Source organism: Shewanella pneumatophori, from assembly GCF_023283895.1.
Classification (GTDB): Bacteria; Pseudomonadota; Gammaproteobacteria; order Enterobacterales; family Shewanellaceae; genus Shewanella; species Shewanella pneumatophori.
In genome coordinates, this window is sequence record NZ_JAKILB010000010.1 from 1 (window position 1) to 115,343 (window position 115,343).

At 42.9% G+C, this 115,343-nt stretch carries 98 protein-coding genes, 1 tRNA gene and 1 rRNA gene (1 of these 100 running past the window's edge); 56 read left to right on the forward strand and 44 right to left on the reverse strand.

What is annotated here, in order from left to right:
* Window positions 1-103 (forward strand): 5S ribosomal RNA (gene rrf / locus L2740_RS15145); the annotation flags it as partial.
* A gap of 415 nt (window positions 104-518) precedes the next feature.
* Here the strand turns inward: rrf and L2740_RS15150 are convergent.
* The 5 genes from L2740_RS15150 to arfB form a co-directional block, all read right to left on the reverse strand.
* Window positions 519-872, reverse strand: coding sequence for a hypothetical protein (locus L2740_RS15150; RefSeq protein ID WP_248950961.1), 354 nt, complete (start codon window positions 870-872; stop codon window positions 519-521).
* Window positions 873-1,035: 163 nt separating this feature from the next.
* On the reverse strand, window positions 1,036-1,698 hold the full coding sequence (locus tag L2740_RS15155) for an SDR family NAD(P)-dependent oxidoreductase (protein ID WP_248950962.1): 663 nt from the start codon (window positions 1,696-1,698) through the stop codon (window positions 1,036-1,038).
* Between the two features lie 80 nt (window positions 1,699-1,778).
* Window positions 1,779-2,246: an acetyl-CoA carboxylase biotin carboxyl carrier protein gene (gene accB / locus L2740_RS15160; RefSeq protein WP_248950963.1), complete on the reverse strand. Its 468-nt coding sequence runs from the start codon at window positions 2,244-2,246 to the stop codon at window positions 1,779-1,781.
* 13 nt (window positions 2,247-2,259) lie between these two features.
* Window positions 2,260-2,712: a type II 3-dehydroquinate dehydratase gene (gene aroQ, locus L2740_RS15165; protein WP_248950964.1), complete on the reverse strand. Its 453-nt coding sequence runs from the start codon at window positions 2,710-2,712 to the stop codon at window positions 2,260-2,262.
* Window positions 2,713-2,847: 135 nt separating this feature from the next.
* Complete coding sequence (gene arfB, locus L2740_RS15170) at window positions 2,848-3,270, reverse strand: alternative ribosome rescue aminoacyl-tRNA hydrolase ArfB (protein WP_248950965.1); 423 nt, start codon at window positions 3,268-3,270, stop codon at window positions 2,848-2,850.
* A 182-nt stretch (window positions 3,271-3,452) separates the two neighbouring features.
* Here arfB and L2740_RS15175 point away from each other — a divergent pair, with 182 nt between their 5' ends.
* From L2740_RS15175 to mepA, 9 genes are all read left to right on the forward strand, one after another.
* The gene (locus L2740_RS15175) at window positions 3,453-3,812 is read left to right on the forward strand and encodes a SpoIIAA family protein (protein ID WP_248950966.1); all 360 of its coding nucleotides are present in this window, start codon (window positions 3,453-3,455) and stop codon (window positions 3,810-3,812) included.
* Between the two features lie 66 nt (window positions 3,813-3,878).
* The gene (locus L2740_RS15180) at window positions 3,879-4,055 is read left to right on the forward strand and encodes a DUF3012 domain-containing protein (protein WP_248470220.1); all 177 of its coding nucleotides are present in this window, start codon (window positions 3,879-3,881) and stop codon (window positions 4,053-4,055) included.
* Window positions 4,056-4,244: 189 nt separating this feature from the next.
* Window positions 4,245-4,649 carry a hypothetical protein gene (locus L2740_RS15185; RefSeq protein ID WP_420833537.1) on the forward strand — a complete coding sequence of 135 codons (405 nt, stop codon included), beginning with the start codon at window positions 4,245-4,247 and terminating at the stop codon, window positions 4,647-4,649.
* A 331-nt stretch (window positions 4,650-4,980) separates the two neighbouring features.
* Entirely contained in the window at window positions 4,981-6,309 is a 1,329-nt protein-coding gene (locus L2740_RS15190; RefSeq protein ID WP_248950968.1) for a TolC family protein, read from the forward strand.
* Window positions 6,310-6,371: 62 nt separating this feature from the next.
* A complete protein-coding gene (locus tag L2740_RS15195) occupies window positions 6,372-7,601 on the forward strand; it encodes an efflux RND transporter periplasmic adaptor subunit (protein WP_248951077.1) in 1,230 nt (409 codons plus the stop codon).
* A 12-nt stretch (window positions 7,602-7,613) separates the two neighbouring features.
* Complete coding sequence (locus L2740_RS15200) at window positions 7,614-10,766, forward strand: efflux RND transporter permease subunit (RefSeq protein WP_248950969.1); 3,153 nt, start codon at window positions 7,614-7,616, stop codon at window positions 10,764-10,766.
* 455 nt (window positions 10,767-11,221) lie between these two features.
* A complete protein-coding gene (locus L2740_RS15205; RefSeq protein WP_248950970.1) occupies window positions 11,222-12,253 on the forward strand; it encodes a cytochrome-c peroxidase in 1,032 nt (343 codons plus the stop codon).
* Window positions 12,253-15,060 carry a PAS domain-containing hybrid sensor histidine kinase/response regulator gene (locus tag L2740_RS15210; protein ID WP_248950971.1) on the forward strand — a complete coding sequence of 936 codons (2,808 nt, stop codon included), beginning with the start codon at window positions 12,253-12,255 and terminating at the stop codon, window positions 15,058-15,060. Before L2740_RS15205 ends, L2740_RS15210 begins: the two co-directional genes overlap by 1 nt.
* A gap of 174 nt (window positions 15,061-15,234) precedes the next feature.
* Window positions 15,235-16,083 carry a penicillin-insensitive murein endopeptidase gene (gene mepA / locus L2740_RS15215; RefSeq protein ID WP_248950972.1) on the forward strand — a complete coding sequence of 283 codons (849 nt, stop codon included), beginning with the start codon at window positions 15,235-15,237 and terminating at the stop codon, window positions 16,081-16,083.
* Between the two features lie 103 nt (window positions 16,084-16,186).
* On the opposite strand, the gene L2740_RS15220 is transcribed toward mepA, so the two are convergent.
* The 4 genes from L2740_RS15220 to L2740_RS15235 all read right to left on the reverse strand — a co-directional run bounded on the left by L2740_RS15220 (window position 16,187) and on the right by L2740_RS15235 (window position 20,512).
* Window positions 16,187-18,502, reverse strand: coding sequence for an aminotransferase class V-fold PLP-dependent enzyme (locus L2740_RS15220; protein ID WP_248950973.1), 2,316 nt, complete (start codon window positions 18,500-18,502; stop codon window positions 16,187-16,189).
* Window positions 18,503-18,745: 243 nt separating this feature from the next.
* Complete coding sequence (locus L2740_RS15225) at window positions 18,746-19,279, reverse strand: protein tyrosine phosphatase family protein (protein ID WP_248950974.1); 534 nt, start codon at window positions 19,277-19,279, stop codon at window positions 18,746-18,748.
* Between the two features lie 230 nt (window positions 19,280-19,509).
* Window positions 19,510-19,971: a NanQ anomerase/TabA/YiaL family protein gene (locus L2740_RS15230; protein ID WP_248950975.1), complete on the reverse strand. Its 462-nt coding sequence runs from the start codon at window positions 19,969-19,971 to the stop codon at window positions 19,510-19,512.
* A gap of 97 nt (window positions 19,972-20,068) precedes the next feature.
* Window positions 20,069-20,512 carry a hypothetical protein gene (locus L2740_RS15235; protein ID WP_248950976.1) on the reverse strand — a complete coding sequence of 148 codons (444 nt, stop codon included), beginning with the start codon at window positions 20,510-20,512 and terminating at the stop codon, window positions 20,069-20,071.
* Window positions 20,513-20,603: 91 nt separating this feature from the next.
* On the opposite strand from L2740_RS15235, the gene L2740_RS15240 reads away from it, so the two are divergent.
* From L2740_RS15240 to L2740_RS15250, 3 genes are all read left to right on the forward strand, one after another.
* Window positions 20,604-21,659: a patatin-like phospholipase family protein gene (locus L2740_RS15240; protein WP_248950977.1), complete on the forward strand. Its 1,056-nt coding sequence runs from the start codon at window positions 20,604-20,606 to the stop codon at window positions 21,657-21,659.
* 163 nt (window positions 21,660-21,822) lie between these two features.
* The gene (locus L2740_RS15245; protein ID WP_248950978.1) at window positions 21,823-22,416 is read left to right on the forward strand and encodes an LON peptidase substrate-binding domain-containing protein; all 594 of its coding nucleotides are present in this window, start codon (window positions 21,823-21,825) and stop codon (window positions 22,414-22,416) included.
* Between the two features lie 99 nt (window positions 22,417-22,515).
* Window positions 22,516-23,469, forward strand: a complete 954-nt coding sequence (locus tag L2740_RS15250; RefSeq protein ID WP_248950979.1) for a pseudouridine synthase — start codon at window positions 22,516-22,518, stop codon at window positions 23,467-23,469.
* A gap of 15 nt (window positions 23,470-23,484) precedes the next feature.
* Here L2740_RS15250 and L2740_RS15255 read toward each other — a convergent pair whose 3' ends face one another.
* Window positions 23,485-25,368 carry a metallophosphoesterase family protein gene (locus L2740_RS15255; protein WP_248950980.1) on the reverse strand — a complete coding sequence of 628 codons (1,884 nt, stop codon included), beginning with the start codon at window positions 25,366-25,368 and terminating at the stop codon, window positions 23,485-23,487.
* Between the two features lie 107 nt (window positions 25,369-25,475).
* Between L2740_RS15255 and L2740_RS15260 the strand changes: the two genes are divergently transcribed.
* The 4 genes from L2740_RS15260 (at window position 25,476) to L2740_RS15275 (ending at window position 29,596) form a co-directional block, all read left to right on the forward strand.
* Window positions 25,476-26,447 carry a dTDP-4-dehydrorhamnose reductase family protein gene (locus L2740_RS15260; protein WP_248950981.1) on the forward strand — a complete coding sequence of 324 codons (972 nt, stop codon included), beginning with the start codon at window positions 25,476-25,478 and terminating at the stop codon, window positions 26,445-26,447.
* A gap of 43 nt (window positions 26,448-26,490) precedes the next feature.
* Window positions 26,491-27,936 carry an ATP-binding protein gene (locus L2740_RS15265; protein WP_248950982.1) on the forward strand — a complete coding sequence of 482 codons (1,446 nt, stop codon included), beginning with the start codon at window positions 26,491-26,493 and terminating at the stop codon, window positions 27,934-27,936.
* The gene (locus L2740_RS15270; RefSeq protein WP_248950983.1) at window positions 27,933-28,484 is read left to right on the forward strand and encodes a response regulator transcription factor; all 552 of its coding nucleotides are present in this window, start codon (window positions 27,933-27,935) and stop codon (window positions 28,482-28,484) included. Before L2740_RS15265 ends, L2740_RS15270 begins: the two co-directional genes overlap by 4 nt.
* A gap of 134 nt (window positions 28,485-28,618) precedes the next feature.
* The gene (locus L2740_RS15275; RefSeq protein WP_248950984.1) at window positions 28,619-29,596 is read left to right on the forward strand and encodes a sensor domain-containing diguanylate cyclase; all 978 of its coding nucleotides are present in this window, start codon (window positions 28,619-28,621) and stop codon (window positions 29,594-29,596) included.
* Between the two features lie 81 nt (window positions 29,597-29,677).
* On the opposite strand, the gene L2740_RS15280 is transcribed toward L2740_RS15275, so the two are convergent.
* Window positions 29,678-30,826 (reverse strand): putative sulfate/molybdate transporter, encoded by a 1,149-nt coding sequence (locus tag L2740_RS15280; protein ID WP_248950985.1) that lies wholly within the window; start codon window positions 30,824-30,826, stop codon window positions 29,678-29,680.
* A 295-nt stretch (window positions 30,827-31,121) separates the two neighbouring features.
* Window positions 31,122-31,841, reverse strand: a complete 720-nt coding sequence (locus L2740_RS15285; protein ID WP_248950986.1) for an SDR family oxidoreductase — start codon at window positions 31,839-31,841, stop codon at window positions 31,122-31,124.
* Window positions 31,842-31,989: 148 nt separating this feature from the next.
* Here L2740_RS15285 and L2740_RS15290 point away from each other — a divergent pair, with 148 nt between their 5' ends.
* Together L2740_RS15290 and L2740_RS15295 are read left to right on the forward strand one after the other, a co-directional pair.
* Complete coding sequence (locus tag L2740_RS15290) at window positions 31,990-32,904, forward strand: LysR family transcriptional regulator (RefSeq protein ID WP_248950987.1); 915 nt, start codon at window positions 31,990-31,992, stop codon at window positions 32,902-32,904.
* A 177-nt stretch (window positions 32,905-33,081) separates the two neighbouring features.
* Complete coding sequence (locus L2740_RS15295; RefSeq protein WP_248950988.1) at window positions 33,082-34,275, forward strand: conjugal transfer protein TraF; 1,194 nt, start codon at window positions 33,082-33,084, stop codon at window positions 34,273-34,275.
* Window position 34,276: 1 nt separating this feature from the next.
* Here L2740_RS15295 and L2740_RS15300 read toward each other — a convergent pair whose 3' ends face one another.
* Window positions 34,277-35,008 carry a sulfite exporter TauE/SafE family protein gene (locus L2740_RS15300; RefSeq protein ID WP_248950989.1) on the reverse strand — a complete coding sequence of 244 codons (732 nt, stop codon included), beginning with the start codon at window positions 35,006-35,008 and terminating at the stop codon, window positions 34,277-34,279.
* Window positions 35,009-35,128: 120 nt separating this feature from the next.
* Window positions 35,129-35,443, reverse strand: coding sequence for a met regulon transcriptional regulator MetJ (gene metJ, locus L2740_RS15305; protein ID WP_012153825.1), 315 nt, complete (start codon window positions 35,441-35,443; stop codon window positions 35,129-35,131).
* A gap of 211 nt (window positions 35,444-35,654) precedes the next feature.
* Between metJ and metB the strand changes: the two genes are divergently transcribed.
* The 5 genes from metB to L2740_RS15330 all read left to right on the forward strand — a co-directional run bounded on the left by metB (window position 35,655) and on the right by L2740_RS15330 (window position 41,868).
* On the forward strand, window positions 35,655-36,815 hold the full coding sequence (gene metB, locus L2740_RS15310) for a cystathionine gamma-synthase (RefSeq protein WP_248950990.1): 1,161 nt from the start codon (window positions 35,655-35,657) through the stop codon (window positions 36,813-36,815).
* A 15-nt stretch (window positions 36,816-36,830) separates the two neighbouring features.
* Window positions 36,831-39,224 (forward strand): bifunctional aspartate kinase/homoserine dehydrogenase II, encoded by a 2,394-nt coding sequence (locus L2740_RS15315; RefSeq protein WP_248950991.1) that lies wholly within the window; start codon window positions 36,831-36,833, stop codon window positions 39,222-39,224.
* A gap of 212 nt (window positions 39,225-39,436) precedes the next feature.
* On the forward strand, window positions 39,437-40,327 hold the full coding sequence (gene metF, locus L2740_RS15320; protein WP_248950992.1) for a methylenetetrahydrofolate reductase: 891 nt from the start codon (window positions 39,437-39,439) through the stop codon (window positions 40,325-40,327).
* 267 nt (window positions 40,328-40,594) lie between these two features.
* Entirely contained in the window at window positions 40,595-40,843 is a 249-nt protein-coding gene (locus tag L2740_RS15325; RefSeq protein ID WP_248950993.1) for a cysteine-rich CWC family protein, read from the forward strand.
* 65 nt (window positions 40,844-40,908) lie between these two features.
* A complete protein-coding gene (locus L2740_RS15330) occupies window positions 40,909-41,868 on the forward strand; it encodes a DMT family transporter (protein ID WP_248950994.1) in 960 nt (319 codons plus the stop codon).
* Window positions 41,869-42,195: 327 nt separating this feature from the next.
* Here the strand turns inward: L2740_RS15330 and L2740_RS15335 are convergent, their stop codons facing one another.
* From L2740_RS15335 to uvrA, 4 genes are all read right to left on the reverse strand, one after another.
* Entirely contained in the window at window positions 42,196-44,043 is a 1,848-nt protein-coding gene (locus tag L2740_RS15335; RefSeq protein WP_248950995.1) for a DEAD/DEAH box helicase, read from the reverse strand.
* A gap of 228 nt (window positions 44,044-44,271) precedes the next feature.
* Window positions 44,272-45,228: a M28 family peptidase gene (locus L2740_RS15340; RefSeq protein WP_248950996.1), complete on the reverse strand. Its 957-nt coding sequence runs from the start codon at window positions 45,226-45,228 to the stop codon at window positions 44,272-44,274.
* Between the two features lie 77 nt (window positions 45,229-45,305).
* A complete protein-coding gene (locus tag L2740_RS15345; RefSeq protein ID WP_248950997.1) occupies window positions 45,306-45,620 on the reverse strand; it encodes a hypothetical protein in 315 nt (104 codons plus the stop codon).
* A gap of 22 nt (window positions 45,621-45,642) precedes the next feature.
* Window positions 45,643-48,483, reverse strand: coding sequence for an excinuclease ABC subunit UvrA (gene uvrA / locus L2740_RS15350; protein ID WP_248950998.1), 2,841 nt, complete (start codon window positions 48,481-48,483; stop codon window positions 45,643-45,645).
* A gap of 265 nt (window positions 48,484-48,748) precedes the next feature.
* Here uvrA and L2740_RS15355 point away from each other — a divergent pair, with 265 nt between their 5' ends.
* The 6 genes from L2740_RS15355 (at window position 48,749) to L2740_RS15380 (ending at window position 53,597) form a co-directional block, all read left to right on the forward strand.
* Window positions 48,749-50,116 (forward strand): MFS transporter, encoded by a 1,368-nt coding sequence (locus tag L2740_RS15355; protein WP_248950999.1) that lies wholly within the window; start codon window positions 48,749-48,751, stop codon window positions 50,114-50,116.
* A 32-nt stretch (window positions 50,117-50,148) separates the two neighbouring features.
* On the forward strand, window positions 50,149-50,817 hold the full coding sequence (gene ssb, locus L2740_RS15360) for a single-stranded DNA-binding protein (RefSeq protein WP_248951000.1): 669 nt from the start codon (window positions 50,149-50,151) through the stop codon (window positions 50,815-50,817).
* Window positions 50,818-51,104: 287 nt separating this feature from the next.
* A complete protein-coding gene (locus L2740_RS15365) occupies window positions 51,105-51,500 on the forward strand; it encodes a curli production assembly/transport protein CsgE (protein WP_248951001.1) in 396 nt (131 codons plus the stop codon).
* Between the two features lie 10 nt (window positions 51,501-51,510).
* Complete coding sequence (locus L2740_RS15370) at window positions 51,511-51,897, forward strand: curli assembly protein CsgF (protein WP_248951002.1); 387 nt, start codon at window positions 51,511-51,513, stop codon at window positions 51,895-51,897.
* Between the two features lie 3 nt (window positions 51,898-51,900).
* Window positions 51,901-52,662 carry a CsgG/HfaB family protein gene (locus L2740_RS15375; protein WP_248951003.1) on the forward strand — a complete coding sequence of 254 codons (762 nt, stop codon included), beginning with the start codon at window positions 51,901-51,903 and terminating at the stop codon, window positions 52,660-52,662.
* Window positions 52,663-52,931: 269 nt separating this feature from the next.
* Complete coding sequence (locus tag L2740_RS15380; RefSeq protein ID WP_248951004.1) at window positions 52,932-53,597, forward strand: response regulator transcription factor; 666 nt, start codon at window positions 52,932-52,934, stop codon at window positions 53,595-53,597.
* 101 nt (window positions 53,598-53,698) lie between these two features.
* Here L2740_RS15380 and L2740_RS15385 read toward each other — a convergent pair whose 3' ends face one another.
* Both L2740_RS15385 and L2740_RS15390 read right to left on the reverse strand, forming a co-directional pair.
* Window positions 53,699-55,210 carry a curlin gene (locus L2740_RS15385; protein ID WP_248951005.1) on the reverse strand — a complete coding sequence of 504 codons (1,512 nt, stop codon included), beginning with the start codon at window positions 55,208-55,210 and terminating at the stop codon, window positions 53,699-53,701.
* A gap of 12 nt (window positions 55,211-55,222) precedes the next feature.
* Window positions 55,223-55,621 carry a curlin gene (locus tag L2740_RS15390; protein ID WP_420833538.1) on the reverse strand — a complete coding sequence of 133 codons (399 nt, stop codon included), beginning with the start codon at window positions 55,619-55,621 and terminating at the stop codon, window positions 55,223-55,225.
* Between the two features lie 463 nt (window positions 55,622-56,084).
* Between L2740_RS15390 and L2740_RS15395 the strand changes: the two genes are divergently transcribed.
* The gene (locus L2740_RS15395) at window positions 56,085-58,595 is read left to right on the forward strand and encodes a S8 family serine peptidase (RefSeq protein WP_248951006.1); all 2,511 of its coding nucleotides are present in this window, start codon (window positions 56,085-56,087) and stop codon (window positions 58,593-58,595) included.
* Between the two features lie 58 nt (window positions 58,596-58,653).
* Here the strand turns inward: L2740_RS15395 and L2740_RS15400 are convergent, their stop codons facing one another.
* Window positions 58,654-59,604, reverse strand: a complete 951-nt coding sequence (locus L2740_RS15400) for a leucine-rich repeat domain-containing protein (RefSeq protein ID WP_248951007.1) — start codon at window positions 59,602-59,604, stop codon at window positions 58,654-58,656.
* A gap of 1,025 nt (window positions 59,605-60,629) precedes the next feature.
* Between L2740_RS15400 and L2740_RS15405 the strand changes: the two genes are divergently transcribed.
* Entirely contained in the window at window positions 60,630-61,046 is a 417-nt protein-coding gene (locus tag L2740_RS15405) for a hypothetical protein (protein ID WP_248470170.1), read from the forward strand.
* A 48-nt stretch (window positions 61,047-61,094) separates the two neighbouring features.
* Here L2740_RS15405 and L2740_RS15410 read toward each other — a convergent pair whose 3' ends face one another.
* The 5 genes from L2740_RS15410 to cutA all read right to left on the reverse strand — a co-directional run bounded on the left by L2740_RS15410 (window position 61,095) and on the right by cutA (window position 67,831).
* Window positions 61,095-62,123: an aldose epimerase family protein gene (locus L2740_RS15410; protein WP_248951008.1), complete on the reverse strand. Its 1,029-nt coding sequence runs from the start codon at window positions 62,121-62,123 to the stop codon at window positions 61,095-61,097.
* Between the two features lie 22 nt (window positions 62,124-62,145).
* Window positions 62,146-63,300 carry a galactokinase gene (gene galK, locus L2740_RS15415; RefSeq protein ID WP_248951009.1) on the reverse strand — a complete coding sequence of 385 codons (1,155 nt, stop codon included), beginning with the start codon at window positions 63,298-63,300 and terminating at the stop codon, window positions 62,146-62,148.
* A 530-nt stretch (window positions 63,301-63,830) separates the two neighbouring features.
* The gene (locus L2740_RS15420; protein ID WP_248951010.1) at window positions 63,831-65,486 is read right to left on the reverse strand and encodes a cation:proton antiporter family protein; all 1,656 of its coding nucleotides are present in this window, start codon (window positions 65,484-65,486) and stop codon (window positions 63,831-63,833) included.
* A gap of 192 nt (window positions 65,487-65,678) precedes the next feature.
* Window positions 65,679-67,511, reverse strand: a complete 1,833-nt coding sequence (locus tag L2740_RS15425; RefSeq protein ID WP_248951011.1) for a protein-disulfide reductase DsbD — start codon at window positions 67,509-67,511, stop codon at window positions 65,679-65,681.
* Entirely contained in the window at window positions 67,508-67,831 is a 324-nt protein-coding gene (gene cutA / locus L2740_RS15430) for a divalent-cation tolerance protein CutA (RefSeq protein ID WP_248951012.1), read from the reverse strand. The genes L2740_RS15425 and cutA overlap by 4 nt, the downstream gene beginning before the upstream one ends.
* A gap of 283 nt (window positions 67,832-68,114) precedes the next feature.
* Here cutA and L2740_RS15435 point away from each other — a divergent pair, with 283 nt between their 5' ends.
* Window positions 68,115-68,732, forward strand: a complete 618-nt coding sequence (locus L2740_RS15435; RefSeq protein WP_248951013.1) for an FxsA family protein — start codon at window positions 68,115-68,117, stop codon at window positions 68,730-68,732.
* 12 nt (window positions 68,733-68,744) lie between these two features.
* Here the strand turns inward: L2740_RS15435 and L2740_RS15440 are convergent, their stop codons facing one another.
* Window positions 68,745-70,556, reverse strand: a complete 1,812-nt coding sequence (locus L2740_RS15440; protein ID WP_248951079.1) for a protein kinase domain-containing protein — start codon at window positions 70,554-70,556, stop codon at window positions 68,745-68,747.
* Window positions 70,557-70,803: 247 nt separating this feature from the next.
* Between L2740_RS15440 and L2740_RS15445 the strand changes: the two genes are divergently transcribed.
* Together L2740_RS15445 and L2740_RS15450 are read left to right on the forward strand one after the other, a co-directional pair.
* Complete coding sequence (locus tag L2740_RS15445; protein WP_248951014.1) at window positions 70,804-71,145, forward strand: hypothetical protein; 342 nt, start codon at window positions 70,804-70,806, stop codon at window positions 71,143-71,145.
* 285 nt (window positions 71,146-71,430) lie between these two features.
* A complete protein-coding gene (locus tag L2740_RS15450) occupies window positions 71,431-72,090 on the forward strand; it encodes a thiopurine S-methyltransferase (RefSeq protein WP_248951015.1) in 660 nt (219 codons plus the stop codon).
* A 354-nt stretch (window positions 72,091-72,444) separates the two neighbouring features.
* Here the strand turns inward: L2740_RS15450 and L2740_RS15455 are convergent, their stop codons facing one another.
* Together L2740_RS15455 and L2740_RS15460 are read right to left on the reverse strand one after the other, a co-directional pair.
* Window positions 72,445-73,470: a porin gene (locus L2740_RS15455; protein ID WP_248951016.1), complete on the reverse strand. Its 1,026-nt coding sequence runs from the start codon at window positions 73,468-73,470 to the stop codon at window positions 72,445-72,447.
* Window positions 73,471-74,023: 553 nt separating this feature from the next.
* The gene (locus tag L2740_RS15460; RefSeq protein WP_248951017.1) at window positions 74,024-75,082 is read right to left on the reverse strand and encodes a porin; all 1,059 of its coding nucleotides are present in this window, start codon (window positions 75,080-75,082) and stop codon (window positions 74,024-74,026) included.
* A gap of 384 nt (window positions 75,083-75,466) precedes the next feature.
* Between L2740_RS15460 and tcdA the strand changes: the two genes are divergently transcribed.
* Window positions 75,467-76,288: a tRNA cyclic N6-threonylcarbamoyladenosine(37) synthase TcdA gene (tcdA, locus tag L2740_RS15465; protein ID WP_248951018.1), complete on the forward strand. Its 822-nt coding sequence runs from the start codon at window positions 75,467-75,469 to the stop codon at window positions 76,286-76,288.
* Between the two features lie 183 nt (window positions 76,289-76,471).
* A complete protein-coding gene (locus tag L2740_RS15470) occupies window positions 76,472-77,089 on the forward strand; it encodes a superinfection exclusion B family protein (RefSeq protein ID WP_248951019.1) in 618 nt (205 codons plus the stop codon).
* Window positions 77,090-77,166: 77 nt separating this feature from the next.
* Here L2740_RS15470 and L2740_RS15475 read toward each other — a convergent pair whose 3' ends face one another.
* Window positions 77,167-77,301, reverse strand: coding sequence for a DUF3149 domain-containing protein (locus L2740_RS15475; protein WP_012153859.1), 135 nt, complete (start codon window positions 77,299-77,301; stop codon window positions 77,167-77,169).
* Between the two features lie 337 nt (window positions 77,302-77,638).
* Between L2740_RS15475 and L2740_RS15480 the strand changes: the two genes are divergently transcribed.
* Window positions 77,639-77,723: transfer RNA gene (locus L2740_RS15480), tRNA-Leu, on the forward strand.
* Between the two features lie 230 nt (window positions 77,724-77,953).
* Here L2740_RS15480 and L2740_RS15485 read toward each other — a convergent pair.
* Genes L2740_RS15485 through L2740_RS15495 form a run of 3 tightly spaced genes read right to left on the reverse strand, consistent with a single transcriptional unit; the run spans window position 77,954 to window position 81,374 of the window.
* Complete coding sequence (locus tag L2740_RS15485; protein ID WP_248951020.1) at window positions 77,954-78,472, reverse strand: hypothetical protein; 519 nt, start codon at window positions 78,470-78,472, stop codon at window positions 77,954-77,956.
* Window positions 78,473-78,476: 4 nt separating this feature from the next.
* Window positions 78,477-80,696, reverse strand: a complete 2,220-nt coding sequence (locus tag L2740_RS15490) for an aldehyde ferredoxin oxidoreductase (RefSeq protein WP_248951021.1) — start codon at window positions 80,694-80,696, stop codon at window positions 78,477-78,479.
* A gap of 36 nt (window positions 80,697-80,732) precedes the next feature.
* Window positions 80,733-81,374 (reverse strand): 4Fe-4S dicluster domain-containing protein, encoded by a 642-nt coding sequence (locus tag L2740_RS15495; RefSeq protein WP_248951022.1) that lies wholly within the window; start codon window positions 81,372-81,374, stop codon window positions 80,733-80,735.
* Window positions 81,375-81,772: 398 nt separating this feature from the next.
* Between L2740_RS15495 and L2740_RS15500 the strand changes: the two genes are divergently transcribed.
* Both L2740_RS15500 and L2740_RS15505 read left to right on the forward strand, forming a co-directional pair.
* Window positions 81,773-82,141 carry a hypothetical protein gene (locus L2740_RS15500; RefSeq protein ID WP_248951023.1) on the forward strand — a complete coding sequence of 123 codons (369 nt, stop codon included), beginning with the start codon at window positions 81,773-81,775 and terminating at the stop codon, window positions 82,139-82,141.
* Window positions 82,142-82,159: 18 nt separating this feature from the next.
* The gene (locus L2740_RS15505) at window positions 82,160-82,543 is read left to right on the forward strand and encodes a hypothetical protein (protein WP_248951024.1); all 384 of its coding nucleotides are present in this window, start codon (window positions 82,160-82,162) and stop codon (window positions 82,541-82,543) included.
* Window positions 82,544-82,792: 249 nt separating this feature from the next.
* On the opposite strand, the gene L2740_RS15510 is transcribed toward L2740_RS15505, so the two are convergent.
* The 6 genes from L2740_RS15510 to rsmE form a co-directional block, all read right to left on the reverse strand.
* Window positions 82,793-83,926, reverse strand: a complete 1,134-nt coding sequence (locus L2740_RS15510; protein ID WP_248951025.1) for a site-2 protease family protein — start codon at window positions 83,924-83,926, stop codon at window positions 82,793-82,795.
* A gap of 113 nt (window positions 83,927-84,039) precedes the next feature.
* Complete coding sequence (locus L2740_RS15515) at window positions 84,040-85,704, reverse strand: DUF342 domain-containing protein (RefSeq protein WP_248951026.1); 1,665 nt, start codon at window positions 85,702-85,704, stop codon at window positions 84,040-84,042.
* Window positions 85,705-85,881: 177 nt separating this feature from the next.
* Window positions 85,882-86,910, reverse strand: coding sequence for a class I SAM-dependent methyltransferase (locus L2740_RS15520; protein ID WP_248951027.1), 1,029 nt, complete (start codon window positions 86,908-86,910; stop codon window positions 85,882-85,884).
* A 161-nt stretch (window positions 86,911-87,071) separates the two neighbouring features.
* The gene (locus tag L2740_RS15525; protein WP_420833535.1) at window positions 87,072-88,376 is read right to left on the reverse strand and encodes an alkaline phosphatase; all 1,305 of its coding nucleotides are present in this window, start codon (window positions 88,374-88,376) and stop codon (window positions 87,072-87,074) included.
* 14 nt (window positions 88,377-88,390) lie between these two features.
* On the reverse strand, window positions 88,391-89,344 hold the full coding sequence (gene gshB, locus L2740_RS15530; protein WP_248951028.1) for a glutathione synthase: 954 nt from the start codon (window positions 89,342-89,344) through the stop codon (window positions 88,391-88,393).
* Between the two features lie 152 nt (window positions 89,345-89,496).
* Window positions 89,497-90,228 (reverse strand): 16S rRNA (uracil(1498)-N(3))-methyltransferase, encoded by a 732-nt coding sequence (gene rsmE, locus L2740_RS15535; RefSeq protein WP_248951029.1) that lies wholly within the window; start codon window positions 90,226-90,228, stop codon window positions 89,497-89,499.
* 472 nt (window positions 90,229-90,700) lie between these two features.
* Between rsmE and L2740_RS15540 the strand changes: the two genes are divergently transcribed.
* Complete coding sequence (locus L2740_RS15540) at window positions 90,701-91,453, forward strand: endonuclease (protein ID WP_248951030.1); 753 nt, start codon at window positions 90,701-90,703, stop codon at window positions 91,451-91,453.
* Window positions 91,454-91,489: 36 nt separating this feature from the next.
* Here L2740_RS15540 and L2740_RS15545 read toward each other — a convergent pair whose 3' ends face one another.
* Together L2740_RS15545 and L2740_RS15550 are read right to left on the reverse strand one after the other, a co-directional pair.
* A complete protein-coding gene (locus L2740_RS15545; protein WP_248951031.1) occupies window positions 91,490-92,047 on the reverse strand; it encodes a SprT family zinc-dependent metalloprotease in 558 nt (185 codons plus the stop codon).
* Between the two features lie 117 nt (window positions 92,048-92,164).
* Window positions 92,165-93,325 carry a hypothetical protein gene (locus L2740_RS15550; RefSeq protein WP_420833536.1) on the reverse strand — a complete coding sequence of 387 codons (1,161 nt, stop codon included), beginning with the start codon at window positions 93,323-93,325 and terminating at the stop codon, window positions 92,165-92,167.
* Window positions 93,326-93,705: 380 nt separating this feature from the next.
* Between L2740_RS15550 and L2740_RS15555 the strand changes: the two genes are divergently transcribed.
* From L2740_RS15555 to L2740_RS15580, 6 genes are all read left to right on the forward strand, one after another.
* Window positions 93,706-95,040: a sigma-54 dependent transcriptional regulator gene (locus tag L2740_RS15555; RefSeq protein ID WP_248951032.1), complete on the forward strand. Its 1,335-nt coding sequence runs from the start codon at window positions 93,706-93,708 to the stop codon at window positions 95,038-95,040.
* A gap of 204 nt (window positions 95,041-95,244) precedes the next feature.
* The gene (locus tag L2740_RS15560; RefSeq protein WP_248951033.1) at window positions 95,245-95,850 is read left to right on the forward strand and encodes a hypothetical protein; all 606 of its coding nucleotides are present in this window, start codon (window positions 95,245-95,247) and stop codon (window positions 95,848-95,850) included.
* Between the two features lie 23 nt (window positions 95,851-95,873).
* Complete coding sequence (locus tag L2740_RS15565; RefSeq protein ID WP_248951034.1) at window positions 95,874-96,968, forward strand: hypothetical protein; 1,095 nt, start codon at window positions 95,874-95,876, stop codon at window positions 96,966-96,968.
* Between the two features lie 70 nt (window positions 96,969-97,038).
* Window positions 97,039-97,722, forward strand: a complete 684-nt coding sequence (locus L2740_RS15570; protein ID WP_248951035.1) for a C39 family peptidase — start codon at window positions 97,039-97,041, stop codon at window positions 97,720-97,722.
* Between the two features lie 8 nt (window positions 97,723-97,730).
* Window positions 97,731-98,447 carry a hypothetical protein gene (locus L2740_RS15575; protein ID WP_248951036.1) on the forward strand — a complete coding sequence of 239 codons (717 nt, stop codon included), beginning with the start codon at window positions 97,731-97,733 and terminating at the stop codon, window positions 98,445-98,447.
* A 30-nt stretch (window positions 98,448-98,477) separates the two neighbouring features.
* Window positions 98,478-99,845, forward strand: a complete 1,368-nt coding sequence (locus L2740_RS15580) for a transporter family protein (RefSeq protein WP_248951037.1) — start codon at window positions 98,478-98,480, stop codon at window positions 99,843-99,845.
* A gap of 75 nt (window positions 99,846-99,920) precedes the next feature.
* Here L2740_RS15580 and L2740_RS15585 read toward each other — a convergent pair whose 3' ends face one another.
* Window positions 99,921-100,832, reverse strand: coding sequence for a LysR family transcriptional regulator (locus L2740_RS15585; RefSeq protein ID WP_248951038.1), 912 nt, complete (start codon window positions 100,830-100,832; stop codon window positions 99,921-99,923).
* Between the two features lie 122 nt (window positions 100,833-100,954).
* Between L2740_RS15585 and L2740_RS15590 the strand changes: the two genes are divergently transcribed.
* Together L2740_RS15590 and L2740_RS15595 are read left to right on the forward strand one after the other, a co-directional pair.
* Window positions 100,955-105,511 (forward strand): ATP-binding protein, encoded by a 4,557-nt coding sequence (locus L2740_RS15590; RefSeq protein WP_248951039.1) that lies wholly within the window; start codon window positions 100,955-100,957, stop codon window positions 105,509-105,511.
* A 269-nt stretch (window positions 105,512-105,780) separates the two neighbouring features.
* Window positions 105,781-106,782 carry a diguanylate cyclase domain-containing protein gene (locus tag L2740_RS15595; RefSeq protein ID WP_248951040.1) on the forward strand — a complete coding sequence of 334 codons (1,002 nt, stop codon included), beginning with the start codon at window positions 105,781-105,783 and terminating at the stop codon, window positions 106,780-106,782.
* Between the two features lie 80 nt (window positions 106,783-106,862).
* Here L2740_RS15595 and L2740_RS15600 read toward each other — a convergent pair whose 3' ends face one another.
* Window positions 106,863-107,756, reverse strand: a complete 894-nt coding sequence (locus tag L2740_RS15600; protein WP_248951041.1) for a LysR family transcriptional regulator — start codon at window positions 107,754-107,756, stop codon at window positions 106,863-106,865.
* Window positions 107,757-107,884: 128 nt separating this feature from the next.
* On the opposite strand from L2740_RS15600, the gene L2740_RS15605 reads away from it, so the two are divergent.
* On the forward strand, window positions 107,885-108,025 hold the full coding sequence (locus tag L2740_RS15605; protein ID WP_248951042.1) for a hypothetical protein: 141 nt from the start codon (window positions 107,885-107,887) through the stop codon (window positions 108,023-108,025).
* Window positions 108,026-108,050: 25 nt separating this feature from the next.
* On the opposite strand, the gene L2740_RS15610 is transcribed toward L2740_RS15605, so the two are convergent.
* Window positions 108,051-108,266 carry a TIGR02450 family Trp-rich protein gene (locus tag L2740_RS15610; protein WP_248951043.1) on the reverse strand — a complete coding sequence of 72 codons (216 nt, stop codon included), beginning with the start codon at window positions 108,264-108,266 and terminating at the stop codon, window positions 108,051-108,053.
* A 565-nt stretch (window positions 108,267-108,831) separates the two neighbouring features.
* Here L2740_RS15610 and L2740_RS15615 point away from each other — a divergent pair.
* The 6 genes from L2740_RS15615 to L2740_RS15640 form a co-directional block, all read left to right on the forward strand.
* Window positions 108,832-109,605: an SPOR domain-containing protein gene (locus L2740_RS15615; RefSeq protein WP_248951044.1), complete on the forward strand. Its 774-nt coding sequence runs from the start codon at window positions 108,832-108,834 to the stop codon at window positions 109,603-109,605.
* 208 nt (window positions 109,606-109,813) lie between these two features.
* Window positions 109,814-110,443: a hypothetical protein gene (locus L2740_RS15620; protein WP_248951045.1), complete on the forward strand. Its 630-nt coding sequence runs from the start codon at window positions 109,814-109,816 to the stop codon at window positions 110,441-110,443.
* Window positions 110,444-110,502: 59 nt separating this feature from the next.
* Entirely contained in the window at window positions 110,503-110,958 is a 456-nt protein-coding gene (locus L2740_RS15625; RefSeq protein ID WP_248951046.1) for a DUF4402 domain-containing protein, read from the forward strand.
* 127 nt (window positions 110,959-111,085) lie between these two features.
* Window positions 111,086-111,892, forward strand: a complete 807-nt coding sequence (locus tag L2740_RS15630; RefSeq protein WP_248951047.1) for a fimbrial biogenesis chaperone — start codon at window positions 111,086-111,088, stop codon at window positions 111,890-111,892.
* A gap of 69 nt (window positions 111,893-111,961) precedes the next feature.
* A complete protein-coding gene (locus tag L2740_RS15635; RefSeq protein ID WP_248951048.1) occupies window positions 111,962-115,093 on the forward strand; it encodes an SdrD B-like domain-containing protein in 3,132 nt (1,043 codons plus the stop codon).
* 69 nt (window positions 115,094-115,162) lie between these two features.
* Window positions 115,163-115,343, forward strand: partial view of an SPOR domain-containing protein gene (locus tag L2740_RS15640; RefSeq protein WP_248951049.1) — the beginning only. The gene runs 692 nt beyond the window's last position; only the first 181 of its 873 coding nucleotides appear in the window; the start codon lies at window positions 115,163-115,165; the stop codon falls past the right edge of the window.

Sequence of the window (115,343 nt, forward strand, 5' to 3'; positions counted from 1 at the left end):
GAGTTGTGGCACCACCTGAATCCATTCCGAACTCAGAAGTGAAACGCAATATCGCCGATGGTAGTGTGGGGTCTCCCCATGTGAGAGTAGGTCATTTCCAGGCGCCAAATAACGAGAAAGCCCGTTGCTAATGCAACGGGCTTTTTTCGTTTTTGTCTGGACTCTTTATTACGAGAATTGACCGAACGAACATGGGGAAATAAAAAGCCCGAACGCAGTGAGGTTCAGTACCCATGTGGAGGTCGATAAATGTTCCAGACAATATCGACACTTCCGTCATCCTTGGCGGTCGTAGGGTGAAGCCCTTGTGCTTATCAAACGAAGTTTGATGCATGGGGTGAACGCGGAGAGCTTGTGACCTACAGGATGTAGGGAATGCCATTTATGCAGGAAGCATATAAATGGCCTCGAAGCTGGCCATTTCCAGGCTTTAAATTAAGTGAAGAAGCCACCTTATTAAGGTGGCTTTTTTGCGTTTGGGCGCTTGTAAAATACAGATTGGTATTATTACAGCAGAGCTACTCTATACAGCTAACCTTGTCTTCACTATCCACTGTTAGCTCAAGTACTTTCATATATTGGTCGTGAGTCACTGAACCACAACGGCCATTTATGTACTCGCCTGACGATAAGCGTATTCGGTAGGCATATTCTCCTTCGGCCTGATCTGTGCTGTGATGAATGCGGGCTGTTTTGCTTGGCGCGATATTATCAAATACGAGGTTATTGCTGGGGAGTGAAATTTCTACTCGGGTGAGGATCTGCCCTGATTGGTTGACTACTTTTACGCTTGGCATAACAAACAAGTACACGTTGTAAGCGATAAATATGCAAATAGCAGAAGCGAACAGAAATAATAGGCAATTGCGCATTTATACTCCTTATAAATTAGCAAAGCTGGGGCGATATACACTTATATTGATTGGTGTAGATAGCTAAGTATAGAAAATAACTCCGTTATTTCATTTTATTTTTAAGAGTGGCTTTAGCAGGCTTGCAAGGAGCGCTTCTTGGGTCCTATAGAAAAATAGCTTATTAGCCACGAGTTATAGTGATATCGCTGATATAACCTTGTTCACTGGCTTGTAGCGCTTGTTTTAGCATTGTGGCTGCTTCAGTTGCACTCATAAAGCTTTCTGTATTTGCTTGTTTACCACTGGCTGGCCAAAACCCGGTGTCCATACCGCCTGGGTAAACTGCTATTAGCTTCATTGGACTCGCTTTTAATTCTAATCGTACCGATTCGATTAAACCTTTTACTGCCCATTTTGCTGCACAGTAGGTTGACTCTTCGGCTTTAGCTGCAAGTGCCGCTGTAGACATCACAATGACGACAGTAACCGCTTGGTCTTTATAGCGTTTAACCGCTTCGCGAAGCATTAAAACCGCAGAGGTAATATTGTTGTCTAGCAGTTGCTTGATTTGCGCTACTGATTGAGTCTCGATTGGACCAAAGTAGCCGCTGCCTGCGCAGTGGATGATCATACTAGGCGTGCTTGATAAGGCGTCAAATAGATGCGTAACCGATTGCTCGTCGCTTAAGTCGCAAACATAGGAATTAGTCTGAGGTTTAATAGATTCGGCAACTTGTGCTAAACGTTCTGCATTACGGCCAGTAATCGCAATATCATCTTGCTCGGCATAAAGTTGAGCTAAAGAAGCTCCTAAACCACTGCTAGCGCCGGTAATTAATATCATTGCTTTAGAGTCCTTTATTGAAGCTTGTTTAGCCGAATATTTAGCTTACGAGCTAATCACTAGTTTTATGGTGTTGGTTATTATTCGATTTCAATTAGCGGTTGCTCAAAATCAATCGCTTGGCCGTCATCAACTAGAATGGCACTAATTACACCGTCTTTATCTGCTGCAATACGGTTACTCATTGTCATAGCTTCAATGATACAAACGATATCGCCAGCCTTCACTGTTTGACCTACATGGCAAAGTGGGGCTTGGCTTTGCTTATCAATTAAATAAACAGTACCGACCATAGGCGAAATTAGCTGGTGTGGCTCATCATCGTTATAGCTACTTTCAGAATCACTATTATTAGGTTTGATTTGTTGGTTAGGTATTGCAGGGGCGACGCTACTTGCGGGGGCAAGGTAAGTCTGGTTATTAGCTTGTATCGGCACCGGGCTATGGCGACAAATACGTACTGACTCTTCACCTTCTTTTATCTCAAGCTCTGCAATATCAGACTCTTGTACTAGCTCGATGAGTTTTTTGATTTTACGAATATCCATACGAGACTAGACCTTAATGTTTATCTGAAGTGCGTAAGCGTGCAACTGCGGCTTGTAAGGCAAACTGGTAACCTTGGGCACCTAAACCACAAATAACGCCGATAGCTTTGTCTGAGAAGTAGGAATGATGCCTAAAAGGCTCACGGCTATGTACATTAGATAAATGCACCTCGATAAATGGAATGGCAACACCTAAAATGGCATCACGCAACGCAACGCTGGTATGCGTAAAAGCGGCAGGATTGATAATAATCATATCTGCATCAGTGTTATGGATTGCTTCAATTAACAAGTGCTCGGCGTTTGACTGGATATGCTCTAACTGAACATTGGCCTGCGCAGCACTTTGAGTGAGATCCTGTACGATTTTATCAAGCGTATCATGGCCGTAATGTCCGGGTTCACGGCGCCCAAGTAAATTTAAATTAGGACCATTAACTAATAAGATTTTTGCTTGGTTGCTCATGGAAATTCCCTTGCAATACATAAATGTGGCGGAAAAGAATAGCTTTACCTTTACCACTGATTTCAACAAAAAAATGCTGGTTTGTCGATTATTGTTCTGTGAAAGCTAAAAAATGTAACTTTGCTGCTTTAGTTGCTAATAACTGGCTTTGTTTTGCCTTAGGGCTTTAGTCGCGCCTTTTTGCTTTTTAGCATCAACTCGGCGACGTTGGCTGCCTTTAGTCGGCTTAGTTGCAATCCGTTTTTTCTGCACGCTATTAACACTGGCGACTAAAGCAATAAATTGTTCAAGCGCGGTTTGGCGGTTAAAGTCTTGGCTGCGGCTTTGTTGGCACTTAATAATGATTTTGCCGCTTTTGGTAATGCGATGGTCAGCTTTGGCAAGTAAGCGTTGCTGATAAAACTCAGGCAGTGAAGAGTTGCTAATATCAAAAATAAGCTGGGCAGCAGTAGACACTTTATTGAGATGTTGCCCGCCTGCACCACTTGAGCGAATGAATTGCCATTCTAGTTCACTGTCTTGAATCGAGACTGAATTTGATATTTTGATAAGTGCCAAAGCAGTACGCCTATTATTGATGGTTTACCTTACGCGTAACTAGGCGTAGGCTCTTAAATTTCCTTTGCTCAATATTAACAGACTTTTAGTCGAAATAAGGCAATGCTTAACTTTTCCTTAGCGGCGGGTTTGCTATTATCAAGCAATGTTCCAATCACTTTTGATAATTACGGAGCCGAAGTATGCTGTGTAAGATCCCTGATATTACTGAGGGTGTGATCAGTTTATTTGCCAGTGGGCGCTTATCTACCGAAGATTATGGCCAGATAATGCAGCCGCTTATTGAAAGCTACCGCGACTCAAGCGGTAAGATTTGTATTTACGTAGAAGCTGACGTGTTGCTTGAAGGCTGGCAGCAACAATCGTTAGCCGGTAGTGGCGAAGTACAATTACCTAATTTTGATGCCTTAGTGCTGGTTGGCGGGCCTGATTGGTTCGGTAATGCAGTGAGGTTGATGGGGCCATTTATGCAAGGAGAAGTTGCATGGTATCCATTAGAGCAAAAAGAGTTGGCTATAGAATGGATAGCTGCGCGAACTTAATGCAGATCTTGTTATAATCGCCCTAAGCAGATTTTATTTTAGTCATCATTTTAGAAGGATTTACCCATGTCGTTATCTAAGCTGTCTGGTTTGTCATTAGTTTGTGCATTAGTTTTTGGCTTAAGCGCTTGTGCTCCAGAAGTAGGCAGTGAAGCTTGGTGCAAGCAAATGAAAGAAAAACCATCAGGTGATTGGACGGCTAATGAAGCCACTGACTACGCTAAACATTGCGTATTTAAGTAAATATTAATTACTTAATTAGTTAAAAAAGAAAGTGAGAGCAAGTTCACTAACAACTCGATAATATCTTGTTTGCAGTGAACTTTCGTTTATTATGCCGGTCAGAATTGTTACCGCTAGCTAATGCAGTAGCATAGCCAATAATACAATAGGTCAACTTTGCGTCTATTTACTCCTCAATCTCTATACAAAATGGCAGCTGCGCTGATTGCCGTTGTTGTTCTGCAATTTGTAGGCGGCAACCTTGGCATGCACCAGTTACATTTAGGAGAGCATGAAGAGGAAAGTGCCGCTCATCCGCATATTCAATTTACCGCTGATGTGATTACTCTTGCTGAGTGTGTTGATTGTGCTTGTGCATTTGACTCCCCTGAGCAAGCTGCTGAGCTAGAAGTCGCTCATAGCCATACGGTAAGTAAAACTGAATCTAAGAACTTTGACCTTTGTTTAGATTGTCCGTGCCATGGTGGTCATGTCACTGCTATGTCTCACGTAGCAATCGTTCCATCTGTCCCAGTTGGTGATGTGCTTAATAGCATTGATGGACAATATTTACCTCCTGAACAGCTTCCTAATTACCGCCCTCCAATCGTTTAATCCTTTGATATTGAAGTACCACTAAGTCTTAATCATTACTGCTAACTCAGCTGTGATATTAACGCTTTTATTCATGCTCATATTGGCGCCGTTACTCGCCCGGATATTGGCATAAAAGTCATACTTCAATGTCGTTAAATCTCTATCAAATACGGTGTGTTTTTTGCGGTTAACTTACTGATCTCGAGTGTTACTGAATCAGGTTGACTGACTAAATCTACACCAAGCTAATATTGATTTAGGCCCTTGTATTCAAGCCTTTTAACTTCTGGCTAGCGCTATTGCTAGGCCAGATTAATCATGTGCTTATTACTGGGTAACAGGATTTTTGATGAAAAAAACGATAATCGCGACTCTGCTGCTAAGCATCTTAGGCGGTGCGACTGGTATAGCTACTGCAGCAACGACTGCAAATGGCGCAATGACCTCGCCATTAATGGCAAGCGCAGTAGTTCAGATACAGCAAAACGAGCAAAATGCTCAGTTTAGCCAATGGCTGCCACAAGTGATGGCACGCTTTAATAGTTTACCTGAAGTGCAAGCTCATGCCGCGCAGGCTGAACAAGCTAAGCTCAGTATCGCTGCCGCTGATAAAGCGGTTTATAACCCTGAGCTAGGTTTGGGCTATCAAAATGCGACAGAAGATACCTATAGCATTGATATTAGCCAAACCATTGATTGGGCTAACAAACGCGGCGCCGCCACTCGAATAGCCCAGCTTGAAAGTGAGATCTTATTTTCGAGTATCATACTTGAGCGTAATCAAATGTTGGCTGAGCGCCTACAGGCGTTAGCGAATCAAAGTCAGGCACGCAAGGCACTTGAATTTCAACAGCAACAGTTCAAATTAGCTAAGGCGCAGCTCGATATAGCCCGCCAACGCACTGAAGTGGGTGATCTATCAAGTGTTGAACTGCAGCTGATGCAGCTTGATGTGGCCAGTAATGCTGCTGATTACGCGCTAGCCGAGCAAGAGTCTATCAACGCCGACGGTGCCGTTTTAGCCCTGTTTGGTGAGCATGAACTGCCGTTTGCTGATTTCGTTAATAGCTTAACTCAGCAAGCCAATAATCTTGATGTATCACCACAATTGCCTGCACTCAAAAGTGCTTACCAGCAAGTGTTAGTGGCTAAGGTGACTGCAGAACAAGCCAAAGCAGATTCAAGTGCAGACCCGAGTATTAGCTTAAGCGCAGAGCGTGAAGGCGATGAAAACAAGGTTGGGCTTGGCTTATCTATTCCACTGCAAATCCGCAACAACTATAGCGAAGCGATTGCCGTTGCCAATCAAGGCATCATCATCGCTGAGCAAACATATCTGGCTCAAGAACGATCCTTACTGCAGCAACAAGCGCAGTTTTCATTGAGCTTTCCAAGGCTTGCTGCACGTTATCAAGATTGGAGTGAACTTGTTCTGACCTCTGGTGCTCAGGCAGCAAAGTCATTGTCACAACAATGGCAGTCTGGCGACATCAACACCAGTGATTATCTGCAAAGCCAAAGACAAATGAGTGGCAGCTATTTAGCCGGCTTGGGGCTTGAATCAGCCCTTTATACGAGCTGGCTCAGTTGGATGGGCGATAGCGGGCAATTAGAAGATTACTTGAATCGCCAATTACCAAGTCAAGGTGCTGTTGCATCGGCTCCGGTGCAGAATTAATAAGGGCTTTGAAAATGAAAACAAAAACTAATCTAGTCACACAAAAAGCGATGTGTACCGATATGAATAGCGCAGTGAAATTGAATACCTCTAACTTTAACGTTTTCGGCTTAAACGCCATCACCCGAGCTATGAGTTTTGGCTTATTAATCTCTTTGTCTACAGCATTGGTGTTGCCTGCGATTGCGACCGCCGGTGACGAGCATGATCACGCTGCGGAAACGGCAGTGGTTAAGGTAGTTAAAGAGGCTGATGATGGCCACGGCCATGGCGCGGAAGAAGCTGAAGACACCCACGGCATTGTATTAACCTCGGAGCAAAAAAACTTAGCGGGCATTAAAGTTGCGCAGTTAAGTGAGCAAACCTTTAGCTTAGAGGCCGTGGCAACCGCTACGTTAGTGGTGGATAGAGACAGAACCGTAACTATTGCTCCACAGGTTGATGTGCGTGTTTTAAAAAGAAGCGTGGTACCTGGCCAGGAGGTGAGTAAAGGCGACGTGTTACTTACACTTGGCGGTGTTGCGGTTGCTCAAGCCCAAGCTGATTACATTAACGCAGCTGCAGAGTGGAGCCGAGTTAAGCGCATGAGCTCTAGCGCTGTGAGTGCTAGTCGCCGCTTACAAGCCCAGGTAGATGCAGAGCTTAAACGTGCCACCTTAGAAGCGATGAAGATGACTCCTGCGCAAATTACGGCACTGGCAGATGCGCCTGAAACCATTGGTAGTTATCAACTGATTGCGCCAATAAGCGGCCGTGTGCAGCAAGACATCGCCATGCTAGGGCAAATAATTCCTGCAGGAACAGCGTTAATGCAGTTAACCGATGAGTCGCATTTATGGGTTGAGGCTGAGCTAACACCAGTACAGGCTGAAAAGGTCAGTATTGGCAGTAAAACTGTAGTTAAGGTGGGTGATAAGAGCTTAGAGGGCACGATTATTGGTCGTTCGCATGAGCTAGATAGCGTGACTCGCACCGAGCAAATTTTAGTGGCATTTGAAAATGCAGGTCATGTATTACATGCGGGACAATTTGCTGAATTGTATCTTCCTGATGCATCTGAAGGTGGGGTGATTTTGCCGGATAGCGCGTTAACTCGCAGCAGTGATGGTCATTGGCAGGTGTTTGTTGAAAGTGTTGAGGGTTTTACTGCGCTAGAGATTGAAGTTGTTGAACGTCAGCGCGGTATGAACCTAGTGCGCGGTTTGGCTAAAGATGCTCAAGTCGTGATCTCTGGGGCGTTCATTCTAGCTTCTGAGCAAGCGAAATCTGGCTTCGATATTCACAATCACTAAGAGACTCTCATTATGCTACAGAAACTAATCGACGTTGCGGTGCGCAACCGTCTGATAGTGGTACTTGCGCTGCTGGGGCTGATTGTTGCCAGCATTGCTATGCTACCTAAACTGAATCTAGATGCCTTTCCTGACGTGACTAACGTGCAGGTGACGGTAAATACCGCTGCTGAAGGCTTGGCGGCTGAAGAAGTTGAGAAACTGATCAGTTACCCCGTTGAATCGGCAATGTATGCCTTACCTGCGGTAACTGAGGTGCGTTCATTATCGCGTACAGGTTTGTCTATCGTAACTGTGGTATTTGCCGAAGGTACCGATATCTATTTCGCTCGTCAGCAAGTGTTTGAGCAGTTGCAAGCGGCACGAGAGATGATCCCTGATGGGGTTGGCGTGCCCGAAATTGGCCCGAATACCTCGGGTCTTGGGCAAATCTACCAGTACATTCTTCGCGCAACGCCTGAATCAGGGATTGATGCCTCTGAGCTACGTAGTATTAATGACTACATGGTGAAGCTCATTATGATGCCAGTGGGCGGCGTGACTGAAGTGCTGTCTTTTGGTGGTGAAGTTCGTCAATACCAAGTGCAAATCGAGCCTAATAAACTACTCAGTTACGGCTTATCAATGGCGCAAGTGACCAGTGCCTTAGAAAGTAATAACCGCAATGCTGGCGGCTGGTTTATGGATCAAGGTCAAGAGCAATTAGTGGTTCGTGGTTATGGTTTATTACCCTCGGGTGATGCAGGCCTTAAAGCGATTGCACAAATTCCATTAACCGAAGTTGCTGGCACGCCAGTACGTATTGGCGATATTGCTAAAGTGGATTACGGCAGTGAAATTCGTGTTGGCGCGGTAACTATGACCCGCCGTGATGATGCTGGGAGCGCGCAAGATCTTGGTGAAGTGGTTGCTGGCGTGGTGCTTAAACGCATGGGTGCCAACACTAAAGAAACCATTGATGACATTAGCGCACGTACTGCCATGATTGAGCAGGCTTTGCCTGATGGTGTGTCGTTTGAGGTGTTTTACGACCAATCAGATTTGGTAAATCAAGCCGTAAGCACTGTGCGCGATGCGCTATTAATGGCGTTTATGTTTATCGTAGTGATTCTGGCATTGTTCCTTGTCAACATTCGCGCAACCTTACTAGTGCTGTTGTCAATTCCGGTATCTATCGGTTTGGCACTATTGGTGATGTCATACTTTGGTATGTCGGCCAACTTAATGTCACTTGGTGGCCTTGCCGTTGCCATTGGTATGCTGGTTGATGGCTCGGTGGTGATGGTGGAAAACATCTTTAAGCACTTAACTCAATCGACTAAGCGTGAACAAGATGATTCGGCACCAAGCTCAGGTATTGTTGGCCAAGTGATGTTGGCAGCAAAAGAAGTATGTAGCCCAATCTTCTTCGCGACAGCAATTATTATCGTAGTGTTTGCGCCATTATTTGCCCTTGAAGGCGTTGAAGGTAAGTTATTCCAGCCAATGGCTGTGAGTATCATTTTGGCTATGCTTTCTGCGTTGTTAGTGGCGTTAATCGCTGTGCCTGCTTTAGCGGTTTATCTGTTTAATCGCGGTGTGGTGTTACGTGAAAGTGCAGCGCTTAAACCGATTGAAGCGCTATATCGTAAATTGCTGAGCGCTACGATGGCGCATCCAAAGGTACTGTTGAGTGCCTCTGTGCTGATGTTTGCCCTAAGCATGATGTTGTTACCTAGGCTTGGTACTGAGTTTGTGCCTGAGCTTGAAGAGGGCACGATTAACTTACGCGTGACCTTAGCGCCAACAGCAAGCCTGCGTACATCGCTTGATGTGGCGCCAAAGCTTGAAGCACTGCTACTTGAGTTCCCTGAGGTTAACTATGCGCTGAGCCGTATTGGTGCTGCGGAATTAGGTGGCGACCCAGAGCCTGTAAACAATATCGAAATCTACATCGGCTTAAAGCCAGTTGATGAGTGGCAAAGTGCCAGTAATCGTTTTGAGCTGCAGCGTAAAATGGAGCAAAAGCTGAATGTTTACCCTGGCTTATTGTTTACCTTCTCGCAACCGATTGCGACTCGCGTAGATGAGCTGTTGTCAGGTGTAAAAGCCCAATTAGCGATTAAGATCTTTGGTCCTGATCTGGATGTATTGTCTGAGCGTGGTCAGGTGTTAACTGATTTAGTGGCGCAAATTCCGGGTGCGGTGGATGTGTCGTTAGAGCAAGTGAGCGGTGAAGCGCAGTTAGTGGTGCGTCCGAAGCGCGATCAACTGGCACGTTATGGTATTAGTGTTGATGAAGTGATGGCGCTGGTCAGTCAAGGTATTGGTGGCGGCAGTGCTGGTCAAGTGATTGATGGTAATGCGCGTTACGATATTTATGTGCGCTTAGCTGAAAAGTACCGTAGCTCACCTGATGCGATTGAAGATCTATTGCTAATCGGTGTTAGTGGTGCCAATGTACGTTTAGGTGAGGTTGCAGATGTTGCTATTGAAATGGCTCCGCCGAATATTCGCCGTGATGACGTGCAGCGCCGAGTGGTGGTACAAGCTAACGTGGCTGATCGGGATATGGGCTCTGTGGTAAATGACATTTATGCCATTGTACCTAAGGCTGAGTTACCTCCAGGCTACACCGTCGTGGTTGGTGGTCAATATGAAAACCAGCAACGCGCCCAGCAAAAGTTGATGTTGGTTGTGCCAATCTCTATCGCGCTAATTGCGTTGTTACTGTACTTTTCGTTTGGCTCAATCAAGCAAGTTGGTTTGATTATGGCTAACGTACCTTTAGCCTTGATTGGTGGTGTGGTTGCGTTATTTGTTAGCGGCACTTACTTATCTGTGCCTAGTTCAATTGGCTTTATTACCTTATTTGGTGTCGCTGTACTTAACGGTGTAGTGCTGGTGGATTCAATCAATCAGCGCCGTAAAATTGTGACGAATGAAACTGACTCTTCACTTTATGAGGCGGTTTATGAAGGAACAGTAGGCCGTTTAAGACCTGTATTGATGACGGCGTTAACATCGGCATTGGGCTTAATTCCTATCTTATTGTCTTCCGGTGTAGGTAGTGAAATTCAGCAGCCTTTAGCAGTGGTTATTATCGGTGGTTTGTTTAGCTCAACAGCGCTGACATTGTTAGTGTTGCCAACCATGTACCGTTGGATTTACCAAGGGCGTAACTAAAGTCTAAGCGGCTACAGTTCAATTATGTTGTGGCCGCTGTATTTGAATATGACTCCATCTGGACGGTGGAGAAAATCTGAGAAAGTCAGTGATGCATTAGTCTGCCATCATATATTCTTGGTTTTTTAGCTACGGTTTACCAACCGATTTTATGCACATTATCTGCTGTGGATGAGTTCTTTCTCAAGGTTATGCCTAACCTACACAAGTAAATAGTGCTCCTAGAAGTTTGGTATATTTAGTACGCGGAGCAGGACTGCTCCGCATTTTTTGTCTATCAGTTTATTTGCTTGTTTCCCTTCCAACTTAGCTTCGCTGCTTTTATAAAAAGTTACTCACCATTGTGTTAGCGACGGCTTAGCAAACTTTTACTAAATTGGCTATTTGAGCTGGCTTCACTACACTCAGTGCAGGGCAATTATGGATGGTTGCTATCAGTGCAAGGGAGGTGCAATGTGCTATTTAAGTTACGCTGGAGCTTAGCCGCGATTCTAGTGTTGGCATTTAGCTTTTATCTGTATGTCACAGTGAGTCAGGTTGATGCCAGTTTACCCTCTGTAGCCAAGTCGGTTGCAGTTTTAGACTCCGAGACTCTCTCAAGCGATCCCTTTTCTGTTTCTGCCATTCCTGTAACCGTAATTACTCCTGAACAAAAACCAAGGCTTAAGCTGGGTATGCGGCTATTTTTAGACCCTAGATTATCGTCAAACGGTAAAGTTAGTTGTGAGTCATGCCATCATATTGCGGACAATGGCGCGGAGCTTATTGCCGTATCGACTGGAGTTAATGGCCAAGGCAACCGTAATTCTCCGACCGTATTTAATGTAGCATTTAATACCCGTTTCTTTTGGGACGGCAGAGCGAACAGCTTACATGAACAAATAGATGGGCCTATTCACAATCCGCTAGAAATGGATAGTAACTGGCAAGCTATCCGCAACCGTTTAGCAGAGATCCCCAGCTATAACACAGCCTTCAATCAAGTGTATGCCGATGGTATTACTGAAACCACAATTAAGCATGCCATCGTAAGTTTTATGATGCAGCTTAATACTCCCGGTTCTGCATTTGATAACTACCTCAATGGAGATGAGAAAGCATTGTCAGTAACAGCACTAAATGGCTGGCATAAATTTCGCTCTCTAGGCTGTATTTATTGCCACCAAGGGCAAAATATTGGCGGCAATTTATTTCAAAAGTTTGGCAATGTACATGCGGTAGCAACAGAAAGTGAAGACCTAGGTCGATTCTCAATTACTCAGCAAAGTAACGACAAGCATGTGTTTAGGGTGCCGAGCTTACGTAATGTTGCCGATACTCCACCGTACTTTCATGACGGTAGAGCTGCTAGCTTAGAAGAGGCTGTAATTGTGATGGCAAGAGTACAACTTGGAAAAGAACTCGAACCTGCAACCTTGATTGAGCTGGTGGCTTTTTTAAATTCACTTTCAGCGCCAGTGCCAAGTGTTATTAAGGAGCTCAATTAATGAAAGCCCTAAGCTATCAGCAAAAGAGTTATGCTTTAGTCATTATGGCTGCGCTAGTGCTATTAGTGCTGGCAACCTTATTTGCCAAATTGAGTTTGGTACAGCAGTATCAATACGCCTATACCGAGCTTAGCCATCAAGTGCTGTTTATTCGAGATCAAGTTTATAAAGTTAAGGTTAGCGATAATCACAGCTACGACAAAATCACTCAATCCTTAGTGAATGTTGAGCGCAAAGTTCAGCAGTTGCAGCAGGGTTTACAACCATTGTCCTCTGCAAAAATCGGTAACTCAATTATTATTGATGAAGGTATGCGAGAGCATGCACAGCAATATTCATCAACTGTTGAGCAGCTCATTGCCAATTTAGAAACCTTACTACGCCTGAAGATCTCCCAAGAATACTCGGTTCATACAGTTAGCCTATTGCAGCAAGATTTACTTAATAGCTTCACAGATGCTGAAAGCAAAATGCATATTTTTGCTTTGGCAGCGGCTAATCCGCAAATGAATACCTTAGAAAACCCACTTTTTAATACCAGTCAATATCAGAGTCTAGCTGTCCATATTGAACTATTGGCAAAGTTAGATGAGCAAATAAAGTTAAAAAGTCAGCAGGTATTCAATACTAATGTGAGTGACAGCATGGCTGAGCAGGCAAGATTTTGGTTGGTGCTAGTTGATGATATCAAATTCTATCTGCTATTTATGAGTATTTGCCTACTTGGAATATACGCTATTAACTACCGCATTCAGCTTCGTGAGCAAGCTCGAAAGGAAAGCGAAATACTGCACGACTTATCCAAAGTCGAACAAGAAAAGGCGCAACTGTCGTTAGTGGCTGAGCACGCTCAAGATGCAATTATTATTACTGATAGTAGCGGCCGTATTACTTGGGTTAACAAAGGTTTTGTCACCTTATCAGGCTATAAACCAGAAGAAATTAAAGGTAAAAAACCGGGTAAAATATTGCAGGGTAAAAACACTTCGAAACAAGAAGTTGATAGGATCCGTCAAGGCATAAAGCAGCAACAATCGATTAAGTCTGAGCTAATTAATTATCACAAAGATGGCAGTGAATACTGGATTGATATTGCCATAAATCCAATTATTAACCCTAAGGGGCAAGTCACTCATTTTATTGCAGTTGAAAGGGATTCTACCGCACGCAAAAAGATGGAGGATCAGTTAGCACAAGCGGTAATCAAAGCCGATGTATCTAATAAAGCTAAGTCGACCTTTTTAGCGACTATGAGCCATGAATTACGTACACCTTTAAACGGCATTTTAGGAATGGCACAGATTATTGAGCCCAATTTAGAAAATCCAGAACACCGGCAGCAGATCCAGATCCTCTTAGAGTCCGGTAACCACCTTACATCGTTACTAAATGATATTTTGGATTTTTCCAAGGTCGAAGAAGGCAAGCTATGCCTTGAAAATGAGTTATTCCAGCTTAAAACGGTTATTGAACCCATTATCAGTACCTATGAGCCGATTTGTGCCGAGAAAGATATAGGTTTTGAAGTCAAAAATAGCATTAATGAGGCGCAATCATTTAAAGGTGATAAAGCTAGAGTTAGGCAGATTATTTATAACCTATTGAGCAACTCCGTAAAATTTACCGAAAGTGGTCGAGTGACTTTATCATTTAAACAAGCGGTAAATGAAGCTGGCACTTCAGGGGTTGCCATGTGTATTCAAGATAGTGGTATAGGTATTAGACAAGAACGTTTAGACAGTATTTTTGACCCCTTTATTCAGGCTGAGTCTTCGACTACTCGCCAATATGGCGGCACAGGATTAGGTCTATCCATTGTTAAACAACTGGTAGAGTTGATGGGAGGAGTGATAACCGTTTCGAGCAAAGTAGGCTTAGGAACTCGATTTGATATTTTTATCGCGTTAGAGCGAGCACAAACACCAGTGAATACTCCAAGTGAAACCAGCCAAGTTAAACAGACTTTGCCCGAGAATATTCGCATACTTATTGCTGAAGATAACAAGGTTAATGCGCTGGTTGCTAAGACTTTTTGCCAAAGATTGGGACACAGTGTTGAAATTGCCTATAACGGACTTGAAGCCATTAATATCCTCAAAACTAAACCATTTGATTTGGTTATTATGGATAACCATATGCCAGAGATGGATGGTATTGAAGCGACAGAATACATACGTAAAACATTACACTTATCGGTGCCGGTTTTTGCTTGTACTGCGGATGTATTTAAAGAAGCGCACGATAATATGATTCATGCAGGAGCTAATCATGTATTAACTAAGCCACTGCAAGAGCAAAGTTTTAGAGATGCATTGGCGCAGTTCACCCACTTAATTGGTAAAGAGCAACAATTGACGGCTAGTGACAATAAAGTCGTCGCTTTATCGCGTCATCAACCTCAAGAGCTTAATACTACAGAGGCAGATATTGATTATCGCCAGTTGCGTGCAGTGCTTGCTGATCCAGAAACGTTTAGCCAGCATATAGCCGAATTTAACGAGTTTGCAGAAGGCTCTATAACTCAGTTAATCGCGGCTTACGATGATGATAATGCAGCAGATATTTGTCAGTTAGCGAGTATTATTCGTGATAAGGCTGCAGCGTTCTTTTCTGCGCGGATCTATACGTTAGCATTGGAGATTACTGAAACTTTAGCTGGCGTAGAATCCGTACTTGAAAGTCAGCTTAAGTTAGAGCGTCTGCAACAATTGATTAATTTGCTAGAAGTTAATATCCACCAAAATCAAAGGCTAGAACAAGGGCAAAACATCGAGCCTAAAAACGATGATATAAGCGATGTTAGTTAAAAGGTAGTGATTGCATCTGTTTAAATAAGTCGCTAGCAAGTGCTAATAACTTTATATCAAACGCTCGCTTTAAAATTATGGCTCAGCAATCAAAATTTAAGCAGGAAAAACTGGGCTCAAACTAACTCAACACCTAAGCTTTATTGATATGAATTTGATTGGGTATTTAACAGCATGATGCGCAGACATTTAAGACTGCTAGCTTTATTGGGGGCAACAATTTCTAGCTCTTCACTTAGTGCTAACCCATGGGAAGAGATTGATACTCCGTATGGTGAAAATGCCGGAGCGATAGGCAGTTACGCGAATGGTTGTTTACAAGGTGGCCAAGCCTTGCCGTTAACTGGGGATGGTTATCAAGTACTGCGCACCGAACGCCAACGTTATTATGGCCATTCAACACTCGTAGAGTTTGTGAGTGACTATGCCTCAGAGCTAAAGCTGCAAGGGTTAGATGATGTCTTAATTGCTGATATGTCGATGCCAAGGGGCGGTAATTTTACTCACGGCCATAGCAGTCATCAAATAGGTCTTGATGTCGATATTTGGTTTAAACAAGCCACTAAGCCGTTAACTAAAACCGAACGCGAGCAACCTAAGCCATTAAAGCTTGTTGATAAAAAGAAGTTTTTGCTTGATACCCAGATATGGTCTGATGCACAAACCCAAATGGTGCAAACGGCCGCTGAAGATAAGCGCGTGGCGCGAATTTTTGTCAGTCCGGTAATCAAACAGCACTTATGCGATTTAAAATTAACAGACGATTCTTGGCTTAAAAAAGTACGCCCTTGGTGGGGGCATACTTATCATATGCATGTACGCTTACATTGCCCTAAAGGGGATACTCTTTGCCAAAATCAGGCTCCGATTGCTGCAGGCAATGGTTGTAATGAACTTAGCTGGTGGAAGCAGCAATTAACAGGTGCTCCTGCTCCGCAACCGAAAAAGCCGGCAGCTAAACCTAAAAAGAACAAGACAAAAGTGAAGCCGCAGCAATGCAGTAGCATTCTTACGGCTAAATAGTATTAGCTAAGTAATTCCTGTTGAGCATGAGTTATGAGCTGCGACAGGGGCAAACCTGTTCGCAACTCCAGTATTACGTTATTTGTTTTACTGGCGGCAATCATTATGCACTGAGTGCGTAACCGCCTTTTAAGTGGGCGACCTGAGAAAAGCCTAAACGATGCATAGCTTGAGCGGCCACAAGTGAGCGACTACCGCTACGACAAATCAATACCCAAGGTTGTTGTTTTTGGTGTTGATGCTCTTGTATAAATTGCACTAAACGCGTTAATGGTACGTTTTGGCTTGCGCCCTGTGAGTGATTGAGAGCGTATTCATGAGGCTCACGAATATCAATAATACGCAAAGCTGTATTGGTATTCATCGCTATGTTTAAGCTGTTTGCATCATACTCTTTGATTGCCGATTTATCACAGCTGCCAACGTAGGCACCACACATTATCTCGCTACCGACTTCATCAACTAAATGGCTATCTAATTGCGCTTTACGGGCGATAAAATCGCTTTCAGTGATCTGTTCATTAAGCACTGCATTGAGTAATGGATTACGCGCCATTTCGGCATTCATGTGAGTGGTAAATTCGTTGTTATAGTCGTGGCTGGCACAGATTAACGTGTTACTGCTTATAGTGCGCTTTAGTAGCTTAAGGCTATGAAATAACGCTGCACTTGAGCTTGAGTCGAAGTTTGTTCTACCTAAGCTGCCCATTAAAATTGTGTCACCGCAAAATGCATATTTAGCAGAGTTGTTGTCGAACTTGTCATCTGCTGAGGTGTGCAGGATTAAGCTGATACTGTCGCTAGTATGCCCAGGAGTCGGTACTTTGATGAGTTGCACCTTACCAATCTTGATAGCATCAAACTGCTCACCTGCATGGTTTATGGTTTGAGTGAGATAAGGCCAGCCAAGAATGTCACAGTCTTGCTCGGGTAAGTATCGATTGGCTAACACTTCTCGTCCCGATTGATGGTCGGCATGACCATGGGTATCGATAATCGCGATTGGCTTGAGCTCTTGGCATTGCAGCAAGGTATCTAATCTTTGCTGCAGCTCAGGTAATGGATCAATAATTAAAGCTTGTTTATTGGCTTGGTCGACGTAAACCCAAGTGCAGCTGGCGCCAAAGCGTAGCTGTAATAGGCCATCGAGTGCCACTTTATTGCTGATGTCATTGTTAGCATTTATATCGTTACTGGCGTCGAGCAACATGCAGCTTTGGGTTAATGCCTGAGATGCAAACTTAATGCGCTGACAGGCTGCATCAACCTCTGCTTGTGTTATCGCTGGCCCGAATGACATTCTAATTGCTGACTCACTTTGCCATGCGGGTAATCCCATGGCATCGAGTACAAAGCTACGAGTGACTTTTGAGCTACAAGCTGAGCCGGAGCTAACACGAATATTAGCGGCATCAAACAGATCCATAATCTCTTTGCTGCTAAAGCCTTGAACGGCAAAGTTAAGGGTAGTAGCAACACTATGGTTAAAGCTGTTGTTAAATACCACTCGAGGAAAGCAGTCTGTTAAGGTTTGAGCCAGCTGGTTACGGTAGTTGTGTAGGGTTTGGCTGTCGCAAAATGCAGAGTTGCTGGTGCGCAATAACATGTCAAAGATAACATTTAGTGCCGCCATGCCCGGCAGGTTTTCGGTACCAGAACGTAAGCCGCTTTCTTGCCCACCGCCAGCAATAAAAGGTGTAAAAGGCGCACTATCACGGATATAAACAAAGCCTATTCCTTTTGGCGCATAGAGTTTATGGCCACTGAAAGGTGCGTAGTCGATAGTGGTTTTTTGCAAGTCTAGTTGGATTTTACCTAAGGCTTGGACGCAATCAACCATCCAGAAAATATTAGGATTAGCAGTGCGGATCGTTTGCTCTAATAACTGCAGATCTTGAAATACACCAGTTTCATTATTGACTGCCATAGTACAAATCATTAAAGCATTGGCGGCGTGCTGGCTAATAAACTCATGATCTAAGATGCCATACTCATCGACAGGGATAGCAACCACTTCTGCTGCAATATCGAGCACCGATAGCCAATGCTTTAAAGATTCAGGTACAGCTTTGTGCTCGGTAGCGCCGTAAAGTACGCAGTAGTTTTTCGCTGCGCCTTTTAGGGGGGCTGTGATAAGCGGTTTGGCGGCAATAAGTGCAGATAGAATTGAGGTTTGGATCCCTTCGGTAGCTCCACTGGTAAAGATGAGTTTGCCCTTGCCTGTGCCAAGAAGAGTTTGCGCTCGACGACGAGTTTGCTCCATTAAGTCTTTAGCTTTTAAGCCCGTTATATGGCTACTACTTGGATTACCAAAAAGGGTTTGCATTGCGGTCATAGCGGCTGAGGCGGCTTCAGGTAAAACTGGGGTTGTAGCATTAGCATCAAGATAGATCTGGGTTAACTCATTGTGGTTGCTCATTATCTTCGCCTCTTTATTGTTATTTTTAGCGGATAGATTTTATATTTCTTTTTGGTATAACTAATTCTTGGTGGTTATATTAACAGTTTAAAGATAATGATCAAGATCACGTTTTTGGTTTGGTGAGAGGTAAGCTGAGTGAGCTTATATATTCAGCGTAGTAGCTTTGAAATAGCCAATAAAAAAGCGCCTTTCAAGGCGCTTAATATTCAGTTCTGACAGTCGTTACCGCCGTTACTGTAATTAGTTTAGGTTTTGCTTAACTTGTTCTATTAATTGTTGCCACTGCGGATACTTAGCAAAGGTCTGTGTTAGGTCGCCCCAAGGCGCCATGACCTGCTGTTGGTATGACGTTGAGTCAGCTTGACCTTGCTTTAACTGGTAAAGGTAATAGAAAGCTGATGCGCGGTAGTTGGCTGCGCAGTGGACTAAAATCTGTTTATCTTGATTGGCATCCATGATGGCAAAAAACTGTTGCACATTGGCTTGAGTTGGCTGCTTCCAGTCTACATCTATCTGTGCGTAGTCCATGCCTGCTTGTGCCACCAGCTCTGCTTCATTTGCATACCCTGTAGGGTTGTCTTTAGGAATAAGGTTAATGACTAAATCAACGCCTGACTCTTTAAGGGTCTTGAATTGAGACTCGGTTGGTAAACCTGCGGTTATTACATTGTCGCTATTAAACTGTACTGCTTTAACTTGCTGTAACGCGTCTGGGGTTATGCCTGCAAAAGCCAAAGGGCTAAGCAAGCTACTTAGTAATAGAATAAAGCGCATCTTGAATTCCTATTGTGTAGTTATTTTCAATTGAAATATAAGAGCTTGTTTCAAGAATAAAGTTCAAGGTTAATATCTAGGGCTAATGTTTAAGACTAATAGCTAGAGCCAATATTCAAGCCTAACGTTTAAAGCGATATTTTTTACTGGTTAGTATTAGAACGAGTTACTGAGTTTTAGAGCCAAACTAGATAATTAGCTTAGCTCTATATGGCGAGTTTTGGTGAAAATTAAACCTTAACCTTAATAACGACTTTGCGAACAGGTGTTGCGTTGTCGCCAGCACCTGGCATATGGATATCACCTGGGAAGAAAAGTGCAAACATACCTGCTTTTAGCGGAATAAATGCCGCATTTTCTTTATTTGATTCATAATCGTAATTGGCGTAATCGTGTTCAGCGAAATATGCTTTAGACGGCGTTTGGCCAGCTAAAGGTAAGTAGCCAAACTCTTCTTCACCACTTACCACATACTGCACATCAATATATTGCTCATGGGCTTCAAACGGTTGCTGTTCTTTAGGCTTTGTTTGGTAGTCGTTCACGATAACAAATAGGTTTTTGCCATCTAGTTCATACTTGCCGACTTCTAGTTGACTAAAGTCAGTAGTGGCTAAATGCTCTAGCGCTCTAGCAATACGTGGGTTAATCGCGGTGTAGATCTCGCGGTTAGCTAAAGTATCAACAATCATGGTATTTCTCACCCTTGGCCGAACTTGACCGAAAATTCATTTAATAAGGGCACCTAAAAGGTGCCGTTGAGAGGGGAAAGTGTAGCGCTAACTAGCTTTAGAGGATACAAGAGTTGACTTCAAATTCGATGCCTTTTGCCTCGAAAGCCTGTTTAAGCTTTTTGGCTAAGGTTGATTTTGGCCCTAAGGGAAAGTTGACCTTACCTTTGGCTGAGTGGATAAAGAGGTGATCACCAACTAGGCGCACTGAATCAATATCTTTATAGTGCAGACTCAAGGTTGTTGGTAGGCTGAAATCTGAGTTTTGCTGCATCTTAACAAAACTGACTTTTGAATCGCCAAAAATAACTCTTTGTTGCCAGCATACACGTAAGAGAATAAAGCTCATTATGCATAGAGGCGCTAAAAATGCGTAATTCCAAATGGTGGTTACATCATTGAGTTGAGAGCCCACAAGCCCCAAGGTCATCAAAATGATGAAGTAGCCTATCTTAGGAAAAGTGTTAATCACAGTCGTGTTAGAGGCTATTGTATTATCCATAATACTTTCTTAAGTTGTGTCCGTTTAGCTCAAAGAATAACCTTATACAAAGGTCGATTTAAAGTCACAATAATAAAAAATAAGGATATATGTGTCTTCATTACGGTTTATCGCTGGCCCTAAAGCCTATAAAACGCTGAGCGAAAATGAGTTTAAACCTGAGCTGTTCACTCAATTGTTGGCGGCATCAGGTGGGCCAAAATGGATTGGAATTGCAGGGTTAGACCGCTACTTATTTACCGAGTTTTTTAAAGGTTTAAAGCAGCCTTTACATACATTGGGCGCTTCATCCGGTGCGTGGCGTTTGGCGTGTTTAGCGCAAAAAAATCCTAACAGTGCTTATGACAGGTTAGAGCAGCTATATATTGGCCAGCGGTACGATACTAAGCCAACATCAAGTGAGATCTCAACTCAAGTTGCTGGGATCATCAATGGCTTGCTGGGCAGTGAAGGCGCGGCTGAGATAATCGATAATCCGCATATCAATAGTCACTACATTGCTTGTCAGGCAAGGCATATTAATCGTGCTGGTGGCCGCTTAGCATTAGGCGCAGGTTTAGCAGCTGCCGCAGTTACCAACCTAGCCAGTCGTAAGAGCATAGCTTGGCACTTTAGGCGTTGTGTCTTCGGTGTTAACCAGCATAGCTCCGCTTTTGCAGGCCTTAAAGATTTGCCAAGTCGTTACTATGGTTTATCCCGCGATAACATTCATCAAGTGTTACTCGCTACGGGTTCTATTCCTTTAGTGCTTGCGCCGGTGACTCAAATTAACGGTGCGCCAAAAGGCCATTATTACGATGGTGGTATTACCGATTACCATTTTGATTTGCCGTTAGTCCATAACAAAGGGCTGACTTTGTATCCTCATTTTTACCCACATATGGCACCGGGCTGGTTTGATAAATCACTAGCTTGGCGCTTTGCCAAACAAAATTATGACAACGCACTGATCTTGGCACCAACAGACGCTTATTTGCAGAGTTTACCCTATGGAAAATTGCCAGATAGGGAGGACTTTAAACAGTTAGATAGCGATAGCCGGATTAAATATTGGCGTCATTCCGTAAGTATGAGTCAGGTTTTAGCTGATGATTTAGCAGAAGTTATTAATAAAAACACCTTGTTAGAACACCTAGAAAAGCTGTGATTTAAATTGCAACTTGTGTAATAAACTTCGTCATTTCTCTGTCTGTATAGTGATAGTCGGCTAAGTTGTGTTTGCTGGCTGAAATTTGTTCAGCTGCTACACTTTAGCTTTATTGAACAGCGCTAAAATGATGCGACCTACCTAGTAAAGGGGGGAGGTTATTATGCAAACACAAGAAATGGCGTTATTAACACACGACAGCTTGTTGTTACCTGAAGGACGAGTAGAGATCCGTGTGATTGAACCTCGTTATCTAAGCATGATTGCCGAGATCCTGAAGGGCCGTTACCCATTGGTTTTTGGTATGAAAAAAGCCAACAGTGACCTGCCTTGCTATGAAATGGCGACTCAATGCGAAATTATCGACTTTAATCAGCTAGATGATGAATCTCTCGGCATAGTACTTGAGGGCAAGCAAAGGGTGCGAGTGTTATCTGCCGCGCAACGCCGTGATGGAGTTTGGATAAGCCGAGTACTTCGCAGTAGTAACTGGCAGCAAGAGCCCATTTATGGCGAGTTTGAACTGATTAGTGCGGCATTAGAGCAGTTTTATGAGGTTAACCCCGATTTATTTGGTTTATATGAAAATGATATTCACCTTGAAGATGCTTCATGGGTCAGTCAGCGCTGGTTAGAAGTCTTACCCTTGTATAATCAAGATAAGCTGCGTTTGCTTAATCAGCCAAACTGCCATAAGACGATGAACTTTGTGCTTGAGTTGATTAAGTCACACGCCCGAGACAATCCACACTCTTAAACGTCTGAACTATGCAGCCCAGAAGTGAATATTGTTGCTAGTCGAGCACGTTTTGCTACAGTAGCGCCACTTTATCCATGCCCAATACGTTTTAGTCTTATGAGTTCCTCTACACGCGCCGCCCAAGCATCGTATGTCGTGTTACCTGAAACCGTAACCGATAAGCCTACAGTGATTAGTTTCTTGATTAGTCAGTTTCCAGCCATTGGTGCTGATGTTTGGCAGCAACGGATCCTCGATGGCAAAGTGCATTGGCGCGATGGCAGTTTAATTACCCTTGGATCAGCGTTTATTCCGCGAGAGCGAGTTTACTATTACCGTGAAGTCGCCAAAGAAAGCCTTATTCCTTTTAAAGAGCAAATATTACTGCAAACCGATGACTTTATGTTGGTGTTTAAGCCTCATTTTTTAGCGGTCAACCCTAGTGGCAATTTTGTGAATGAGTGCTTAGTGAATCGTTTGCGTTTAAAGACTGCTAATCAGCAAATCGTGGCTGCTCATCGCCTAGATAGAGCGACTGCGGGGGTAATGTTGATGAGCTTGAAATCTGATTCTCGCCATGATTATCATGAGTTGTTTAAAGCGGGGCAAATCAGTAAAACTTACCAAGCCATTGCGCCGCTTAATGCTGAAATCAAAGCACTAGTTGCTCAAAATAGCTTAACTTTGCCTATGGCGTGGACCATTAAAAACCGCTTAGCGAAAACTACGCCGAGTTTTAGAATGTGCATTGCTGGTGGCGAGGCCAATAGTCATTCAGAGATCCGCTTGGTCGAGGTTTTTGCTGGATATGGTTTGTTTGAGCTAGAACCTGTGACTGGGCGCACTCATCAGCTTAGAGTGCATATGATGAGTTTAGGCATGGCAATTGTGAATGACCGACTTTATCCAGAGCTACTTGATAAAGCGGACGATGATTTTGACAAGCCATTAAAGCTCATGGCTAGGCGGTTACGCTTTATTGACCCAATTAGTCAGACGCCAATTGATACTAGTTGCGATAGCTTTGTGTTGGCTGATGAAGTGGCAAAGTTAAGCCTCAATGCTGATTAATTAATGCTGCATTCGCTAGTGTCTAGGCGGTAAAAACTCGGTTTCACTCATGTCGCTATGTAACACGCTAACCTTGGTTGGTGCGCCGCTCGCGGCAATCTCAACTATGCCTATTCCGCTTTGATTTACCAGCCGTTTACTGCGCTCACCGTTAGGGCGTCTGCCTCTAATCGACATGCGTTTACGCTTGGTAAAGAAATTCAGTGGCGAAAAGTGGCCATATAGCCAGCCGTTAAGTTTGTCAAAAACAGGCAGCAGCTTTTCTGGAAATTGATTTTTAAAGCCGCTACAGGTGATTTGATAAATCTGAGGCCCAGCTTGGCGAAAACGGATCCGGATATCGTAACTAAATGAGTAGTGCACATCGCCAGACAAAATGATGAATTGCTCTGGGGTTTTACGGTGCTGAAAAATACTGAGCAAGGTGTTTGCTGTGCCAGGGTGTGCCATCCAGTTTTCGGCATCGACTAGCAGCGAACCGCCGAAAAATGTGGCAACGCGTTGAATGGTTTCAATCAGTTTTACACCATACATTGGAGCGGGTGACACAATAATTACATTAGGTTGATTAACCAGTTCTGCTTGAAACTCCATTAGGGCTTCCCAGTCCATTAGACCTGAGGGTTTACCTAAGTTTGATTCACTGCGCCATCGGCGAGTACGAGTGTCTAGCACTAGCAATTTGGGTGTGGTTTGTAGGCTGTAATGCCAGTGCTCAAAGGCTAATAATTTATCAATTAAGTTATCTTGGGCCTCAGGATTAGGCGCTGCGAAAAAGGCATCTAAATCAGGTGTTATTTCGCTATCGAAGCGTTTGGGCACATTGCCTAAGCCTTGAAAAAGAGTGTAGGCGATAAGTGCATTACCTATGATGCGTTTTGAAAACTTATGCCCGTAGGCTGCAAGTTCCCATCTGGCTGTGAGATTCCAGTCGTCGGTAACGTCGTGGTCATCAAAAATCATATAAGTTGGCACATGAGCCATTAGGCGGCGTACTTGTTTTAAGCCAGCTTTAAACTCTAATAAATGATCCCATTCACGCTGCCAGCGCTGATTATGTGCTTGGCTCAAGCCGCTAACCTGTTTAGGTATTTCAACTAAATCCCATAGCTCGGGCGACCAGTACAGAAGATAAAGCGCTATTAACTCGTTAAGGCTAACCAGATGGTTCTCGGCTAGAGACGAAGTAAAAATCGGATGATTAACATACCAGCGAGTAATAGCCGTTTTGGCTTGATATTGGGTTTTAGGCAGCAGATCTAAATGGCGTTTATACATGGCGGCTGGCTGGTAACTAATTTGACTCGAGTCTTGTAATGGCGCGTCGACAAATTGCTCATGTTGCAGCCCCAGCAGCGAAATAACTTCACCAATGGCATACAACATAGGTCCTGCGATATCATCAACATAGACTTGGTCGCCGCTCATCATCAGTAACGCTGGGCGCTGATTGATATCTTCACATTGCGCTAACTGGGTGTCGGCGGCAACGAGCGCATCACCACTATGGTGGTGGGCATTTCGGCAAGAGCCATGCAGTAATTTGTCGACTTGAGGCTTAACGATAAACTCGCAAGACTGCCGCTGTGGATAATTAAGTTGGTCGATACCATCAAACAGCGCTCTATCGCCGCTATAAACCTGATATCGCAGTTGGCTATCTTTGGGTAATAACTCTGCTTGAGATACCCGAATAAGATATTGATATGCGTTTTTACCTAAGGCAACTTTGTGCAGCTCGCTAGCTTCGAGTTTGCGGTTAAACTCAGTGCCCATCAAGGTCAAGCTAAGTTCTTGCAACGGCTCTTTACTGACAAACCATAAGGTAAAGTGCTGCTCATCGCAGTGGCGTAAAACAGGTCCGGCGATGATTAATGGAATCGAGTTGTCCGCTGCCATAGATGGGGTCTTGTATTAAAAGTTATCTATATCAAGAGTAAACCAGTGCTTAGAATATGAAAACCCCTTAAGCTAAGCACAATATTAGTAGATCAAAGGATAGGGTTATGGCAAGGATCATGATTACAGGTGCCAGCGGGTTACTTGGCCGAGCTGTGGTAAAGCACTTAGCGCAACATACAGAGCATCAGATTATTGCCTGTGGCTATAGCCGAGCAGTAGCGGGGGGCTATCAGTTAGATTTAACCCAAGCAGATATGGTTGCTGAGTTTGTCGAGCAGCATAAGCCTGATGTTATAGTGCACTGCGCAGCAGAGCGTCGCCCTGATATTTCAGAGCAAGATCCACAAGCGGCATTGGCGCTTAATGCTGGTGCAACGCGATCCTTGGCATTAGCCGCATCTGAACATCGAGCTTGGTTGCTGTATATCTCAACTGATTATGTGTTTGATGGTAAAGCGCCGCAATATACAGAAGTTGCTCAAACCAATCCGGTTAATTTTTATGGCGAGTCGAAGCTGCAGGGTGAGCAGATAGTGTTGGGCATCGACTCAAGTTTTGCCGTGTTACGTCTACCGATTTTATATGGTGATGTTGAGTTTTTAGAAGAGTCTGCAGTCACAGTATTGCTTAAGCACCTGTCGCCAGCAACAACCGTTGAAACCAACAGCCTGAAGCGCCGAGCTGAGCACATAGATAACTGGGCGATTAGAAGCCCTACCTCGACTGACGATATTGCTAGCGCGATCACTAAAATGCTCGGTCTGCACTTAATGAGCCAAAAAGCTTTAACGGGCCGTTATCACTTCAGCGCAGGGCAAACTATGACTAAATATCAAATGTTGCTGCAAATGGCTGAAATACTCAATGTTAGCCATAGCCATCTTATTGCTGTGACATCTGCCACAGATAGCGCTAAACGACCTAAGGACTGTACCTTAAGCTGTGAGCGACTAGCGAGTTTAGGGATTAAAAGCGAGGTACCTTTTAGCTTAGGTATGCTTAATGTTTTACAGCACATGCCGCCAGCACTGCTTGATGGTTTGAGTCGCCAAGCATTGCAAGAGCCAAAGCGCTAACAGCCGAAATTACAAATAGAACAAAAATAAAGACCTAACCTCGATGATTAACCTGCGATTTAAAAATTTATTGATCCGTAATCTTAGTGCCATTGATCAGCTCGCTCTACTTAGGTTTGCCGGATTACTGCTTAAAATTGGTTTAACCTTTTTTGCGGCAGACACCTTTGGCCTGTCGTTAAACAGTCCAGTTTTGTATTGGGGCATGAGCCTGGAAGCGCTTTATTTAGGCTTTACTTTTTGGCATCGCAGCGCCATTGCACGGCTCGATTCAGGGCTGTTTATTGTCTTATTCATCGATACGCTATTTTGGATCTCTTGGTTGTATTTTACCGGCGGGGCAACCAACGCTTTTATCTCTCTGTTATTGCTACCTATTGCCATCGCTGCGGTAGTGCTACCTAAGTGGGCACCATGGGTGCTGACCTTGTTATCAACCCTCGCCTATAGCTTTATGATTTTCTCGGTACCTGAAAGCCAGATGAAACATCATGGCATGGATATGAGCTCCCATTACTTGGGGATGTGGTTTAACTTTTTGATCTCATCTTTGGTGCTCACAACGAGTGTTGCCTATATCGCTCAGCGTATGCGTAAACAAGATGTTGAACTTGGATATATGCGAGAAGCGCAGCTACGGCAAGAGCGGTTATTAGCCCTAGGTACGGCATCGGCGCAAATGGCTCACCAATTAGCGACACCACTTGCTAGTTTGCGCTTGTTGGTGGATGAGGCTGTTGAGGATGCGGTGACTGAAACTGAAGTCTTACAAGAGATGGATACCGCGCTAGTCAGATGTGAGCAAACTTTGCAGTCACTGCGTCAGGCAACCGAATCGATTCGCCAGCAAAAGCAGGTTTCGCTTAGTGCTCAGCAATTACTGGCGATGATTAAAGAGCAAGTACTGCTGCTAATGCCCGAGATCAGCTTAGAGCTAAAGTTGGGGCATTCTAAGCAAAGTTGCACTATGCAAGGAAGTTCTGAGCAAGACTGCTCTGAACAAGATAGCGATGAGAAAGGCAACTCGATACAGAATAGCTCAGGCCAAAACACGCAAGACCTAGACATGCTGATAAAAGCAGATGCGAGCTTATTGCCAGCATTACTAGCATTAATTGAAAATGCTGGAAGTGCCAGCTTGGCACACATCGGTGAATCGCGAGTCGTAGTATCTGCGCTAAGCATTAAAGGTAATTCTCGATTGTGTATTTCGGTTAAAGACTTTGGCGCTGGGATCCCTAAAGAGATGCAATTGCAACTTGGACATAAACTTATTGAAAGTGAACATGGTATGGGCATGGCGTTATTACTCAGCAATGCCAGCTTTGAGCGACTCGGTGGACAACTGTTAATTGGCCCGGCTAAAGAAGGCGGCACTGTAGCTGAAGTGTGTTTCCCCCTTTGTCGAGAAACAGCCATTCAAGCAAATAAGACTGAAGATATCGGCATGCAACAAAAAAGCATTCAGGGCAAGGAGTCCCAAATATGACAGCTAAACTGCTAATCATTGAAGATGATACCGCTCTTGCAAGTGTATTGGTGCGGCGTATGACTAAGCAGGGCTTTGAGTGCCAACAGTGTCATGATGCAACTCAAGGCTTATTGCTCGCAAGGCAGTTTAGACCAACCCATGTGCTGCTCGACATGAAGCTAGAGCAAGATAATGGCCTTAAATTAATTTCGCCGCTGAGGCAATTACTACCCAAGGTGGTGATGGTGCTACTGACTGGTTACGCCAGTATTGCCACTGCTGTTGAGGCTATTCGACTCGGCGCAGATAACTATCTAGCTAAACCGGTTGATACGCAAACACTGCTTAATGCTCTATCGGTTGCACCGTTAGAGACGGGGATTGAACCATTAACCGAAGAGCCATTATCCCCTAAACGGTTAGAGTGGGAACATATTCAGCAAGTATTAACCGCAAACAATGGCAATATTTCAGCAACCGCTAGGCAGCTTGGTATGCATCGGCGCACGCTACAACGCAAATTACTAAAAAAGCCCACGGCGGATCACCGAGAACTGCAAGCTTAATTGCTGTTGTCGTCATGAGGCTTAACCTTAATTAGTCTATTAGAGAATGATTTATTTAAGCCTAGGGGAAAATATCAGGTTGCGGGTTTATACTGGATGAATGGCATTGTTAGATAGAAGGTGTGCTATTCATTATGAAAAACAACGCGGCCCTAGCAACCGATGTGTTTTTACTCGACAACCCCAGTGACTTGATCTCTATCGACAAGTGGCAAAAAACAGTGAATCTATTAGCCGAGCTGTTTGATGCGCCAGCGGGTTTTTTGGTGCAATTCACCGACAAAGGTTTTCAAGTCACCATTTCAAGTGAGCAAGAGTCTAACCCTTATTCTGCTGGGGTTATTATTGAGCCAGAAGTAAACCTCTTTTGCCGAAAAGTTGTAGAAACTGGGCAGATGCTGTATGTCGATAATGCTGCTATTGATCCTTGTTGGGACACTAACCCTGAAGTAAGCGATGATGGTTTTCGCTCCTACTTAGGAGTGCCTGTTTTTTGGCCATGTGGCACGGCGTTTGGCACTTTTTGTGTTATGGATTACCGAGAAACAGCTTACAAACATACCTTTATAGAACTTATTGCTCAGCTGAAAGAGATACTTGAGTCAGACTTGGCTTTGATCGGCAGTTATGCGCAGTTGCAGCAACTGGCGATTACCGATCCACTTTGTTCGGTCAATAATCGGCGTGGGTTTGATATTTTAGCGGAGCAGCGTATCAAGCTGGCAAAGCGTAATAACAGTCTACTTAGTTTGCTGTATTTAGATATTGACCGTTTTAAGGTGATAAACGATAAGTATGGCCACGGCGTTGGCGATGCAGTGCTGCAACAAGTGGCACAATTGCTGACTCGTACATTGAGAGAAACGGATGTGGTGGGGCGTTTAGGTGGCGATGAGTTTGTTGCCCTGGTGGCGTTAGAAGATAAGTCAGAGCTAACCACAATTAAGCATCGACTCATTAGTGCTTTTGAGACGAGCTTTAGCGAGACATCATTGCCGAAATTTACCGTATCTATTGGCTGTACGTTTGTGAGTGAGCAGGCAGTGCTTGCTGAGTTAATCGATACTGCTGATCAAGACATGCTGCAGAAAAAACAAGCATTGGCGAGCTAGAAGGCACTTGTAGCTAGTTTACTAGCATGATTAAAACGAGAGCAGCACAAGGCTAAAGTAACCTTGTGCTGTTTTGTTTTTTTAAGACTTCAAATCAGCATAGATATGCCATTGGCGACGTCCCATTTCTAGTACAATCCCCGTGGCTAAACCCGCTGCAGTGTTTACTAATAAACAGATTGCAGCTGTCGCTAAAATCACAAAAATACAGAAGGGTTTACCGTCGATAAAGCGTTTTGACCAAGCCAGTTGCGTCCCCGCAATGGCAAGTAAACTACCCAATACTGCCAGCGGAATAAGCGATAGAACACCTGCAATGCCTTGCCCCCAAAATAGAGCTATGAGTAAGCAAGTCGTGCCAAAAATAGTCGGTGCTAACCAAGTGCGCGCGCCAAAGTGATGTTGCACAGCTAGACCGCCTGCACCGTGACACATAGCCGTGGCACCAAAAGGAGCTAATAATAAATTAGCCCAGCCAGAGCTGGTGGCAAAACGCTTAGGTGCAAATGCCTCATTACCATCTTCAGGGAATTTCTCTTTCGCCATGGCAGAGGTGGCAATAACCGCATTGGTTAGGGTTAGTGCAAGTTGAGGGAGAACCAATAAGCCTGCAGCCGAGGTCCACTCATCCATGCTTGGCCAGATAAATTGCCACTGGGAATATACCGATAAGTCAAAGCTCGGCGCATTACCACTGCTAAGCTGCCACACAATACCGAGTGTGAGTACCAGCGGCATAGCCAGGTAGCGCATAGGTAAAAATTGACTACCAAATAATGCGACAAAAGCAACCACACCAACAAGCCACGTCTGGCTCATCATCTGGCTACCCATCCAGATTAGCTGCAAACCTATCGCTAATTGAATACCGATACTAATGGCTGGAGACAGCTGTTTTGCCATCCAAGTGATTGCACCGCTGTAAGCAAGGACTAATAGAATCAGCCCCATTAACATACCGCTAGCTTGAAGCATTCCAGGCGTTAGCCCTTGGGCAATAACTAGAGCGGTAATGACCTTCATCGGCTGCACTGGAATCGGGCGTCGATAAAAGTAAGCGGTAAATAGCGCAAATAGCCCAAAGCCTACAAATATCCCTTGGGGGGAGAAATGATTAAGGGCGATTAGACCTAACGCGAGGGGGAGAAAAGTACCTAAATCGGCAAAAGCGCCGCTAAACTCTCCTGAATACTGGTTAACACTATCAAATTTATTGGTCTTACATCTCATATAGCTTGCCGTAGGAAAAGAACGCTATAGGTATCGCAAGATTGATGCCAGATTTTAAAAGGAATATTGGGAGCAAAATGCTGTTAAGGCGGCAATAGTCCAACCGAGTTGAGACAAGTTGGCTCTTGCTTTTATTTTAAATGGTCAATTGGTCTAATATTCGTGACCACTTAATTTGGTTTTGAAGTTATTTAGGATGAATAAAAAAGCCTAAATCGGTTAAGTTTTAGGCTTTTTAATTGTTTGATTTAATTAAATATTGCTTGTTACCAAAGTTTAATTAGTGCAGTGACATTTACGGCTGCTGGCGTGTAGGTGCTAATACGATTTCACGTACACATACATTTTGTGGCTGCTCGAATGCAAACACTGCAGCATCAGCTACGGCTGTTGGCTCGATTACGCCGCCCATGAATTCTTTCCACTCATTGTAACCCGCTTTGATTTCTTCATTTGTCGTGTGACTAAGCAGAGCAGTTTCAACGGCACCAGGCGCAATTGTTACCATGCGTACATCGTCCATTGCCACTTCTTCACGAATGTTTTCAGTCAATGCGTGTACCGCAAATTTAGTTGCACAATAAGCGGCGTGATTCGGGAATGTCTTGCGGCCTGCAATTGAGCTTACGTTGATGATAGTGCCTGTTTTACGGGCTTTCATGTCAGCTAGAACCGCGTGAATACCGTTTAATACGCCCATCACGTTGATGTTAAGCATGCGGCTCCATTCAGCAGGATCTTGCACATCTGCTGCGCCAAGTAGCATTACGCCAGCATTGTTGATTAGGCAGCCTACAGGGCCAAACTTTGCTTCAGCTTCAGCAATTGCCGCTTTCATCGCTTCTGCGTCTGTCACATCAACACTAATCGCTAGGCTGTTTTCTAAACCTAGTGCTTGCATTGGCTCAACACGGCGAGCTAATAAAAGTAGTGGGTGACCTTTAGCGCTGAATGCTTGAGCCATGGCTGCGCCAATACCAGAAGATGCGCCTGTAATAACGATTAATTGTTTCATATCAGCCTCAATAAAAAAGGGGGTCTTGGTGAATTGCGAGTATTTTATCTAACAGATTATTGTTGATATATAATCTATAGAGAATAAGATTGTTTACATATGGCTCCTAATTGAGTCACTTAATTGCAATGGAGTTTGGTTGCTACTTATGTACCAAGATCTAAATTTAGCAGATGTGCGCGCCTTTACCGTAATTGCGGAAAAAGGCAGTTTCACTGTTGCTGCAGAGAAGCTAGGTTGTTCTCGCTCACACTTATCAAAACAGTTAACTCAGCTAGAGCGTTATCTAGGGGTGACTTTAATTACGCGCACCACTCGAGCGCAGCGTTTAACCGAGCAGGGCAAGTTCTTCTATGAACGCTGCCAACATGCGTTAGATGTGATGGAGCAAGCGGTGGCTAAAACCGTTGATGATGCTCATAACTTACAGGGCAAGATTAATATCAACTGTGTTGGTGGCTATATCGGTGAGGAGATAGTCAATCAGCTGGTAAATGACTTTATGAGTCAGCATCCCAATATTCAGATCCATCTGGATTTTAGTAGCCAACGGGTGGATCTTGTTTTAGATGAGTTTGATTTGGTGTTTCGCATGGGCGAGCTTGAAGATTCAGGCTTAGTGGCAAGAAAGCTGATGGATATTGCTAATTGCACTTTGACTTCACCGGACTATATCGTCAAGCGTGGTCGGCCGCTGCACCCAAAAGATCTAAAAAATCATTCCTGTATTACCGGTTCGGTATATCACTGGAATTATCATCGCGTTGCCAATAAAAGTGAAAAAACTGAAATTACTATTGCTGGGTCGTTTTTATGTAAAAACGGTAGGGTAATGAAAAGTAGTGCACTGGCGGGAAACGGGATTGTACGTTTGCCTGAAATCTATTGCAGCGCAGAGCTCAATAGCGGTGCGTTGGTGCATGTTTTTGACGAGTGGACTATATCTGATACGCCTCTTTATTTGCTTTATAGCAAAGATCAATTTCAGCCTGCAAGGTTGAGACAATTTATCGAATTTACCACCAAAAACTTTATGCAGTATGTGGAGCTACCTGAGGTTTAACTGATGAGCTCTTTATTGCCTAACAGGCTTATGAGTAATTGTTTTATATAAAGTGATGATTTGTCCTCCTGACCTGCAAATTTTGTCTTAGAATATTCTTAGAACAAAAAATAACCTTTTTTCGGTTTGAGCCGTATTGCTGCTTAAAGTGTTAGGGATATAAAAAGGGTGGAATGGATGAAACGACAGATAATCGCTCTGGCTTGTGTCTTACTGCCTTGTTTTACTGCTTTTGCAGGACAAGGCTATTTTGAGGCTAGAAGTGACTCTATGGGAGGAGCTGCGGTTGCAGGTTCAAACAAAGAGGGCGCGGCGTTTGTTAATCCTGCCTTATTAGCGGTTAATGCTCATAAAAATAACGATGTGGTTTTGTTGTTGCCTGCATTAGGCGTCGACATGGCTGATAGTGACGACATGATCGATAAGTTTGATTCGCTTAGCTATGCCTATGATGGACTGGTAAATGCTATTGATGTGGGGGATCCCATAGCGATAGATGCGTTTCGTGATGATTTAGTCAATGATTTAGATTCTCTCAAAGGCAACTCTGCCTACGCCAGTGCTGGGTTAGGCTTTAGCGTCGCTATCCCTTATCAATCGATGCCGATGGCTATCTTTTATAAAAGTTATCTTGATGCCGTCGGTATTGCTGACATTGCTCAGTCAGATATTGATACGCTCAATACGTTAGATCCTAATAATCCCCCCGAAGTGACAGACTTAAACTCCGAAGGCAAAGTCGTCGCTGGCGCAGTATCGGACTTTGGTGTCGCCCTTAGCTTTCCGCTGTCTATTGTGAATATGCCGATTGCTGTGGGGATATCGCCTAAGTTGCAACGTATCGATACTTATAACTATACGGCTAATGCTAATAACTTTGATGCTAGCGATTTTGACGATGCCAAGTACCGAAATGATGAAACTCAATTTAACCTTGATATTGGCGTGGCGATGCAACCAACAGAAGGCTTAACTCTTGGCTTGTCGGCTAGAAATTTGATTAGCCATAGTGTGGACACCGTAGAAATCGATGGGCGTAAATTTACCTACAGAGTTGAGCCCTTGGTCACGGCGGGAGCGGCCTATGACTGGAACCGCTTGTCTCTGACTACTGATATTGATTTAATCGAAAATAATAAGTTTGAGCAGCTTGATGGCACTCAATATTGGCGAGTTGGTGGTGAGGTAAAGGCATTTGATTGGATGTCGCTGAGACTTGGATATCGCCACGACATGAAAGATTCTACTGCTAATATTTATTCTCTTGGCTCTGGCTTTGCTTTTGGTGAGTCGTTTTTCTTGGACTTTACCGGAATGTTTGGTGACGATAATGCGATAGGAGGCGTTTTGCAAACCTCCTACCGTTTCTAATCTAGCCGAGTAATTCGTAAGTCGATTTAACCGTCAGGATAAGTGCGCTTAGGGCACATAATGCTAGCGTGATAGCTCTAGTTTTTTGTTTGTCGACTCGGCCAACTAAGCGCCCCGCAACCAGATAACCTAATACTACAGCTGGTAGCAGCATCAGTGAGGTATAAAAGTGCTGCAAGGTCAGTAGCCCCGCAAAACCTAAAATGATTAGTGCTATCATCGAGCTGAAAATGAAAAAGGCCGATAACGCTGCGCGGAACTGACTGGCATCTTTACCTGACAGCAAAATGGCTAAAGGCGGACCACCAATAGCAGCAATATTGCCAAATACCCCTGATAACACTCCCGCGATAAATAAGCTTAAGCGATTCACCGGAATGCTGAATTTCATCAGGCTTAAACCAACCGCTAGTGCAACAATCCCTGCAATGGCTAATCCTAAAATTGGTTGCGGTGCTATAAGAATTAAGGTTGCGCCTAAGATCCCTCCAGGAATGCGGCCTAATAGTGCATATTGAAGCCCGTTAAACTCTAATTGGCCGCGTTCTCTAAAAAGTGTCAGCAGGGCAATTGAAAACCCCATCATGATAACGGGCGCTGGCACTAAGCTAGGATCCACAATATATAACAAAGGGCTAGCAACAACGGCCAAGCCAAAACCAATTAAGCTTTGGGTTAATGCGCCACAAAAAATAATCAGTGACGCCAGCAGTAGGGTAATCGGATTTATCATAGGTTTATCCAGCCGTGAGGCTAAAGCGGAATGCTGCTTAAGCTTGTGCTTAGGCCAGAAATAGATAAGGACTGCTTAGCAGTCCTTATCTAGAAAGTATATTTGGATAATCGATGAAGATTATTCAAGTTCTTCCCACTCAATGCCCATCTCATCCATCAAACGCTTCACTTCTGCAGGCATGCTGTCAGGTTTATCTTTGGTTAGATCGGCATCGTTTGGTAATGGTTGGCCTGTGTATGCGTGCAAGAATGCTTCGCATAACAGTTCACTGTTTGTGGCGTGACGCAAGTTGTTCACTTGGCGGCGGGTGCGTTCATCGGTAAGTACCTTAAGTACTTTCAAAGGAATGGACACAGTAATTTTTTTCACTTGTTCATTCTTTTTGCCGTGTTCAGCATATGGGCTGATATAATCGCCATTCCACTCAGTCATTGACTCACCTGTTATTTCAAAATTCGGGGCAGATTTTAACCCTTTAAATTGTGCAGTCAAATTATTGCCTCTTATTTATGACAATTGCAAATAGATTTCTATATGCATGGACGTCTAAACGTCTAAAGTGGTTGACGATACCTGTGTGGTTCGGTACATTTAGACGTCCAGACATCTCTTAGAAGAAAATCAGCATATAAAGGAGTAGTACATGACTGAGCGTAAACTAGCCACTGCGGCAGTGCGTCAAGGCATTGAGTCCGATAGCCAACATGGAGCGGTTGTTCCACCGATTTACCTATCTACTAACTACTCTTTTGATGGACATAAAAATCCAAGAGATTTTGACTATAGTCGCTCTGGTAACCCAACCCGTTCAATTCTTGGTGACGCGATTGCTGAGCTTGAAAAAGGCGCTACTGGTGTTGTGACTTGCACAGGCATGGCAGCTATTACACTAGCCACTAGCTTACTTGGCCCTGATGATTTAATTGTGGTGCCGCATGATTGTTACGGTGGCAGTTACCGCTTATTTACTAATCTGGCTAAGAAAGGTCAATTCAAGTTAATAGTGGTCGATCAAACTGACTCACAAGCGCTTAATCAAGCTATTGCCCAGAAACCTAAAATGGTTTGGCTAGAAACGCCGTCTAACCCTTTACTACGAGTGGTCGATATTGAAGCCATTTGCGCGGCGAGTCATGAAGTGGGCGCACTCGTTGTAGTTGACAACACTTTCTTGTCGCCTATTTTGCAGCAACCGCTTTTACTCGGCGCTGATATCGTTATTCACTCAACCACCAAATACATAAATGGTCACAGCGATGTTGTAGGTGGCGCCGTGGTTGCTAAAGACCCTGAGGTGGGGGAATTGCTGCATTGGTGGTCAAATACCTTGGGCTTAACTGGCTCAGCATTTGACAGCTATCTCACTTTGCGCGGAATTCGCACACTTGCAGTGCGAATTCGTGAACATCAGGCGAATGCACAGCGAATTCTTGATACTCTAGTCAAGCATAAAGCGGTATCTAAGGTTTATTACCCAGGGCTGAAAGATCATCCCGGTCATGAGATCGCAGCTAAACAGCAAAAAGGCTTTGGCGCTATGTTGAGCTTTGAGCTTGAAGGTGGCGAGCCTGAGTTAGTGGCATTCTTAAAAAATCTTAATTATTTTTCAGTTGCAGAAAGCTTAGGTGGCGTGGAAAGCTTAGTGGCTGTGCCGGCAACTATGACCCATAGAGCGATGGAGCCAGAGGCTCGCGCTGAAGCAGGGGTTAAAGATACGCTGATCCGTCTTTCTGTTGGTATCGAAGATGCTGACGATCTTGTTGCCGATATTGAAGCTGCGCTTAATGCCGCAGCTGCTTGTTAATTAAAGGGGTATACGATGGCACGCTGTCACTTACATAAATTTGGTGGCTCTAGTCTGGCTGATGCAGACTGTTACCGTCGCGTTGCTCATATCTTACTGACGCACGGTCACAGCGATGACTTGGTTGTGGTGTCTGCTGCAGGTAAAAGCACTAACTTTTTATATAAGTTACTTGAGCTAAGCTCAACCAAACAGTTGTGGCAAGAAGAGCTACAAACGCTGATTAGTTTTCAGCAAAACCTAATCGAGCAACTGCTTTCTAATGAGCAAGCACGTTCATTACGCGAACGTTTATCGACTGATCAGTCACAACTGATCAGCTTGTTATCTATTCCATCGATTAATGATTACCAAAGCAGCCAAGTGGTGAGCTTTGGTGAGCGTTGGTCTGCACGTTTATTGGCGGCGTTACTTCGTGAATCTGGTGTTGCTGCATCGGATGTTGATGCACGCACACTGTTAATTGCCGATGAAGCTGCCGTGCCGCAAATTCGCCTGCAAGAATCTCGTCAACGCGTGCAAACCATGATTGAGGCTCATCCTAATGAGCGTTTGATCATTACCGGTTTTATCTGCGCCAATGAGCGTGGTGATACCCTGTTACTTGGCCGCAACGGCTCTGACTTTAGCGCAACCTTAATCGCGAGTTTGGCCGACATTGAGCGCGTGACAATTTGGACCGACGTGGAAGGTGTATTTAACGCCGACCCAAATAAAATCAATGATGCTAAGTTGCTAAGCAGCTTGTCATTAGCTGAAGCTAATCGCTTGGCGCACCTTGGCTCGCCTGTGCTGCATAACCGTACGTTGCAACCACTGTTTGATACTGAAGTGAGCTTAGCGGTTCGCTCAAGTTACGCTTCACATACTGACTTTACCTTGATTGCACCTAAAAGCTCGTCAGCGAGTGCACCGGTTGTGACTAACTTAAATAGCGTTGCGTTATTCAACCTTGAGCTAAAAACTCAGTTTAAGTCTTTTATCGCGTTATTAGATGAAGCCGGCCTCAGCCCTTTAGCGCATTGGGAACTAGGTCAAAATCGCATCGAGTTAACAGTCACCCTTGAAAACCAAAAGCAGGTACTTGCTTTACTCGAAGCTAATAGCGAAGCGCTTGGCGTAAGTGATATCAAAATCACTGATAACTTAGGACTTGTCGCCTTAGTTAGCGCTGATGCAAACCTTTATCGCCGTGGCTTTGCACGTTTGTTAAGTCGTAATGCTAGACCACTATTTAATGATGGTATGAGCCTTGTCACTTTAGTGCCGCAAAGCCAAGTTAATTTGCTAACCCAGAAAGTGCATCGTCGCTGTGCTGGCCCTCGCAAGCGCATTGGCGTATTGCTGCTTGGTGTGGGCAATATAGGTGAGGCTTGGGTTGAGCTGTTTGCAAGTGCACAAGCAGCGTTAAATAAAGAGCTTGAAGCCAGTGTTGAACTTGTTGGTTTACTGAGTTCAAAAAAAGCCTTGATAAGCGATGATGGGATTGAGCTCGACAGCTGGAAGTCCGCTTTTGAGAGTGCAGCGACGCCATGGCAATATGATACGTTATTTGATGAGCTACATCAGCTTGAGTGTGATGAAGTTATTGCATTAGATATTAGTGCCAGTGCCGATTTGACCCTGCAATACCCAGAGTTTTTCGCTCGTGGCATTCATGTGGTCAGTGCTAATAAGCTAGCCGGCTCAGGGCCACTGCCTTTCTATCTAGAGCTTAAGCAGCAGTTGGATAATCGCCGTTTATTTTGGCGCTATAACGCCAGCTGTGGCGCTGGATTACCTGTTCAACACGCACTTAACGATCTACACAACAGTGGCGATAGTATTGAAGCGGTTGGTGGTATTTTCTCTGGTACTTTATGTTGGCTATTTGAAAACTTCGATGCTAAAAAGCCGTTCTCGGAACTGGTGTTAGAAGCAAAAGGATTAGGGATCACCGAGCCTGATCCGCGTGACGACCTATCTGGCCGTGATATGCAGCGTAAGCTTTTGATTTTGGCCCGTGAAATCGGCTTTGAAATTGAGCTTGATGATATTGAGCTAAAGTCGCTAGTGCCCGCTGAATTGGCAGAGTTATCGTTAGAGCAGTTCTTGTCACGAATTGATGAACTTGATGCGGACATGCTACAGCAATTTGTGACCGCAGCAGAGCAAGATAAAGTGCTGAGATATGTGGCCTCATTAGATAAAGTTGAAGGCAAGCTGAAAGCTGAAGTGGGCATCCAATGGGTCGATAATAGTCACCCTTATGCTAACCTGACTCCAGGTGATAACGTGTTTGTTATTCGCAGCGAGTTTTATCAAGACAATCCGCTGATCATTAGAGGTCCAGGCGCTGGCCGATTAGTAACAGCCGCCGCTGTGCAGTCAGATCTCGCGCATATCTGCCGTGACCTGTTACAAGAATAATTTTCATGTACTTCAATGAATAAACATCAAAAAGGACTCAGTTGAGTCCTTTTTTGTTGTCTCGTTGAATGTTTATATATTGTTCTAAGAAAAAAACTCATTTGCCTGCTTTTTAAGCTTGACTTCAATCTCAGTTTCTCTAGTATATGGACATATAGACGTCCAAACGTCTAAATTAAAATAAAATCTAATGTGAAGTTGAGGAAGTAGAAATGGGTTTTCATCATGCGCAACATGCTACGTCGCTAAACCAAAGCTTATCTGAGCTTAATGGTGACATTAACGTTTCTTTTGAATTTTTCCCGCCTTCAACTCCAGAGATGGAAACTTTACTGTGGAACTCTATCCGCCGTTTAGAACCACTAAACCCTAAATTTGTTTCAGTGACTTATGGCGCTAATTCTGGCGTTCGAGACAGAACCCACAGTGTCATTGAGCGCATCCAACAAGAGACTAATCTGTTGGCAGCGCCGCACTTAACTTTAGTCGATGCTAGCGATGAAGAATTAAAAGAGCTGGCTAAGCATTATTGGAATAGCGGTATTCGTGACATCGTGGCACTGCGTGGTGATTTACCCGATGGCAGCCCAAAACCAACTCGCTTTGCCAATGATCTTGTGAGTCTATTGCGCTCGGTGGCTGACTTTGATATTTCAGTTGCGGCTTACCCAGAGGTGCACCCTGATGCGAGTAACGCACAGGCTGACCTTATTCATTTGAAAAAGAAGATTGATGCCGGGGCCAACCGCGCCATTACCCAGTTCTTCTTTGACGTTGAGTCTTACTTACGTTTTCGTGACCGCTGCGCGGCTGCAGGCATTGAAGCTGAAATTGTACCGGGCATTTTACCTGTAACCAACTTCAATCAAACTAAGCGCTTTGCTGCTATGACAAACGTGTCAATTCCAAGCTGGTTACACCGTCAGTTTGAAGGGCTAGAAGATGATGCTACAACTCGTCAGATGGTCGGCGCTAACGTGGCGATTGATATGGTTAAGGTACTGTCTCGTGAAGGCGTGAAAGACTTTCACTTCTACACCCTAAACCGTGCTGAACTGACTTATGCGATTTGTCACACATTAGGTGTTCGCCCTGGCAAGTAGATACTTAGCTAGGTTAACCAATAAAACCAACAGCTTTTTGAGTTGTTGGTTTTTTGTGTCTTTTTCTGCTTAGTAGCTGGCTCAATCTTCTTTTAATTTTAGCTATTTTAAGTGCAGGAAAGCAGCCAGAAATATACCTCGCTGGTATATTCTTATATAAACTATTTTAAAGCCAGATAGGCGAGCTTTGAGTGCAGAGCACCGGCTTATAACGCTAATACTTCCTTGAGCACTACCATGTCTACAGCGGATAACGAGAGTCAATAAGTGAAACAACAAACAGAAAACTGCCCTTTATGCCAAAAGCTAAATCGCTGTGCGGTGACATTGGGCGGAGATATAAATGAATGCTGGTGTAATACACAACCGTATTTGACTAAAGAGGGCTTAACTAAGGTGTTAACCGAAGAGGTGTTAGTGACACTTGATGGTTCAGCCTGTATTTGTGAGTCTTGTCTAAATTCAATAAAGGCTGAACTTGCGATGAAGCATGCTTTGTATAAGCAGGTTGATTAATTCTAGACCAATCATGGTCGTTTAAGGCACTATGCCGTTCTTCTTTTATCTGTATCGAGCACATCATGGATACGCTTACTCAGCGTGCTGAGTTTAAACTCGGTTTAATCTTTATTTCAGTAGCAGTTCTTTTTTGGGGTTTATTGCCCATTGCTCTTAAACTATCGGGAATGTTTATCGACCCTGTTACCTTAACTTGGTTTCGATTTCTGGTTGCGTTAGTGGTGAGTTTCGCTATTCAATGCGTTAGCGGCAGCATTAAACAATTTAAAGGGCTAGATAAAGCGTCTTGGATTAAGTTGACCCTAGCAGGGATCTTTTTAATTTTTAACTACGTGTCTTTTGTTTATTCGCTTAAATATTTAGCGCCGGGTTCAGCTCAGCTAAACTTTCAAACCGCGCCGTTCTTTTTAGCTTTCGGTGGTATGTTATTTTTTAAAGAAAAGCTTAATGCAATACAGCTTAGTTGTTTTGCGACGTTAGCATTGGGAATGTTGATGTTCTTCCATCCTTATCTAGGATTTTCTGCTGGGCCTTCTGACGTATGGAAAGGTGTACTGATTGTCCAATTCTCGGTTTTATCGTGGGCAAGCTATGCACTCATTCAAAAGTCGATGATTAAGCGATTATCTCCAAATAACATTCTGTTATTCATCTACTTGTTTGGCATTTTTGCTATGGCACCATTTAGCGATTTGAGCCAATTTGCCTCAATGAACAGCAATGAATGGGCTATTGCGATATTCTGTGCGATTAACACCTTAATTGCTTATGGCTGCTTTGGTCAGTCAATGAAGTATTGGCCTACGGGTCAGGTGAGCGCAATGCTGGCGTTAACGCCAGTGATTAGTTTTACCTTAACGGCAATCGTGGTCAGTTTAGGGTGGTGGAGTGACCTGATTAAAGGCGCGATTATCGACCCGTTATCCTTTAGCGGAATCGTGTTGATTATAGCCTCAGTGATCGTTGTGCAGTTATCGCCTATCTGGCAAAAGCGCAGAGCGTTGAAGCAAGCGGCAGCTTAATATTTAGATAATAGCTTTAGTTGCTATTAGATAAGATAAAAACCACCTTAATAGGTGGTTTTTTATTGTTTAAAATCTGTTTACCCAGATAGTCGCTATGAACGAATGTCTCTGGTTAGAAGTGGGACTAAGTCAAAGGTGCTTAGACTCAGGTGTGAAGCCATTTAACCTAGAGTGACAACCATAGGCTTGAATTAGTTATTGTATTAATAGCCATTAAGTCATCAAAAGCAAACGAGCAATGTTCACAAATTAGAGATACAAAAAAGGAGCCTTATGGCTCCTTTTTAGGTGTCGTTATCGAACTTAAGTTCTTAACTTAAAGACTTATTCAGCGTCTCTTGGACCTTTACGGTGCGGCTTTCTGTCACCAGAAGGACGACGGTCGCTACGATCACCTGATGGGCGGCGGTCGTTACGTGGACGACGTGGTGGACGGCTGTCGCCACCAGAAGTATTAGCAAAAGTTTCGCCAGCAGCTTCACGGATGTTTAGTGGACGACCACAAACACGTACTTTCTTAAGGTGCTGTAATACTTCTTTTGGCATACCATCTGGCAAGTCAATTGCTGTTACTTGGTCGAACAACTGGATTTGACCAATGTAACGGCTGTCGATGTTTGCTTCGTTAGCAACTGCACCAACGATGTTACCTACGCCAACACCGTTGTCACGACCTACATCAATGATGTAACGGCACATTTTAACGTCTGGATTATCTTTTAGTGAATCAGCAGCACCTAGGTTAGCAGGTGTTGGGCGAGATTCACGACGTGGACGGTCGCCACGATCACGTGGGCCACGATCATTGCGGTCACGAGAGTTACGGTCGTCACGGCTATCACGTTGACGTTCGTTCATTGCAGGTAACTGCAGTGGACGATCTTTTTGTACTTGGTGTAGCAATGCTGCTGCAAGTACGTCGGTATCGACTTCAAGTTCTTGACATAAAGTTGCAACAGCACCTTTCATGAACTCAAGATCTTGAGAAATGATTTCAGCAACTTGCTCACCTAGACGAGATAGACGACGTTCAGTCACTGTTTCTGGGCTAGGGATATCCATTGGTGAAATACGGCTCTTAGTCGCACGCTCGATAGTGCGTAGCATACGCATTTCACGGTGAGTAACGAATAGAATTGCCATACCTGTACGACCAGCACGGCCAGTACGACCAATACGGTGAACGTAAGCTTCAGTATCGTAAGGGATATCAAAGTTAACTACGTGACCGATACGCTCAACATCTAGACCACGTGCCGCAACGTCAGTTGCAATAATAATATCTAGCTTGCCACGCTTAAGTTGGTCAACTGCACGCTCACGTGCTTGTTGGTTCATGTCACCGTGTAGTGGTGATGAAGCGTAACCGCGGGCTTCTAACTTCTCAGCTAGTTCAACACAGCTATTACGAGTACGAACGAAGATAATGATACCTTCAGTCTTCTCAACTTCTAGAACGCGTACAAGTGCTTCTAGCTTATTGTGTTGTGAAACTTGTACGAAACGCTGTTCGATTGTTTCAACTGTAGTATGAGTCGCAGCGATGCTTACATGCTGTGGCTCATTTAGGTATTTGTTAGCAACACGCTTAATCTGCTCAGGCATAGTTGCAGAGAATAGCGCTAATTGGCGAGACTTAGGCGTGTGCTCAAGGATCCATTCGATATCATCGATGAAGCCCATTTTTAGCATTTCATCAGCTTCGTCCAGTACCATAGCTTTTAATGTATCAAGCTTAAGTGTGCCACGACGCATATGGTCCATAACACGGCCTGGAGTACCAACGATGATTTGAGGACCACGACGCAATGCATTTAACTGCTGGTGCATGCTTTGTCCGCCGTAAATTGGCAGAACGTGTAGACCTTTCATGAATTTTGCGTAGCTAGCAAATGCTTCTGCAACCTGAACTGCAAGTTCACGAGTTGGTGCTAGTACTAGAATTTGTGGTGCATTAGTCGTTGGGTCAATGCTGTTTAGTAGAGGTAGTGCGAAAGCACCTGTTTTACCTGTACCAGTTTGTGCTTGACCTAAAATATCTTTACCAGCCATTAGAGGCTCGATACTTGCGGCCTGAATTGGAGTTGGTTTTTCGTAACCTAACTCGTCAAGAGCACGCAACAAAGGCTCGGCAAGACCGAGTTCGCGGAAAGTTTTTTCATTGGATGACATGGGTTGTAGCCTTGTGGAATAGCTGAGCACATTAGTATGTGCTTAAGTGTAATAGACAGAAAATCAACCCCGTGTCGACTTCCCGCACCGAAAACGTATCAGTAAGCCGACTAGTATAGCAGCACCTAATTGGTAATACCAATTAATCTTGAATTTTTATCGAATTACAAAGCAAATAGTAGGCCAAATAATGATTTACAGACAATGAAAAGTCAGTCTTTGTTCACGTTAATGGGAATTTTGTAGCAGTAAAGTATCTATTTTTAGCAATTGGTACGCAGATTCGCTTACTGCTGCAATAAAGTTAATATTTAGCTTTTCCAGTGTATCCGTTGGTTGGTGATAATCCCTGTGGGTCGGAACGCCAAAATACAGCCAAGGAATGCCAGCTTTATGCAGTGGGTAATGATCAGATGCTCTTAGGTAATCAACAGTGATGGCGGAGCCGTCAAAGCTTTTAGGTTGCTGAGTGCGTATACATAATTGATTATCTTGAGTTAAAGTTTTACGGATCTCTACAGCTGATGAGAATCTTCTAAGCCCCTCTATATAAATCGCTTTCGTTCTATTGGGTCTGCCAATCATATCTAGGTTTACAGCGAGTTGTATTTGCTCAGCTTGCGGCGTTGTGGCAGTTAAAGCTAATTGCTCGGTTAACCCATAGGCGCCGTACAAACCGGGCTCTTCGGCATCAGTTGCAATGAAAAGTAAGTTTACTTTGCTTGTTTGCTTTGCTGCGTGTTGAGCCAGTTGCAGTAAACCTGCTATGCCAGATGCATTATCATCTGCACCTGGGTAATAACGTTTATTGCTGCCACCTAAATGGTCGTAATGGGCAATTACCATGCGCCAGTTGTCACTAGGAGAGCTAGCAGGCACAACACCAATAATATTGATACCTACTTTATTGCTAAATGAGCTGTGATAAGTAAAAGGATGTTGGTATTGTCCTTGAAATGGCTCAAGTCCAATTTGTTGAAAGCGTTGTTGGAGAAAATCACGGGCAAGCGCTGCGCCTGGAGAGCCAGTTTTACGGCCGGCCATGTCGCTACTGGTGAGGGTTTTAATATCGGCGGTTATCGTTGCAGTGTTAGCCCAACTGAGCTCCGGTGTTTTATTGCAGCTTGGGTTAGAAGCGCAGCCACTCAGTGATACAAATATAATTAAGCACAGTAAACGCAACATCCATTTTCGCCTTTTTGATAACTTGCTAACTATTATGTTAGCAAGTTATCGGCTTACTGAGCCCAAAACAAGTAAACTTATATTTGGCTGAATTGCATAACGTTTTTGTTAACCTGCGGTAGGTCAATGGCTTTAACCTTGTACACTTTTACCCGTGAGAACAAGCGCCGCTTAGCACCGACTTGAATTAACGACTGCTCTTTGAGGTTGCCTACCGCCACACTCGATACTGTGCCGTTTGGCAGTGCAATCGTACTTGATTCTTTATCGCTGCTAATGACTCTAGCGCTATGAATACTACAACTACCGATCAAAGGGTCCACCACGGCAGTAAGTAAAAGGCCGAGTGAAAACACTAGGCCCAAGCTTAAAAAGAGATTACCAAAGTGCATTTTTTGCTTTTTAAACCTTTAATTACTTAGTTAAAAGTGGCTTTAAAAAGCGTGCGGTATGGGACTCGGTATGTTCTGCAACTTCTTCAGGGGTACCGGCAACCAAAATGGTCCCACCGCCTGAGCCACCTTCAGGTCCAAGATCGATAATCCAGTCAGCGGTTTTAATCACATCAAGGTTATGCTCAATAACAACGATAGTGTTGCCGTGCGACTTGAGGCGATGCAGTACATCTAATAACAATTGAATATCTGCAAAGTGCAAACCTGTTGTTGGCTCATCTAGAATGTACAGTGTTTTACCTGTATCACGTTTTGACAGCTCTTTGGCGAGTTTAACTCGCTGCGCTTCACCGCCTGATAAGGTAGTCGCACTTTGGCCTAAACGAATATAAGATAAGCCTACATCCATTAAGGTTTGTAGTTTACGGGCAACAGCAGGAATAGCCTCGAAGAACGGACGCGCTTCTTCAACTGTCATCTGCAGCACTTCATGAATGTTTTTGCCTTTAAAGCGCACATCTAGTGTTTCGCGGTTATAGCGCTGACCTTTACAGCTATCACACGGCACATACACATCTGGTAAAAAGTGCATTTCTACCTTGATTAAGCCATCGCCCTGGCAAGCCTCACAGCGGCCACCTTTAACGTTAAACGAGAAACGACCAGGCTGATAACCACGAGTTCGCGACTCTTGTGTTGCAGCAAATAGCTCACGAATTGGGGTGAAAATACCAGTATAAGTCGCAGGATTAGAGCGTGGTGTGCGGCCAATTGGGCTTTGGTCGATATCGACCACTTTATCGCAGTGATCCATACCCACGACTTTCTTATAAGGTGCTGGCTCATCAACAGTCGCGCCGTTAAGTTGCATGTGAGCAATTTTGTAGAATGTGTCATTAATCAGTGTTGATTTACCTGAGCCAGACACACCTGTGATACAGGTAAATAAACCAACAGGTATTTGCAAATCAACATCTTGTAGGTTGTTACCCGATGCGCCAAATAGCTCGATAAGCTTACTTGGGTTAAACTCAGTACGTTCAGTTTTGATGTGGATCTGCTTTTCACCAGACAGGTACTGACCTGTGATGGACTCTTTGCAGTTAAGTAGGTCTTGTAAGGTTCCTTCACCAATCACTTGACCACCGTGCACACCGGCACCTGGGCCGATATCAATCACGTGATCAGCCATACGAATCGCATCTTCATCGTGTTCAACCACAATCACAGTGTTACCGAGATCGCGCAGATGAATAAGGGTTTGTAGCAAGCGCTCGTTATCACGTTGATGCAGACCAATTGATGGTTCGTCTAACACGTACATTACGCCAACAAGGCCGGCACCAATTTGGCTGGCAAGACGAATTCGCTGCGCTTCACCGCCTGACAATGTGTCAGCAGAGCGTGAAAGACTTAAGTAATTCAAGCCAACATTCACTAAGAAGCCTAAGCGATCGCGTACCTCTTTAAGGATTTTTTCGGCAATTTGGGCGCGTTGGCCAGTTAGCTCCAGTTTGTCAAAGTAGTCCATGGCTTCGCCGATAGACCACTGAGTCAAAACAGGAAGATTTAGATCTTCAATAAACACGTTACGGGCTTCTTCACGCAGACGTGAGCCGCCACAGCTTTGGCAAGATTGTGTGTTGATAAATTTGGTTAGCTCATCACGTACCGCATTTGACTCGGTTTCGCGGTAACGGCGATCCATGTTGTTTAAAATCCCTTCAAATGGGTGATTTCTAACAACGACATCGCCGCGGTCATTGATGTATTTAAAAGCAATGCTTTGTTTGCCTGAGCCGTAAAGTACAATTTTACGTACTTCGTCGCTTAGTTGCTCAAACGGCTTTTCAATATCAAATTTGTAATGCTCGGCAAGCGAGGTCAGCATTTGGAAGTAATAGAAATTACGTCTGTCCCAGCCGCGAATTGCACCGCCTGCTAATGAAAGCTCGGTGTTGGTGATCACGCGTTCAGGGTCAAAAAACTGCTGCACGCCTAAACCATCACAGGTTTGGCAAGCACCTGCAGGGTTGTTAAACGAGAATATGCGTGGCTCAAGTTCTGCCATTGAGTAGCCACAAACTGGGCAAGCAAAGTTAGCTGAGAACACATGCTCTTCAGGCTTATTTTTGCCTTCAGCAGGATCCATGCTGGCAATCTTGGCGATACCGCCTGAAAGCTCAAGCGCTGTTTCAAATGATTCGGCCAAACGCTGCTTGATATCACCACGTACTTTAAAGCGGTCGACCACCACTTCAATGGTGTGTTTGACGTGAAGATCTAGCTCTGGCGGATCGGTTAAATCGCAGACTTCACCATCGATACGGGCGCGGATATAACCTTGCGCAGATAAGCTTTCTAATAGCTTAACGTGCTCACCTTTACGGTTGTTAATCACTGGCGCGAGTAACATTTGACGGCTGTCTTCTGGCAGCTCAAGCACCTTGTCGACCATCTGGCTGACGGTTTGTGCGGCTAACGGCTCACCATGAGTTGGACAGCGCGGCTCACCAACACGAGCAAATAGCAGACGTAAATAATCGTAGATTTCGGTAATAGTACCCACGGTTGAACGCGGGTTATGAGACGTTGATTTTTGTTCGATGGAAATTGCGGGGCTTAAACCTTCAATATGGTCAACATCTGGCTTTTCCATCAAGCTTAAGAATTGACGCGCATAAGCAGATAAAGACTCGACATAACGTCGTTGGCCTTCTGCATATAACGTATCAAACGCTAGAGAAGATTTACCTGAACCCGAAAGTCCTGTGATCACGATAAGTTTGTCGCGAGGAATGGTCAGGTTGATGTTTTTAAGATTGTGGGTACGAGCACCACGTACTTCAATATTTTCCATCTAGCGTTCAGATCTCAAAGCCGAAAAAAGTGGTTAAGTATCTCACAAATTTGCCTCAGGAAATAGACAGAACTGGCTATCAATTGTAGGTGACAAAACAGATTTTTCCATGGCGCAGCCCTTAACTCCTTTGATAGAGGCGCTTTGGCAAGCAAGAACTTAAAACATGGCTTGACTATACATCTTTAGTTTTTACTTTTGGGCTATGAAAAACTTCGTGATAAACTCCGCGACCTAATTAAGGTTGACTGATCAGGGCGGGGGCATGGCCAACAACGGACTTTCTAAGACTGAGAAAAAAGTCGCGTTTTCTTTAGCCAGTGTATTTGGCTTACGCATGATGGGCTTGTTTATGATCATGCCTGTTTTTGCGCTTTATGGGCAACACCTTGAGGGATTCTCGCCTTTATGGGTGGGTATTGCGATTGGCGCATATGGTTTAACGCAAGCAATTCTACAGATCCCAATGGGGATTTTATCTGACAAATTTGGCCGCAAACCCATCATCTTAGCCGGATTACTTATTTTTGCTCTCGGTAGCTTAGTAGCTGCCAATGCCGAAACCATTTACGGCGTGGTCGCTGGGCGCGCCTTACAAGGCATGGGCGCAATTGCTGCGGCGGTTTTGGCGTTAGCTGCTGACTTAACCCGTGATGAGCAGCGCACTAAAGTGATGGCGATTATCGGTATGTGTATCGGTTTTTCGTTCGCGTTATCACTGCTCGTTGGCCCGATTGTAGCGCAGCATCTAGGCTTGTCAGGGCTATTCTTTATGACCGCAGGTCTTGCATTGCTGGGTATGGTTATCGTACAGGCTTTAGTTCCTAATCCTATTTCACAAGCACCTAAGGGCGATACGGTTGCTGCGCCAGAAAAGCTCAAGCGCATGTTAATGGACCCGCAGTTATTTAGACTCGATGCCGGTATTTTTATCCTGCATTTAGTCTTGACCGCTGTGTTCGTCGCCCTGCCACTGGATCTCGTCGATGCTGGACTTGCCAAAGAAGAGCACTGGATGCTGTATTTTCCTGCCTTTATGGGCGCGTTCTTTTTAATGGTACCGCTGATTATTATTGGGGTTAAGCGCAATAATACTAAAGGCATGTTCCAAGTTGCACTGCTGATTATGATGGCCGCTCTAGGTTCAATGGCTATGTTTGCTGATAACTTAATTATGTTAAGTATTGCAGTGGTGCTGTTCTTTACCGGCTTTAATTACCTAGAAGCATCACTACCAAGCCTAATTGCAAAATTTTGCCCTGTGGGTGATAAAGGCTCGGCGATGGGCGTTTATTCTACTAGTCAATTTTTAGGTGCATTTTGTGGTGGTTTATTAGGCGGTGGCGCCTATGAATTATTAGGTGCATCAGGGGTATTTGCCGTTGCATTAGGCTTGATGGTTATTTGGTTTTTATTGACCTTTGGCATGAAAAATCCAGTGCTTTTGAAGAGTTACACATTAGAAGCTAATGTGACTGATAAACAGAGTGCAGTGAGCATGGCGACTGAGTTGTCGGCACTTACCGGTGTGTCAGAAGCGATAGTAGTACTCGAAGAGAAAGTGGCTTATTTAAAAGTAGATGACCATTTCGATTTGAGAGAAGCCAGAGCTGTGTTACGCTCTGTCGATTAGTAAAAATTTAATATACGTTCCAGGAGATTTCAATGGCTAGTCGTGGTGTCAATAAAGTAATTTTGGTCGGTAATTTAGGACAAGATCCTGAAGTACGTTACATGCCAAATGGCAATGCCGTAGCCAACATTACCGTGGCGACAAGTGAGTCTTGGAAAGACCAACAAGGTCAACAGCAAGAGCGTACTGAATGGCACCGTGTTGTGATGTTCGGCAAACTAGCTGAAATCACTGGTGAGTATTTACGTAAAGGCTCTCAAGTTTACCTTGAAGGCAAACTACAGACTCGTAAGTGGAAAGACCAAAGCGGTCAAGATCGTTACAGCACTGAAGTGGTTGTTGATCAAGGTGGTAGCATGCAAATGCTAGGTAGCCGTAACCAAAATGCTGGTGCTCCATCTCAAGGTGGCAACCAGAACTATGGTGGCCAGCAACAGCAGCAAGGTGGTTATGGTTCACAGCAACAGCAGCAACCACAGCAAAATAGTTACCAGCCGAAGCCACAAGCTCCAGCTCAGCAAGGTGGTTACCAACAGCAACCGCAACAGCAGCAACAAGCACCTCAACAAGGTGGTTATGCACCTAAGCCACAATCTGCACCAGCTCCGCAGCAAGCGCCACAACAGCGTCCAGCTCCGCAGCCACAGCAGAACTTCACTCCAGATTTGGATGATGGCTGGGATGACGATATTCCGTTCTAGATCTCACTTGAGCCAAGTATGGCAATAAAGTTAGCGTGAACATTGAAAGCCCAGCGAGTAGCTGGGCTTTTTTATGGCTGTAATTCGTAAAACATAATCCTACCCAAATGTACTACGCCTTTTTTCTACGTTTGTTCGCTTTGCTGCAAACCGGTTAAAGCAGGCGTCAAAACCAATTCAATTACTGCTAGTGTAGAAAACCGATAAGTCGATGGGCTTAGTCGTGCCAGTTGCAAGCGGGTTTATTTGAATATTGCTACTTATTAAATGCAGGGGTTGTATTTGCGATGCGGGTAAAGCTTTCAATTTTTTTACTGATTTTTTGCTGTTCATTGCCTACTTGGGCGCAGGACAGCGATATTGAGATCAGTGGCTTAGTAATTGATAGAACCTTAACGCGCTTTGGCAAGGACTTTAGTTTTTACTATTCAAGTTATTGGCGAGACTTGCCGTTTACACAGGGCTTTAATGTCACTTTATATGAGACGGTTTTCCCTCAAGCTGGAACCTTGCTTACTTTGGAGGTTAATGGCGTTACGATCTATAAAACTCACTTTGGGCGCAGAGCTAGCCCGATAAAAGAAAGAGCAGAACAAGCTATATTACTCACCATAGATCATCTTGCTCGAGTTAGAGCAAATGCCATTACAGGGGAGTTAGCAGATAGTTCAGACGGATATTAGGATAACTAAAATGAATAACAGGATGTTAATTTTAGCCACTGCATTCTTGGCTAATTCAGTACAGGCAACAGAGTTAGTTTATACGCCAATTAATCCCAGTTTTGGCGGCTCAGCGCTTAATGGATCTTATTTGCTTAATAAGGCGAATGCACAAAATGATCATACCGCCAAAACGACGGAAGAGGATTTTGTTTCTCGTTTTAAAGAGTCTCTAGAGCGCAATATTATGAATACTATTACCCGTGGTGTCGCCAGCGGGGAAATTACTGATGGAACATACGATACGGGGGACTTCCGGATTGAAGTGGCCTCTATTGGTGGTGGAGTGATGCTTACTATCACCAATTTAATCACTGGTGAAGTCACAGTGATTGAAATGCCAACATACGGAGGGTAAAACATGAAACGTTTAACTACTTTTATGATTGCACTTGGTTTGTGTGGCTGCAGTCTTATTCCTAAGCCTGAGCTAAATATAACAGAGGCCAAGCTCAACCCAACTAGCGAAACGATGCAGGCGCTAATGGCGAAACCTGGCCCTAAGTTTCCAATTCCTGTCGCTGTTTACTCTTTTAGAGATCAAACAGGGCAATATAAGCCACAGCAAAATGTTAGTTCTTTTTCAACCGCTGTAACTCAAGGCGCTACCTCTATGTTAGTGCAAACGCTGCTTGATTCTAAGTGGTTTACGCCAGTTGAAAGAGAGGGGCTGCAGAATTTACTGACTGAGCGAAAAATAACTAAAAAGCAGCCTGCTAAATCTAAGAAAGAGGATGTGCCACAGTTAACCAATGCTCGCTTGCTATTAGAGGGGGGCATTATTAGCTATGAGACTAACATTAGCACTGGTGGTGCCGGCGTAGAATATTACGGTATAGGTGCTTCGGAGATGTATCGTGAAGATCAAGTGACTATTTACTTGCGCGCCGTAGATGTACATACGGGCAAAGTTATGATGTCAGTTTCAACGACTAAGCGGGTATTTTCCCAAGAAATGCGTGCAGGTTTAATCCGTTTTACTAGCCTTAATCGACTTGCTGAGGCAGAGGTTGGATTTACTACCAATGAGCCGGTGCAGTTTTGTGTATTACAAGCCATTGAGCTCGCTGTTGCCGAATTGGTAGATAAAGGCGTTGCCATGGGATACTGGGCGCCAGCTTAACTACCACAAGTTATAGATCTATGTGAATAGGCTCTGCAAGGGCCTTTTCTTGGTTATCTTTTATTTAGTATTCAATATTCAGTCCTTTCTACCTCGTACCTTTTTATTTACGGATAATTTGGTTGTTAAAGCAGCTTTTTGTAGCTATTCACTTCGCAATGTTATATTAATGTTAAGTGCTTATTGCCGCAGCGGAGTAGTGCAGAGGAGCAAAGGATTACCTTACTCTTTAACATTTGTGGCTCAGTCAGATTCATGGAGAGAATTCAATGAGTAAAATTGATGAGTTAGTGTTTATTCATCAGGTTGCATCACCTTGTCATTTGGCTATTTTAGCCGAATCAATTGGCTTAAAAACTCGAGTGATAAAAAAGCCTTCGGATTTAGTTTTGGCAAAGGAATGTAATCGTTTTTTTCTAGTCGCTCAAAAAGGAACTGCACTAGATAGCAAAGGGATCCCGTTGGTTGCTGCTAGATTAGTGTCGCAATATCCAATTGCGCTATACCAAGTTGAGCGCAATACCTTAGATCCTAAGGCCGCAATGTTGCTTGGCATTAAAGGTTTATTGTATGCCGATCAGGGTATGGATTTACTACTGACGGGTTTGCGTAAAATGGTTGCTAATGAGCTGTGGTACGACAGGGTTTTGCTTAGCGAAATGTTTAATCATTTGGTTAAGCGTCTTGATAACGGTGGAGAGTCATTACAGGACACTGTTGTTATGCTACAAATGCTAACCGATCGCGAAAGAACCATTATCCAACTTGTTTCAAGTGGTGCGCGTAATAAAGAGATTGCTCATCAACTTTGTATTAGTGAGCATACAGTCAAAGCGCATATATCTTCTATTTTCAGAAAGACACAATCACGTAATAGAGTTGAGTTATTACGTTGGGCACAGACTTATCAAAGCCAATTTGAGCTGTGTTCTTAGGTCATTTTGCGATTTAAAGTTAGTGATTTAGTTTATGTATTTCACATATTAAGAAAGGGAGCTAGCGCTCCCTTTTTTAATTTTTACTTTTAGTCTAGCTTCTAGTTTTGCATCACTGTAGCAGTGTTGAAATCACCAGTTTGAGAAACGTTAATTACGTTGCCTGAACCAGTTTGTGAACCCATAACTAAGTTGTCATTACCTGTTTGTGCGATATTCAGGCTGTTATCAACTCCGCTAACTTCAAAAGAATCGATACTTTCACCACCAACCCAGTTACCGTTACCTGTTTGTGCGATTGTTGCAATATTCTCATCGCCAACAATAATTAGGTCGATAAGGTTAAGCTCACCCTCTTGGGTCATTTCAACTTCAGTATTATCAAAACCAACAACCGAAACTAAGGCTTCGTTTGCATTGCCATCTTGCTCAATATCAACATCGTTACCAAAACCTACCACATCAGCGTATCCGAAGTTTTCATTACCTTCTTGCGCTATTTCGATACCGTTATCATCAAATTGTGTGAAAGCAACAGCTTGGTTATCATCACCATCAGACATGATTGATACATCATTATCGTTACCATATTGACCGATAGTGGCAAAGTTCCCCGTTCCTTCTTGATCTAGCATTAAGCTATTTTGGTCACCAAAAACTTGGAACTCAGCACCATTGTTATCGCCATCTTGTTCGATGCGAATCATGTTGTCGCTACCCTGAATTTCAGCAATTAACGTATCGCCAATAGTGTTAGACATACCATCTTGTTCTATTTCGATATCGTTATCATCGCCAGTTGCTAGTGCTAGGAAAGCTGTATTGCTAGTGCCTATTTGATCTATTTCAATTTCATTTTCAGAACCAGTCAGCTCATATACAAAACCTGTGTTGCTATCGCCTTCTTGCGATACGATAAAGTTGTTGTTGTCTCCTTCAACACCTTTTACTGCACCAAGGTTATCATTACCTTCTTGATACACTTCAACGTCATTGTTATTGCCAACATTAGGTGTAATGTCCAATGACACAAAACCTGCTACGTTATTATCACCGAACTGGGTAATATCACCGTCATTAGCATCACCCTCTACACGAAATGTTGCAAAGTTATTGTTTCCGTCTTGTTCTACGTAACTTGTATTTTCGTCACCGATTAACTCAACTACTGCGCTGTTTTGCTCACCTAGTTGAGTAACGGTCGCTTCGTTGCCATCGCCAGTGATATCGATATCTGTTTCACTGAAGAAGCCGCTTTGCTCTACAGTGAGTGAGTTGTCGTTGCCTGTTACGTCAGCTGCTGAAATATGCCAATCTTCAGTTTGGTTGATATCAATCACATTACCTTCACCAGTTGAGTCAACATAAGCTTCATGCCATACGCCGTCTTGAACAACGTTTGCTTCTTGTGCATCACCAGTTTGATCAACAGTAGCAATGTTTAGATCTCCTGTTTGGTTTACCGTAGCATCCTGGCCAAAAACTGCGCCTGATGCAGCTGTTGTTTGAGTAATTTCTGCAGTGTTAGCTGAATCCGCTAGCGCAGCGCTGCTCATACCTAAACTTGCTGTAATGGCTAACGCAATCATAGTTTTAGTTGTTTGCGATCTCATTTGACGCTCCCTTTAATATTGAGTAATTGTGATTGCGGCACCATCTGCAATCTGTTCAATTGAAAAACTGGCACTCCCCAGCTGATTAATTTGTACTAAATTGTCATTGCCAATCTGGGTGATAGAGGCTTGATTATCATTACCAGATTGTAAGAGTTCGACTTCGTTATCTTGACCATACTGCAAAATATCAGCCTGATTGTTGCTGCCGACTTGTAATAAGTCCGCGATATTATCTTCACCAAGCTGGCTAAGCGTTGCCTGATTCAGCACACCAGATTGTGCAAGGTTAATAACGTTGTCTCGGCCTGAACTCTCGAGAAGTGTTTGTAGTGTTATGGGCAGCTCGTAGGCTCCTAGCTTAGATTCATCACCAAGACATGAGGCTGAATAAAGCGTGAGGGCAAAGATGGCTCCAATTGTTTTAAAAACGGACACTTAACGCTCCTTTTCTTTCAATTACAAAGTGCAGCTAGCTTCACTTTGCTGTTTGCTGGTGAACGTTCTTAAAAGGCTGTTCGCCAGATCTGCGACTCAAGTTACCTTGCTGCTTTTTTGTCGCAATCAGAAAAAGGTCTACTTATTCGAAGGGCTTTTTACTGTAGTTAAATAATCCAATTTCAAGTTAACTATATGGCCATATTGGTTTTTTTATCTTTTATTTGAGTTATTAAAGGTTTTTTGTAATTCCATGGGATTAGTAGTTTAGTGCTAAATGAATTACGCCTACTTTTAAATGAACTGTCACTATGGCAACAATCCTTACGGTTAAAAAGCTCGAGGCGCATAGACGTAATTCACTTGCAAGCTTGCTGCTTATGGAGACGTTTAGTGCGCCAAATTGGGGATACTTAAAGGATTAAAGGGACCTGTTATGTTGAAAAAGTTAACACCGTTAGCAGTCGCTATCGCCGGAGTAATTGCGGTTTCGGCTGTACCTGCACAAGCTAAGTCTGTTGTGCAACCTGAATATATTAAAGACTCACTTATCGTTGTTTATAAAGACAATGCCACTAAGGCAGAACGTGAATCTGCACAGCGTTTAGTGCGTGGTTCAATGCGAGATCTCGACGCCAATGGTGTTGATGATCGTTTTGCTAATTTGCTTGATGGTAAGTTAGCTAGATTAACTTTAAGAGCTGGCTCTGATGTGGGGCAAGCAATTAAGATTATTAGCCGCCATCCTGCGGTTAAATACGCTGAACCAAACTATGTTATTAAGGCTATCGGTACACCAGATGATCCAGATTTTGTGTCGTTATGGGGACTAAATAATACCGGCCAAGACGGCGGCACTGCTGATGCTGATATTGATGCTGTTGAAGCGTGGGACATTACAACGGGTGATAGCTCTATTGTAATAGGTGTGATTGATACTGGTGTTGATTATAACCACCCAGATTTGCAAGCCAATATGTGGACTAACCCTAATGAGATCCCTGGCAACGGTATTGATGATGATGCTAACGGTGTAATTGATGATATCCATGGTTTCAATGCTAATAATAATAGCGGCGACCCGATGGATGACAACGGCCATGGTACTCACGTGGCGGGTACTATCGGGGCTTCCGGAAATAATGGAGTCGGTGTAGTAGGTGTAAACTGGGATGTTAGTATCATTGGTTGTCAGTTCTTGAATGCTAGCGGCTCAGGTTCTACTGAGGGCGCTATTGCCTGTATTGATTATATGACTGACTTAAAAGTGAATCATGGTGTTGATATTAAAGCGACCAACAACTCTTGGGGCGGCGGTGGATTTAGCCAAGCGTTAAAAGATGCCATTGAATCTGGTGGTGATGCAGGGATTTTATTTGTTGCAGCAGCTGGTAACGGTGCTTATGACAATGACGCTAGTGCAAGTTATCCGGCAAGTTACGACTCTGACGTAGTGATGGCGATTGCCAGTACCGATCGCAATGATGCAATGTCGAGTTTTTCTCAGTGGGGTTTAACGAGTGTTGATATGGGCGCTCCAGGCTCGGCAATTCTATCAACTACTCCGGGTAATACTTATTCAACTTTCTCTGGTACTTCTATGGCAACACCGCATGTTGCGGGCGCTGCGGCATTGGTATGGTCTATTAACCCAGATCTTTCACCAACTGAAATGAAACAGTTATTGATGGACTCTGGTGATGTGAATGCGGATCTAACGGGTAAAACTGTTGCAGGCTCTCGCCTCAATGTGGCTAATGCTCTTGATCTCGCAGATCCAGATCCTGGATACCGCTTTACTGTGACTCCTGCTTCGCAAACCGTTGAAGCGGGAAGTTCAATCAGCTTCGATTATAGTGTTGGCAGTGTCGCTGGTTGGGATGGCACAGTTGCATTGTCAGTTGCTGTATCACCGGCGCTAGCTGGTGTAACTTTATCAAGTAATAGCGCAGTGGCTGGTGATTCGTTTACTGTTAATGTAGCAACTGATGCTGCGGCTGCATGGGGTGACTACACCATTACAGTGACCGGTGATGATGGTTCAACAGTTAAAGACAAAGCTGTTTCGTTGAGCGTGTTACCACAAGGGCTGCAGGACTTTACATACACTAACACTGACTCTGTGGCTATTCCTGATAATGCTCCAGGTATTGTGAGTACTATTGATGTTGCAGATGATGTTCAAGTGTTTGGTGTTAATGCCAATGTTGATATTTCACATACTTGGATTGGTGATTTAGCCGTAACACTAACCTCACCAGCGGGTACAGAAGTTGTATTACATAACCGTGAAGGTGGTAGTGCAGATGATATTGTTAAAAGCTGGGACTTAAGCGCATTTAATGGCGAAGTTGCGACTGGTACTTGGAGTCTATCTGTTGATGATAATGTTGGCAGTGATACAGGAACACTTAATAGTTGGGGATTAGTCATTTCTGGCGTGGGTGAAGCCGCTCCTGCTGCGCCAATTGCTGACTTTAGCTATGCAGTTGATGGTTTGAATGTCGCCTTTACTAACTTAAGTAGTGATGTGAATGATGACATCGTTAGCTATAACTGGGATCTCGGTGATGGCAGCGTATCAACAGATATGAGCCCGTCACATGTTTATGCTGTAGCAGGAACTTACACTGTTTCTATGCTAGTAACAGATGCTGACGGAAATACTGATACAGCAACAATGGATGTTGAAGTGTTTGAGCATAGTATTACAGCAGCAGTTACACGTACTAAGCTATCTCGTCGCGGAAGCGCATTAGTTGACTTAACTTGGGATGGTGCTGCTGGCGATGATGTAGTTATTTATCGTGACGGCAATGTAATTGCAACTACGCGTAATGATGGCCGCTACCGTGATCGTTTCACTGATGCACCAGCATCAGTAGAATACAAGATCTGCGAAGCTACAAGCAGCCTTTGTTCTGACGTGATAACAGCTTCTTTCTAGAAGTTCGTTGATTGCGTTTAAAGCGGCCATTAGGCCGCTTTTTTATTGGGATTAGCGCTTATTCACTAATTTTTGTTGATTCTTCAAACTCATAATCACTGAGCTTTTCATTGTGACTAATATCAACCGCAGATATAGGATTCCCCGTTGCCCATAGCTTACGCAATTTAGGGTTGTGGCTAACATCGAGTTTGCTGATTTTATTATCAGTGATGTACAGCTTAGTTAATTTAGGGCTATGGCTTACATCTAATTTAGTTAGCTGGTTATACATAAGCCCCAAACTTGAGATTTGGTTATTTACAGGCAACTTAAGTTCATTAAGTTTGTTTGAGCCTAAATCAATTTGTACTAGGGCTTTGTTGGCGCTGAAATCTATTGATGTGAATTGGTTTTCTTTGGCTGAAAAGTAACGTAATGCTGGCACATTGCTGAGATCAAGTTCAGTCAGTTGATTACCCACAATGGCAAGATCAGTCAGTAAAGGTGTGTGACTAAGATCCAGTGAGTTTAGTTGGTTAAATGATAGATTTAGTTCTTCTAACTTTGGCGTGTGACTTAAATTAATCTCAGTCAATTTGGCAGACATGACTGCTAATTCTTGCAATTTAGAGTTGTGGCTAAGATCAATTTTACTAATTAACTTAGCATCTAGGCTTAAAGATTCTAGCTGAGGACTATGGCTTAAATCGATTGTGTTTAATTGCTTTGAGCTAATTGAAAGGTCTTTTAGCTTTGGGTTATGGCTTAAATCAATCGTACTTATCTGTGGTCCAGCTAAGGTTACTGTTTCTAGTGCTGGAAAGAATTTCAAATCATTAACACTGTTCATCGGTAAATGGCGACAATTTAACTTTTTAGTTTGGCTTGGATCTGTGACGCGATGAACTTCTACACACTTTTTAAAATTAGCATCTGCAAAAACAAGTTGTTCTACTGAGTTAGCAGCTTGAGCCTGAGCTGAAGACAGTAGCCCTACTAATACCGCTATAATCGTTTTATTATTCATAATGTTGAGTGTCTGATTTGAATGTAGGCGGGCATATTATCTTGTTAAGTTATTCGTTTTCAAGTCACTATATTTAATAAGGTTTTCATCTAAATTAGCTATCTTTAACTCAATTGTTAATATTAGTTTGACCAAGTGTAAGGCTCACTCTTGAAGCGGGACTTGGATAAATGCACTCTTTCAGGGGGGAGCTAAAAAATTTCATCAATTTCAATAATTTCTTAGAAACTCTACCTGTAACTCAATTCTCCCAAAAAAATACGATCAAACTCACATTTGGTTAATGGTTTGCTTACAAGGCTTTTGTAAGCTGAGCAGAATGTAAAGGCGCAATAATAAGGTGATTCAGAGAATGGTTGAAAAGGCGCGCTAGCCTTGTAGCCAAGGAAAAAACGAGCCAGTCGGCTCGTTTTTTTTAATCGCTTAATTAGGTATCTCGCAGCCTGTTGGATGATAGTGCTTATTGGGCTTCATATATAGGTACGATTTGTTGTCTGCTGAATTCGCCTGAGATAGTGGTGCAAGAAGGTGAATAAGTGGTGGTTTTTAGATTATACAGCAACTTTTGCGGGTTCAAATTTTGCTAAGGGATATGCGCAATTAGGCCAGTAAAATCGAACAGGCTTTGACCGACTCATATTGGCTTGTCATATTGTGTTCACATTGTAGCGATAGCCTAATATCTATAGAAAATTAGCTTGTTGTCTTTCATTAGTATTTGTTGTCTAAACGGTTGATGTTGTGAGGTTTGTTAACTAGCTGGATGTTTTTTTACATTTATTGATAACGAAAAACTTGAATAACCGCTGCTTTGAACTAAATTCGATAAGAGCTGAATAATTTATGTGATTTATTTCATCTTTGAGAGTGATATTTCGTATTTTCAACTATTGATATTCGGCAAAAATCTGTAAAAATACCGCTTCTGTCCCTGATGAAAAAATATAGGGAAAACGGAGGTAAATGTTAGCGCAATTTACTTCTTATTTATTTTTGTATGTGTTGATTTAAGGGCATTAACATATATGTATAAGACTTCAAAAAAACCAGTTTGGTACGGTGAGCTAAGAACTGCTCGTGGCAATACCATTCTTATTCATGATAAACAGTTTCCTGATGCTTCTGCTGGACGCGTTTACTTCTATAACGCAACTCGCGAATCAATCATCGAGTATGCAGAAGATATCGTTAAGCCAAACCTACATGAGCTTGATGATCAGGCTATCGCAGAAGTTGAAAAGACTTGCGGTGCAGCTTGGTTCGCAGCACGTGAAGAGTTTATGGCTAAGCATCAAGGTTGGGTTGAAGCAAACAATCCAAAGAGTGTTGCAGCGCCAAAGAAAGCTAAAGCAGCACCAGCAGATGATGACGACGAGCCAGAGTTAGAGTCTGCCGATGGCGACGACTACGATGACGATTGGTCGGACGATTACGACGATTAAAAAAACAGCGCCTTATAGGCGCTGTTTTTTTATGTGCTTTGTTTGCTATTACTCACTTTCAAACTGATAGCGACTAATGTGATGATAGATTTCGCCTGGTGCGATTAATGCACTGCCTGCGATTTGTGTTTGATTTGGGGCGTCAGGTATTTGCTGAGGCTCCAGACATAGACCTTGATACTGCTTGAGCACTTGCTGGTTTTTGCCTATCGTGCCTTGTAAGTAATTAGCACCATAAACTTGTACGCCGGGCTGATTGGTATATAAAGTTAAGCTACGACCACTAAGCGGAGAGCTTAATGTGCCAAAGCGCTGCAATTTAGATTCGCTTTGGGGCAATAAATAGCAGTGATCTATCCCCTTGGTACTGGTGAACTCTTCTTGACCAATCAGTGACTGTAGTTGTGTTGGAATGGATAAATCTAAAGTACTACCTTTGCTGTCACAAATCGCAGTAGGTATGCCTGTTTCATCCATCGATAAATACTGCTCTGCATAGGTTTGTAGTTGATGATTCAGAGTGGTTTCGCTGGCGTCTAAATTAAAGTAACTGTGCTGTGAAAGGCTAATAGGGCAGGTTTTATCTGTGCTGGCTAATATTTCTACGTATAGATTATTGCCCACAAGACGATAATCTAGCTGAATATTGCAATTTCCTGGAAAGCCCATATCGCCATCTGGGCTGCGTAAACTTAGGCGCACACCATCGGGTAGGGTACCTAACTGCCAATTTTTTCGATGGAAGCCTTCGTGCCCGCCGTGTAAGCAATTACCAGCTTGATTAACATCTAACTGGTAGTGCTGATCGGCAACTGAGAATTGCCCCTTGGCGATTCGGTTAACAAACCGTCCTGCAATCGCACCTAAATGCGCTTGTTGAGTTAAATAGTCTTCGGCGCTATCGCATCCTAGAACAATGTTGGCACGTTCGCCTTCTTTATCAGGCGCCCATAGAGAGCGGATTATCCCACCGAGGCTTAGTACCTCAACGGCAAGTGTGCCGTTATCCATGAGTACTCGTTCAATCTGTCCACCACGTGGATCCGTCCAAGGTTCAAGAGCGCGAATACGTACCATTTTTCGTCCTGTTAGCGTTATTTTAGTCGTCGATGCGTTTGGCACCATCGCTGGCTAAGCACAAGTAAATATCTGCTTCTAGCCCGGTTTTATCAGTAAACTTTTGTTCAATCGTAGCAACAACAGCATCGGTGAGTTCGTGATCAACTAGTGCGACAATACAACCACCAAGGCCGCCGCCAGTCATACGCACGCCGCCACGATTTCCTATTACCTCTGATACTATCTCGACAAGGTAATCAATTTCAGTGGTGCTGATCTCAAAGTCATCACGCATTGAAATATGCGATTCAGCCATTAGCTGACTTAATTTAGCGATATCGCCAGACTCTAATGCCCAAGCCGCATTTTGGGTACGGCGATTTTCACTGAGTACATGCTTAGCACGCTTATAGTAAGCTTCTGGTAGTTCAGCCTTGGCCGCCTCTAAGGTCGAGAGATCTAGATCGCGCAATGACTCTAGGCCGAAATGGCTGGCTGCTTGTTCACATTGCTCTTTGCGTAAATTGTATTGGGCTTCAATTTCATTGCGCTTAACGTTGGAGTTGATGATCAACAAACTCAAGTTTTCAGGAATACTAACGGCTTCGCTATCAAGATCGAGGCAATCAATTAAAAAGGCGTGGTCTTGCTCGCCAAGAGCGCAAATCATTTGATCCATAATGCCGCAGGCATGACCTACAAATTGGTTTTCGCCGCGTTGAGCAAGTTGAGCGATAGCAAGAGGTGATAGTTTAATTTGGCTACAATCGTTAACCGCAGTGCCAAAAGCCACCTCTAAAGCGGCTGATGATGATAAGCCCGCATTCATAGGAATATTGCTAACAACAGCAATATCGAGCCCTTTAGGTGCAAGCCCTGAGCTTGCCATTGCAGCAGTAAAGCCTTTTAAATAGTTAGACCAGTGCTTTTTAACTGGTGCGCCTTCTTCACCAAATGTCCAAGATACTATCTCGCCTGGATAGGCATCCGACACTGCGCGAAATTGCAGGTCGTCACGGCGCTTGGCCACAATAGCAGTATGAAAGTTAATTGCAGCTGGCAGCACAAAGCCGTCATTGTAATCGGTATGCTCACCAATAAGATTCACACGTCCAGGGGCACAATAAAGCTCATCAGCTTGGGTGCCAAAAGTTTGCACAAACAATTTGTTTGCTCGCTGAGCGGGATTGGACATAATTCAAAATTCCGAATGTTAGTATTTGCGTTCAGTACAAAACGTTGCTGTAAACTGAGTGGTTTAGCTGCGGTTTGATTCTAACGACCAAATTAATAACAGCGGTTTACCTAAATGGCTTGGTTTACCCAAGCGATTGAGCGGCAGCGAGGTCATAATCTATGCTTGATGCTGCTTTTGCTGTAAAGCGTACTTTAGTGCTCAAAATCCATCTATTGATTTATATCATGTCTTTGTAACTTGTGTAACTGAGTTTTTCTGTTAGCTACTGGTTGGCGTGCTTGTTGATTAAAGAAATTGACATGGGATAAGTTCATCAGGAACACCTGATAAAGGTGTGGCTAGGCTTGTAAGTAACGCATAGTGGTTAGATGCTAGTTATCAAAAGGGTGCTCTCTAGCAATGCTTGCGCTAGGGGGGGATCTTGATGAAATTAACCTAATGATAATCCTCCTAGAGCAAACGCAATAGGAGGATTGAATCGCCGACTTTTATAACTAACGAACCTAACGAACTAGGGTATTAGCTAATTAGTCTTTTGCTGCAACCGTGGTTTCAACTTGGTTTTTATGGTTAATCGCATCAGGGTTATCTGGTGCGGTGCCGCTAGGGGTTAATAGCTCTTTAACTAAGTGCTCAACAAAACCGGCACCAGCGGCTTCATAAAGGTTATATACACTGTCTACGCCTGATTCACTAAGCGACTCAGCATCTTCTTTATATTTTACAATTGCACTTAGCTTGCCTTGATATTCAAGAGATTGCAGCTGCTCAACTGCAAACTGATTACCAGCATGATGCGGCATAGTTAATAGCACTAGCTCAAGGTTTGGCGCTCTGTCGAGCTTTTCCCAAAAGTCAGTATCAGAGGCGTCGCCTTGTACAACGTTTCGTCCTTGGCTGATATGAAAATCAACTAGGTCTTGCTTGTGCTCAACACCAAGAATTTCACCATCATAACGTGATCGCAGCTCGTCATAAGCACCTGAACCAATACGTCCCATACCTAAAATTAAGAAGCGTGGGTTACCAACCGGAATGGGTCTATCTTCAGGATGTAGCGGATGTTTCTCCAAACGCTTAAGCCAAGCTTGGTACTTTTGATAAAGTCGGCTTGATGCGATATTTAGTGGTGCTGCAAACAAAAAACTAAAGCTAAGTGCTACCGCCAAAATGACCATCCACTGCGGTGGCAGCCAGCCCTTTGAGGTGGCCACTGCAGCGACAATTAAACCAAACTCACTATAGTTGCCCAAGCTAAATGAGCTCATTAGCGCAGTGCGAGAGCGCAGCTTAAAGTGGGTGAGCAAATATAGAAATAGAATGACTTTTATCGGTACAACCAGCACTAAAATTGCCGCGAGTCCTATATCAGAGAAGCTTGGTAAGCCATTAAGGCCAACGGTTAAGAAGAAAGCCACTAAGAATAGTTCTTTGAAGTAAAACAGCGATTTAGCCAGTTCTGATGATTTAGGGTGACCTGCGAGTAAAATACCAATAATTAGTGCACCAAGATCCGGCTTTAAGCCAACAAGCTCAAATAAACCTGCACCCATAACTAGTGCCATAACTAAGCCAAACAACACTAGTAATTCACCGTGGCCCACACGATCAAAGGCTTTATAGATAAGTGGCTTTGCTAGTGGTAGCAGCAATAATCCTAATGCCCAGTATGATGGAATATCACCCTTGGAAATCGTTAAAAATGCTACCGCAAAGATATCTTGCATAATCAAGATACCAATGGCTACACGGCCATATAGCGACTGCATGTCACCTTTATCTTCCAGTATTTTTACTGCAAAAATGGTACTCGAGAAACTTAACGCGAAGGCGAGTAGGGCTAATTGATTTAGTTCGAGTCCGGTTAGTTGCTCAAGCCCTAAAAGGCCAAGTAGCTTTAATAGCGGAATAAAAAACAGCATTGAGCCTAAAAGATGTAAGCTGGAACCTGCCCAAACTTCTGCTTTAAATAAACTTCTGAGATCGAGTTTTAAACCAATGGCAAATAGTAGGAGGGTTACACCTAAGTTTGCCAATTGCTCCAGCATTGGCAAACTGGACTCTTCAATCCCAAACAGAAACAGCATAAATCCCGCAACAAGATAGCCAATTAAAGGGGGAAGTCCCACACGGCTAACTAGCATGCCGCAGGCTAAGGTGATTATGAGTATGGCGGGTTCCATGATGCTCCTTTTTAATTATGGAATGATGCACCATTGTATAAGAAATTTATGAAGTTGAGCTGAAAAATGTGAACAAATTTGATCGATGTTAACGTTTTATCTTCCTTGCTATGGCAGGTATAAAAAAAGCCCCTGTTTAGGTTAAACAAGGGCTTTAATTTACGCTAATGTATTAGGTGTTAGCGCCGGAAGCTATTTCACTAAGTGGTCTAAATGCTCAGCAAATGCTTTTGGTCGCATAAAGCCTGTAACACGTAAGTCATCACGAATTACGCCATTCTCATCAAACATCAATAAGGTTGGCAAGCCAAGAATGTCGTAGTGCTCAAGTAGCTCGATATCAATATCGTCGTTTTTGGTGACATCTGCTTGCAGCAATACCATTTTATCCATGCGCTCTAAAACCTGAGCATCTTTAAAGGTTATCGCTTCAAACTCTTTACAGGCTACACACCAGTCAGCGTAGAAATCGACCATCACTGTTTTGCCTTCAGCGGTTGCTGCGGCGATTTCAGTTTTTAAATCATCAAGTGACTTAATGCGGGTGAAACCGTGGTTTTCTGCAGCGCTGTTAGTCGCAACAGTAGTGTGAGTATTAAAGCCAAGTTTCGTCATTACTGCCTGCATGCCGTAAGAGAAGCTTGCAAGTAGCGCCAGCATCAGCAGCACTGAACGTACAGTTTGTTTCCAGCTAAACTCGGTAAGTTTGTTTTGATGCATCAAGTAACCGATCAACACAATACCCCAGATTGACCATAATAGATCTGAGATAAAGTCTGGCCAAATACGACCAATCATCACAATTGATACAGCGATCAATAGGAAGCCGAAAATAGTCTTGATGATATCCATCCAGCTGCCAGCTCTTGGTAATAGCTTACCACCTGATGTACCGATAATAAGTAAAGGCAGTCCCATCCCCATGCTGAGTACGTAAAGTGCTAAGAAGCCTTGCATTAGATCGCCTGTTTGCGCCACATAAATCAGTGCGCCAGACAGTGGTGCTGTAGTACACGGTGAGGCGACTAAGCCAGAGATTATGCCCATTACAAATACACCAATAACGTTGCCGCCTTTTTGGTTATTTGAGAATGCGTTCATCTTCTCTTGCCACTTAGATGGCAGTTTTAAGTCGTATAAGCCAAACATTGATAGACTTAATACAAAGAACAGAATTGCTAATACAATGAGTACCGCAGGGTGTTGTAGTGCAGCCTGATATTTCATACCCGCTGAGGCAACGATAAGTCCAACCAGAGAATAGGTAATAGCCATACCTTGCACGTACACCATAGAAAGTGTGAACGCTTTAGCGGTAGACAGTTTTTCGCCCTGACCGACAATAATACCTGAAAGGATTGGGTACATTGGGAAAACACAAGGCGTTAACGCTAAGCCTATACCCAGACCAAAGAAGATCACTAAGGTCCAAATGAGGCTGTCGCCAGATAGCATAGCGCTTAAGCTATCTTGTTGGGTAATTGGTGCGGCAGAAGTCTCTGCTTCAGTTGCAGCAGCTACATTGCTGCTTAGTGGCTTTTCGGTTTCAGTGAGTAAGCCATTATTTTGAGCGACTTCAGTTAGCTCTGCACTGCGCTTGGTTGGTGGGAAACACAGTTTGCCTTCAGCACAGCCCATAAAGGTGACATTGAGTTTGTCGCCCGTGCTAGCCTCTTTAATCGCAACAGGCATTTCAACAAAAGTGTAGTAAACCTCTTGCTCACCAAAATATTCGTCAGTATGCGATTTACCTTGCGGCAGCGATACTTCACCGATTACCGCTCCATCAGAGGTTTCAAACTTGAGTTTGTCACGATACATGTAGTAGCCGTCGGCAATGACCCAGCTGATTTTGACTTGGTCGCCTTGCTGCTTAAAGTCGAATACAAAGGCTTGGTCGACAGGCATGAGCTCAGGCTCGCCTTTTAAGAAATCAAATTTATTACTGCTAAAAATGCCATCAGCATGCGCCAACGGCGTAAGCAGTAGTAATGAGGCTAAAAACAGGTTAATAATTTTTTTCATGGCTGTGTGGTTTCTTTTATCCAATCAAAATAGGCTGGCAATCCTTGTGTTATTGGGATTGCTATTAGCTCGGGTACATCATAGGGATGCAGCTTAGAAAGAGTGTGCTCAATGGCACTGTAATGCTGCGCTAAGCATTTAATTTGCAAATTAAACTCTTGCTCTTCACACAACTCTCCTTGCCACTCATATACGGATGAAATCCCCTGCGAGATCTGTACGCAAGCAGCAAGTTTGCGCTTAACCAGTTCACGAGCGAGCTCTTTAGCTTTCTCGGCACTGGGGCAAGTTGTGATAACGAGTAAAAATTCGGTTTGCATTAAACTATTTCTATTGTCCAACAGATTAAAATTGTATTAAGCCAACGAGGTTAATATGGCCGATAATAAAGCTGAACAGTACTGTACGTGTTTTAAGTTAGCCTTGCATTAAGCTATGACTAAAATAGTGATGCCAGTAGTTTTTGCTTACAATTATGGGCATAAATGCAGTCTTAGTTAGCATTTATACTGTTTATTGCCAGTACGCTTTTAGCAATGGCTTGAAAATAGACCGAGTTACCCCAATTTAGTTTTCATAAGCAGCAAGAAATGTGAGGTCAGTGTGTTTTTTATTTTGTTATTAATCTTTGTTGTCGTTCCTGTTATGGAGCTTTCAGTACTGATCCGCGTGGGCGAAGTATTAGGCAGTTGGACAACTGTCGCCTTAGTGATTTTTACCGCTGTTGTAGGTGTCTCTTTGGTGAGAAGCCAAGGGATCAGCACTTTAATGCAAGTGCAGCAAAAGTTAGCCCGTGGTGAAGCGCCGGGACAAGAGATTGTTGAAGGTATGATGTTGGCCGTTGCTGGTTTACTCCTACTGATTCCTGGCTTTGTAACTGACTTTATTGGTTTGGTGTTGCTGACTCCATTTACGCGCATCCCAGTGGCCGGTTTTTTCTACAAGCGTATGCAATTAAAAGTGCAGGCTAACGGTGGCTTCCAGTCAGGTTTTGGCGGTGGTTTTGGGCCGGGAATGGGTCCACAAGGTCGTAATCCTTTTGAGCAGGGCGGCAATTCACCATTTGATCAAGGCAATACTTTTGATGGTGACTTTGAGCGCCGTCCAGATCCAAGTGACAAACGCCCAGAAAGCCATCAAGTCAAAGGCTCTACGATTGAAGGTGAAACGGTTTCCCATAAAGGTGATGACGAAACCAATAACGAGCGAACTAAGCGATAAACAATCGCAGCTTTAGTTCTCTTCAAGCTGCTTTGGATTGCGCGGATAAAATCTGTCTGCGCGTCGCTCAATTAAATTGAATTTTCGGGTGTTTTTGTATGGTAGCTTCATAAACCCCGAAACTCCTTTACCTTGGATTTTATCTACGTGGGATAAGATCCTATCTAGGCTTGCCCTAAACGCCGCTTGCTTTCTTGGGTTGAGCAACCGCAGGTAACTGTGGATTTTCATGTGATTAGGCAATACTTCAAAAATAATGCAGCCGGTATGGTGGATTTGGTTTATCCAACCTAGTTCAGTCATAATCTCTTTCGGCAGCTCAAGGTTTTCTTCAGGGTCGCGGCCATCTTCAAAGTAAGAATGTAGGCGTGACTTATCTTCAAGTGATGGCACATCGCCCACTTCAAAAGGTAATTGCTGATCACTTGCACAGGTAAAAGGCTGCGAGCTATCGCTGCGCTCGACATGCAGCGTATCGCGGGCGTTAAAGAAGCAGGCTTTAAATACTCCGATTCGGCGGATCCCTCGAGCCAAAGTGACCATGTTATTAACCGCAAGCGTTATGGCGTGTTTTTGCTCTGCCTTGTAAATCGCTAAGTTAGAGTCGATAAAGACTCCGGTTTCGCGCCAATGAATTGCCAAGCCACCCACAATTGCATATTGGCTTAAGCGCCCCACTGCAGCAATAAAGCCTTTTTCAGTATCACCCATGCCGGCCATAAAGTTGCGATAATATTTTTCGAGCTGCAGGTCGTCCATTTTGGCGATGGGATCGTCATGGTTATGCTCTTTTAAGAAGGCTTTGCGGGAGCTATAGCTTACGGTTTCTACTTCTTTATCTCTTGGTAGATGCCAAACAGGGATCTCGGGTACTAAGGGTAAACTGTTTATTTCAGGAAGATGTAATCGATGGCTATGAGCCATACTTTTTAAGAAGTAATCACCGGCTTTTTTTCGTTGTAGCGGATCATCACTTAACATGCCGTCTAAGGTACGTGCTAGTTCAACAGGCAAGCCAATACTGGTTGGGGGGATGACTTTGCTGCCAAAACGGCTAGCTTGACCTGACGCTAGTGCATACAAGGTAGCAGCGACACCTTGCTCATCAAATCGTGGGCTCGATAGCGCACCGTTGAGTTGCTCGTCACCAATAAAGTACACATCGCCCATTCTTGCATTGGTATGTTGTTGATCGCTTGACATTAAGTCCATCACATTACCGTTAACAGGGTTGCCTTCGGTATCACGCTGGGCAAACACGGCTGAGCCCCAATCGATTAGTGATAAGTGCTGATTTTTAACGTCATAAACTAAGTTTGAAGGCTTAATATCACCGTGGATTAATGGTCTGCCATTATGCAAATATTGTAATATGGCTGCGAGTTGCCGAGCAATATTCATTATCATTGCCACAGGAAGTGCACCGACTCTAACGCAAAGCTGCTCTAAGTCTTCCCCCGGGGCTCTTGCCATGACTAAAATGCCTTGCTTGCCTACATGCTCAAACTTGATGACTGGCGGTACATTAGGATGAATAACTTGTGACAGCATAAAGGCTTCTTCTTCAAGCCGATCTTGGATATGCTGTGGCAAAGTGAGGCGTGAGAACTTAAATACATGGGCCTCATCCTGTTGGTTCACTCCCGCAAACACAAAGCCATAAGCGCCTTTACCAATAAGCTCTAAATTCTTATATCCTAGTTTGCCTAGTTGCTGTTTACACAGACGGATCCAAGCCTTGTGTTTACGTGCGTCATTAGCGCCGAGCAAATAGATAGATTGCTCTTCAGAGATATAAAAGTGCTGTAGTTCAGGTGTTTGCAATAGTGTTCCCTCGGTTGCCAACTCCATTAAATCAATAACCTACATTAATGTCCAAAACTGTGTTTTTATCGGGTTATTTTCTCAATTGTAAAAAGCCTGTGTAGGTCACACCTAACCAATAATTTCGGATTAGATATTGATGTATATCAAATCTACCAGAATAAGAGAAAGGTAATCTTGAACTTGGGACTAGTATTTAGGATATGAGCCATTGAAAAGGCTTTCATATCAATCCAGAGGTGGCTTTATGTCAGGGTTAGACAAATCACAGTTAATTGCATTACTTGAGTATCCTAGGCGTCGTATTTTGCAGTCAATGGAATTGCGTTATTGCCCTCATGCAGGCTTTTATAATCCAACGGATATGGAATGTATTAATTGTCATCAAGGCATGGAATGCACTTGGATGAATCATAACGATGAAACCATAGCGGTAGAAAGAAAGACGGTGGAAGATTTAAAGCAGCAGTTATTGGTTGCGGTTGATTTTATTGATTCAAGCTTAACGCCGCATCATTTATCGCGTCGAAACTGTGAATGTGAAAACTGTATCTGGCTTCGAAAAGTGCAGCAAACACTTAACATGTAAGCTTGCTTTATTTATACCTAAGTTGTAGCTGGTTTTAGATACAGTTTAAATGTTTTGCTGTATTTGTATGACTTGGTATTACTCATGGTTGTTGACGACTTCTTAGTTATCTTTGAGTTTTTTTGCTTCTGTATGGCTCTGCATATAGAGTAACGGCCATAGTGGTATACCAAGTCTTGAAGCTTTGTTAAGTTGAGCTGTTAGCTTAGCAACAATCATTCGATGTTATTTTCAATGTATTCTGGTCTATGGCATACCTAAGTTTCTCTGTTATGGACATAGATTATGCAACCAAGTTTTTGGCATGAAAAATGGGATGCCCAGCAAATAGGCTTTCATTTAGATGCAGTAAATCCTCTTCTCGTAAAATATTGGCCGCAGTTACAACTCAATTCATCTTGCCAGGCATTTGTTCCTTTATGTGGCAAATCATTAGATATGTGTTTTTTGGCAGAGCAGGGCCATCAAGTACTAGGCTGTGAGCTCAATGAGTTAGCAGTGCAGCAGTTCTATCAAGAGAACCGTTTGCCACTAAAGGTTGAAACTATTGGCGAACATCAACGTTTTGCTACTGAACAAGTAACCATTTATCAAGGTGATATCTTTACTTTCTCGGCTTCAGAGATGCTACAAACAAGTGCATTTTACGATCGAGCCGCTCTGATTGCTTGGCCTGAAGAGATGCGCTTAGCTTATGCCAAGCAATTGGCTAAATTAATTCCTGCTGGCAGCGTTGGTTTGCTGATTACTTTGGATTACCCACAAGCTGAGTTAAATGGTCCGCCGTTTGCGGTATCTGATGATTGGGTTAATGCAAATCTTAGTGATGACTTTGAGATTGAATGCCTAGCGAGTGAAGACGTACTTGCTGAAAATCCACGCTTTGTGAAAAAGCAGGTGTCATGGCTGACAGAAAGTGTTTATAAGTTAATTCGAAAAGGTTGAAAAGAAGGTTCTAGGTCTTAGGAAAGGCAAAGACGGAAAAGCGCATAAAGCAGATACGGTAAAGTTAAGATGATAAAAGCTGAACGGCCTGCTGTCTAGGGAACGCTTCGCTCACGGATAACAGAACGCTGCGCTTACGGAAAAGAATCAAAGCTGGGGCTTCACTACTCAGTTGAGACAAATACAACTGGGTCACAGCGAGAGTGCAGGGCTAACTGGAAAAATTATAAGAGTTCGAAAATCTAGAGTCTTTAGATCCGTAATCAAAGCGTTTATCGGATCTAACCAGATCAAAAAAGCGACCTTAGGTCGCTTTTTTATGGCTTTAAATCGAGAGTCTACAGACTCAAACGATTAGAAGTTGTAACGTACACCAACTGTGAATACGTTGTCATCTTCTAGATCTTTCTTAGCGCCGTCAGCGATTTTATGGTCGCCTGAGTACATAGCGTAGTGGCCATATACCATAGTTGATTTAGCAATCTTGTAATCAGCACCAACAGTGATAACTTGAACATCTACATCAGTACCAGCTTCGTCAGTTACATTTTTGTAGTACTTACCGAAACCAGCTTCATCTTTACCGTATTCAGCTTTTAAGTTAACGCCGTTTAGGTTGTAAACAACGTTTACGAAGTAAGAGTTACCTTCTTGATCAGATGTTTGGCTTTCGGTGTTTTGGAATATACCGCCTACTTTGAAGTCGCCTAACTTAACTTGAGCCACACCACGGTATGCATCGATACCATTGATAGTGTTGTAAGCGGCAGCTACATAGTAGTTTTGCGCTTTAAGTTTCTTGTCACCAATAGTTGCACTTAATGCATACTGTTGATCGTACGAAGTCTTGTTAGCTTCGTCAGTGTAGTTACCTTCCATTAGGTAAGTCGCGTTCAAAGTCACTAGGCCAGCGATTTTTGGAGAGTAATACCAGATACCATCGCCAACACGGTCTTGACCAGCAACTAAACGGTCGATATCGGCGTTAGTGTTACCAAAAACGTCAACGCCACCTTCAGTTTGCTTAAATACGTGATCGTTACGACCAACTAGTACAGTACCAGCGTTGGTCTTTAGACCTAGGAAAGTGTTACGAGTGGTGAACGTCTTGTTGCTGTTTGATGTGTTATCAACACCAAATTCCATTTGGTAAACGATGTCATAGCCATCAGCAATTTTCTCAGTACCTTTAACACCTAAGTGAGAGAAGTTGTTCTCAAAAATAGTGCCTTCTTTACCGTTTTGTGTCGTTGCACCTGTATCAGAGTGTGTAGCTGATAGGTCTAGACGACCGTAAAAGCCTGGACCATCGGCTAGCGCGCCGAAAGAAGCTAGGGTTAAAACTGATGCCACTGATGCAGAGATTAGTGTCTTTTTCATTTCATTTGCTCCCAGAACCTAAGTTCCTATTCGTTTCTTATGGTTTTTTACATAAACTTTTGTTTTTGTTACTTGCATCCAAGCTCATAACAATTGTGGGGCTAAATATTACAGTTTTATGGCATCAAGATTGTGGACTGGATCAAGTTTTTGGGGTTCAAGAGCAGAATTGATACTTTTTTGTGACCATAGGGGAACTTTGGCAGATTAATTAGGAATATCCATAAAAATAGCAACTTAAGACTATCTCTAAAGTAGTATTGATGCGGCTTGCCAATATAATAGCTATTACTTTTTAAGGACTTACTAAGGTTGCATTTATGTTGAATTTAGGTTTTCAGATGCGAACGTAAATTAACCAGCAGCATGTTGAAGGCAAAAAAGTTGGCAATAGGCTGTAAATGTTACTTTTATGTTGTTAGCCCTTTATTGGTCTAGGTTTACAAAAGCTGCTTAATAAATAGGCATTAAAAAAGGCAGCTAAGCTGCCCTTTTAGTTTTTAACGATGGATTATCGTTTTAGATCAGGTTAAAGATTGCTCTGTTAACAGGCTTAGAAATCGAAACGCATACCTACAGTTACGATGTCATCACTTAGATCTTGAGAAGCGCCACCTAACATCATATCGCCATCGTACTTAGTGTAGTGGCCGTATACTAAAGTGTTTTTACTTAGACGGTAATCAGCACCTAGACTGAACTGTTGTAGATCAACATCGCTTACTGTTTCAAGGCCGCCATCTACGCTACCAACATAACGGCTAACATATTTACCTAAACCTGAGTCATCGCTACCGTACATTGCTTTAAGTTTTAGATTACCCATAACGTAAGCAGCATTTACGAAGTAAGTGTCACCTTCTAAATTGGCATACTTGCTATCAACGTGTTCGCTGTTTTGGTAGAAACCACCAAGAATGACTTGGCCTAGTTTAACTTGAGCAACACCACGGTACGCTTTTACGTTGTCGATGCTGTCGTTATAAGCAGCAGAAACATAGTAATTTTGTGCTTTAAGTGCTTTATCACCAATAGTAGCACTTAGTGCATACATATTGTCTGCATCGATAACTTCGCCGTTTACTTTTTGCGCGTAGTTGTCGTCCATCAAATAAGTCGCATTAAGTGTGACTAGGTCGGCGATCTTTGGTGAGTAATATGTGAAGCCGTCTGCGCTGCGAGATTGACCAGCTGCTAGTAAATCGATATCTGAGTTGGTGTTGCCGAAAATATCGAAACCGCCTTCAGCTGCTTTAAATACAGTGTCGTTACGACCAACAAGGACGGTACCGGCTGTTGCTGATTTAAGGCCTAGAAAAGTGTTACGTGCTGAGAAAGTGTTACCTGAATTGTCGAAGTTGCTAACGCCAAACTCCATTTGGTAAACCACTTCAAGATCACTATTGATTGCCTCTGTGCCTTTAACACCTAACCAAGAGAAGTTGTTTTCAATGATGGTACCAGACTTTTGGTTTTGTGTTGCGATACCCATATCTGAGTTGGTGATCGCAAGATCTGCACGGCCATAGAAGCTTGGGCCATCAGCTAATGCAGTAAAAGAAGTGGCAGCTAGTGCTGAAACAATCGTGACAGACAGAACAGTTTTTTTCATTTTCATCTTCCTGTAGCGAAATCGCTATTTATAGTTGCAGGCTATCAATATTTGTTTGCCTGAAATGCAGGCTAACAAGCGTGAAGCTGTAATTGTCGGGCGAGATTCTGGCACGGAATATGAGATTTGGTTTGTGATCCACATCAAAACTCATGGAAGTTTCGTGATAGTGATTGTGTATTTTTACCGTTAATAAACAGTTGTTTGGATAAAAAATAACACTGGATACAAATCAGGTGTCTATTTGAGTTAGCTTTTCAATTGTTATTTACAAATGTGTTTTGCTGGTTGGTTATTTTTTTAGAGTTTTACTGCTGATTAAGATAAAATTAGCTCGGTTAATAGCTTTTAATCTCTGACACACTTTCTACATTGAGTATCATTTTGAATAATCACACATTGTCTGACGCTTACTTAAATCGTTTTGCGGGTATTGGTCGTTTATATGGCCAACAAGCTCTTAGTTACTTTGCCTCTGCCCATGTGGTGGTTGTAGGGATTGGCGGTGTAGGAACTTGGGTTGCTGAATCGTTAGTGCGCAGCGGAATAGGGCAAATTACTTTAATTGATTTAGATGATATTTGTGTGACTAATACCAACAGACAAGCTCACGCGCTCAAAGATACTATTGGCGAATCTAAAGTAGAAGTGATGGCGCAGCGCCTAAAGCAAATTAACCCTGAATGCATCGTTAATGAGGTTGAAGACTTTATTACACCTGAAAACTTGTCAGAGTATTTTCAAGGTAAAAAAGCTGGTGGCAACATAGATTACGTTGTTGACTGTATTGATGCAGTCAAAGCCAAAACTGCATTAATTGCCTGGTGTAAGCGTCAAAAACTGCCGATAGTTACCGTTGGCGGGGCTGGTGGGCAGATGGATCCGACTCAAGTGCAGGTTGCTGATTTGGCAAAAACTTACCAAGACCCGTTATTAGCAAAAGTGCGTAATATGCTAAGACGTGAATATAACTTTTCAAAAAATGTCGCTCGTCGCTTTGCTATTGAAGCTGTGTTCTCCACTGAGCAATTGGTCTACCCACAAGCAGATGGTAGTGTGTGTAATACCAAAGCTACCGCAGAAGGTAGTATGCGTATGGACTGTGCTTCAGGCTTTGGCGCTGTGACTGTGGTAACTGGTACATTTGGTTTTGTGGCAACCAGTAGGGTGTTAATCAAGTTAGCCGCAAAAGCGGCTGCAAAATAGTTTTGTTTAATCAGTTTTAATATTAGCGCCATAATGGCGCTTTTTTGTGCTTGTAACTTGATTTAAATACATTTTGTATCGCTATTGCCTTGTGAGAGTTGACTAATGCCAGAATCGATATTCTGGCATTATTATTGCTAATACCTAATTAGAAACAGATTTCTGACACTGGGTAAACTAGGTATGCAAAACGTAGCTTTCAAATTCACTTCTCTAAAAATGATGTCGGCTAAAAAATTCTTTTTTACAACAATGCTTTGGCTAGCTCTTTCCTGTGCTGCATTATTGTTTGCTCCTAAAGCACTGCTTACCTCACTCAGTTTAAATGAGTTTTCACAGCAATATGCGCACTTTATTGGTTTGGGCTTAATTATTGGTGCCGCTTATTTATTGACGCAAATACTAAGTTATTTCCTTGATGAAGCTATTAGCTATTTAAGTGATAAGCGTTCAGTTGAAATCATTGAAGAAAAAGTCAAATTATTGGATCCAACCGAAAGAGCATTACTGCGAGAGTTTTTCTTACAAGGAGAAACGATTTTAACTTTGCCTGAGCAAGAGTTGGCGGTGAAGAGTTTATTAAAAGCTGGCATTTTAGAATGCATAGGTAATCAAAAGCATTATGCAATCCAGGCGTCGACGGCAGATTTTAAGATCTCAATGCGTGCTCGTGTTCATCTTAATCGTCAAGTGTTGCGTTTCCCGGTAGGTGAGCCGAGTGCTGAAGAGATGAAGAATTTAATTAAAGCGCGTCCGCACTTTGTGCACAGCTTTGCTGCGCCACGAAAGCAAGCTGCTTAATCTTACTTTGCTATTTATAAATCGCAGACAAAAAAATGGGGGCGAAAGCCCCCTGCATTAGAAAGAATTACTCAAGATCAATTCTCGGGATCCGCAGACTTGGTATAGAACATCCACATCAGATATGAAATGATGCCAATAGTACTAAAGATAACGATCATCGAAAGCAAACCTATTGGGTTGCCAAACATCAAATCTAACCAGAATGCCATTTGCGAAATCCTCTTTCTTTTTAATTCCTAATCACAATACGCTGTAGGTGCTGATTGTTTTTTGATCTGGGTCAAAAACGCTTTGAGTTATTAATTAAATGGGTGTTAGTTGTTAAGTAATATGGTGTTGATCACGTTTCGCTAATTTTTGATAAGCTGATAAGATTTGCTAACTCGGTTAGCTTGTATGGAATGTGAGCGCACACTGACCGTTGAGCCTGAAAAATGCTCAGTTGAGTTAAAACACTCAGTAAAGTGCTTGCCATTCGTTTCTCTGTAGGTATAATTCCGTTCACTTACTGAGGTCGAGCAGATTTAAGTAAGTGTTATTGATAATGCCTGAGTGGTGGAATTGGTAGACACGTCGGATTCAAAATCCGATTTCGAAAGAAGTGACGGTTCAAGTCCGTCCTCAGGTACCATTATCAACAAAGCAACCTGCCATCGAGCAGGTTTTTTTATGCCTGTAATTTGGCTATTAATAATATTTAACGAATCGCCTATTCGACATTTAATGACTAGAACTTTCTAAAGGATGCAATAGGACGAATATTTCTGAGTGAGTTCTTTTCGTTGGCTGCTGGCAAAGTTTTTGCTGAATATTAAAAGGCTAGACAGCATGCCTAGCCATGATTTCGATAAGGTTAAAGTATTATACCGACCACTCAAATGGATCATAGTTAGCTAAGACTTTAGCGTAGCTTTCTTTAAGATGTATTGTCGAAAAATAGTATCCTGTTCCATTCTCACTACGTTGATAGTTGATGTCAGCAAATTCAGGGATAGCCATAAATTGTTGAGGCAGGATATCTAGATCAGCTTGAGCAAGGTTATATGGAGCGTGAATGAAATTATCTTCAGGCACCAGCTCTCCTAGCGCTGAATAGCGTCTAATATAATCCGCCATTGTTGCACTAATTTTATCTTCATTTACCCCCAACCATTGCTTAGCATAGCTCTCTACAATGTACCGATCTGAATAAAAGTAGCTGTCGATATCGCCATGTATCAGCATAATATCTTGATATTTTGCTTCTTCGATAAGTTTTAAGTGTTCTGAGTTAACATCATTGATTTCCAACTCTAAGCCTGCAACTGCAATTAATTGGTTGGCCGTCGTTAGACGGCCGTGTTGGCTAAATAAACGGATAAACTCCACCAAAGGTTCCATATGTTTAGGCCGGTAGTAAGCCAAGGCTTTCTAGTTTGTCTGCAACATAACCAAGCTTGAACTTTTCAAGTGTTGCGCGAGTAGGAGTTCCTGTTGCTTGATCCCAGCCCATCTCTGTATAGAAAAGATCTAGACCTAGTTGCATGTCTTCTCGGCCCATCTTAATTGTGCCCTCATCTCCAAATACTTTATCAGGATCAAGATCATAGACCCACTCAGTTAATACGTCGTGTTTATTGCGTTGGTCAATTTCTTGCATTTGTAGCACTGAAAGAGCCCTATGAAGTTGCAGAATACCCTCAGCTTTATCATCCAACTCTTGTTCACTAGTTTGTATTCCAGTTACTAGACTAAACATTTGTGATTCGATTGAACTATCACCTTGGTAGTCTTTTTTTACGTCGGGCGAAACAATAAGTGGGAACATCCAATTGCATAAAGTTAGTGAGTCATGCAGTACGTTTTTCACTAAGCACCATTTTGCAAATTTGGCTTTTGGCACATTCATTGGTTTATAGTGTTTGACTGGATCAAATGCACCAGCTCCCCACATCTTGTCTGCCACCTCTGCAATCTTCCCGTAAGGCAAACCGCAGTTAACCAGGTTGATGTGAGAGTGGCATTGTGGGTCTCGGTTAAATACAGTGTTTAGCAATGCACCTACTTGCCCAGCTGTTTCACTGGCGTGATGCGTTCCTCCAACCATTGAACGGTTGAATACTTTTACACCTTTATCCAGAAACACACTGTAATTCTTACCAGTTAGCCCATAAGGTGCATCACCTTCTAGATTAAATATTAGGCCTGCCATGCGCGGTGTTTCAATTCCATCAAGAATATCTTGGATATTGTAGAGTTCGCCTTCTTCATTGATAAACTCATGTAAGCCTTTACCTAAAAATCGGCCTAAGACGTTTGAACCTTTATATTGCTTCCCTAAAGCTAAGCGTGTGTAAAAGTCCTCCATGAAGTGCGCATCAAGATCTTTTTGCTGTTGCCAATTAATGGCTGCAAACTCTTCAGCTGGTAATAATTGCTTCCAAAAATCACGCGTAATAAATTCACGCATAACATGTGATAGCTGTCCGTACGCACTCCATACACCATAATTATCCATGTAATAAGCGCCAACAGTTTGAATATCTGTTCGCTTTTCAGAGTTTGCAGGCAATCCCATTACATACCAAGGATCTAAGAAGCCCATACAAGTATTTGAAATATTATCAGTAGGTAATTTATATTCGGTCTTCATTTTTGGGTTTTTAACTTCGCAGAAGCAGCGTATAGGGCAGGAGTGACAACCGCCAGGTCGTTTGAATACTCTATTGGCTTCTTCACGACCAAAATACATCTCAGCCATAGAAGTGCGCATACCAACTTTTTGACGATCATCCCAAGGGGTTTCGCCTACATCTACAGGGTTGTCTGCTGCTCCCCATTTGACTCCAGGCCCACCTCTCCAGCGACTTATACTAGAACTATATTCTGCCCAGGTTTGCGGTTGATGCGGCACGACACCTTGGTTATTTGCACCAATAATACCTAGAATGTGATCATCTAACTTTCTTAATTGTTCATTATTAGCCACGACATCAACGACGCCAGTACCAATAATTCCAATAGCTTTAAGTTGTTTAGAGCCTAGAACTGCACCATGACCACCCGCAGAATGGCCACCCTGAGTTTGAATTGTGGACTGAGACACAAGGTTCTCACCAGCAGGTCCAATTGCTGCTACTTGGGCTTGCTGACCCATCATTTTACTAACAGCGGCAAAGGTATCAAACATGCCCTTTCCCCATAATGAATCAGCTGGCTCTAGTGTGACTTTATCATCAATGATTTTTAACCAAACGGGCGATGAAGATTTACCTTCAATAATTATTGCATCATAGCCTGCATATTTCATTTCTGGAGAAAAGTGTCCGCCAAAATGACCATCTGTAATTAAATGATTTCTAATTACAGGGCTTCTAGAAGTAATAGTAGTTCTTGCCGAACATATTGCACCAGAACCACTTAATGGACCCGCTGAAATTACTAATCTATTTTCTTCATCTGTAGCGGTTATTCCGTCTTTATGGTTATCCCATAATACTTTGTATCCTATTCCCATTCCGCCTATATAATTGTGATAGGTGCTAGTTGGCTCTTTTTTTATAATATTGTTTGTGAGGTCGACACGTAAAACATGTCCAGCCCAACCACCAAATTCTTTATTCATATATAAGGTCCTATAAAATTATGGAATTCAAATAAATTAAATTAGAGTTAAATACTTTTCGTGATGCTCAACTTCAGCTATTGCTTCTTCCCATGTATAGAACTTAATTGCACCTGTTGGACAAACTTCAGCACAATTTGGCTTTCCTTCACAAAGGTCGCACTTTAAGGCTTTTCTAGTATATTTATCTATTGTAATTACTTGTTGTGGACAGTTTTCTGCGCAATAGCCACAACCAATGCAGAGCTCGTCGTCAACAATTCGGGCACCGGTTTTTTCATTGATATAAATAGCTTGTTGTGGGCAAGCTGCCATGCAGACATCACATTGCCTACAGGTCTCTGGAACTATAGTGCCATCTCCCTCTTCACCTCTTTGTTGGTGAAAGTTATCCTGTACTCCGTGGGGACCAAAATTCAGATTCTTGGCGACTTTAATCCTTGCTGTATTAGGACTTACCGCTGATATCCCATGACTCCAGCTACAAGCAATTTCACAGCGTCTGCAGCCAACGCAAAGTATTGGATCAACAACCATCAACCCACCAGGCAAAACTTCAATAGTTGTATTGTCATCATCGCTACTACAGCCTGTGAGAAAGCTAACTAATGATCCACAATAAACAGTTCCGACAGCAACTTTCGCTCCATTGGCAAGCAGTGCTCTCCTTGTAATCATTTTGATTTCCTCTTAGTAATATAGATATTAAAGTTTTTTATAATGATTATTTCTAAAAGGAGTATTTACTAACGAATAAATAAACAAATTGATTGTGGTCACAATTACCCAATTGGCGGTGTTTATATTTGAAATGTAGGTGTTTAATCACAGCTTTAGTTTTTCGATTTCTAGTAATTAGAATATTTTAGTTAGTTGCTATTGAAATTAATGTCTCATAATTTAGAGTTTTCTTGCTTTTGTTTTGCATTTTAATTTGTACGTTTAATTGAATTTGGTCACATAAATGCACTTGCTAATTTATTAATGTTGTTTTGGGTTTGTTGGTATGGTTTTTATTTATAAGCTAAATTTTTATTTGTTTTTATATTATCAATTTAATTGTAGAGTGAATTAGCATGAACAATATAAGTTTTACTACAAGTTGGGGCGCTTTACTGACATTTACTCCACCAATGACAGTTGATGAAGTGCGGTTACTAGGAATTGAATGTAAAGAATGGCAAGGGTATGCGGATCTAAGTCATAGCTCGGCAATTGAATTGGCACATAAGAGATCCATGCGTCTACCTACATCAGCAGAGTTGTTTGAACTTCATTTATGGCTTAATCAACAAAGTGATCATTGTTGGCCTCCTCATAATATTTATCGTTCTTCAACCAGCATTAGTGAGGGGGAGCATTACTCTGTGCGTTTAAAAAATGGTAAGTCTTACAGTATTAATGATAGCTACTATGGGTTTGTTTCTTGTGTTTACGACTCATAATCAAACTGAGGTATAACTATGAATGAGATTATTTTTGAAACAAGTTGGGGAGAAAAGCTTTGCTTCTCTCCGCTTATATCTAAAGCTATTGCGGACAAATTTGATATTGAATCTGAGGAATGGCAAGGCTTAGCGGATATGGAGTTTAATAGTGCTGCGAGTTTGGTTAGTCGATTAGGTAAACGTCTGCCTACCTCAACAGAATTGCATGAGTTACATCTTTGGCTTACGAAGACATCTGATCGTAGTTGGCCTATTGGTGTAAATGCTATTTGGTCTTCAACAAAATCTAGAAATGGTTGCCATTGCTCGGTATTACTCTTTAATGCAAATTGTGATGCTGATAATGATAGCCGTCATTGTTTTGTATCATGCGTTAGTACTATATGTGCTGAAGCTTAAGTTCCAGATTTTATTGGTTTTTCAGTGGAGGTTACTATCGATTAAGAGACTGTATAAAATTAGACCTAATTGATGTTCTTATCGGATACTAACAGGAGGACGAGTTAGTCTATATACTCTTTAAGCTTTGAATTGAATTAGGTTTATTGGGTAAAAAGTGAAGGCATATATAAGGGAATAAGGATTGTGCTAGCAGGTTTTGAGAGCCAATAGAATCTTCTAGAGGCTCAATATAGAATCTGTAAGGCGTTAGCTCTTTAAGATCTCTAACGGCAGTGCCAGCATTTGATCGCCAGAGGCTGCAAAGTACCAGATGATGCCTATCAGTGCGCCAACCGTTAAGAAGTACCAAATTGCCGAGAAGATCTGTCCATATCTATCCAATGGTAGCAGATGGCTTTGGTGACGGGTTTTCCATTCAAATACGATTTCTGCACTGCCAATTAATAGTAAGAAGCCGAGCAGGGCTAAACCAAGCGAGTAACTGATATAAACTCCAACCGCTGCACCTAAAATACATGCGATTAAGCCCATTACACTGTTCATTGAAAAACTGATGCTCTTTAAAATATGGCCACCATCAAGCGGTAATATCGGGAGCAGGTTGAATAGGTTTAGTAAGGCGTTAAAGGTGGCTAACCCCGCAAAGAAGATATTGCCCGTTACCCAGTAAGCGATAAGCGATGCTAGCGACATAAATAGGCCGAATGTTGGCCCCATGATAGAAATCACCACATCTTGCCAGCGAGTGTTAATTTTCTCATCACTGAGTGCAAGCCCGCCCATAAATGGGATGAGGTAAATACCTTTAGTCTTCATGCCAAAGTACTTCATTGCACGAATATGGCCGTATTCATGGAAAACCAGGCAAGCGATAAGTGCGAGTGCGAATTGAAATGAAAACAACCATGAGTAGGCTGCTACGCTAGCACCGGCTAAAAGGACTTTGATTACCTTGGCGCTTTTTAGCAGTTTAAAACCAAGTGATGCTAAGCCGATAACACTGAACTGTCTTTTTTCTGCAACCGCAACGGTTGGAGTTTGGCGTTCAATGTCTTTAGTTGTACGTTGGCCGCTTGTGATTACTTCATCGTCTTTGAGTAAACGGTAATCGATGACAAAAGGTTGCCACTGTAAGTCGGTTTCTAAGGTGATTTTTATCGTTGGAGTGACGATTGTCTCTGCAGGCTCAGTACCTTCAAGATTTGTATGAGTAGGTGCTTGCGTTGCCAGTTCAAAGGTATGGCTTTTTAGCCCTTCATTATCGGGGCTTGCTTGAATCACAGAGACTAAAGCATCGCCCCAAAATAGTTGTTGCCAGCCTGCAAGTGAGCCCTCAAGGCGCAGTGGTTTCCCTAGGCAATCGATTTTCAATAATTCCACGTTTTATCTCTAAAGCGAAAAGTCGCTTAATTATGCCGTGAATAGCCTGCGCATTGAAAGTCGAAAGCGTGTAAAAGGCCTATTGAGCCTAATGTAGTAACAAGAATTGACCACTAGTTGCTGTAATTGAAATAGATCTCTTGGTTTTTATTGTGGATATGGCAAGGGCCATGCTCTCTTTGTGTACGCTGAAAAACATTACCGATATGGATTTCGACATTAGAATAAACGTGTTTGAGTGCGTGGACACAATAGTTTTTATAGTAGTTGTCGACCTCAAGTTTTAGCGCGTCGTGCTCTAGTTCTTCTTGAGCTCTAATGGTTGCCATTCTGCGCTTTTCATCTAGCATTACGGTAACTTGCTCAACCATCATCGCATCTGCTTGCCATTGCTCTTTTGGTGGCAGTTTTCTTAATTGCGCTTCAATATTTAGCATGGCAACGACCATGGACTTAATACTCTGATCCAGTTGTTTGAGCTGTAACTTGAGCTCGCTGAGTTCCATGGCGCAAAACACTTCAGTTTTAGTATCTGCAGTAGCCCCAATTGCTACGGCTTGTATACCTTTATTGGCCTCTGCTTTACCACCGACGAGATCGCCACGCCGACCAGAAGAGTCGCTAACAATAAGCTGTTGCTGAGTTTGGCTATGGCTATGCAGCAGTTGCTTAGTGATCAGGATATTGGCCTGTGCCTGTAAACGAGAATATTGCACAAACTGCGCACTAATCTGCCCTTGAGCGACCAAAGTTGTTGATAGGCTGAGATCTTTTAACTGACGACCAATGACACCTTTACTGACGGTGATATCACCTTTTGCATGCAGTGCGGCTGAATCGACAAAGCCCATTACAGTAATGTCGCCCGTACTTTTGACGACCATACCTTCACATACATCGCCTGTAATTAAAATACTGCCTTTGAAATCGACGTTGCCATAGCCCACATCGACGTTTTTGATCTGAAGTACATCATCAACTTGCATGCCTGTTTTATTTTCAACAGGTTGGCCTGCTACAGTGGCAATAAGTTGATTAGGGTTTTTAGGGTTGAGTTCAGTGCCTGAACCTGCAGTGAGTTTAAGGTCTTTTCCGGGTTTAGCGGTTAGCTTTTCACCATGAACGTTGTAACCATCAGTCCCTGGTGTTGCCGGTGTTTTTTCAATTAATAAACTGCCGGGCTTGACCATTATCATTGCGCCAAGATTGCGCATATCAACAGTGCCATCACTGTTCGATTGTGGCTGTAACAAGCGCTCTCTTGCTAAAGATACTTTACGCTCTAACTTAGCCGCTATTCCGTTTATGGCTGCCCGGCCACTGGCAATAACGCCTGCGCAGCTTTTACCCGGAGCAAGTGTCGCCAACTCTGTTAGTAAGTTATCTATTTTAACTTTACTAAGCCCCATGCTAATTCTTTGCAGTTTAAGGTTCTGTAAGATATCTCTGATATCAATACTCTTACCGCCATAAGCGGCTGTAAGCTGCATACTGGCTTGCATTTTATCACTGCTGACCTCAAAGCTAATGGCTGCATCGCGTCTATCAGCAATTTCAAAAAACAGTTCTATATCGCCATCAGGTTGATGATTTAGTTGATTGACTTGAATGACGGCTTGAGTGATTTGAGCTTGAAGGGGGAAGAGGCAAGCAAAGTCTGGCAGGGTTAATAATTGCTGCAGATCTTGCTCTGAAATCGGCCCATGTGTATTAGGGATGATTTTCAATTCGGCTTTTTGTTGATCTTGACTTAGCTCTATGAGCCCCGGATGTAGCATTAAAGACCTCTATCACTTTTTATTATTTTCAGAGATTGCTAATCCAATATAACCATATAAAACGTGGGTAAAAAAGCTTAGAGAGCAAATTGTGTGAATCAAATAAAGCAAGCGATACTAGCAGCCTAAGTTGCTGATAGTGTGAACAACTAAGGCGCTAGATAATAAGGGCTGTGATTAAGCTTTAGTGTTGCTATAAATTTTGTATTTGTTGTTTTCTGCAGCAACATTAACTGAGCCGAAATATTCCGCTATGGTGTCTGAATATGGTAAGTGGCGATTGGCAACAATGTGAAATAAGCCGCCAGATTGCAAATTTTTAGCGCTGTCTTTAACAAAGGTGGTAGCGATGTTAGTGGTGCTTGCTAAGCCATCGTGAAACGGTGGATTTGAGATAATACCATCGTAGCGGTTATTGGTTTGTGCAAGTCCATCAGAGGCAAAAACCTTGGCGCTAAAACCATTCGCTGCAAGGGTTAACTCACAAGAAGCTAAAGCCATTGCATTAATATCAACACAATCTATTTTTAGCTCTGGTTGCACTTTTAATAATGCCGCGGCAATAACACCTGCGCCACAACCAAAGTCGAGCACTTTTCCGCGCATCTTAGGCAGGTTTTCAAGCAGTAATTGGGTGCCTTCATCAAGCTTTTTCTCACTAAATACACCGACTAGATTACAGATGGTAATTTGGCCTTGCGGCGTATCAAGTTGGTACTTACTTTGCCAGTCAGTAAGGGTTAACTTTGGTGCTTCGGCATTTAACTCACTTAAAAAAACCACACAATGGCGCGCGTTATCGGCTTTAAATGGCTTGTCAAAGTAGTTAGGGAGCTGTTTAGGCAGTGACTTGATGCCGCCTTTGTTTTCACCAACCACAATTAACTGACCTTGGGCTTTTAAATGTTTTGCTGCCAAGTTAAATAGGTAAGGTGCTAAAGCTTTAGCTTTAGGGAAATAAACAATAACCGTATCAAAGATATCGTCATTAGGTAGTTGATGACCAAAGTGCAAGGCTAAGTTTTTCGCTGCGTAAGGTAACATCATCAAGTGGTGGTGATAATCTAATGCTAACCCGCACACACTGCTAGCAGTGTTGAGAAGTTCTTTTGGTAGGTGGTCACTTTCATAGTTAATTACCAATACAGATTGGTCTTTAACGAGTTCACTATTTCTAAGAAGGACTTGCGAAGCGTTGGTAAGCATGAGTTTTCAAGGTCGAGGTTTAATTGGCTGCAATTATACCGTAACGGCTTTGGAATGCGAATTTGATACTACCGAATGCTTGAGCAGAAAAAAGGCCGCTAAATTAGCGGCCTTATCATTTTGATCTGCACGTTGAATTACGCATAGCTTACATCGTTGTGCTATTTGGTCCGTGGCAGTAGACTCATCATCTTTTCTGCAATATCGGTATTGTCTTGATTGCCTTTGAAAAGATCTGCAGCAGGGCCAGCTGCAAATACTTGAACATCGCCACCAGTGTGACCTGTTGTAGTCCAGCCGGTAAAGCTTCGAGTATCAACCAGCTGTTTTAGGCTGGCTTCTAATGCTTGTTTGCCCTGCATGCGCGCATTGCTTAGTCGCTGCAATTCTGTGTCAGTGACTTCAAAACCAAGCTTGTCGTTGACTAGGGCTTGCCAGCTGTCAATAGCAATGGCTTGCTCAGCAATACTCGCTGGGCTGGCTTTAATGCCCTGTAATAGTTGGGTGTCCCAAGCATACTCACCGTTAGCACCAATAGATAAGCCGCCGGTATTATGGTCAGCCGTCACTACCATTAAGGTGTCAGGATTGGCACGCACAAATTGCTCAACCACTTCAATCGCGTTGGCAAAACCGTGCATTTCACCCATTGCCGTTGCGATATCATTATTGTGGCCAGCCCAGTCAATTAAGCTGCCTTCAACTAACAGCACAAAGCCTTTATCATTTTGTGACAATAAATCGAGTGCCTTTTGGGTCAGTAGACTGAGCTGAGTAGAATCTTGCTTGTCGATAACCCAAGGTAATTGCACTTCGGCAAACAGCCCAAGCGCTTTGCCTTGCGTGATACTGCTTAACTGTGAAAAGTCATCGATGTGCTGATAGCCTTTGGATTTAAACTGTTCAAGCAACGAGGATGAGAAATACTTTTGTCCACCACCTAAAATGACATCGGCATCAGAGTCCAAGTAACTTTTAGCAATTTCATCGTAATTGCGGCGGCTTTCATTGTGAACTAAAAACGCCGCTGGCGTTGCATGGTTAACTTGCGAGGTAACAGCAACACCTGTTGCCATACCGCGCTCTTTAGCCATTTGCATTATGGTGGTTAACGGGCGCTTGTTAACATCAACCGATATTGCGCCGTTATAACTTTTAACGCCGGTAGCTAATGCTGTCGCTGAAGCGGCTGAGTCGGTGACAAAGCCACTTTGTCTGGCTGGATAGGTTGAAGCCATACCAACAAGTAACCTATCAAAAACTGTTTGCTCTATCTCTTCAGTGTCAGGGTTATTTTGGTAATAACGATATGCGCTGGTATAGGCAGGCCCCATACCGTCACCCACCATGATAATCATGTTCTTCGGGCGCGACGGCGCATCATGAATATCGAGATTTGCCGCAGCAAATAGAGGTAACATAACCAGGGCACTAATGGCCCAAGTTAATGTTTTTGTTAAGTTCATGCCGATTCCTTTGGCTAAGCGGTTTTATTTATACGGGCTTCAATAGCGTCCATTAGCATACCAGTGATATCCACATCGAATGCTGCTTGAATTTCCTTAATGCAAGTTGGGCTAGTAACGTTAATTTCAGTCAGCTTGTCACCAATCACATCAAGACCTACAAAAATTAGACCGCGCTTTTTCAGTTCAGGGCCAATAGTGCGTGCAATATGCCAGTCAGACTCTGAAAGTGGTTGTGCTACTCCGCGACCGCCTGCAGCTAAGTTACCGCGGGTTTCGCCTTTTTGTGGAATACGCGCAAGCGAGTATGGAACAGGCTCGCCGTCTACCACTAAAATTCGCTTATCACCTGCTGTGATATCAGGAATAAAGGCTTGCGCCATCGCGTATTGCGTCCCTTCTGCGGTAAGAGTTTCAATGATAACACCTAGGTTCGGATCATCTTTTTTCACTCTAAAGATTGAGCTGCCGCCCATACCATCTAATGGCTTAAGGATGATGTCACCTTTAGCTTGATGGAAAGCGCGAATTCGCTGCTCATCACGGGTAACGATAGTTTCTGGTGTGAACTCAGAAAACCAAGCCGTAAAGAGCTTTTCGTTAGCATCACGCAGGCTTTGTGGCTTGTTTACAATCAAAACGCCTTGTTCTTCAGCACGCTCTAGCATGTAAGTTGAGTAGACAAATTCGGTATCAAATGGTGGGTCTTTACGCATTAAAATAACGTCTAGATCGGCAAGAGGCGTGTCGATTGCTTCTTCTAGCTGGTACCAATTTTGTGGGTCGTCTTGAACCGTTAATGCGCTCATGGTCGCCATTGCTTGGCCGTTAACCATGGCCAGATCTTTCATCTCCATGTAGAAAAGCTGATAACCACGGGACTGCGCGGCCATTAACATTGCAAAGCTAGAATCTTTCTTGATGTTGATGTCGCTGATGGGATCCATCACGATGCCGAGTTTAATCATGGAGCATTTCCTTATCTTATATTGGTTTCAACGATGAATATGGGGGCGATGTTGCCCGTTTTCTAGCGTTTAACCGTTAAACTTTTCTAACTATAGTGAGTGGCAAAGCCAATTAGGTACTTGCCACGACTAGGTAAGCGATTAGTCAGTCTCTAACCGATATCGCCGAATTTAAGCTGCAGCGCACTAATGGTCGTGAGCGCGGCAGTTTCAGTACGTAGAACTCGTGGACCAAGCAATACGTCGGTAAATTGATGTTCTTCTGTCATGGCGATTTCCGGGGCTGATAAGCCGCCTTCTGGGCCAATAACCAGTCTTACACGATTGTTTGGCAGTGTTAAGCCATTGACCCCGTGAGATGCTCGCGGGTGTAAGTTAAGCTTAACGGCGTCAGAAGTCTCTGCGCACCAGTCTACTAATTGCATTGCTGGGCGCACAATTGGCACTACGCTGCGACCTGACTGCTCACAAGCGCTAATCACAATCTTTTGCCATTGCTGAATTTTCTTCTCTAGACGCTCGCCTGTTAGCTTTACACCACAACGCTCTGAAAACAGTGGTGTAATAGTGTTCACGCCCAGCTCGACCGACTTTTGAATGGTAAAGTCCATTCTGTCACCACGAGAGATCACTTGGCCTAAATGCAAGTTAAGTGGCGACTCGCTGTTATTAGCTTCACAACTAAGGACCTTAACTTCAACGTTTTTCTTACTAGCGCTGATGATTTCTGCAAGGTAATCATTGCCGTCACCATTGAACAAGCTAACCTGTTCACCTGAAGACATTCTTAATACGCGGCCAACATGACCTGCCGCTTCATCATCTAATGCGACTGACTGACCAACAACTAGTGTTGATTCTTGATAAATTCTTGGCACTCTCATGGTATTGCTAGCCTTATTTTGCGTATGTTGGTGAGCTATTTAGCTGCTGACGAAGAACTGATACAAACTTATTGGCGTTGCTTTGAAGCATAGCAATCACTTGCCCACGTCGACATTCAGTATTATCAACGGAATAAGCTTTATCCTCTTGCTAACTATAACGGTAATAGTAACCGGTTTTTTGTCAGTCGGCTGCGCATAAAATAGCGTTAGTTTTGTGACTTAAGATATGGCCGGAGATTGCACTTTACATGCTTTAAAGTCAACACTGATATGGTGCTTGGCTATCTATCGTCGCCGCTAATCAAGGGCTCGGGATTCATAAATAAGGGGATGAACGGCGAATATAGCTAGAAATTCGGATTTTGTTCACATTTTTTAGATGAAGTTGAATGAACTTTCGTTTAATAACGCCGTGTAAGCGTGAAGTTAAGGCAAAATTCGCGGAATTTTTTCTTAGTGTAATAGTGTTATGAAAATCCGTTTTATTTTTGCAGGGCTAATCACCGTTTTCTCTCTACCTATATTTGCTCAATCTTACCAAGGTAATACAAGCATTCATTCATTTAATAAGGCCAAAAAAACCTTAGAGCGACAAGTCTATCATGACCACCGTATCACGCTTTATTGTGATGCTAAATTCGATAAAAATAAGAACATTACCTTGCCAAATGGCTTCACTACCGAAAAACATGTTAAGCGCGCTAAACGTGTGGAGTGGGAGCACGTGGTTCCGGCAGAAAACTTCGGACGTACCTTTTCAGAATGGCGTGATGGTCACAGTGACTGTGTGAATAATAAAGGTAAGAATTTTAAAGGCCGTAAATGCGCTGAAAAAATGAATAATGAATATCGATTAATGCAGTCTGATCTATATAACTTGTATCCGGCAGTAGGCGCGGTAAATGCCACTAGATCGAATTATAACTTTGCCATGTTACCTTCCTCAAAGTCTAGTTTTGGGGTGTGCGAAGTGAAAGTGCACGGTAGGAAAGTAGAGCCAACAATCGGTTCTCGAGGACGAATCGCAAGAACCTATTTATATATGGAGCAAGCATACCCGCGATTTCGTTTGAGTAATCAACAAAAGCAACTCATGAACGCTTGGGACAAGCAATTTCCTGTCAGTGAATGGGAATGTAAACGCGCTAAACGCATCGAGCGTATTCAAAAGAACAGGAATCATATCGTTTATGAACGGTGCGAGGCATTGAACGCTAAATAGGTTAAGCAGCAAGATCTTGGTTCGTATAGATTTACTTTAGTTTGATTGTAACGTGCTACCGCATTTACGACAGCGATATTGGGTTTCTCCCCGTAATACTTTGTTATGTCTGCGCACACTGAGCTTTATTGGCCCGCAAAGACAAAAGTAGTCAAAGGTTTTGCCTTCAACTGCTGTGGTATCAAAGCTATGGGTTGTGCGAGGCTGTAGGTTAAACACCTGCAACATAAGGCTTTGCCACTCGCGGCCATGGGGTTTTACTCGGCCAAAAACTTGTGCAGCGAGTAAGTGGCAAATTTCGTGTGGCACCACTTCATCAATAAAGGCTTGATGATTAGTTTTAAGTAACGTGGCATTAAAGCGCAGCTTGTTTAGCTGCAAGTGAGCAGTGCCTGCACTTTTGCCTCTAAGTGCAAAATTGATCTCTGGCCTTGGAAAAGATCGCTTAAGTTTCGTTTCGGCTATTTGATAACAACGTTCCACTTGCTGGGCAATCAATTGCTGCTGTGGGTCGTTAAATGTCAAAGGTTGGCCGTTTTTCGCGGTGATAGGTGTATTAGTTCGCGATTTAAATCGATTAAGCGCTTTGAACATGAGTAATTAAATTGATTTGATGAAGCCTTATACGTATTTTAACTGAGCGCACAGAGGCTGACCAGTTGGGTCTGAACCAGCCTCTGTGATTAAAGTCGTTGTCATTAATACAGAGCTTTAAAGCGTTGCGGCTGCGGCCTTCACCATGTCTCTGACTTGATTGACGATATCAGTTTCAATTTTTGCGTCGTAAGCGGCAATCCGTGGTGTATGAATATGACCCACTGGAATGCTGCTATTAAATTGATTTTTCAGCAATATAGCTCGGTAAGAGATCTCATTAGATAAGTATCCGCCGCCAGAGCCTTCAACTGAAGTCGCATTGGCTAATTGCGCTAATGACTTTGCTTTAAATTCGCCTTGCTCCAAGGTTGATACTGTGTGGTTATCGATAACTTTCCATGGCCCTTGCACGCTTTGCATAGCGTTAATTGGCAGCGAGAACTCGACAAATTCAGGCCCAGTTAACTGGCTGCCGTTAAAAGGCGGGGCGATAGGGACTTGTTTGTTTGCGCCTGTCAGTACATTGAGGTTGTCTGGTGCCGCAGCGCTGCGGTTTAAGCCTGGAAAGCGCTCAATATCAAAATTTTCACGCCCCATACTTACGGTGAAAATCATATCTACACTGTTATCACGATATATGGGCGTGAGTAACGACTCAATCATGCCCTCATCGAAATCGGCAAAGCGCACAGGGATCATCACAGTTTCAATTTGCACTTGTTTGCCATTAACCTTAAAGCGATAACCATCAAGCGCTAAAGCAGTTAATCCGGACGGATTACTTTGGTCGATATTTTTATCTAGAAAGAAAGGATCAAAGCCTGTTAGTAGAATTTTGATATCGTTATCAACTTTAAAATCAATATCACTAAAACCTCGAGACGACTTCTCTACGGCATCAACTAAAATATCACGCTGCCAAGCGGCCAATGCAAAGTTAGGTTGTTGGGTTTTAAGTTTTTCACGAATGGCCAAGCGACTCCAATATAAAGAGCGATCGTCTGGATGACCTGATTGCACATCTCGCACGGCTTGTTGCCATAATCTTAAACCTTGATTAGCGACCATTTGGGTGATCTTTAGTTCGTCAGAGTGACGGCTGTACTTGTCACTAAGCTGACTAACAAAAACTTGGTAGCGGTCAACGACTTCGGGTATGGCTTGTTTTGCTGTAGGTAGACGTGACTCCTCAACATCTAATTGCGCCCAAGCAGGCTGCAGCATTGTTGCGCTGGTGAGTGTTGCAACAAACAAAGCCATATTTAAAGCTGTCATTATCTAATCCTTACTGACGATGGGTACAGCTAAGGTTGCGGTAAGGGAACCAGCAACAAGCAGTATTTTCTAATATTAATCCAAAAATTGATGTTCAGTATGCCTGACTAGGCTGGTGATGAAAAGTTACCCAATTTCGTAGTGGGTAAGTAAATGATTACATTTAGAACTTGGTTTATCGCTCTAGATTAATCGCTTGAGGGGCAAACGCACTGCGTAGATCGTTACTATACTGTCATACACCGCGATAAGTGATTGCCTACAGATATCAACTCGACCAAGTATATTGATATGTAGTTTTGTGCAGCTTATGCAAGCATACAAAACAGCAGCCAACATTCGCTCAGACTGATTGAACATCTAATTCTAGGGAGTAGATGATGAAACGTGTCAGTATCATTGGCCAAAGTTATGATGACTTTTTATGTGAGCAGCTCAAGCGTAGGGACATTTTGGCCGACTTTTGTGGCGTTGATGAGCTAGAGCGCTTTAACTTTAGCTGCCATTTATTGTTACTTGATCTTCGGTGCTTTGAACAAATCGTTTGGGCTGAGCCTGTTATCCGCAAGCTACATAAGCATACCTTGGTATTGGTGTTGATTGACCGTCAGCAATTAAAGCATGATTCAGTGCACCAACTGATCGGCCAGTACGCTTGGGATTATCATACTGCTCCTTTTGAAATAGACAGACTGGCTCGCTTAATGGGCCATGCTCTTGGGGTCATTCGAATTCGCCAACAATGCATGCAAGAGGGCGGGAGTAATTCTAATCGTTCTAGTCCTGTAAACCCAGTTATGCGCTCTGCAGCCATGCAAATGCTAGTAAAAAATATCAATCGAGCAGCCCCGACAGATATCCCTATTTTAGTTCGTGGTGAAAGTGGCACAGGTAAAGAACTTATCGCCCGAAAAATCCATACTCAATCTTCTCGTGCTAATGGCCCTTTTGTGGCTGTTAATTGTGGGTCGCTAATCTCAGGGGTTGTGCAATCAGAACTGTTTGGCCATGAAAAAGGAGCCTTTACCGGCGCGGTAAGTGGTCATAAAGGGAAAATATCCCAAGCGGATGGTGGGACACTTTTTTTAGATGAAATTGGTGATTTACCGTTAGAACAGCAAGTGAATTTACTGCGTTTTTTACAAGAAGGAACATTTGATACGGTTGGTGGCGCGCGAGCGCAATCATCCAATGTTCGTGTAGTTGCTGCAACGCATATAAACTTAGAGTCTGCAATTGAAAGAGGTGAGTTTCGATTAGATCTTTTTTATCGCTTAAACGGCATCACCATAGAGTTACCGCCGCTAAGAGAACGTAGAGAGGATATTATTCAACTAGCTAGGTATTTTTGTGAAAAGTATGCTCGCGAATACAATGTAGGTAAATGTCAGTTGAGCAAAGATGCCTGCTACGCCATGTTAAAGCATGAGTGGGTAGGTAATGTGAGAGAGCTGATCAATCGTATTAGAAGAGCTGTATTGTTATGTGAAAATGGGGTGATTAAAACTCAAGATCTAGAGCTAAAAGAAGTCATAGTACAACCTTGTTTTGCCCAAGGGCTTAAGACCATAAAAGATGAAGTAGAAAAAAACGCTTTAGTTACTGCAATTGAAAAGCATAACGGAAAAATGGACGTGGTAGCGAGTGACTTACAGATCTCCCGTGCCACCTTATATCGACTTATCGATAAGCATGAGATTTGTGCGGCTGAATAGGTAATCTGGCTAGAGTTCTCAGTTGTGAGAATCCGCTCATTAATTTTGAGTCTAATTATATCAATGGGTTAACTTATAACAGTCTCAAAAGTGAGACTGTTTTTTTTTATATAGAAGTTAAGCCTTTGAGTTACATTGTTTTTATTGTTTGGCGTGCTGTTTGCTACTTGTTTGACACGGTTTTGATGATAGTTAGAGTGTTGAATGACGTTAAGCAATGTTCCAATGTACTTATGCCTATCCCTAGCAGGCTTCTCATCTGTTGTTTGGTCGGACAACGATGCAAGTACGCTTACTCAACACATTGATAATCGCTCTACCGTAGGTACCCAGTCTTTTAGCAACAACAGTGGACGTATCGCAATCAATCAGGCAGCTGGTGATAGCAACCTGCAATCAAATAGCCATGCTATTGCTGATCAAGTCATTATCTTATCGGATCAACAAAACCCTTATCTAAAACTGTTAGATGGTCATACGGCAAATAACCTTACTCATATTGAAGAACTTGCATTTGAAAATGCACAAGGGCTTGTCAGTATTAATCAGGTTAGTGGACAAGGAAATATTCAAGCCAATCTTGGAGCGATCGCTCTGCAATCTGTGATTGGCTTAGGTCTTGATGATAACGCACTTGATAATATTGTAAGCCCCACCGCTTTGCCTCTCGAACGTAACGATACAAACCATGCAGTTATTGCTCCAGACAGTTTTGAAAATGCTCAAGGCATAGTTCAAATCAACCAAGTTTCTGGCGATGGCAACAGCGCCATAAATCAGTTCTCGCTGCAGTTACCTAGTGGGAACTAAATTGCTCAAATGGAGATATGAAAATGGAAATGAAAAAATTAACCCTAGTCATGTGTATCGGTGCGGCGATTAGTGCGCCAGCCTTTGCTAATGGAAGTGACTCTTCAGAGTCCAATTCTGAGTCGAATAGTTCTGTTGAATTGAAGAAAGAGGTAACCGTTAAAAAAGATGTGGAGTTTTCTGGTAGTGTCAAAATAGATGGTGATATTCGAGTTAATGGATTGGGGATGGCAGTTGTCGATAATGTGCAAACTACCGGAGCCAACGGTGTTGGCAACTCATATGTAGAAAACTCATCAAGCATTTCAGGCTCTGCGTTTAATAATGCCAGTGGTAACATTGGCGTTAACCAAGCTGCTGGTGACTATAACGTACAAGGTAATTCGGCTGCATTAGCGTCAATAGACCAAAGCTTTGCTTTTGGTTCCGGTGATGCCGAGATCTTCAGTACTCAACGCGGTTCATTTAATTTAACCAATAACTATGCAACCACCAATGATGCCAGCATTAAAGGCGATGCCTTTAAAGGTGCTTCAGGTAACATCGGGGTTAACATTGCTGCTGGTGGTAATAATATTCAAGCTAATAACATGGCAGCATCTGCACACAATGGCAGTTTAGGTGAAGCAAGTGTATCTAATTCACAAGTTTCTGCCCACAACGGGATTAATAACGAGAGTGTTGTCCAAAATTCTGCAGAATCAGTAGAAGTTACGTTAGGTTTTGGCGCCATAGGTGGTTACAGCGGTACGTCTGAACAGACTGGTAGTTACTACCCTGAGATTTGGAAAGACGACGGCTCCCATGCTAACGGCGATGATGCTGAGCTTTGGGGACATTTAGATATGGACGCTAATAATCCAACCGGAGATTCAGGTTTAACTTTTGAAGAAGAAGGGGTTATCGGCTTACTTGGTGTTGTGAGTGGTGAGCTGCCTTTCTATATTGAGACAGTGACTCAAAAAACCACTAATACTGCATCTCTGAGCGGAAATGCTTTCCAAAATGCCTCAGGTAACATTGGCGTTAATATGGCCTCTGGTAATGGTAATTTACAGTCGAATAACCTATCACTTACTAGTATGACCGGAGGAGCCATTGTTTCAGAAGCTCCTTAATTAACACTAACCATTAGTGTGATTATCGGCCTGAGCATTGCTCAGGCCGATACATACAAGGAAGTTATCTATGAAACATTCGTTTGTTATCTTAATTACCTTTTTATCTTTTAATGCGTTTGCGGCAGATATGATGTTGACAGGCATGATCCCTGGCATGGGTAACTACAACAAAAATATTCAAAGTATCAGAGAGCAAAAGTTTGAGTATGTGGTGCAGCAAAGAACGGATTTTTCCTGTGGTGCAGCCAGTTTGGCAAGCATTCTAAAGTATGGCTATGGTAACCAAACAATAACCGAAGAAGAAGTGTTATTGGGAATGCTAAAAGTGTCTGATATTGAGCTTGTTCAACAGCAAGGTTTCTCTTTATTAGATATGAAGCGATATTTAAACTCACAAAATATGCGTGGGCGCGGCTACCGTGTTGGTATCAAAGAGCTTCAGCAGTTAAAAATTCCTGCGATAGTGCTATTAAATGATGGTGGATATAGTCACTTTGTTGTGATGAGAAGATTCACTGGTAATCAAGTTTACTTAGGCGATCCTGCTTTAGGTAATCGTATTTTATCTTTTGACGAGTTTACCGATAAATGGAACGGCATCGTGTTTGTGGTGATAGGTAATCAATACATTAAAGATAACCCTCTATTACAGCCTCGGCCGCAATTGACTTACAAGCTATTGGATCCATTGCAGCCGTTATCCGATGCTGAATTATTAGAGTTTGGTTTCGAGTATGCAGACATGCTCTAGGAGGCAAAATGAAATTTTGCTTAGTTACGGGTACAGGGATATTACTGGCGAACTCAGTATTTGCGTCTGAAGTTCCGTTGGAGGCTTTTGCTGGAAAGTCGCCTTTACCGGATCAAGAGCTCGCTGAAATGCGTGGTAAATATACCGAGAATGGTCAAGATTTCTATTTTGGTCTTCATATGCAAACCCACTATATCAATGAGCAGGGGTTGTCACAGCAAGTTCATATGCAAGTTGAGCTTGCGAATGCGGAAAATGGCCCTGCTATGCGTATAACCGTTGCTGATAACGTATTTAATGCCAACGACAACGTTAATTTGTCTGTTAACGGTCAGCAGCGCGGCTTGCTGCAATCGATTCAAATCGCGGGTGATTTTAATCAGGTAAATAATCAGTTTGATTTAGAGCAAGGTCATCTAGCGCCCTTACATAATGGAGTTGAAATCGTTATTGGTCAGACGTTAGTTAACAGTCGCGGTGACGTGGTTTACTCAACTGCCAGTGGTCAGCTTGGCTACGAGGTTGGCATGTCTTCAGCTTCTTTCGCTCAAGGTGTTGCGTCACAGGGCGGTAATGGCCAATTGGTGCAGTCGATTAGAGTCGATGGCGCATTTCATCAAGTGAGCAATCATTCTTTGATCCGCTACAACGGTATTAGTTTAGGTGTAAAACAGCGTCAATTATTAGGGATGCAGGTACGCGATATTATAGGTATTGGACTATAGTTTTTTAAAAGTATAAAAAGGGAACAAGAAATGGATTTTAAATGGACTAAGGTGGCAATACTGGTATCCATTTCGAGTATACCACTCGCTGTTTTTGGAGCTGATACTAATCAAACGCAAATGACAGAGGCTGAAGAGCTACAGTTACTCAAAAAGCAGCTTATTTTACTAAATCAGCAATTACAGATGCAGCAAAGAGCCATCAATCAAATGGCTCAAAAAGTTCTGTCTAAAGAGGCGCAGCTCAAGCAAGCTCAAGCAACTAGCAGCCCTAAAACAACAGCGGCTCAAACCTCTAAAGTTACTGCGCAGCAAGCGCAAGTTACAGCGTCTTCACAAGCTCAGCCTCAAAACCAACAGGCTGCAATCGAAAGATCGCCACAACAACCAGCCCAAATTGCTAGTTCACAAGCACAAAGCTCAACTCAGCCCGCTGTAAAAAAAGAGCCAGAGCGCTCGCGTAGTACCGAAGACGTACTTCAAGAAGCACATAATGTATTTGACCGTAAACTGACTATCGAACCTTCGCTAACCTACAGCTATTATGGTCGTAAGGATCTGGTGTTAAGGGGCTTTTTGGCACTAGATGCGATTTTTTTGGGCAACTTAAATTTAGACCGTATTCGCTCTAATACAGTGCAACTAGATCTCACCACTCGCTATACCTTAAACGACAGTTGGCAGTTTGAAATGGCGATGCCATTTGTGTACCGCCTTAATAAGTACGAGTCTGTAGGTGAGGGTAACTCGAGCCAGCTTTATGAATCAGCTGATGTAGAAGGTGCGCAAATTGGTGACATGAGTGTTGCTGCCTACTATCGAATAATGACAGAAGGTGATGGTTGGCCAGACTGGGTATGGAACGTTAGAGTACGAATGCCAACCGGAGAAGACCCATTTGGTATTAACCTCGAATCGTCTGAATCCGGTAATTTGACCTATCCTGATCAAATCGCTACCGGCGCTGGTGTGTGGGGCATATCAACTGGATTTAGCTTAGCTAAAACCTATGACCCGGCGATTGTATTTTTTAATCTTAATTACGGTACTTTCTTATCTGAAGAGTACGGTGACTTATCTGGGCTTCCAGGGTTATCTCCGGGAGAAATCGACTTAGGTGATTATATTGATTACAGCTTAGGGTTAGCGTTTGCTGTGTCTGAGCGGATGAGTATTGGTATGAGCTTTAATCAGCGTTTCTTTACTAAAACCCGTCAAAAGCCGCTGGGTGGTCAGTGGCAAGATATTGCAAGAACCGATACTAATACGGCGAACTTAGGCTTAGGTGCAACACTGGCATTAACTGAAAACTTTTCCATGGTCACCAGTATCGGCGCAGGCTTAACTGAAGACTCGCCAGACTATCAGATTAGCCTACGTTTCCCTTACCGTTTCTAATCAGCTTGGGTTTGCACATACAAGTTAAGCACCTTGATAGGTGCTTTTTATGTCTGCAGGTTTACATCGGCAGATTTACATCATTAGTGACTGTAATGACTCTTGGCTAGTAAAGCGCTTATGGAAGAAGTCTAAAAACACGCTGATGTTAGTAGCTAGCTGACGACGACTAGAATATACCCCGTAGACTTTAAAGGCTTCCATGGGCCACTCTTGTAAAATAGGCACTAGCGAACCACTAGCTAACTCATTTTTACAAACTGAGTTAGACAGCATGGCAATACCAAAATCGTCCATCACCAATTGCTTGACCATTACTGCGCTGTTCACTCGCACTTTACGCTTGAAGTTAACCATAGTTTTTCTGGCCCCTTTACCAAGTGGCCAAATAGGTGCTGAGCGAGAGGTACCGAGTAAAATCCCGCTATGTTCGGCTAAATCTTGTGGGGTTGCAGGTGTGCCATGAATTTTTAGATAACCAGGGCTAGCAACTAAAATAGGTTGACGCTCGAACAATAATCTCGCTACCAAGTCTGATGATTGCAGCGGACCATATTTAATTGCAATATCGTAGCCTTCACCAACTAAACCAACTTCACTATCGGTGAATTGCACGTCGAGCTCAACATTGGGGTAGAGACGTAAAAAACCACTGCAGAGAGTCGCGATTAGTTCTTGGCTGAAAGACACTGGAATAGCGATACGTAGTAAGCCAGAGACGTCATTATGGGTATTCTCAACCGTGGCTTTTGCAGCTTCAATTTCATCGCTTATACTGGAGCAATGCTGATAAAACAGTGCACCAACTTGAGTCAAACTCAAATTGCGCGTATCTCGCTGCAAAAGTCGTACACCTAGCTGTTCTTCAAGCTGGGCAACTTTACGACTAATGGTTGATTTTGGCATGCCTATTTCACGGGCAGCTTGAGAGAAACCTTTGGCTCTAACTACCGCTGCAAAGAGCATCATACCGTTTAAATCTGGCATGTTATCTCCACTGTCTCAAATATGGAACAAAGCGTCTAGCGCAGTTTAATAGCAATTGACGGGATAACAAAGTTATATTTACCAGCTAAAAATTTCAGAGGCTAAAAGCAGAGGATCTTTAGATGACCAGCCAAAATCAGCCCGCTAACACGACTCAAGTGCAAACTGCCGATCCGCTTTTTCTAAAAGCAGAGCAGCTAGCTAAAGACTTTTCGTTGTTCCCTGAACACAGTAAGCAGTCGCTTTCTGACGAAGTTAAAGGTCTTTTAGACGACGACGCGATTCAAGCCAACCTTAAAGATTTGGCGCAATTAGACGTCGATGGTTACGTCACTAAGGTTATTCAACCTACTCAAGATAAAAACCGCCCAGGTGCTAAGCGCATCATCGCGGATCTTAAAGGTAAGCTCATTACCGAAACTCATATTGGCCCTTTTTATAGTGCAGAGATCGAACTGAATTTTGGTTCTCGTACTCGCCGTATCGGTTTTGTAGCCCAAGAGCGTACAACTTCAAATGGCGCTTGGATGCCTGAGCATCATATCGCTTGCTGTAAAGCGATTCGTCATTTTGCTGAATTGTCTATGCCAATCGTTTACCTTATCGACACCCCAGGTGCAGATGCAGGTGAAGTGGCTAACAGTCAAAACCAAGCACACTCAATTTCTAAAGCGATTGCTGAGAGCGCAAACGTTGACGTACCAACTGTAGGTATCGTTATCGGTGCGGGTTACTCTGGCGGCGCTATTCCACTGGCTGCAGCAAACATTTTGCTGTCGCTACGTGATGGTATTTTTAACACTATTCAGCCACAAGGTTTGCAAAGCATTGCGCGCAAATACAACCTATCTTGGCAGGAATGTGCTAAATCAGTAGGTGTATCGCCTGAAGAACTTTATACCTCTGGTTGTATTGACGGTATTGTTGATTTCTCGCCTTCAGATAAAGATGAGCGTCAGCACAACCTGCGCCGTGCAATTATCAGTAGCATTGAAGCAGTAGAAAAAGCTGCGGTTAACTTTGTACGCGAATCAGAAGACTTACGTGAGCATTATGATCGCAGTTTAACGCGTTTCCTAAGCCCATCTAAGAACCTTGAAGCACTAGAATTAAATGCAGAGCTTGCGGTTGCTAATAACCCAACCATGCATTTGAACCTATTTGGTAGCACATACCGTTACCTACGTTACCTAACCCTACGTAGTCGCATCCATTCAATATCGCAAGAGCAGTATGGTCGTCTATCTAAGGTGAGCGTACCAGAAGGTGATTTGTTAGCGCGTATTCAGCAAGAGCAAGATCGCGTATTCCAGTCTTGGTTATCAAGCCCTGATAAGTTGGTTTACGACGAAGAGCTAAACAAGCTTTGGGGTAACTTCATCGCTAAGCGTGATGACGTGTCTACCGAGCGTAACATGCTGACTCGTTTGATTTTGGGTGAGCCAAAAGAGAACTACAAAAAAGCTCGTAAGGCGCTTATCTTTAACATCAGCTGGTCGCTATATCACCGCTGGAAAGGTAACGCTGAAAACAACTTTAAAGGCCTTATCAACTACCTAGAGACACTTCCATCAGAAGTTACTCAAGCAGATTGGCCTGAGCTAAATAAGTTAACCGTACTTGACGTGATCATTCACGACGAGTTACGTGAAGATTTTATTTGGCAGTGTCATAACATTCTTGTATTCAACGCACTTTACGACAATGTAGTAGGCAACTTAGCGTCTATCGCTAAAGAAGCCATGATGTCTAAGAGCCTGTCACGTAACTCAGTTGATAACTTATTGCATGAGTCGATTGACCGCGCGTTATCAACTCAAAACGTTGCTAATGATAAGAGCAAGTTCTACAAGTGGCTGAAGTACTTTATGACTCAGTCAAACCGTGCAGAACTATTGACTCGTACAGAGCAGTGGAAGAGTGTTGGTTTCCCACAGCTGAACGATAGCCTATTCGTTATCCTAACTTACTTCTTCGAACGTCTACTGCCAGAGTATTTTGATAGCGAAGAAGAAAGCAGTGAATACACTGGTGCAATTAACCCTGTGCGTATCGGTCGTCGTAAAGACTTCTGGAACCGTTTAACTATGGGTTACCAAGATTTGCTAATCCAAAAAGTTCTACGCGATGAAAAGCGTGCAGGCAAAATGGGTTGGGATGCAATTGTTGCTAAGTTCTTCACAGAGTTTGAAGAAATTAATGGCGATAAGATCTCGGCGAACTTGCTTAACTTCCCTGGTTTCCGTCTATCTATTGAAGATGCGCTAGACAAAGGCATTCGCCCATGTGGTTTGATCACAGGTCTTGCTGATTTTGACCATAACGGTCAACCAATGCGCGTCGGTGTTGCAGTATCAAACACAGCATTCCAAGCGGGTGCATTCGATATGGCGGCTGCTGAGAAGTTCAGCGCGCTGTTAATCGAGTGTGCTAAGCGTAAGTTGCCTGTGATTTGTTTCATCAGCTCTGGTGGTATGCAGACTAAAGAAGGTGCTGCAGCACTATTCTCAATGGCTGTAGTGAACGATCGTATTACCCGCTTTATTCGTGATAACGAGTTACCAGTATTGATGTTTGGTTATGGTGACTGTACAGGTGGTGCACAGGCAAGTTTTGTGACTCACCCATTAGTGCAAACTTACTACCTATCAGGCACAAACATGCCATTTGCTGGTCAAATGGTTGTACCTGCATACCTACCATCAACTTCAACGCTATCTAACTACTTGTCTAAAGTACCGGGTGCGATGGATGCATTGGTTACGAATCCGTTTAGCGACACAATTGACGCTCAGCTACAAAGCATTGACCCATTAATGCCTAAGCCAACAGCTAAAATCGTTGATGTGATCAGCAATGCAGTTTCTACTTTAGTGCCAGAAAGATTAGTCGCTGAAGAAGAGATTGTTCAAGACGATCCACGTCAGCTAATGAAGCCGATTGAAAAAGTCTTGGTACACGCTCGTGGTTGTACTGCGGTTAAGCTTATCCGTAAAGCACACGACAACAATATCAACGTGGTATTAGTTGCATCAGATCCTGATATGACTTCTGTGCCAGCAGATATGCTTAAAGGCGACGATAAGCTAGTTTGTATCGGTGGTAATACTTCAGATGAAAGTTACCTAAACGCATATTCAGTGCTAAAAGTGGCTGAATATGAAAACGTTGATGCATTGCACCCAGGTATTGGTTTCTTATCTGAAAGCCCGCAGTTTGCCGCTCTTTGTGTAAACAATGGCGTTAACTTTGTTGGCCCAAGTGTGCACAGCATGACAACTATGGGTAACAAGTCGAACGCAATTAAGACTTCACAGGCGCAGAATGTACCAGTAGTTCCAGGTAGTCACGGTATCTTGAATAACGCAGAGCAAGCGGTAAACGTTGCGAGCGAAATCGGCTACCCTGTATTGCTTAAAGCGGTACAAGGTGGTGGCGGTAAAGGTATTCAGGTTGTTGAACGCCCTGGCGACATGATTGCGCTGTTCCAAAAGACTTCTACCGAAGCGGCAGCAGCATTTGGTAATGGTGACTTGTATCTAGAGAAGTATGTCACTTCACTGCGTCACATCGAAGTTCAGTTACTGCGTGACCAGTTTGGTAACACTAAAGTACTTGGCTTACGTGACTGTTCAGTACAGCGTAACAACCAGAAAGTGGTTGAAGAGTCTGGCTCAACTATGTTGCCTGATGAGCTTAAGCAACGCGTAATGGAGTACACTCGTGCACTAGGTGACGCGACTGATTACATGGGCGCAGGTACGGTTGAATTCATCTATAACCTAGACGCGAACGAAGTCTACTTTATGGAGATGAATACGCGTCTACAGGTAGAGCATCCAGTAACAGAAGCGACTTCTGGTATTGATATCGTAAGCGCTGGTTTTGATATTGCAGCTGGTCGCTCGATTGCAGAGCTTGAGCCACAAGAAATCGGCTACGCGATGGAAGTACGTGTAACAGCTGAGAAAGCTGCACTTGATAGCAATGGCGTTCTACAGCTATTACCACACCCTGGTTTAATTACTGAATACCAAATGCCAGAGCGTGATGACATTGAAATCATCTCTATCGCAGGCGAAGGTAAAGAAGTTTCTCCATACTACGATAGCTTAATCGCACAGATCATTTGTCGCGGTGAAAGCCGTGAAGATGTGATCACTAAGCTGCATGATTACTTAGCAAATCAAGTAGTGATTAAAGGTATTGCGACTAACATTCCATTGTTAACTCGCATCCTTAAAGATGGCACGTTCAATGAAGGTGTTTACGACACTAACTACTTGCCACGCTTTATGGCTGAACTTGATGTTCCTGAGCTTATCGCTGAAATGGAAGCGGCTGCAGAAACTGTAGGTGTTGACACAGCATCACTGCGTGTTGGTGAGAGCAACGAGCTTAAAGTGATGGCACAAGGCGCAGGTATCTTCTATACCTCTCCAGCGCCAGGTGAAGCTGACTTCGTTAAAGAAGGCGACATCGTCACTGTTGATCAGACTTTAGCGCTTACAGAAGCGATGAAGATGTTCTCGCAAGTAACGCTAGCCGGCTTTAACCGTAAGAATGCAGTACTTTACCCTGAAGATCAGCAGTATCGTATCGAGCGTATTCTTAACAGTAACGGTCAGCAAGTATCACAAGGCGAACTACTCTTTGTAGTATCACCAGTATCTAAGTAAAAGCTGTGATGAGCTGAGTAACTAAAGTTGCTCAGCTATATTGAACAAATGAAAAAGCCCGCTAATTTGATTAGCGGGCTTTTTGTATTTAGCTAATTGCAATTATACCAATTAGTTATTTGGGTACTTAGGTCGCTTTTTAGCTTGATGCTTGGCGATAACTGCACCGGAAAAGCCTGCACCAGCAATGGCAATATTTAGTGGTATATTTAAATGTTAATTAATAGTTGTTATCTTTGTATTGGTTATGCGGCCATGGAAAGCAACTGGTGGAAATCAAACAAAAGTGTTCACTGTTTCAGGCGGAAATAGATAAACAGCTTGCTGAGCTAAAAGCACAGAACCTCATTTTGCAGCGAGATAATCAGCGACTCAGGCAGCAACATAGCTTGTTAGAGCAGAAGCTCAATGCTGCACTTGATGGTACAGGCCTGTGTGTTTGGGAGCAGCATATCCCCAGTGGAAACCTGACTATGTACAATATGGAGTGGGGCTCACTTTTGGGCTACACCATAGATGAGCTTGCTGCGCACATAGATAGCTGGAAAGGCAATCTTCATCCTGAGGATCGCGATTGGGTTATTGCTAATTTTGACGATCATATTAGTGGTAAAACTGATTCTTACGATGTTACCCATAGAATGCTGCATAAAGACGGCTCAGTCAGTTGGGTATCGGATAGAGGCCGAGTCATAGAGTTTGATGACAGTGGTAAACCATTAAGAATTATGGGTACTCATGTCGATATCACCAAAGAGAAGCGTTACGAACTAGAGCTAGACAAGTTGGCACATAGAGATCCCTTAACTGATTTACTTAATCGCAAGGCATTACTAAAAGTTTTTGAGCGTCAACGAAATCGACTTGGCAGTGGCGCGCTCATGTTTATCGATTTAGATGATTTTAAATCTCATAACGACCGTTATGGGCATAAGTTTGGCGATAGTTTGTTGATGCAAATCGCCAGCACACTGCAAGACATCATTGTAGAGTCGAACAATGTTGCTCGTTTAGGGGGCGATGAGTTTGTGATTTTATTTGAGTCGTTGTCGCAGGTTGAACTAGCAAGTATTGCCGACCGAGTGTTAACGGCTTTTGCGACTATCAGCCATGTCGAGGGACGAACAGTTAATATTGGTATGAGTATTGGGATCTGCGTATTTACAGACCAAAGTTTTACTCAAGTCTATGAGCAAGCAGACCAAGCTATGTATAAGGTTAAACGCCAAGGCAAAAATGCCTATCACTTCTATTCAGATCCTCTTGTATAGCAAAGTTTTTAATTAGCTCTCCAGCAAAAAGCGGTGTCACTAATTACCTGCATTCACTTCAAGCAAAATCTTAGTTTAGGCTAAAATGTTGTTGGGTTTAATTCTTGGCTTAACTTAATAAAGCTGTCGGCAGCAGGCGTTAGCGGTAAGTTCTTACGCCAAATTAATGCAAGATCCCATGTGAGCGCTGGTGCTAGTGGGCGATAAGTCAAATTTGGCGAATTAATTTTATTACAAATAGGTTCAGGCAATATGGCGAGCCCCATTTGAGCGTCTACCATAGTAGCAATAAAGTCCCATTGGCCACTTTGGGCTGTAATGTTTAATTCAATATTAGCTTTATGGGTTAGTCTGCGGATCAGCTTAGCGAGAGAAAAGTCATCGTTGTAAAGTATAAACGGGTACTGAGCGAGATCAGCCCAAGAGATGTTGCTGTTTAGTGCGAGTTTATGCGCTTTAGGCAAGCAGGCTAATAGTGGGTAACCTTGTAAGTTATGACTACAAAAGTCTTGCGTATGAGTGGTTGGTAGCGCGGTAAAGGTCAAATCAAGGGTATCGTTAAGTAGAGCTTGTTCAGCGGCATACCCACCAAGTTCAACAATAGTTACATCGATTTTAGGAAAGCGTCGACGATACTCTGACAGTAGTTCAATTATCATTTCGCCCATCATGGGGCAGACGCCTAAACGTAACTGCCCAGTTTGAAGGCCATTTAAATTATCCATCTCCTCTTGGAGCCGATGCCATTGCCCTACAATTTGCTTTGCACTAATCGCCAGCAATTGACCCGCTTCAGTGGCGAGCACTTTTTGATTATTGCGAATAAGTAAAGGCTGCTCAAGATGCTCTTCAAGCCGCTGGATAATTTTAGTTAAAGTGGGCTGAGTTAAATGCAGTTTTTCTGCCGCGCGGGTGTAGTTGCCAACCTCAACTAAAGTAAGGAAACAATATAAGTTTTTGATTTGAATATTCATGCCAAAAGTGAATCCATTTGATGCTAACTATTCATTTTACTAATAGTTAAGTGGCGGTTATTTTAGCATCAATTGCACAGTTTTGTTGGTTTTTAGTGCAGTAAACCCGATGCACTAGAGGAAAAGAAATGAAGTCATATCAAGGTCTATTCGCTCAAGCACTATATCTTGCTGCGAAACCATTAGATAAAGAGCAGAAGCAAAAACTAGCTGCTAAATCAATAAATAGCCAGAAGTCAGAAAAAAAGCGTCACTTTTTTTCTTTCTAAGGCGAAAAATGGCTGCTGGGCTGGGTTAATTCCAGCCCTGAAGCCAAACTTTGTGTTCTGTTAGCTCGCGCCAATCAATTATCGATTGTTTGCGAGTGAGAACTGCTTCTATCAAACACAAGCTTACCTCACCATCCTCATCAAATTTCACCTTAATGACTAAAAAGTGTTTCTGCTTATTTTTAGGTTGAACCGCGGTCCATTTACTATTCAACAGCTTTTTTGGATTTATTCTATTCATATTGATTATTACGAATAACAATTGATGAAGGATCAATCAATAGATAATTAGTTATCTAAAACTAGAGGGTAGTTATCTTGAAATTGAATATGTATCAATAATTAGTTTTGTATAAATACCCTTTCTTATTTGTTGTTAATAATAGCCAGCCTCAGTTTATAGCGTCAGTATTTTGTCTTTAGTTTTGTTTAATTGAAAAAAACGTTCTGTTAATCAGTAGTCTTTGGTTTTTTATTTAGAAGTTAATTTGTATGCTCGAGAATATAAAATCATTGTTAATGTTGACCGTGATTCTATATTATTAACTGTTTTTTTTGTTTTTCCTTTATCTCTTTTGGTTAAAGGGGTGTTCGTGTTGGTTTATTGTATTGAATTGAATTAATCGTTAAGTGTTTACCTCTGCATTTCAACCTTTCTATTTGTGTGACTTAGAACACTTTTTGTAATTGTTTTTATCAATCGAGTTTTAAATGTCTGTTGTTGGCATGTTTTTGGCAGGATTCTTAATTATTGGTTGGTTTAGCTTTAAACTAGTGTCAGTTTTTATATCATCTTAGGCATAGGTTTGATTTATACTGCGCTAATGCATTTTTTAATTAATGAAAGAGTTAATGAAGTGAGTCTTTTTACTAAATCATTAAAAATTAATTATAGCGATTTTTACTCACTTGTTGTCAGTACCGTGGTTTCGATTTGGTTATGTGCCTTTACTGCATCTAGCTATGCAGCTGAAACTAAAGACACTGAAGCGGTTGAGTTAGTGGCACTGACTGCTGAGTTGTTACATGTAAAACAAGAGCTTGAAGCTTGGAATAAGTTAAAGCCTGCGATAGAGCGATTGGTCGAGAATGAAGCTGATCTTGCTTTATTGATATCCGAGCTGAGTAAAGCTGTCGAGATTCAGCAGCAACCGGTTAAGTTTGTCGTACCTAAAGAACCGCTAGCTAATAAAGGTTTTATTGAAGGATTTATTTCTACTGAAACTATGAGTAAAAAAAATACAATTAAACCTAAAGTCGTTAATAAAGTAGAAAGTGTTAAGAAAAGTAATTTGGTGACCGAAAGAAAAAATGCTCCTAATGCTTATGGCGTTCACCTGTCTTCCTACTCTAAAAGTAATAACCTAAAGGCAGGTTGGCTTAGCTATAAAAAAAAGTTTCATGATTTATTGGTTGATGGTCACCCAATGAAGATCGATTTTGTTAGTAAAGGTAAGAGTTTCTCTCGGTTGGTCTATGGGCCATATTTGAGTAAAAAATCGGCATTATCAATATGCCACCTATTAAAAGTCGAAGGGCAGTACTGTGCCGTAGTTGAATATAAGGGTGAAAGGATATAGAAGGATTTGCTGAAGTATTATTAAAAAATAACTTTGTTTTAAATTTAATTAAAGTTAAGTTTTATAATGCCGATTAGTTATCTAGCTTTATCTTTTCTATTTTTAGCCTGAGTTTAACTTGGTTTGTTGTCACCTTTGGTTTTTATTTAGTCAAAGTGTGTCTTGGCGTTATTTATTAAATACAATAATGTGTAAAATGGAGTTTTAAATGAAAAATATTTCTATGGTGGCAAAAGCTGTTGGCTTAGCATTCGTTATGGTTGCATCTGCGCCAGTTATGGCTGCTGAAACAGAGAATGCTACAGCTTCTGTTACTGTTAAAAATGCTTTTGAAATGGTTGTGGCTAAGCCATTGAACTTTGGTGAGATCACCGCAGTAGTGGATCTAACAGATACTGATGGCGTAAGTGCTAGCATTACAATGTCGCCAAATCCAACTGAGCAGGCAACAGTGGTTAATGGTGCTGGAAATGCGGCAACTATTAGATCACTAGTACCGGGTGAACCTGGTGAAGTTACCGTAGCTGGTGTTGCACCATATTCAGAGTTAAGCGTGACTTTACCGACAACTCCAACCAATGTTGTAGCAGCTTCAGCACCTCCAGGATCTCCTAAGTTTGTATTAAGTACTATTACGGCATTTATTACATCAGGTGATAATGACGGCACGCTTTATGCGGACGGTAATAAGTTGACTGCAGACGGTCAAGGTAATGCAAGTTTTAACTTTGGTGGCACGTTAACGACAGATGTGTACGTTGCTGAAACCAATGTTATTGATAGACAGTATCAAGATGGTGAGTTTACCGGCACTTTTCCAATTACTGTTAGCTACTAAGTAAAAATAGACTCAGGTGGCGAAACATATGTTTTGCCACCTTAGATAAAAGGCTAGCTGTGAAATCTATTTTATTTTTATTTTTAGTTTTAGCTACGGTCATTTTTGACGTAAGTGCCGATGTGTATTTTGAACAACCGCTATCGTTTGGCACCATAGTGATACGTGATAACAGTATTCAAAGTAGTGTGACTGTGCCTACCTATGGTCATAGCACTTCTTCTGGGCAGTTGCTAATCATTAAACCCGGGCAAGCAGCTGAAATGGTCATTACTGATTACCCACCTTATGTCGATCTTTCAATTACTCCAATGTTGCCTGTTATAACGACTGTTGCATCAGGAGATACTGAACAATTCACCTTAAGTGAGATCTATATTGAGCCGAATATTCGTACAGATAGTGCTGGTATGGCTATGACTCAAATGGGTGGCAAGCTGATGACTTCAGGTAATGGTAAGCATTATTTAAATACTTCGTACCAAGCCGTTTTTTATTTAGATATTAGTTATTAGTTCAATCAACAACTACAGAGTAATTCTGTAATTTTACAGAGCCTAGGCCCGATCACTAGAGCGAATTGTATTCCATTTGTTTTGAGTATTTTCTATGTTTAAGCGCTTATCAAAAGCTACATTTTTTGTGTCAATATGCTTATTTTCATTTATCAATTCAGCTCAAGCTAGCTTATTGGTGTCTCCTATTCGGGTTGCTTTTGAAGGACGCGAAAGAGCCCATGAGATTGTACTTATAAACAGCAGCTCTGAAGTCAAAACATACCGTCTTGCGTGGCAAGAAAAGTCAGCTTTACCAAGTGGTGGATACAAAGACTTAACTGCAGAAGAAGCGGTTGGTTATCCATCAGCTAGCAAAATGCTGCGTTTTAGTCCGAGGCAGGTGACTTTGAAACCTAATGAGCGTCAGATTGTTAGGTTGGGTCTAAGGCGCCCTAAAGATCTTGCAGATGGAGAGTATCGCTCGCATTTAAAGTTAGAAGCGTTACCGCCTAAACGTGCTAAAAAGCCAGATGGTGAAATGTCGATTAATTTGGACGTTTTGTTAAGTTACAGCCTGCCAGTAATCGTTAGGCAAGGAAAAGCTAACCCTAAAGTTGAGATTTCGTCAAAGGAGCTCCGCTTTGATCAGCAGAGTGGCAAAACTCTGCTAAATGTTAATTTAACTCGTACTGGTGAATATTCTACTGCCGGGAATTTAGTTGCGTATTGGTTAGGGGAGCAAGGAGCTGAGCAAGTTGTTGCGCGCTTAAATAACGTCAATATATATCCAGAGGTTAGTCAAGCTGTTAAGTCTATGGCTTGGATTGCAAAGGGTTTCACCCCGTCTAATGGTCAGCTGCGTATTGTTTATGAAGGGCAGCAAGAATTTAACGGGCAAGTTTTTGCAGAGAAAGAGTTTGCTGTAACCGCAGAAGCATTCACTAACAACTAGCTATTTTGGTGGTGGATGTTGACCGGAGTTGGTGAATACTTTGCTGTTATTCGAATTTAAGGGAAAGTAGTGCGCTATCGCCTAAGTTACGCATTACTTTTATCTCTGCTTCTCAGCTATGCAGGCTCCGCAAGTGCGCAGCCTGCTTTTATTGCTTTTATATCGTCTCAACAGACCTTACCTGTAATTATTCAATCAGAGCAAAACGTTCAGCTTGCCAGTTTAAATAATGCCGACGTTGCGCGCACTTTAGCGAGGCTGAAGCAAAGTTACAGCTTGTCACTGCAGGAGCTACAATCCCAAGCTGCAGTTTTAGCATCTACAACTGATGACGCTAGTGTAAACATAGAACTCTCCGGCGAGCAGTTGGGTATTCCCGAAGGGGAGGAGTTACTGCTATCTCTTTATGTCGATAATCATTATTTGTCAGATGTGTTTGCTATCAAAAGTAAGCAAAATGCGCAATTTAGTTTAATTGGGCTATTTGAGTTAATTGATTTTCCAATTGAAGGCGACTTTGACAATCGCATGGTTAAAGGCTGGTATTTAGATGAGACTCGTCAATTTTTAATGCGCCTACCTGAAGCGGGAGAGGAAGTCGTTAATGTCTCGGTTAACCAGCAGGATTTCGAATTAGAACCTAGTCATTACACCCTTATGGCTGATGATATTTATATTGCCGGCGATGAGATTGAACAGTGGTTTGGTATCACTTTTGACTATAGTTTTTCAGATTTAAAGGTAGAAATTAGCAGCTCCTCGCCGTTACCTGTACAACAAAGGTTAGCGCGAAAAAACCGTCAACTAAATCAAACTGTAAGTCGCAATAGAGAGGCTGTGTTGCCTTGGAAAGAATCTAATTATCAAGCGATATCCTCTCCTTTAGTCGATGTGCAGGTTAACGCTGCAGTGACAGAACACAACAATTATCAAAGTTACTCGATAATTGGCGGTCATGATTTCGCATTCTTAAGTAGTGAGTTCTATGCCAGCGGTAATAGTAATGATGCATTGACGGACTTACGTTTAACCTTATCAAAAGAATCGGCAGCGGGGGACTTACTAGGCCCATTAAAGGCGACAGAATTTAGACTAGGTGATATTACTCCTGTGAGCGTCGGAGTTGATGGCACGCTCGGTCAAAGTCGCGGTGCTTCAATAACTAATGATAAAACAGGTGTATCGGCCAACAATAGAACCATCAATCTCAGTGGTGATATTCAACCTGGCTGGGATATAGAGCTATATCAAAACGGTTTACTGATCAGGCAGGCGCTTAGTTTGCAAAATGGTCGCTATGAGTTTAACGACATCGAATTGCTGTATGGAGATAACCAATTTGAGATGATTGCTTATGGCCCGCAAGGACAGGTTAAAACCGAAACTAAACAAGTTTATGTTGATAGTAATAAGCTCAAAGCTAACGAGAGCAGCTATAGTGTTTCGCTTGCTGAAATTGGTAAAGGTTTATCGGGTATCTCTAGTACACCTGATGATAATGAAACGGGTTGGGTGCTAAGTTCGACCTATGAGCGCGGTTTAACTGATTGGGCATCGATTAATTTAGGCGTTCAAGAGCAGTTATCAGAGCTGGGCACTTCTGTCGATACTTATGCCATTGGTGGTAATTTTAATCTGTTTGAACGTTTTCTTATTGATGCTGATTATCAAATTAAAGGCCATCAAGACAGCACATTTGCTGTTTCAGGGCGAACCCAAATTGGTGACCAATCCTTAAGCTTGCGTTATCAGGTATCAGAAAAGACCTTAGAAAGTTTAAGTCAGCAACAACATACAGAATATAATTTTGACCACAGTGGATATATTTTTCAAGGCTCTCCCTATCGTTTAAATTATCGAAATCATTGGCGACAAACTCAAACGAGTAATGGCGCAAAGCACGACGAGTTTGGCAATTTGCTCGCTATAAGTACTGGTTGGGCAAACATTAATAACCAATTAACTTGGTATACGGGCCACTCTTCTAATGACGCAGCTTTAGATGACTCGCTTACAGGGCAATTACAGTTACAAAAGAGTTTTGGTTGGGCTTTTAGCAGGGTGAAACTAGATTATTTTATTCAGCCAGAAGCTGAAATTTCTCGCTTTTCTACCGAGCTATCCATTCCAATTAATACTCACCTACAGTCTGAACTTGAGCTTGATTACTACCCTATAACTGACCTGTTAAGTAGCAGTGCTAGCTTAAGCTGGCAGCATAATGCATTTAGTCTTAATTCTACTGTTTCTTATGATAATACTGGCGACTGGTCATTAGGTTTGTATGGCCGCTTTAGCTTTGGTTATGAGCCGCAAACAGAGCAAGTGTTTATGTCATCGCGTAGCTTATCTGGTGCGGGAGCCTTAATGGTGCGAGTGTTTGAGGATGACAACCTTAATGGACGGTTTGATGCTGGTGAGGCTGTAATTGAAGGTGCAAGAGTCAAAGGTGTGCAACAGTACCGCTATGGCACGAGTAATCAAGATGGCGTGGCGATGTTAACCTCAATGTCTAGCCAGAAGAAAACTGATATTGTGCTTGACCAAAAAAGCTTAGGCGATCCTTTCTTAATTCCGTCTATTCCTGGGGTTTCAATCACGCCAAGACGAGGTCATATACAGACTTTAGATTTCCCTGTCGTTAACGCCGCAGAAGTTGAAGGTACCGTGTATGTGCGTGAAGCCGATGGTAGCGAGTCTATTGCGCCTTATGTCACTGTAAACTTGGTTAATATTGCAGGTGATATTGTTGCAACCACGGAAACAGAGTTTGATGGATATTATCTGTTTACTGATTTGATCCCGGGCGATTACCAGTTATCTATCGATGCAAACTACCTTGAACGTAAGAAGTTACGTGGTGAGTCACAAATGGCGATTACCTTGCAAAATAATGGCGATGTAATGAATGGTGCTGACTTTACGTTTGCAGAAATCATGATGACCAAAGGCTATGTAATGAACCTAGGTAAATTTAACTCACTGGCAATGCTCAAAACCTATTGGCAGTTAGTTAAGCACAATTATGATGATGCCATGAGCCAACAAGTATTTTATATCGAAGATAAAAAAACTAAGCGTTATGCGCTGAACGTGGCATTTTTAGCGCGTAAGCAGCAAGCTGAAGCCGGTTGTGCGCAAATTGCGAAGCAAGGTCTTAAGTGTAATGTTGAATCGTTTGAGTTCGAATTTGAATCATAACAAGCTTACGCTTTTGCCATTTTAATCGTATTACTTTTCAGAGACAGTCTTGTGGAAATGAGTTTTAAAATGAATGTACTGAACTATCGAGCTTGCCGTAAAGCAGCGACTTTGCTTATTGCCATTATGAGCTTAACGGGCTGTGCTAATCAGGCAGATATAGCGCTTCAAAAGCAGCGAGTTGCAGAGCAAAAGCAACTAGAAGAAAAAATAGAACAATTAGAGCAAGAGCTAGCTGAGTGGCGCCAAA

Coding starts and splice junctions, on each gene's coding strand:
- L2740_RS15270 (WP_248950983.1), top strand. CDS start 27,933: ATGACAGCTAAACTGCTAATCATTGAAGATGATACCGCTCTTGCAAGT.
- L2740_RS15500 (WP_248951023.1), top strand. CDS start 81,773: ATGAACAATATAAGTTTTACTACAAGTTGGGGCGCTTTACTGACATTT.
- L2740_RS15450 (WP_248951015.1), top strand. CDS start 71,431: ATGCAACCAAGTTTTTGGCATGAAAAATGGGATGCCCAGCAAATAGGC.
- L2740_RS15425 (WP_248951011.1), bottom strand. CDS start 67,511: ATGAAAAAAATTATTAACCTGTTTTTAGCCTCATTACTACTGCTTACG.
- metF (WP_248950992.1), top strand. CDS start 39,437: ATGGGTTTTCATCATGCGCAACATGCTACGTCGCTAAACCAAAGCTTA.
- L2740_RS15470 (WP_248951019.1), top strand. CDS start 76,472: ATGCAAAACGTAGCTTTCAAATTCACTTCTCTAAAAATGATGTCGGCT.
- L2740_RS15295 (WP_248950988.1), top strand. CDS start 33,082: ATGAAACGACAGATAATCGCTCTGGCTTGTGTCTTACTGCCTTGTTTT.
- L2740_RS15520 (WP_248951027.1), bottom strand. CDS start 86,910: ATGCTTACCAACGCTTCGCAAGTCCTTCTTAGAAATAGTGAACTCGTT.
- L2740_RS15155 (WP_248950962.1), bottom strand. CDS start 1,698: ATGATATTAATTACCGGCGCTAGCAGTGGTTTAGGAGCTTCTTTAGCT.
- L2740_RS15610 (WP_248951043.1), bottom strand. CDS start 108,266: ATGAATAGAATAAATCCAAAAAAGCTGTTGAATAGTAAATGGACCGCG.
- L2740_RS15575 (WP_248951036.1), top strand. CDS start 97,731: ATGAAATTTTGCTTAGTTACGGGTACAGGGATATTACTGGCGAACTCA.
- L2740_RS15245 (WP_248950978.1), top strand. CDS start 21,823: ATGCAAACACAAGAAATGGCGTTATTAACACACGACAGCTTGTTGTTA.
- L2740_RS15580 (WP_248951037.1), top strand. CDS start 98,478: ATGGATTTTAAATGGACTAAGGTGGCAATACTGGTATCCATTTCGAGT.
- L2740_RS15485 (WP_248951020.1), bottom strand. CDS start 78,472: ATGGAACCTTTGGTGGAGTTTATCCGTTTATTTAGCCAACACGGCCGT.
- L2740_RS15225 (WP_248950974.1), bottom strand. CDS start 19,279: ATGCGCTTTATTCTATTACTAAGTAGCTTGCTTAGCCCTTTGGCTTTT.
- L2740_RS15150 (WP_248950961.1), bottom strand. CDS start 872: ATGCGCAATTGCCTATTATTTCTGTTCGCTTCTGCTATTTGCATATTT.
- L2740_RS15175 (WP_248950966.1), top strand. CDS start 3,453: ATGCTGTGTAAGATCCCTGATATTACTGAGGGTGTGATCAGTTTATTT.
- L2740_RS15375 (WP_248951003.1), top strand. CDS start 51,901: ATGAAACGTTTAACTACTTTTATGATTGCACTTGGTTTGTGTGGCTGC.
- L2740_RS15590 (WP_248951039.1), top strand. CDS start 100,955: ATGACCAGCCAAAATCAGCCCGCTAACACGACTCAAGTGCAAACTGCC.
- L2740_RS15445 (WP_248951014.1), top strand. CDS start 70,804: ATGTCAGGGTTAGACAAATCACAGTTAATTGCATTACTTGAGTATCCT.
- L2740_RS15505 (WP_248951024.1), top strand. CDS start 82,160: ATGAATGAGATTATTTTTGAAACAAGTTGGGGAGAAAAGCTTTGCTTC.
- uvrA (WP_248950998.1), bottom strand. CDS start 48,483: ATGGAAAATATTGAAGTACGTGGTGCTCGTACCCACAATCTTAAAAAC.
- L2740_RS15355 (WP_248950999.1), top strand. CDS start 48,749: ATGGCCAACAACGGACTTTCTAAGACTGAGAAAAAAGTCGCGTTTTCT.
- L2740_RS15455 (WP_248951016.1), bottom strand. CDS start 73,470: ATGAAAAAGACACTAATCTCTGCATCAGTGGCATCAGTTTTAACCCTA.
- L2740_RS15605 (WP_248951042.1), top strand. CDS start 107,885: ATGAAGTCATATCAAGGTCTATTCGCTCAAGCACTATATCTTGCTGCG.
- L2740_RS15300 (WP_248950989.1), bottom strand. CDS start 35,008: ATGATAAATCCGATTACCCTACTGCTGGCGTCACTGATTATTTTTTGT.
- L2740_RS15220 (WP_248950973.1), bottom strand. CDS start 18,502: ATGAGCAACCACAATGAGTTAACCCAGATCTATCTTGATGCTAATGCT.
- L2740_RS15195 (WP_248951077.1), top strand. CDS start 6,372: ATGAATAGCGCAGTGAAATTGAATACCTCTAACTTTAACGTTTTCGGC.
- L2740_RS15410 (WP_248951008.1), bottom strand. CDS start 62,123: ATGGTACGTATTCGCGCTCTTGAACCTTGGACGGATCCACGTGGTGGA.
- L2740_RS15420 (WP_248951010.1), bottom strand. CDS start 65,486: ATGGAACCCGCCATACTCATAATCACCTTAGCCTGCGGCATGCTAGTT.
- galK (WP_248951009.1), bottom strand. CDS start 63,300: ATGTCCAATCCCGCTCAGCGAGCAAACAAATTGTTTGTGCAAACTTTT.
- L2740_RS15230 (WP_248950975.1), bottom strand. CDS start 19,971: ATGATTGTTGATACTTTAGCTAACCGCGAGATCTACACCGCGATTAAC.
- accB (WP_248950963.1), bottom strand. CDS start 2,246: ATGGATATTCGTAAAATCAAAAAACTCATCGAGCTAGTACAAGAGTCT.
- L2740_RS15405 (WP_248470170.1), top strand. CDS start 60,630: ATGTATAAGACTTCAAAAAAACCAGTTTGGTACGGTGAGCTAAGAACT.
- L2740_RS15330 (WP_248950994.1), top strand. CDS start 40,909: ATGGATACGCTTACTCAGCGTGCTGAGTTTAAACTCGGTTTAATCTTT.
- L2740_RS15290 (WP_248950987.1), top strand. CDS start 31,990: ATGTACCAAGATCTAAATTTAGCAGATGTGCGCGCCTTTACCGTAATT.
- L2740_RS15515 (WP_248951026.1), bottom strand. CDS start 85,704: ATGCTACATCCGGGGCTCATAGAGCTAAGTCAAGATCAACAAAAAGCC.
- aroQ (WP_248950964.1), bottom strand. CDS start 2,712: ATGAGCAACCAAGCAAAAATCTTATTAGTTAATGGTCCTAATTTAAAT.
- L2740_RS15475 (WP_012153859.1), bottom strand. CDS start 77,301: ATGGCATTCTGGTTAGATTTGATGTTTGGCAACCCAATAGGTTTGCTT.
- L2740_RS15560 (WP_248951033.1), top strand. CDS start 95,245: ATGACGTTAAGCAATGTTCCAATGTACTTATGCCTATCCCTAGCAGGC.
- L2740_RS15395 (WP_248951006.1), top strand. CDS start 56,085: ATGTTGAAAAAGTTAACACCGTTAGCAGTCGCTATCGCCGGAGTAATT.
- L2740_RS15250 (WP_248950979.1), top strand. CDS start 22,516: ATGAGTTCCTCTACACGCGCCGCCCAAGCATCGTATGTCGTGTTACCT.
- L2740_RS15460 (WP_248951017.1), bottom strand. CDS start 75,082: ATGAAAAAAACTGTTCTGTCTGTCACGATTGTTTCAGCACTAGCTGCC.
- L2740_RS15585 (WP_248951038.1), bottom strand. CDS start 100,832: ATGCCAGATTTAAACGGTATGATGCTCTTTGCAGCGGTAGTTAGAGCC.
- L2740_RS15385 (WP_248951005.1), bottom strand. CDS start 55,210: ATGAGATCGCAAACAACTAAAACTATGATTGCGTTAGCCATTACAGCA.
- L2740_RS15620 (WP_248951045.1), top strand. CDS start 109,814: ATGAAAAATATTTCTATGGTGGCAAAAGCTGTTGGCTTAGCATTCGTT.
- L2740_RS15275 (WP_248950984.1), top strand. CDS start 28,619: ATGAAAAACAACGCGGCCCTAGCAACCGATGTGTTTTTACTCGACAAC.
- gshB (WP_248951028.1), bottom strand. CDS start 89,344: ATGATTAAACTCGGCATCGTGATGGATCCCATCAGCGACATCAACATC.
- L2740_RS15190 (WP_248950968.1), top strand. CDS start 4,981: ATGAAAAAAACGATAATCGCGACTCTGCTGCTAAGCATCTTAGGCGGT.
- L2740_RS15400 (WP_248951007.1), bottom strand. CDS start 59,604: ATGAATAATAAAACGATTATAGCGGTATTAGTAGGGCTACTGTCTTCA.
- L2740_RS15280 (WP_248950985.1), bottom strand. CDS start 30,826: ATGAGATGTAAGACCAATAAATTTGATAGTGTTAACCAGTATTCAGGA.
- L2740_RS15285 (WP_248950986.1), bottom strand. CDS start 31,841: ATGAAACAATTAATCGTTATTACAGGCGCATCTTCTGGTATTGGCGCA.
- L2740_RS15525 (WP_420833535.1), bottom strand. CDS start 88,376: ATGAACTTAACAAAAACATTAACTTGGGCCATTAGTGCCCTGGTTATG.
- L2740_RS15255 (WP_248950980.1), bottom strand. CDS start 25,368: ATGGCAGCGGACAACTCGATTCCATTAATCATCGCCGGACCTGTTTTA.
- metB (WP_248950990.1), top strand. CDS start 35,655: ATGACTGAGCGTAAACTAGCCACTGCGGCAGTGCGTCAAGGCATTGAG.
- L2740_RS15335 (WP_248950995.1), bottom strand. CDS start 44,043: ATGTCATCCAATGAAAAAACTTTCCGCGAACTCGGTCTTGCCGAGCCT.
- L2740_RS15540 (WP_248951030.1), top strand. CDS start 90,701: ATGAAAATCCGTTTTATTTTTGCAGGGCTAATCACCGTTTTCTCTCTA.
- L2740_RS15550 (WP_420833536.1), bottom strand. CDS start 93,325: ATGACAGCTTTAAATATGGCTTTGTTTGTTGCAACACTCACCAGCGCA.
- L2740_RS15315 (WP_248950991.1), top strand. CDS start 36,831: ATGGCACGCTGTCACTTACATAAATTTGGTGGCTCTAGTCTGGCTGAT.
- L2740_RS15265 (WP_248950982.1), top strand. CDS start 26,491: ATGATTAACCTGCGATTTAAAAATTTATTGATCCGTAATCTTAGTGCC.
- L2740_RS15200 (WP_248950969.1), top strand. CDS start 7,614: ATGCTACAGAAACTAATCGACGTTGCGGTGCGCAACCGTCTGATAGTG.
- L2740_RS15565 (WP_248951034.1), top strand. CDS start 95,874: ATGGAAATGAAAAAATTAACCCTAGTCATGTGTATCGGTGCGGCGATT.
- L2740_RS15365 (WP_248951001.1), top strand. CDS start 51,105: ATGCGGGTAAAGCTTTCAATTTTTTTACTGATTTTTTGCTGTTCATTG.
- L2740_RS15235 (WP_248950976.1), bottom strand. CDS start 20,512: ATGGATAATACAATAGCCTCTAACACGACTGTGATTAACACTTTTCCT.
- L2740_RS15180 (WP_248470220.1), top strand. CDS start 3,879: ATGTCGTTATCTAAGCTGTCTGGTTTGTCATTAGTTTGTGCATTAGTT.
- L2740_RS15345 (WP_248950997.1), bottom strand. CDS start 45,620: ATGCACTTTGGTAATCTCTTTTTAAGCTTGGGCCTAGTGTTTTCACTC.
- L2740_RS15185 (WP_420833537.1), top strand. CDS start 4,245: ATGGCAGCTGCGCTGATTGCCGTTGTTGTTCTGCAATTTGTAGGCGGC.
- L2740_RS15380 (WP_248951004.1), top strand. CDS start 52,932: ATGAGTAAAATTGATGAGTTAGTGTTTATTCATCAGGTTGCATCACCT.
- L2740_RS15370 (WP_248951002.1), top strand. CDS start 51,511: ATGAATAACAGGATGTTAATTTTAGCCACTGCATTCTTGGCTAATTCA.
- L2740_RS15545 (WP_248951031.1), bottom strand. CDS start 92,047: ATGTTCAAAGCGCTTAATCGATTTAAATCGCGAACTAATACACCTATC.
- L2740_RS15570 (WP_248951035.1), top strand. CDS start 97,039: ATGAAACATTCGTTTGTTATCTTAATTACCTTTTTATCTTTTAATGCG.
- L2740_RS15600 (WP_248951041.1), bottom strand. CDS start 107,756: ATGAATATTCAAATCAAAAACTTATATTGTTTCCTTACTTTAGTTGAG.
- L2740_RS15490 (WP_248951021.1), bottom strand. CDS start 80,696: ATGAATAAAGAATTTGGTGGTTGGGCTGGACATGTTTTACGTGTCGAC.
- L2740_RS15495 (WP_248951022.1), bottom strand. CDS start 81,374: ATGATTACAAGGAGAGCACTGCTTGCCAATGGAGCGAAAGTTGCTGTC.
- L2740_RS15340 (WP_248950996.1), bottom strand. CDS start 45,228: ATGTTGCGTTTACTGTGCTTAATTATATTTGTATCACTGAGTGGCTGC.
- L2740_RS15210 (WP_248950971.1), top strand. CDS start 12,253: ATGAAAGCCCTAAGCTATCAGCAAAAGAGTTATGCTTTAGTCATTATG.
- cutA (WP_248951012.1), bottom strand. CDS start 67,831: ATGCAAACCGAATTTTTACTCGTTATCACAACTTGCCCCAGTGCCGAG.
- ssb (WP_248951000.1), top strand. CDS start 50,149: ATGGCTAGTCGTGGTGTCAATAAAGTAATTTTGGTCGGTAATTTAGGA.
- L2740_RS15260 (WP_248950981.1), top strand. CDS start 25,476: ATGGCAAGGATCATGATTACAGGTGCCAGCGGGTTACTTGGCCGAGCT.
- mepA (WP_248950972.1), top strand. CDS start 15,235: ATGATGCGCAGACATTTAAGACTGCTAGCTTTATTGGGGGCAACAATT.
- metJ (WP_012153825.1), bottom strand. CDS start 35,443: ATGACTGAGTGGAATGGCGATTATATCAGCCCATATGCTGAACACGGC.
- L2740_RS15555 (WP_248951032.1), top strand. CDS start 93,706: ATGAAACGTGTCAGTATCATTGGCCAAAGTTATGATGACTTTTTATGT.
- rsmE (WP_248951029.1), bottom strand. CDS start 90,228: ATGAGAGTGCCAAGAATTTATCAAGAATCAACACTAGTTGTTGGTCAG.